This is a genomic window from Piscibacillus salipiscarius (assembly GCF_042685285.1).
Taxonomy (GTDB): Bacteria; Bacillota; Bacilli; order Bacillales; family Alkalibacillaceae; genus Piscibacillus; species Piscibacillus salipiscarius.
The window spans coordinates 1-114,647 of the sequence record NZ_JBHUMZ010000053.1; the positions used below are offsets into that span (position 1 = coordinate 1).

Sequence of the window (114,647 nt, forward strand, 5' to 3'; positions counted from 1 at the left end):
ATTAAACGGTTGACGGTCATTAAAAAAGCCTCTTTAGGGGCATGTTGGTAATGTGCCCTTATAGGGCGAAACTAAAACCGCCCGTTCTACGGGCGGATATTTACTAGTATATAAATCATTTTAACAATTTCTTCAAGATTTTTCTTCCCATTTTTGAGTTAGGATAACGAAAAGCTAAGTCGAATGCCGTTGTCTGTTTTAATACACTCTTTTCATGAGTAAACGTTTCAAAACTGTATTTACCGTGATACTTTCCAATTCCGCTTGTGCCAATTCCACCGAATGGCAATTGATTATTTCCTAAATGCATCATGGTGTCATTAATACATCCACCACCAAATGATATATTTCTGACGATCCATTCTTGGTTTTTCTCATTTTCTGAAAAATAATATAAGGCTAGAGGATTTCTAGACTGTTCCACATGGTCATAAACTTCTTCGAGTTCATTAAACGTCATAACAGGGAGAAGTGGTCCAAAGATCTCATCCTGCATGATCTTAGAATCCCAGTCCAATTGCTCAATTAAGGTCGGATTAATCAAACGATTTGTTCGATCTGTTTCTCCGCCAACACTTATATGACCTTCATTTAAATATTGAGATAAACGATCAAAGTGTGTATCATTAACAATTTTTGTATACTCACCGCTTTGTAGTGGGTTAGATCCGTACATTTTCTCAATCTCAGTTTTAATTTGATTTAAAAGCTTCTCTTTTATAGACTCATGCACGAGCAGATAATCAGGAGCAACACAAGTTTGTCCAGCGTTTACGAATTTACCCCACACAATCCGTCTAGCTGCATATTCAACCTTAGCATCCCGGTCAACAATACAAGGGCTTTTGCCTCCAAGTTCAAGAGTGATTGGAATCAATTGTTTGCTGGCTTTTTCCATGACAATTTTTCCAACAGGCACACTACCTGTAAAGAAAATATAATCCAATGATTGATCTAATAATTCCTGACTAATTTCGGGGCCACCTTGTACGACAGTGATATATTTTTCCTCAAAAGTTTCTTTGATCATTTCTTCAATTAAATCACTCGTATAAGGTGTTAATTCTGAAGGTTTGATAATTGCTGTATTACCAGCGGCAATCGCTCCAATGAGTGGTGCTATAGCTAAATGTAAAGGATAATTCCACGGACTAATAATTAATGTAACCCCATAAGGTTGTTTGTATATTAGACTTTTAGCACCTTTATGAGACGCTGGTGTTTTAACTTTCTTTGGCTGCATCCATTCTCTTAAATATTTGATTGTATAGTTAATTTCTTGTTGCAAAAATCCAAATTCAGTTGTTAAGACCTCGTACGTTGACTTATTTAAATCTTTGTGCAAGGACTCATATATTCTAGGTTCATATCGGTTTAACATTTCTTGTAGTTTTTGAAGCTGATGAATGCGATAGGTGTAAGTCATTGTTTTCCCTGCGCGGAACATTTCCTTCTGACTTTGCACTAGATTTTCAAATTGACTCATGATTCATCCCTCCTTTTAATAACGTAAGTTGAGAAGTCTTCAGCGTAATGAGTGTTTGGAAAAACCTCTTTAATGTCTTTAAGCTCCTTTTGTAAGTCTTCCCATACATATCTTGATGAAACATGGTTTAAAATGAGTTCTTTTACATTGGCAGCTTTTGCTAAATTAGCAGCTTGTTCACTTGTTGAATGAAAATATTGGTGAGCTAATTCATGATCTTCTTTAATAAAAGTTGCTTCATGTATAAGCACATCAGAATCATAGATATAATCAACTATATCATCTAAAGCGTGAGTATCGCCTAGTATAGAAACCTTACGGCCAGGAATGGGGTCACCTGTAACCTCATCTCGTTTTATATTCGTTCCATCTGGCAAACTAACTTCGCGGTTGTTTTTTATCTCTTGATAAATAGGACCTGGTTTAATTCCTCTTTCTTTTAGTTTTTCTGGAATTAGTGGGCCAACTGAATCCTTTTCTTGGATAAGAAAACCAAAAGAAGGGACCCCGTGCTTTAAACGAATCGATGATACTTGTATATGCTGATCTTCAAATAGGATATTTTCGTTAATAGATCGAAATATAAGGTCATATTTTAATCTTGTTTCACTTACTTTCAAACTGAGTTCAATAAACTCTTTTAATCTAGGAGGTCCATATATTTCTACAGGACTTGTACCCTCCTGGAAAGATCGGCTACTTAATAGCCCTGGTAATCCGTATATATGATCCCCGTGCATATGAGTTATGAATATTTTTGATATTTTTCTTGGTTTTATTGTAGAATTCAATATCTGGTGCTGGGTTGCCTCACCACAATCAAATAACCAAATTTCATCTCGTTCTTGTAGCATGGATAGAGCTAAAGACGATACGTTGCGTCTTTTAGATGGCACCCCTGAACCAGTTCCTAAAAATGTTAACTGCATATTATTGATCCTCCAGTCTAACGCCAACCTCTATTGTATTGAACAGGACCACTGAGTTCTATTCCTAACTCATCTGCCACTTGTTTCGGCCAGTATGGGTTTCTCAAGAATACCCGAGCTACAAAAATTAAGTCTGCGCGGTCATTTTGGAGAATTTCTTCAGCCTGAATTCCACTTGTAATTTTACCTACTGCGCCAGTTGGAATTTTTGCTTGCTGTTTAATCTTTTCAGCAAACCTTACTTGATAACCTGGGTAAGTCCGAATACGAGCAGGTACAACACCGCCAGAACTACAATCGATTAAATCTACATGCTGCTTTTTCATTTGTGAAGAAATATGTAAAAATTCATCCATTTGGTTTCCGTCTTCATGATACTCAGAAGCTGATATTCTGACAAAGATTGGTCCGTCAAACTCTGATTGTACCGCATCAATCACCTGCTGAAGTAAACGGTATCGGTTCTCAATTGAACCGCCAAATTCATCTGTTCGTTTATTAGTTAAAGGTGATAAAAATTGATTGATCAAATAACCATGAGCAGCATGAATTTCAACTAAATCAAATTGAGCTTGTTTAGCTCTTCTAGCGGCATCTTTAAAGGCTTTAATAGTGTTTTCGATTTGATCTAATGTCATTTCATTTGGCGTTTTAAAATCTTCATTAAAAGGGATTGCACTAGGTGCAAAAATCTCTCCTTCTAAGTCAGCTTTGCGGCCTGCATGAGCGAGTTGGATTCCACTTTTGGCTCCGTGGGCGTGAATGCGTTGATTAACTTGTTTTAAACCTTCGATATGTTCATCGGACCAAATTCCTAAATCTTCTGCAGAAATACGTCCTTCAGGCTGAACTGCCGAAGCTTCTAATATAATTAAGCCGGCTTGACCTGCAGCGCGGCTTTCATAATGGGTAATATGAAAAGGGGTCACTAAACCGTCTTGATTGTAACAGGAATACATGCACATTGGAGACATCACAATTCTGTTCTTTAAGGTGACGTTTCTAAAAGTGATCGGTTCAAATAGTTTAGTATTCATATAAATCCCTACCTTATAAATTGTGTTTAATTATGTCTGGTATATCTGTAAATACTCCGTCTGCTCCCATTGTGACACATTTACGTGATAAGCTCACGCGATTTACTGTATATACTCGAAACGGTATTTGCTGCTCTAGTAAATGTTTAACCATTTTAGATGATAATAGTCTTGATTTAATGTGAATGGCATTAGCTCCAAGGTCATTTAAAAAATCTCCGATATCTTTTACTTGGCTTTTGGTTAACCATGCTAACTCTATGACGTCACTAATATCTCGTAAACGCTGAATCGTATACGGATTAAAACTAGAAATAACCGTACGATGAACCATGTCGTGCTCTTCAAGTAATTCTACAACTCGCCGTTCGATGGTAGGGTACTCAATCACATTAGTTTTTAATTCAATATTAAGAAGCATATCCTTATCCTCAACCCATTGTAAAAATTCTTTCAAAGACAAAATGGGGGTATGTATATAACGCTTAGAGAACCAATAACCTGCGTCAAACTCTTGCAGCTCTTCTAATGTATAATTTTGAACAAATCCTGTACCATTTGTCGTTCTTCTTATATTCTCATCATGTATGATGACTGGAACTAAATCCTTTGTTAATTGAATATCTAGCTCAATTCCATCCGCTCCTAATTCGTGCGCAAGTTGAAAGGCAGGTAATGTGTTTTCTGGTGCATATCGGCTTGCACCACGGTGTGCAAAAATTTTCATAATGTTTAGCCACCTCAATTTATGACTCTGTTATTTATTATTAATACGATTAATATTCAATAATTCCTGTTTATTTCTGTTATGATTGTGGTGTATAAAGATTGAAAAGTCAAACTTATTTTATAAGGGGGATTGTTAAGGTGAAATGGCAAACTCGAGAAGAGTTGAGATCTCTATTAATTAACTTAGTTGGGTTCGATAGTATTACTGGACATAAAGGTGAAGTTCATTTAATCGAGTATGTTGAACAGGAATTAAAAGCACTAAATTACTTTAAAGAAAATCCTGAATTGGTTCAAACGGACTTATTAGATGATGGACGTAAGTTACTTACGGCTTTGGTAAAAGCTCAAAAGCCCACAAAGAAAACCATTATATTATTAAGTCATATTGATGTAGTTGGAATTGACGATTATGGTTCATTTAAGGATCTAGCTTTTAATCCAGATGAATTAACCCAGCATTTTCGTACTTACCATGAGGAATTGCCTAATGATGCTAAAATTGATCTTCAAAGCTCAGAGGAGTGGTTGTTTGGCCGAGGAATTATGGATATGAAAGCTGGTTCAACTTTACATTTATCTATGCTTGAGCGTGCCATTAACGAACAATGGGACGGCAACATTTTATTATTATTGGTCCCAGATGAAGAAGTAAACTCAGCCGGAATGCTTAAAGCAAGAGAAACGTTAAATTGGTTAAAGCAAACAGAAGACTTAGAATACATATTGTGTATCAATAGTGAACCGATGTTCCGCCAGTTTCTTCAAGATCAGCAGAAATATTTATATACAGGATCATTAGGAAAAGCTTTACCAGGCTTTTTTTGTTATGGTAAGGAATCGCATGTTGGTGAACCTTTTAATGGGTTAAATGCTAATTTGATGCTCAGTTATCTTAATATAAATTTAGAATTAAATCATAGCTTATCTGAGAGGGTAGGGGAAGAGGTAACACCTCCGCCTATTAGCTTAATGAATCGTGACTTAAAAGAACACTACTCAGTTCAAACCCCTTTGACAGCTGTTTCTATGTACAATGTATTGTTAATGAGACAAGCTATACCAACATTAACAAAACAATTAATGGACGTCATGAAACGAACAAAAGTTCAAGTAGAGACCCATGTTAAACAACAAGCTGAAGCCAATGGATATCAAGTGAATTTCGATATAAAATTATTAGATTACCATACTCTTTATGAGGAAGCCGTCAAAAGGCATGGAAAAGAATTAGTAAACAAAAGAAGGGAAGAGCTGCTTAAATCTAGGGTTCATGGAGATCGCGATTTTAATACTCTCTTAGTTCAAGACTTAGCTTTCTTGTGTAAAGATTTAGCTCCAATGATGATTTTGTTCTATAGTCCGCCTTATTATCCGGCAGTTTCAAGTGAACACAATTTACTTGTATCTAAAGTAGCAAATCGAGTTTCTCAGGTTTTAAAAGACCAATATAGCTATGAAGTGAAAACGCTTAATTACTTTAATGGAATTTCAGATTTGAGCTACATCGGCTATGATTCTAATAAAGAGAGTAATTTAAAAGAATTATATAGACAGATGCCTTTAAATGAAAAAGAGGGGTTGCTTAAATATTTAGAAGAAGATATTGACGTCCCATCTATTAATATTGGTCCCGTGGGAAAAGATCCTCATCAATGGACTGAACGTTTAAATATCGATTATTCTCTTGAACAACTGCCTAATGTTTTAGCAGATGCGATTAAATTTTCGTTTAAAAAAGCTTAATCGTCCATGTTAAAAAACTATTTTTGTAGTATAATAAAACTGAATACCTATTCAGTTTTATTGGGGGCAGTTTAAATGACACAAAATATATATCAACTAACACTTCCGACACCCTATGCGGTAGGAGACGTTCATGTATATATTGTAAAGAATGATATTATAACTTTAATTGATGCAGGTGTGCATACTGAAGAAGCATGGCAAGCGTTTAACGAACAGCTTAAGAACATTGGACTTACACCTAAAGACATCGATCAGGTTGTTCTGACTCATCATCATCCTGACCACATTGGCTTAGTTGGACGTCTTAATCATGTCCAAAACATTTATGGGCATTCATTGGTTCATAAATGGTTGACACGTGATGAAATGTATCTTGATCATTATATTCAGTTCTTTAATGATCTTTATACGAAGTGGGGTGTACCAGATCAATTTCAGGATATTGAAAGAGCTCTAGACTACACACTTGCTTTTTCAACACCGAGTGCTTTGACACGATATTTAAATGAAGGCGATCAGATTCCAGGTTTAGAAGGTTTCCTAACACTTGAAACTCCTGGACATGCAGAAAGTCACCTTTCTTTTTATAATCAAGATACGAATGTCTTATTAGCAGGTGATTTTTTATTAAAACATATTTCATCAAATCCGCTGCTTGAGCCTCCTGTTAACATTGGAGAAGAGCGCCCAAAACCATTACTACGCTATCGTGAGTCTATGAAAAGAGTATTGGACTATTCCTTTTCAACGATTTATCCTGGGCACGGTAAAGTTTTCTCTAATCATCAACCATTGATTGTCGACCGAATCGCTAAACAGGAAAAGCGTGCTTTTAAAGTTTTAGATTACATTAGCGAGTCGCCTTCAACACCTTATGAAATATGTCAGTACTTATTTCCGAAGCATTATCAATCACAGTTCGGCTTAACAATGTCAGAAACGGTTGGACAGTTAGACTATTTATGTTCTATTGGTGAACTTGAACAACTTTCGGATGGAGAAGTTGTTCGATATACAGCTGCGCACCCAATAACAAGTAAATAATTATTAGTTTAAAAGTTGAGCTAGAGCACTGGATTATATCATTCTGGTGCTCTTTTTGCTTTTAGAGATGATCTAAACTAATGATTTCATCTAATGGATACCATTTAACCTTTCCTTTGGATGTAAAGAACTTAAGCTGTTTTGTGTATGGGTCAATTTTTTGTATGATCCCTGTAGCGGTCACCGTCTCGTAAGGGTGAAACAATGTTATCTGAACAAGTGACTGAGAGCTAATGGCCATTAGAATACTGCCTTCTAGTTGTTCAATCTCCTGTTCATCTAAAAGAGGTTTTGTTTTTTTAATTAATTGTTGCTGATGCTGTTGCAGCAGTTCTTTATGTTCTGGTAGCATCATTCTGCTCGATTCCCAAAGTAAATTATGCCCATGAGTTAATTTATTTGGATTCATTACATTCTCTCCTTACTTATAATGTCCTCCAATTTTTTGAGCTCGGTCAAATACTTGACCAGCGTCTTTTAAAGAAGACGCTCGAACAATTGCTGTTTGGCCAAATTTCATTCGAATGTCGTCCATTGCTTTACTGAGCTGGTCTTTTTCGACGGATGGATTAAAAAGGTTTAACTGATACACGTCAGCGGACTGCAGTTGTGATAACGTTACGCCAACACTTCGAACAGGTAAACCATCCCAATGTTTATGCAATAACTTTAAAGCAGCATGAAATAAATCCATCCCATAATTAGTAGGGGAGGTGAGTTTGATTTGCCTATGAAATCCAGTCGGAACATCGAAATTTGCCCCGCGTATACCTAACGACAATGTATGGCCTCGGTAGTTTTTAGCTCTTGCACGTTTGGCGACTTCCTCGCATAGTTCAAGAAGAACAATTTTGACATCTTCTAGCGCTTCATAGTCTCTTGGCAAGGTCATGTGGTGTCCAACTGCTTTTTGACTGTTATGAGTTTTGGTTGTAACTGGAGAATAGTCAATCCCATTAGCGATATTAGATAGTACCTCGCCATTAATTCCCCAGCGTTTTTTTAAGTGGTGTAGGGGATAATTGGCGAGGTCACCAATGGTTTGTATACCCATTCGCTGAAAGTGATGGTTCATGCGACTTCCAACTCCAAACATTTTTCCAACGGGCAGTTTCCACATCGTTTCTTTCATATTGTCATGCGTAAGATGAAATATACCGTCTTTATTCTTCTTAGCGAATGCATCACAAGCAATTTTAGCTAGAACTTTATTAGGCCCCATACCAACACGCGCATATACGCCAAGTTCTTCTTGTATTTCATGTTGAATTTGTTTGGCGACTGAATATCGGTCACCGAATAATCGTTCTGTGCCAGTTAAATCCATAAACTGTTCATCAACTGAGAAAACTTCAACCTGATCCGTAAACCTTTCTAAAATTTGAGTGATTTGGTAAGACAAATCTATATATAATTTCATTCGTGGTCTAACCACAACTAAGTCAGGACATTTTTCCTGAGACTGCCAAAGGGCTTCAGCTGTCTCCACTCCATATTGTTTAGCAATTGGGCAAGCAGCTAAAATGATACCGCTACGCCTCTCAGGATCGCCGGCTACCACAACTGGTTGGTGTTGCAACTTAGGATCAGCTGACTTTTCGATTGATGCATAAAATGACTGCATATCCACTAAAAAAATGATTTTTTCCATAGTATCCCTCTTTTTAAATAAACAGAACTTTTGTTCGTGTTTATATTATATGCGAACGCATGTTCTTTTATCAATAGAAATTCATGACAAAAGACTCATAAAACGACATAAAAAAGCCCTAAAGTCTATTGCCTGAGGACTTTAGAGCTAAACGTTTCTAACTAACATTATTGACGATGCTGCTTATAAACATTGGCTTTAGTGATTTGTTTTAACTTTTTAATCAGATCTTCTGAAAGCTGTGCTGCCTCATAAGCACGAACATTATCTAATACTTGCTCAGGCCTACTTGCACCGAGTGCTAAGCTGCTAACAGCTGGGTGATTAAGAACATAACCAATGGCTAAAGATTGAGGTGATAGATGCGCCTCATTGGCAAGATCTTGTAATGATGTCACAACAGATTTTAACTGATCTGCATCATAATCAAGGAATCCATCTTGACCTTTTTTCTGCCACTGACTCTGTCCTTTATTGGTGAGCATTCCTTTACCAAGTGCACCGCGAACTACAACACCAATATTATGGTCATTGAGATGGTCTAGTAATTCTTCTTCGGGGCGGCGGTCTAATAAGCTATATTGCATCATCACACTTACCATATCAGACCGTTCAACAAATCGGTTAATAACATTTGGACGGATGGAGGAGATACCATAATAACGAATTAACCCTTCTTGCTTGAGTTCTTCAAATGCTTCAATCACTTCATCAGTTGGATCTTCAATTGTTCCTCCGTGAAGCTGATAAAGGTCAAGATCATCTAAACCAAGACGAAGTAGGCTGTTTTTAATAGCTTCTTTTAAATAAGCTTTCGAAGGGTCCCAGTACCAACCATCCTTACCTGGTTCAAAATGATTACCACCTTTAGTCGCGATAATCAATTGGTCACGTTTACCTTTGATCGCTTGTCCAACAATTTTTTCGTTTTGTCCGAAGTCATATAAATCAGCCGTATCTAAATAATTAATTCCTTGATCGAGAGCTGTGTGGATGACGTGGGAAGCTTGGGTAACATTCGTACCTAAATTCATACATCCTAAAGCAATCTCAGAGACATATAAATCTGTGTTTCCTAACTGACGCTTTTTAACCATTTTGAATCACTCCTTCTTTTTCTATTTTAAAAACAAGATCCTATTAAAAACAACTTATAAAATGGTTTATGCTAAAATAAATGGCAGAAAGGGGATTGTTATGGTAAAGAAATTTGAAGAAAAGACATTATCGAGTGAATCCATTTATAAGGGGAAAATTATTGATGTAAAAATAGATGAAGTTAAGCTGCCTGATGGTAAAACGTCGAAGAGGGAATTAATTGATCATCCAGGAGCAGTTGCAATTATTGCCTTAACTGATGAAGGTAAACTGGTGATGGTTGAACAATATCGAAAAGCGTTAGAGAAAAGTATTATTGAAATTCCTGCAGGAAAACTAGAAGCTGGTGAAAAGCCTGACATGACTGCTAAAAGAGAGCTTGAGGAAGAAACGGGTTACCGAGCAGAACAATTAGATTTTATTGTTTCTTATTATACGTCACCAGGTTTTGCGAATGAGATTATTTATGTTTACAAAGCAAGTGGACTTAAAGTGGTTGAAGATCAATTGCAGGGCGATGATGATGAGTTTGTTGAATTAATTGAAGTAACTTTAGATGAAGCGGTAAAACTAATTGAAGAACAACGAATTCATGATGCAAAAACAATTCATGCCGTTCACTATCTTATGCTACAAAATAAAGGATGAAATAAATGAGTTTAAATAGTTATTACGCCGACCTGCATGTACATGTTGGAAGAACGATTCATAATAATCCTGTTAAAATATCTGCATCTAATAATTTAACCATTTCAAATATATTTGAGTATGTTCGGGAGAAGAAAGGGTTAGATCTTGTTGGTGTTATTGATGCTCATGTACCTGAAGTAATTGAAGAAGTTGAAGATTTACTAAAAAATGATTGTTATGAGCTGGACGGTGGTGGTATTTCAAACGGAGCTGTCACAATGTTATTAGGGTCAGAAATTGAACTGTATGACGAGAATTGTGCAGGCCCTATTCATGTATTATGTTTTTTACCAACGCTCGAAAAAATGAAGCGCTTCTCAAACTGGTATCAACAATTTGTTAAAAACCCTACATTAAGTTCACAGCGTATGTATATACAAGCTCAAGAACTTCAAAAACAAGTGAAAGCATTTGAGGGACTATTTATTCCAGCACATGTTTTTACTCCATTTAAAAGTTTATACGGCAAAGGGGTTAAGACGAGTCTTTTGGAAGTATTTAATCCTGATTTAATTGATGGAGTGGAACTTGGGTTAAGCTCTGATACGTCGATGGCAGATACAATCCATGAATTACAACCCTATACATTTCTAACTAACTCAGATGCTCATTCATTAGAAAAAATCGGTCGTGAATATCAAAAATTGCGTTTAGAAGCACCAACCTTTCATGAATTAAAACTCGCATTAAATGAATTTAAAGGAAGAGAGGTTATCGCAAACTATGGTATGAACCCGCTCCTAGGTAAGTACTATACAACGATTTGCCGAGGGTGTCATCAACGAATTGAGTATACTAAGATCTGTCCGAATTGCGGATCGAAAAAGGTCATTAAGGGGGTAAGTGAACGAATCAAAGAAATCAGTGCAACTCAAGGTGCTAGTAACCGAAAAAGACCTCCTTATGTTCACCAAGTTCCTTTAGAATATATTCCAGGACTTGGACCTAAAACACTAGAGAAATTAAGGGATGTTTTACACCATGATATGTATATCATTCACAAAGCAACATATGAAGAAATCAAGTCGCATAGCCAAAAGCAATTAGCAGAACGAATCCTGCAGTTAAGACGAGGAGAGCTTCATATTAATCCAGGTGGTGGCGGGACTTATGGCAGCGTTATCGTGCAGAAGAACAAAAAATAAATTCAAATAATCTACTTGGTTCTATATTTGTTTCTACTTTCATAGGATTTTACTAGAGCTAGAAACGAATGGAGGAACCATAATGAAACGTTGGTTAAAGGGGTCGTCCTATACATTAGAACCTTATATGAGTTTATACATCTTTCTATTTGTCCTATTTGTAATCGGAGTGATCTTTGGAGCTAGCATGGTCGGTAGTTTAAGCTTTTTGCAAAAACAAGATTTATTGTTTTTTGTTGAGCAATATTTTCAGTCCATTACAGAGTCATCTAGATTATTAACGATTGGAGAACTATTTAGTGCATTTTGGACGCACGGAAAGTATGTGACGTTTTTATTCTTGTTCGGGTTATCATTTATTGGGTTACCTATTGTTTGGTTTTTATTATTCTTAAAAGGGATTGTTATTGGGTTTACAGTAGGATTCCTAGTCAATCAATTATCTTGGAAAGGGTTTCTATTATCTATAACATCAGTTGCGCCTCAAAATTTATTAATTGTTCCAGCATATCTATTAATTGTAGCTAGTAGTATGATTTTTTGTATTCATGTGATGAAGATGCTGTTTTCAAAAGGAAAAAGTCATTATACAATCGGCCAGGCTACGATGCTTTATTTTAAAAGTTATTTAATTGCATTATTAATTATTCTTGGCGGTTCCATTTTAGAGGCATTTGTCTCCACACAATTTATGCACATCATTTTAAAATAATTATAAACAAATAACTGTTATCAAATTATAAATTAAAATTATTATAATTTGACACTATCCTTCCTCTTCCATATAATTAATTATGTAAAGTAAGAGGGGGGATTCTTCATGGAAAACCGCATTGAAAAAATAAAGAAACAATTACATTCTCAAAGTTATAAATTAACCCCACAAAGAGAAGCAACTGTTAGGGTATTACTAGAACATGAGGAAGATCATTTAAGTGCGGAAGATGTCTACCTCCTCGTGAAAGAAAAGTCACCTGAAATTGGTTTAGCAACTGTTTATAGAACACTAGAATTATTGTCTGAACTAAAAGTAGTCGATAAAATTAACTTCGGTGACGGAGTGTCGAGGTACGACTTAAGAAAAGAAGGTGCTGAACACTTTCATCATCATTTGGTTTGCGTAGAATGCGGTTCTGTTAAAGAAATTGAAGAAGATTTATTAGGTGATGTTGAAAAATTAATAGAATCACAGTGGGAATTTAAGGTTAAAGATCACCGGTTAACCTTTCATGGTATTTGTAAAGACTGTCAATCAAAACAACAAGATGATAAATAGGTTACATAGACTACCTTTTTTCAAATAGAGAAAAAAGGTTTTTTTGTTTAAACAGAGAAGCCAGATTATTAAATTGTTAGTATATTTGTAAATTAAAGAATATTAATCTTGAGAGCCGCTTGTTTTGAAATGGCTTTATGTAAGTCTTAAAATAGAGGAGGCATCGGGATGGAAGATGCAATAAAAGATTACATTCACTTTCTGCAAATTGAAAAAGGACTTGCTGATAATTCTATTGCTTCATATAGAAGGGACCTTAACCAGTACATTAAATTTCTAGAAAAGGTTGAAGGGCTAAAAGAAGTTGGTCAAATTGAAAGGCATCATATAAGAGAGTTTTTAAAGCACTTAAATGAAGCTGGTAAGTCAAGCTCAAGCATAGCAAGAATGATTTCAACGATTCGTTCTTTTCATAAATTTATTATACAGGAGTTTGGCGTTAAACATGATGCATCACTACATATACAAACGCCAAAAAAGGAACGTACCTTACCAAAAGTATTATCTAATCAAGAAGTGGAAGCGTTATTAGACTTTGATGGTACGGATTCTCTTGATTTAAGAAATAAAGCCATGCTTGAGACGCTTTACGCTACAGGATTACGTATAACAGAATTGTTATCATTAAAAGTGAATGATTTGCATTTATTAATGGGCTTTGTACGTATTATTGGTAAGGGTGGTAAGGAGCGAATTGTTCCTTTAGGTCAGCATGCAAAAAATTCAATCGAAGAATACGTTGAACATGCAAGACCTGAGCTCATTAAGCAGAACAACACCGATGCACTCTTTCTTAACCACCGAGGAAAACCGATGACGAGACAAGGATTTTGGAAGATCCTTAAAATCATTGCTAGAGAAAGAGGAATTAAGGCAGAACTAACACCGCATACCTTACGTCATTCATTTGCGTCCCACTTACTTGAGAATGGGGCGGATTTAAGAGCTGTACAAGAAATGTTGGGACATGCTGATATTTCAACAACACAAATCTATACCCACGTTTCTAAAACTAGGATGAAGGATATTTACCAAAATTACCATCCTAGAGCATGACCTATGTTATAGTTTTTTAGTTGTGGGTAAAATGTTAGAGACATCAAAATTGGAGGTAATCAACCATGGAACAACCGTTTAATCGTGTATTTTTAATTGTAATGGATTCTGTTGGAATAGGAGAGGCGCCAGATGCTAAAGAATTTAACGATGAAGGTGCCGACACTCTAGGACATATTGCTGAACATATGAATGGGCTTACAATGCCAAACATTGGTAAGCTTGGCTTAAGTAATATAAGAGAAATCAAAGGAATTGATCCTGCCAGTAAACCGATGGCGCATTACACTAAAATGGAAGAAGCATCAGTTGGTAAAGATACGATGACTGGCCATTGGGAGATTATGGGGCTTAGAATGGATCAGCCATTCCGTACGTTCCCTGAGGGATTCCCGGATGATCTAGTACAGAAAATTGAGGAGAAAACAGGACGTAAAGTAATTGGTAATAAACCAGCTTCAGGAACTAAAATTATAGAAGAACTTGGTAAAGAACATATGGATACTGGAGCACTCATTGTTTATACTTCAGCAGACCCTGTATTACAAATCGCTGCTCATGAAGAAATTGTACCATTAGAAGAATTATATGAGATTTGTGAAACAGTTCGTGAAATGACTAAAGAGGATCCATACATGATTGGAAGGATCATCGCGCGTCCATTTGTCGGAGAGCCTGGTAACTTTGAGCGTACATCCAATCGTCATGACTATGCCCTCAAACCATTCGGACGTACAGTCATGAATGAACTGCAAGATGCTAATTATGATGTCATTGCTTTAGGTAAAATCAGTGATATTTATGATGGCGAAGGTGTAACTGAAGCATTACGCACCGATGATAATAATGATGGAATGGATAAATTGTTACAAAGCATAGAACAATCCTTTAATGGTTTAAGCTTCTTGAACTTGGTAGATTTTGATGCTAAGTTTGGGCATCGCCGTGACCCTCAAGGATACGGTGAAGCGCTAGAAGAGTTTGATCGCCGTTTACCAGAAGTTTTAGAGAAATTAAATGAAGATGATCTCCTAATTATTACAGCTGACCATGGTAACGACCCTATTCATCATGGTACAGACCACACTCGTGAATATGTACCTTTATTGGCATACCACAAAGAAATTAAAGAAGCTAAACAATTACCGCTTCGCGAAACGTTTGCTGATGTCGGTGCAACTATTGCTGATAATTTCAACGTTAAAGCACCTGAATATGGCAAAAGTTTTCTAAATGATCTTAAGTAAAGGAGTCGCAATAATGATTGAACAAATTAATGAGTCTAAAGCATTTATTGATCAACATCTAGAAGGGAAACAACCTCATATTGGATTAATTCTTGGTTCTGGGTTAGGAATACTAGCGGATGAAATTGAGAATCCAATCATTATACCTTATAAAGAAATTCCAAACTTCCCGACTTCAACTGTAGCAGGGCATAAAGGGCAATTAGTCATAGGTGAGTTACAAGGTAAAAATGTCATTGCCATGCAAGGTCGATTCCACTATTACGAAGGATATTCGATGCAGCAGGTGACTTTCCCGGTACGTGTCATGAAAGCATTAGGTGTTGAGAAACTAGTGGTAACAAATGCTGCTGGAGGGATTAATGAATCATTCGATCCAGGGAATTTAATGTTAATTAAAGATCATATTAATATGATGGGCGATAATCCATTAATTGGTCCGAATGAAGATGAATTAGGCGCAAGATTTCCTGATATGTCCCAAGCGTACGACCGCGAATTAATGGAAGTAGCTAAAAATTGCGCTTCAGATTTAAACTTGACTCTTCAAGAAGGCGTATATGTTGGAAATACTGGACCAGTATATGAAACAGGTGCGGAAGTTAAGATGTTACGTACATTAGGTGGAGATGCTGTTGGAATGTCGACTGTTCCAGAAGTTATTGTTGCGAGTCATGCAGGTATCGATGTGCTTGGCATCTCGTGCATCTCAAATATGGCAGCAGGGATATTAGATCAGCCTCTATCACATGATGAAGTCATTGAAACAACTGAAAAAGTACGTGAAGATTTTATTCAACTAGTGAAAAAAGTCATCGGAAAGATGTAATTTATAGCAGGAGTGTATAAAAATGAGAATGTACGATGTAATCGCTAAAAAGCGAGACGGTAAACATTTAACAGAGGAAGAAATTCAGTTTTTTATAGAAGGTTATACTGATGGTTCAGTACCTGATTATCAAGCCAGTGCTTTAGCTATGGCAATTTATTTTCAGGATATGAATGATGACGAACGTGCGGCATTGACTATGGCAATGGTTCATTCAGGAGATACGATTGATTTATCGGACATTGATGGAATTAAAGTTGATAAGCATTCAACAGGAGGAGTTGGCGATACAACGACACTTTGCTTAGCGCCATTAGTAGCGTCAGTTGATGTCCCAGTAGCCAAAATGAGCGGACGCGGATTAGGTCACACGGGTGGCACGATTGACAAACTTGAATCAGTACCAGGATTTCATGTTGAGATTAGTAGTGATGAGTTTGTTAATTTAGTTAATAAAAACAAGTTAGCCGTTATTGGTCAAACAGGAAACCTAACTCCAGCTGATAAAAAGCTATACGGTCTAAGAGACGTAACAGCAACCGTTAATTCGATTCCTTTAATTGCAAGCTCAATAATGAGTAAAAAAATAGCTTCAGGCGCAGATGCCATCGTATTAGATGTGAAAACAGGTGCTGGAGCATTCATGAAATCAAAAGAAGAAGCTGAAGAATTAGCTAAAGCTATGGTTTCAATTGGAAATAATGTCGGACGTCAAACAATGGCGGTCATTAGTGATATGAGCCAACCTTTAGGGCGCGCGATTGGTAATGCGTTAGAAGTTAGGGAAGCTATTGATACCTTAAATGGTCGTGGCCCTGAGGACTTAACAGAGTTAACCTTAACTCTTGGCAGTCAAATGGTCGTTTTAGGTGGTAAAGCTGAAACGCTTGATGAAGCTAGAAACATGTTAGAAGAAAATATACAAAATGGTAACGCCATTAAAAAGTTAAAAGAATTTTTATCTGCACAAGGCGGTGATGCATCAGTAGTTGATCAACCTGATGCTCTACCACAAGCGGCACATAAGTTCGAACTTGAAGCAAAAGAATCAGGTTATGTAGAGAACATGGTAGCGGATGAAATTGGCCATGCCGCTATGATGCTTGGAGCAGGCAGACAAACAAAAGAGTCAGAAATTGACTTAGCAGTAGGAATTGTACTAAATAAAAAAGTAGGCGATTACGTGGAAAAAGGTGAATCTATTTTAACCATCCATGCTAATCAAACGGATGTAGATGAAATAAAAGAAAAGTTATACAATAATATTTCCATTAATTCGTCAGAAGTACAAGCGCCGCAGCTCGTTCACCAGTTAATCAGTCAATAATTTTATTGTAGTTGCTAAGACAAATCGAAAAAGATGATCTCGAAACTGATTCGGGATCATCTTTTTTTGTTTTTATAGAAACAAATTGAAGGTAATTTTTTCTCGAATTATAACTCCCTCTTTTACAGCACACGAACCCTCAATATTTTTGAAAAACTTGTAATAAAAAATAAGACCATGGAAAAAATATGAAACATGAAATGGAGGGAGTATCATGCGAAAAATAATAACATGTCTTATTGTATTATCGTTATTTGTACCAAGCTCAAGTATGTTTGCTCAGGAAGCAGCTGAAGTAAACAATTTAATTGAATCATCGAAGTCTGCAATCTTAATGGAAGCGGACACAGGTGAGATTATGTTCAAGGAAAATGAATCAAAGAAGCTACCACCAGCAAGTATGACGAAGGTTATGACGATGCTTCTCATCATGGAAGCTCTCAATAACGGCACGATTTCTTTAGATGAAAAAGTCAGAATTAGTGAACACGCTGCTTCTATGGGAGGAACGCAAATTTATTTAGAGCCTTTTGAAGAAATGACAGTAAAAGATCTGTTAAAGGGAATTGCCGTTGCTTCTGCCAATGATGCATCGGTAGCCATGGCAGAGAAAATTGCTGTTACTGAAGAGGCTTTTGTTGAAAAAATGAACCAAAAAGCAAAGGACCTCGGATTAAAAGATACGAATTTTAAAAACTCTACTGGCTTACCAGAAAAAGATCATTATTCTACAGCTCATGATATGGCTGTCATGGCCAAAGCTTTATTGGAATATGAAAAAATTACAGATTATACAAGTATTTATGAAGATTACCTTCGTAAAGGAACTGAAGATGAATTTTGGCTAGTGAATACGAACAAACTCGTTAAGTTTTATCAAGGTGTTGACGGACTTAAAACAGGATACACTTCTGAAGCTAAGTTTTGTCTAACGGCTACGGCTAAAAGGAATGATATGCGAGTCATTGCAGTAGTGATGGGAGCGGATACGGCAAAAGATCGCAATAGAGATATATCGAACTTATTAGATTATGCATTTGGTCACTATGACCTTAAGCGTCTTTACTCAAAAGGTGATTCAGTCTATGAATGGGAGCCATTACGTTCCAATCAAAAGATTAGTGCTACTCCAAAATCGAATATTTCATTGCTACTTAAAAAGGGCGAATCTATACAAGATTATAAAACTGAAATTATTAAAGGTTCTATTAACAAATGGCCCGTTAAAAAAGGTGATGAAGTAGGAAAAATTCGAGTTTTAAAAGGTGAACAAAAAGTAGGGGAATATCCTTTAGTTGTTGCTCAAGAAGTTAAAGATGCGAATATTTGGACTTTATGGAAGCGAGCACTAAGATCAATTCACCAAGGTAAATAACGTCGAATTAACACTTCTTTTGTCATGTGGCAGGAATTAGACGAATTTAAAAAGAAAGACTCAATAGCTTATTTTTAAGAAGGAGGAAAAAGCGTTGAGTCTTATTTCACATTTTGAAAAACGAGAAGATGTTTTACTGGTAAGACTAGTTGGTGAACTCGACCATCATGAAGCTGAACAACTAAAGGAGAAGTGGAAAGAACAATTAGCTGATACAAGTATTAAGCATGTAGTAGTGAACTTAGAAAAATTAGCATTTATGGACTCTTCTGGATTAGGTGTGTTTCTAGGGCGTTATAAAGAAGTAAAGCAATTAAATGGTGAAATGGTCATTTGTTCATATAATCAATCTGTTAAGCGTCTGTTTGAACTATCAGGATTATTTAAATTAGTCCGCACGGCTGATAATGAAGAGGCTGCCCTAGAACGTTTGGGGGTGGCATCATGAATAATTACATGAAAGTCGATTTTGCAGCAAAAAGCGAAAATGAATCTTTCGCTAGAGTAACAGTTGCTTCTTTTATTGCACAACTTGATCCAACCGTTGATGAACTAACTGAGATTAAAACGGTAGTTTCTGAAGCTGTTACTAATGCGATTATTCATGGTTATGAAGAAAATGAAGAAGGTATTGTGACACTTGAATGCTTTATCCGAGAAGGTGAAGTTGAATTAAGTATCATAGATCATGGCCGTGGTATCGAGAATGTAGATGAAGCCACTCAACCAATGTTTACGTCAAAACCTGAACTAGAGCGATCAGGTATGGGTTTTACCATTATGGAGAATTTTATGGATAATATTACGGTAGATTCACAAATGGGTTTTGGTACAACGGTCACAATGAAAAAGAAGTTCAATCAAAATGAAGCCGCCTCACATAGGTGATGGTATGAATGGTAACGGTAAAACTAAAGAAGAGAAGCAATTAACCGCAGATGAAGTAAGAAAATTGATTGAACGCAGTCAGGCGGGTGACGAATCAGCGAGAGATGAACTTGTTCAGAAAAATACTCGTCTAGTGTGGTCTGTTGTCCAACGCTTTTTAAACCGAGGCTATGAGGCTGATGATTTGTTTCAAATTGGCTGTATTGGCCTAATAAAATCCATTGACAAATTTGATCTATCGTACGATGTGAAGTTTTCGACGTATGCAGTTCCAATGATTATTGGTGAAATCCAACGCTTTATTAGAGATGATGGGTCAATTAAAGTAAGTAGGTCGCTAAAAGAACTTAATCATAAGATCAAAGCAAAGATGGATGAGATGTCAAAGTCAAATGGGCGATCTCCATCAATTGTTGAATTAAGTGTAGCCTTAGATATACCTAAAGAGGATATTATCTTAGCTCTAGAGGCCAATCAAAATCCACATTCTATTCATGAGACAGTATTTGAGAATGAGGGAGACCCAATTACATTAATGGATCAAATAGCTGAGAAAGACTCGAGCTGGTTTGATCATATTGCACTTAAGGAGGCAATAAGACAACTAGACTCACGGGAAAGGTTAATTATTTATTTGAGATATTTTAAAGATCAGACGCAATCTGAAGTGGCTAAACGATTAAACATATCTCAAGTGCAAGTTTCTCGTTTAGAGAAGAACATATTAGAACAAATGGGTTACTTATTAAATAAGCAATGAATGAAGCTCTTACCAATTTGGTAAGGGCTTTTCTAATTTTGTACATGTAAAAAACACTAATGTACATAATAAATTTATAGAACCATACTGAGTCGAAATTTTGGAAACTGGAGCTGATTGTTAATGGCGCAGGTCATTTACTTGAGGTTAAAGCCTAAACAAGTCGTAAATATTGACCAGCAAATTTACTTAAAAGATTTGGCATGGATCAGTACCAATGATGACGAAGTTAAGAAAAAACTGTCAACATTATACTTGCATACCGTTTCGAAGAATGATCAAACCTATAAAGTGTTTGACTTATTTACCATTATTGAAAAAGTTCACACCCTTTATCCAGAATATGAAATTGAGTCAGTTGGAGCAACACAAGCCATTTTAGTCATTTATCAGCCAAAACCTAAAATATTTCCATTGTATGTTCTTTTTATATGGCTACTACTATTTGTAGGTGCTGCCATGGCTATTATGAATTTTCACTTTGATGTCAGTATGGAAGAGGTTCAATCGACATTACATGAAATGATTTCATCCGATCAAGAGAACAGAAGTGTCCTTTGGCTTCAAATCCCTTACTCAATTGGTTTAGGTCTTGGTATGATCCTATTTTTTAACCACTTTTTTAAGAAACGTCTTAATGAAGAACCTAGTCCACTTGAAGTCGAAATGTTTAATTATGACCAAGATCTTCACCATTATGTTTCTTTTAATGAGAATGAGTTGAATAAAAGCGATGATGATTAGTTATCTCATTGAGGTTTTTATAGGTCTTGCTGGTGGTTTAGCAGTTGGTTCAGGGTTTGTAGCGTTTATATCTGTTTTGGGTATTATCCCAAGGCTAGTTCAACTAAGTAAATCAAAAACCTATTTAGAGTTCTACGAGTGGGCAGTCGTATTAGGAGCACTGTTTGGTATATTTATTTCTTTTACACATATTGATATTCCTGTTCCTATTATTATTGAGATGTTTTGGGGCTTACTACATGGTGTCTTTATCGGAATGTTAGCTGCTGCTTTAACAGAAGTGTTAAATGTTTTCCCTATTTTAGCTAAGCGGATTAGACTAGATCAAAAAATTGAGTTACTTATGTTAGCGATAGTATTTGGCAAGATTGTTGGATCATTATTTCAGTGGATTATTTATGTAAGGTGAAAGGTGATTAACTATGATAACTAAAGACAATTATGCGAATGACATTAAACCTTATCAACCTAAGCCAAAACTTCTCAAAAACTGTTTGAAAGCATTTGTAGTTGGCGGAATTATTTGTGCTATTGGTCAAGGGCTGACTATTTTTTATATTGAAGTTTTTGGTTTTACTGAAAAAACAGCAGGGAACCCTGTTGTGACCACTTTAATTTTTATTGCAGCATTACTTACTGGCTTTGGTGTTTATGATAAAATTGGTCAATTTGCAGGGGCAGGTTCGGCTGTACCTGTTACAGGATTTGCAAACTCGATTACGAGTGCTGCATTGGAACATAAAAGTGAGGGAATCGTACTGGGTGTTGCAACTAATATGTTTAAGTTAGCAGGAAGTGTAATCGTGTTTGGTACTGTATCTGCTTATATAGTTGGTGTTATACGTTATTTAGTTGAGCAGTTTTTGTAAAGGTGGTTAAGTTATGAAGTTAGGTAAACAGTCATGGCAATTTAGTCAAGGTGTTTATATACAGTCCTCTGGGGCAGTGACAGGACCTAAGGAAAATCAAGGACCGTTAAGTGATTACTTTGATTATTCATTTGATAATCTTCATTGTGATGAAAAAAATTGGGAAAGTGCAGAACGAGCATTACTTAAAAAGTCTATAGATATATGTTTAGGAAAAACAAGCATTAGAGAAGATGCGATTGACCTGTTTATTAGTGGTGATTTGCTAAATCAAAATGTGTCGTCGAACTACATGGCGAGAGAAATGTCATCCTCGTTCTTATGTGTATTTGGGGCGTGTTCGACTTCAATGGAGACGGTCGCGATCGGTTCTTCTTTAATCGATAGTGGTAATTGCAAAAATGTTTTAGCGAGTACATCAAGCCATTATTCAACAGCAGAAAGACAATTTCGTTACCCAACTGAATACGGTGGACAGAAACCGGACACTGCAACTATAACTGTAACTGGAGCGGGTACGATTTTACTAAATAATGAGCCTTCTGATGTAAAAGTTGAAGGTGCTACCATTGGAAAGGTTATAGATTATGGTGTTAGTGATCCACTTGATTTAGGTTCTGCTATGGCACCAGCAGCTGCTGACACCATCGTTCAACACATGAAAGATTTCGGCAGAAAACCAGAAGATTATGATTTAATACTTACGGGAGATTTATCAAGTGTTGGAACTCCTATTGTTAAAAAAATGACTGAGCAATCAGGTTATGATATTGAAGGGGTTCATAGAGACTGCGGTCTAATGATCTATAACCCTAATCAACAGATTTTCGCAGGTGGAAGTGGTTGTGCATGTTCTGCAGTTGTGACTTACGGGTATATATTGCAACAACTTAAGGAAAATAAGCTGAAGAGAGTTCTTATAGTAGCTACTGGAGCATTATTAAGTCCAACTTTAGTTCAGCAAAAAGAAACAATTCCATGTATTGCTCATGGTGTTGTCTTGCAAAGGGCGGATGTATAAGATGTTTATGGATTTCTTCTGGGCATTTGTAGTAGGTGGCGCAATATGTGTTGTTGGACAGCTATTACTTGATATCTTCAAATTAACTCCCGCACACGTCATGTCGTCCTTCGTTGTTGCGGGTGCCGTATTAGATGGGTTTAATCTTTATGATAATTTAATAAAATTTGCAGGAGCTGGTGCTACTGTTCCTATTACAAGCTTTGGTCATTCACTATTACATGGTGCCATGACTCAAGCAGAAGAACATGGATTTATTGGAGTAGCTGTTGGGATTTTTCAGTTAACTTCGGCCGGAATTGCTTCTGCCATATTGTTTGGATTTATTGTAGCGTTAATTTTTAAACCTAAAGGGTGATGTTCATGAAACCGGATCAAGAACGGAAGATTACAAAGTCAATTGTTCAAAATAGAAAATTTCTAAAAGACTTAATCGGTATTGGTGTATCGTTTGATGCTGATGTTAGAACCATAAACGTACTTGGAACAGAAGTTGATATTTATTTCGTAACAGGACTCAACGACAAAGATCATATCAACATCGTGATGAAGGAATTATTAGAGTTAAATGATGTTGAGCCCCGTCCAAAACATCTTCATGAATTAATAGAAAATCGATTAGTCAATAGTCAAGTTGAGAAGATTGATGTTACCTATGACGCTGTAACTGAAATTTTGTCTGGTTTAATCGTTATTTTTGTTGATGGCTATGACCAAGCATTTGCGGTTGATACTCGGAGTTATCCAGGGCGCTCTCCTTCAGAGCCTGACACAGAAAAAGTAGTTAGAGGATCACGCGATGGTTTTACGGAGAATATTATCGTTAATACGGGGTTAACCCGTAGAAGAGTTCGTGACGATAACCTGCGTTTTGAAATTTTAAGAATTGGAGCTCGATCTAGAACAGATGTTGTCATTGCGTATTTAAGAGATGTTGCAGACCCGGGTTTAGTACAGCGGATTAGATCGAGTTTGGAAAAAGTAGATATTGATGGGCTCGCGATGGCAGAGAAAAGCCTTGAAGAATTTATTGTTGATCAGAAAGTAAATCCATTTCCATTAGTGCGATTCACGGAAAGACCAGACGTCGCTTCAGCTCATTTGTTTGAAGGCCATGTTCTAATTATGGTGGATACATCACCAAGCGTCATTATCACACCGACGACTTTCTTTCATCATGTGCAACATGCTGAAGAGTATAGGCAATCTCCTGTTGTGGGTACATTCGTTAGATGGGTTCGTTTTTTTGCTATCTTTTTCTCTATTTTCTTATTGCCCTTGTGGCTGTTGTTTGTTATGGAACCACAACTATTACCGGAGTGGTTATCCTACATTGGTCCTAAGGAGGAAGGTAATATACCGATATTAGTTCAAATTTTAATGGCTGATATTGGTGTAGAATTCTTGAGGATCGCTGCTATACACACGCCTACCGCAGTATCTACTGCAATGGGCTTGATTGCAGCTATTTTGATAGGTGAAATAGCTATTGAAGTAGGGTTATTTACACCGGAAATTATATTATATGTAGCAATCAGTGCAATGGGTGCTTATGCAACACCGAGTTATGAATTAAGTGTTGCAAACAAGTTGGCAAGGTTATCTTTAGTATTATTAACAGCGGCTTTAGGCGTTAAAGGATTAGTCATTGGTTTTACGTTATATATTCTCATGTTAACTAAAACAATGTCTTTAAATACACCTTATTTCTGGCCAGTGATTCCATTTAATGCTAGGGCCTTATACCACGTGCTATTCCGTGTGCCTATTCCGCTAGATAAAGTGCGACCAAGCATTGTTCACCCTCAGAATGAAAATAGACGTGAAGGTAATATATAATTGATTACACCTTCGTTCATATGGTAAAGTTTAAGAGATAATTTTAAAATCAATCGATACTTACTACTAACTGGTAAGTATCGATTTAAATTTTGATACATATTGTGAGAAGGTGGTCAATTTGCAAAAGAATCATCTACAAATCGGTGGCGTAGATGCTGTTTATCTTGCCGAACAATACGGTACACCTTTGTTTGTATATGATGTAAATCAAATAAGAGAACGATCTCGGTCGTTTACGAGGACTTTTGAATCTTTAGGTGTAGATTATCAAGTGGCATATGCGAGTAAAGCTTTTTCATCGATTGCTATGCTGCAAGTGGCAAAACAAGAAAATTTAAGTCTTGATGTAGTATCTCAAGGTGAATTGTATACAGCTATAAAGGCAGGTTATCCTGCTGATAAAATTCATATGCATGGAAATAACAAAAGTAAAGAAGAGTTAGAAATGGCAGTGGAATATAATATTGGCTGCATTGTAGTGGATAACTTTTACGAAATAGAGTTGTTAAATGAAATATTGAATCAGCGTCAAACAAACATGAGAGTATTACTACGTGTAACACCAGGAATTGAAGCACATACACATGATTATATTTTAACAGGTCAAGAAGACTCAAAATTTGGTTTTGATTTAATAAGTCAGCAGGCAGACCTAGCAATGGAAATTCTGCTTAAATATGACCGGATAGATGTTCTTGGTGTCCATTGTCACATTGGGTCGCAAATTTTTGAAACGCAAGGATTTATCATGGCTATAAAAAAAATATATGAAACTCTTGCAAGATGGAAGGAAAAGTATCACTATCAATCTCAAGTGATCAATCTTGGCGGTGGATTTGGGATAAGGTATACTAATGAAGATGAACCTTTACCATTAAATGAATATGTCGTGAAGTTAGTTGAAACGGTAAAGTATGAGACGGAGCAACGTGATTTAGATTTACCAGAAATATGGATTGAACCTGGTCGTTCAATAGTAGGTGAAGCTGGAACAACACTATATACAGTTGGATCGATTAAAAAGCTTCCAGGAGTTCGTAAATATGTTTCGGTTGACGGGGGTATGACAGATAATATCAGGCCTGCACTCTATCAGGCTAAATATCATGCAGTCGTTGCAAATAAAATAAATGAAACTGTTGAAGAGACAGTTTCAATTGCTGGTAAATGTTGTGAGTCTGGAGATATGTTAATATGGGATTTAGATGTTCCGAATATTGAAAGTGGAGACATATTAGCAGTTGCATCAACTGGTGCATATGGTTATTCGATGGCAAATCATTATAATCGTTTCGCTAAGCCAGCAGTCGTTTTTGTTGAAAATGGTCAAGATCGACTTGTTGTTAAACGTGAAACCTATCAAGATGTTGTTGCCAATGATTTATCATATGAATGAAATTAATTTAAAGGAGAAGAAAAGATATGAAACATGCAACGATTAAATTTGAAAATGGTGAACAAATCAAAATCGATTTATATGAAGAAGAAGCTCCAAATACTGTGAACAACTTTGTAAAATTAGCAGAAGAAGGTTTTTATGATGGATTAACATTCCACCGCGTTATCCCTAACTTTGTCATTCAAGGTGGTTGCCCTAGGGGTGATGGCACTGGAGGTCCAGGATACACCATTAAATGTGAAACAGAAGACAATCCTCATAAACATGAGAGAGGAAGTTTATCAATGGCGCATGCTGGTAAAGATACTGGAGGTAGCCAATTCTTTATTTGCCATTCAGCTCAACCACATCTTGATGGTGTTCATACGGTCTTTGGCAAAGTGACTGAAGGAGTCGATGTAGTAGACCGAGTACGTCCTGGTGATGTTATGGACAAAGTAATAGTCGATTAATCCATAGAAGCATATATGTTATAGTAGTTAGTACTTAAATTTGACAAATGTTATAAAATAATTAAAGTATATAATGTATAATATTTAAAAATTTATCTATAACTATATTAAACTATGAAAGACTTTAAGAGGGGTTTTTATGCTAATTAAATATAAAAAGAGCTTTGAAAAGATTGCAATGGGCTTACTTTCATTTATGCCGGATGAAAAAGAAGTTAAGAAATTGCAGTCAACCATTAAGGAGTATGAAGCAAATGATCATTGGCGTTTGTTTCTTTGGAAAGAAGAAGATATCCTTGGTTTAATAGGAGTTCGTATAGATGATGATCAAAAAATGATCGTTCAGCATATAAGTGTTACACCATCTCACCGAAACCAAGGTATTGGTAAAAAGATGGTTAAAGCACTTAATGATCAATTTTCTAATGAATACTTGATTTGTGCAAATGAAAAAACCGAAAACTTTGTCAGTACATGTAAAGAAGAATAACTTTATTAATCCCGCTAGTATTAGCGGGATTTCTTATGCATTAATTTATATATAAAATTAATTAACTGTTTATTAGGTCTTATATTTCTTTTTAATTCATTATTTGATAAGATTTGAATGGGTATGCTCAACGCTTCTTTGAAAAGAGTGAAATTATGGAACAACAATCAATTTATCAAGTAAAGTTAGATACATTTGAAGGACCTTTAGATTTATTACTACATTTAATTAACCAATATGAAATTGATATTTATGACGTGCCTATGAGAGAAATAGCTGACCAGTATTTAAATTATATACACACACTACAGGAACTACACTTAGATGTAGCAAGTGAATACTTGGTCATGGCTGCAACTTTATTAGCTATCAAAAGTGACATGTTATTACCTAAACAGGAATTAGAGATTGAAGATGAGTATGAAGAAGACCCTAGAGAAGAACTAATTCAGAGGCTAATTGAATATAAGAAATATAAAGAGGCTTCGCATGTGTTAAAAGAAAGAGAGCATGATGCTAATCAAACATACACAAGACCGCCTATAGACCTTTCGAAATATGAGAATACAGTTAAAGTTACTAAAAGTGATGAAGTAACGATTGTTGATTTAGCGCAGGCTTTTCAAAAAGTACTTAGAAGAAAGCAGTTACTAGAGCCGATGGAGACAACGGTCCAAAGGCAGGAAGTATCAATTGAGAAAAGGATGGACGAGGTTGTAGAACGTCTACAAATTAACAGTGGCAAGCAATCATTTGAAAACCTATTTCCTTATCATGAAAAGTTTGAAATTGTCGCTACTTTTCTAGCTATCCTAGAACTTATGAAAGCTGTAAGAATTTCCTGTTACCAGACTAAAAACTTTGATGATATTATGGTAGAGCTAGCGGAGGTTTAATAATGGAATTAAAGCAATTGAAAGGCATATTAGAAGGGCTCTTGTTTGTATCTGGTGATGAAGGGTTATCAATCAAACAAATTAAAGAAGTATTATCTGTAGACATCGACACCGTTCCTGTGTTGATTGAAGAATTGAAGTATGATTATGAACATAATCAAAGAGGATTATCTATATTAGAACAAAAGGAGGTATATTATCTAACGACTAAACCAGAACATGCACTGTATTATGAAAAGATGAAGGAATCAACCATTTCCTCTAGATTATCTCAAGCTGCATTAGAAACACTGGCCATCATTGCTTATAGGCAACCTATTACAAAAGTGGAAATTGAAGAAATTAGAGGTGTTAAGAGTGACGGACCAGTTCAAACATTAGTATCTAGATTTTTAATAGAAGAGTGCGGGAGGAAAGAAACAAGCGGTAGACCTATTCTTTATCAAACAACAAAAGAGTTTTTAACATTTTTTGGTTTAACTTCGTTAGAAGAGTTACCACCTTTACCAGATGAAGATTTTAATGAAGCGATGCAAGAAGCAGATTTATTTTTTAGTGAACAATAATAAATGTTGTAGAGTTTTTTAACATTAAGGAGGAACTGACAACCGTAATGGATACGCACCTTCTTTCTCAAGCGGAGTCAATTAATGAACATTTAACGTTTATCGAATACGAGTTGCACGAATTTTTGGATTTTACAAGTATTGATAAACTTCTTGATTCTGAAAAGAGTTTAAATATTGAGTACCTTCAATCAATTTTTAAAGAATTTAGATATTTGGCTATCTTCTGTGGTGAAGGACGTCAGGCAATTACAAAACTTTTAAAAACAAATAGTATTGAACAAGAGTATTTTGATCGAGTTTATAAAGGGATCTATTATAAGTGTATTATTGAATATTTTTCTCCAAGGGATGAAATATGGTTTGAAGATAGCCGAGCATCTTATCGAAATAAATGCTCAATTGATTTTCAGGAACATCCAGGTCGTTTAATTGTTGAAACCATTAAAAAGATCGAACCATCATTTTTACAGCTTAGAGAACATTTAGATTATCTTGAGCTTTAAAGAGGCAGGTTATAACCTGCCTCTTTTTTTATTCATACATATTGGACAAGAACATATATTGATTATGAGTAGTTTAAGTCCATCAAGTGAGGAGTTCGTCAATGAAAAAGCTCTATTTATTAACCGTTGTTGCCTTATTAGTTTCTGTATTTAGTACAAGCATTGGTTTTAAAGCTGAAGCATCACCAAATGTGTCCGCAAGAAATGCTATTGTGCTAGATATAGATTCAAATGAAATCCTTTATGAAAAGCAGCCCCAAGAAAAACGTAATATCGCAAGTATCACTAAAATCATGACTGCTATAGTTGCGGTTGAAAATGGAGATCTTGATGATCAAGTTACCATTAGTTCTAATGCAGTGAACAAAGAGGGGTCATCAATTTATACAAAGCCAGGGGATCGTTATTCACTTAGAGATTTGGTATATGGTTTAATGCTTAGATCCGGGAATGATGCTGCAACTGCTATTGCAGAACATGTTGGTGGCAGTGAGAAAGGGTTTGCCTTCTTAATGAATGAAAAGCGCAGGTGGATTGGAATGAAAAATAGTTCATTCAAAAATCCTCATGGTTTAGATGAAGAGGATCATTATTCAACTGCATATGATATGGCATTGCTAACTAGTTACGCAATGAAGAATGATGAATTTAGAAAGATCTTTGGCACAAAGAAATATCTTTCTGAGAATATAGATTACTATTGGTTTAATAAAAATAAGTTGCTGATGACAAATGATTACTGCACAGGTGGAAAAACAGGGTTTACCAAAAGTGCAGGACGAACATTAGTCACCACAGCAGAACGAGATGGAAAAGAGATCGTAGTGGTCACCTTAAATGCTTCTAATGACTGGAGTGACCATAGAGTATTATATGATTATGCTTTTGAAAAACTTGAAAAGCGATCAGATGGAATTGATGAGGAAATGTTAGATTTCCCAACATTCATTAAATCATATTTTGATGTTCTAGATCGAATGCATGGGGTAAAAGAATGGTCAACATAATTTGGGTAGCTCTAGCAGTTGTGGGGATTATTTATGCTATTTTTAACGGGACTATTGAAGAAGTTAATAAAGTCATATTTGAAAGTGCAAACGAGTCGGTCTATCTCATTATAAGTTTAGTTAGTATATTAGTTTTTTGGTTAGGTCTGATGAAAATAGCTGAGGAAGCGGGTTTGTTGGTAAAATTGGCTAATTTATTTAAGCCTTTATTTACAAGGTTGTTTCCTGATATTCCTCATGATCATCCTGCCATGGGGTATATCTTATCAAACTTCTCTGCAAATGTTTTTGGGCTAGGTAATGCAGCAACACCGCTTGGGATTAAAGCCATGAAAGAAATGAAAAAATTAAATGATGATCAAGAGGACGCATCACGTTCAATGATCACCTTCTTAGCTCTTAACACTTCTAGTGTGACGATTATTCCTACCACTATTATCGCTATTAGAATGCAATATGATTCAAGCGCACCTACAGAAATTGTAACCTCTACGATCCTAGCAACATTAATATCTACTACAGGAGCTATATTAGTCGATCGTTATTTTTATTATCGTAGACAAGGGAGACTTGGGTATGATCATTCAAATAAGTAATTACATTATTCCCTTCATCATTTTATTTGTTTTACTATATGGTACTTATAAACGAGTCCCAACTTATGAAAAATTTGTTGAAGGAGGTAAGGAAGGAGTATCACTCGCTATTTCCTTGCTTCCTTTTTTATTAGGTATGATTGTTTCCATTAGTATATTTAGAGCATCAGGTGCCATGGATGCATTTGTTTCATTAATTGCTCCGGTTCTATCATTTTTAAACGTACCGCCTGATATCGTACCATTAGCTTTAACGAGACCTATTTCGGGGACTGCATCCTTAGGGGTTGCAACTGATATAATTAAAACAGAAGGACCCGATTCGTTTATTGGGAAATTAGCCTCTACCATGCAAGGGAGTACGGATACGACATTATATATTTTGACGGTCTATTTTGGCGCGGTTGGAATTAAGAAAATGGGAGATGCGCTTAAGGTTGGACTGATTGCTGATTTTATTGGTATAATAGCATCGTTAGTTATTTGCTACATGTTATTCGGATAATATATAGAAAAAAGGGGGAGCGTTAACTTCTGGTTAACGCTCTTATCTTTGTATATAGAAAGGTGATTTTATGGATCGTCAAGAGCGTTTACAAAAAGCAATTGCTAAAAGCGGATTTACATCAAGACGAAAAGCAGAAAAACTCATTACAGATGGGCGGGTAAAAGTTAATAACGAAAAAGTAACCGAACTTGGAACCAAAGTGGGGCCAAATGATCAAATTGAAGTAGATGGAATTCCATTAGAGAAAGAAGAGCCAGTTTATTTTCTTTTATATAAACCACGGGGTGTGATCTCAAGCGTTAGCGACGACCGTGGCCGAAAGGTTGTTGGTGATTTAATTAGTGATGAGATTGATCAGAGACTATTCCCTGTAGGTCGCTTAGACTATGATACTTCTGGTTTAATATTATTAACAAATGATGGTGAATTCTCTCAAAAACTCATTCACCCGAGCTATAAAATTAATAAAGTATATGTGGCTAAAATTAAAGGAATCCCTTCAAAGGAAGAAATCAATCTGCTGAAAAAAGGCGTAGAGCACGATGGGGAATATTTGAAATGCGTTAGTAGTCGTATTTTAAAAACGGACTTTAAAAAGCAAAAAAGCATTATTGAACTGACGCTTCAGGAAGGTAAAAATAGACAAGTTCGCCGAATGTTAGAATCGTTAGGCTATCAAGTGGAGAAACTTAAACGTGAACGATTCGGACCGTTAAATTTAGGAAACTTAAATCCTGGTGAGTATCGTGAATTGACGCCACATGAAGTAAAGCAATTTTCAGATTTAGCAAAAAAAAATGTTAAATAATGTTCAAACATGATTTTCTTGCGTTTTAACCACAGTGTTATAATGGCGATAAGGAGGTCGGATGATGTTCAAAAACAAGAAAACAAGACTGGTCTTTCGTAGTGTTGTATTGTCAATTTTAGTTATTACAACGATATTAGTTTTATATATAAACAGCCTTCAAGATAATCCGATATTAGCTGAAGGTGACCCTGCAGAAGACTTTGTATTAGAACGCTTGGATAACGGAGAAGAGATTCAGCTTTCTGAATTAGAAGGCAAGGGTGTTATGATTAACTTTTGGGCAACCTATTGCGGACCATGTAAAAAAGAGATGCCGTACATGGAAGAACTGTATCAAAAATATCAAGATCAAGGTATCGAGATTATCGCCGTAAGTGTTGATAAAAATAGAATGGTCATTGAAAACTTTTATAACAGATACAATTTATCATTCCCATTAGTACACGACAAAAATGGTACAATTATGGAACTTTACAATGTACAACCTCTACCAACATCTTATTTTATAAACCCGGATGGAACTATAGAGCGTGTTGTAAAAGGACCATTGACTTTAGATCGTTTAGAGACTTATTTCAAAGAGATTTTACCTAAAGAATAGCAAACATAATTGTTTGACCGTGAGGGATAGATATGAATAAGATCAAATGTGAATGCGGACACATTAATCATGAAGGTACAGTACTTTGTGAAGCATGTGGTAAACCAATAAAAGAAAACCAACATATAGATGGTAACGACCAGCAAAAGGTACTTGAGATGCGTTATGAAGGAAGTGCACGCAGATCCAAAACGTACAAACGAACGTTTATTGATAAAACTTGGGCATTTTTCTCATCAGTTAAAGTGGGAGTTTGGTTAATAGTCGCAGCATTGATCGCAGCTGCTATAGGTACATTGTACCCACAAGAAGAATTTAAAAATTCAGTACTTCCTTCTAGTCAATTCTATGAAGAACAATATGGGTTAACAGGTAAAATATTTTACCAATTAGGGTTTCACAACTTGTATAGCTCATGGTGGTTTATAACGCTAATTGCACTTATTGGTATCTCATTAGTCATCTGTTCTATTGACAGGTTTGTCCCATTACATAGAGCGCTTAAGAATCAAAAAGCAAAAAGGCATGAAGTTTTCGTAAGAAGGCAACGCTTTTTTAGTGAATCAGAGAATGTAACAGAAGATGAGAAAAACAAATTAATTGAACGTTTAAAAAAGAAGCGGTACAAAATCACTGAAGACGATGGACATATTTTAGCTGAAAAAAACCGTTTCTCACGTTGGGGGCCCTATGTCAATCACATTGGACTCATTATAATTTTAATCGCAGGTATCCTTAGAATGTTTGATTTCATGCATACAGAAGGTTATATATGGGTGCGAGAAGGGGAAACAAAGGTCCTTCCAACGACAGAACAACAATATTACATCAAAAATGATAAATTCATTTATGAAACATATGACCGTAACGATGAACGATTTCAGGAAGCACTAAAGAATGAAGAATTTGACGTTCCGAGTAATTTCCAAACAAATGCAACTGTCTATAAAGTTAAAGGCGATATTATTCCAGGTCAAGAGCCTGAACTTGAGAAAGTCACAAGTGGTTCAATTAGACTTAATGAGCCAGTTACATTTGATGGGTATGGCATTTATCAGTCAGGTACTCAGTTGAAAAGTGAATATAAGACTATTTCTTTTAATGCTGAAACGAACAATGGTAACGGATTAGGTGGATTTAAGTTTGATACGAATAAAGACAAACGAATATTTAAACTTGACCAAGGTTACCAAGTTGAAATTAAAGATTATTACCCACAATTTGAAATTACAGAAGAAGGACCTTCATCTTTTTCAAAATATCCACGGAACCCTGGTATTATTTTTGAAGTTACTGGACCTGATATTGAAAAAGAGAGATTCTTTTACATTGACGAATCTGTTATTGCCTTGAATGACAATCACACCATAAACTTATCAGTAGAAGATACAGAATTAATCACTGCTTCTGGGTTAATCGTTAAGAAGGATTACTCACTTCCTTTCTTTTTAATTGGAGCTGTTATATTTATGATTGGTGTTGCACAAGGTTTATACTGGCATCACAGAAGGGTTTGGATTCATCCGAAAGGTGAACAGTTCTTAATAGCTGGCCACACTAATAAAAACTGGTTTGGTCTTAAAAATGAAATCGAAGCATCTATAGAGGGCACATCAATCAATATGGTCAATGACCAACAGGAGAAGATCTAAAAGGAGGGTCTATTATGGATTTATATGCGCTAAGTAGTAATTTCTTATATGCCGCATTTATTTTGTATTTAATTGCAACCTTGTTTTTTGGTGCAACCATCGGTAATAAACGTGAAGCAAACACAAAATCAAAAGCTTCTAAAATTGCTATTACGGTTACGATTTTAGGTTTTATTACCCAACTGACTTATTTCTTTATAAGATGGTCTGCAGCAGGTCATGCCCCAGTCAGTAATATGTTTGAGTTTATCGCGTTTTTCGGTATGATGCTTGTATTTGCGTTTATTATCATTTACTTCATCTATCGAGAAACAATCCTAGGGTTATTTGCTCTACCAACCGCTATCTTAATTATCGGATACGGTTCGATGTTTCCAACTGAAATATCTCCATTAGTTCCGTCGCTACAGTCTCATTGGCTATATATTCACGTAACGACTGCAGCAACCGGTGAAGCTATACTAGCTATTAGTTTTGTTGCAGGATTAGTCTATTTAATTGCAAAAATTGACCAGACTAAAAGATCATCTCAAACCACTTGGCTAGAATTTGTGTTATTTTTTGTATTTGCAACAGCGGCGTTTATTATTATTACGTCTAGTTTTGAAGCAGCGGGTTACCAAGCGGAATTCAACCAAACAATTGATGGTGCTGAACAATCTGTAGAATATCATTTACCACCTTTAATTGAACCTAATAATTCAGAGCTAACCTCAAATGGATTTACATCAGGTATTGAAGCGCCGGCCTGGATGCATGGTTCAAACGCAGGATCAAAATTCAATACATTGGTTTGGTCAATCTTAGGTGGTTTAATTCTTTATGGGTTAGCAAGATTAATACTAAGGAATAGAGTTGCAGCAGCCATACAGCCTAAGCTATCTAGAGTAAATATAGACAAGGTAGATGAAATCATTTACCGATCCGTCGCAATTGGTTTTCCAGTCTTCACATTAGGAGCTTTAATATTTGCGGCTATATGGGCTCAGGATGCCTGGGGTCGCTTTTGGGGATGGGATCCTAAAGAAGTATGGGCACTCGTTACTTGGCTATTCTATGCAGCGTTTTTACATTTACGTTTAGGTGCTGGGTGGCATGGTGAGAAATCCGCCTGGTTAGCAGTTGTCGGTTTTACTATTATAATGATGAATTTAATATTTGTTAACTTAGTTATTGCAGGTTTACACTCATATGCTTAAAAAATAATTAAAGGAGTTGTCTTACATGTCTGAACAAGCGAAAATCTTGGTAGTTGATGATGAAGAGCGAATCCGACGTTTACTAAAACTTTATTTAGAACGTGAGGAATATGTCATAGAAGAGGCTGAAAACGGTGAAGAAGCTTTAAGAAAAGCTTTAGAAATTGATTTTGATTTAATATTACTAGATTTAATGCTTCCAGAAATGGATGGCGTAGAAGTATGTACTAAACTCCGTGAACGTAAGGCAACACCTGTGATTATGTTAACAGCTAAAGGAGAAGAGTCGAACCGCGTTCAAGGCTTTGAAGTCGGAGCAGACGATTATATAGTTAAACCATTTAGCCCTCGTGAAGTCGTTTTGAGAGTTAAGGCTTTATTACGTCGTTCATCATCAACAAAATATTTAAAAACGGATACTGATTCCCATGATGTGATTGTTTATCCTCATTTAACCATCGATAAAGATGCACATCGGGTAATTGCTGATGGGGTTCAAGTTAATTTAACACCAAAAGAATATGAATTACTCTATTATTTAGCAAAGACACCTGATAAAGTGTTTGACCGCGAAGAGTTACTGAAAGAAGTGTGGGAGTATGAATTTTTTGGTGATTTAAGGACAGTTGATACTCACGTAAAACGACTAAGAGAAAAATTAAGCAAAGTTTCAGAAGATGCTGCAAAAATGATTGTGACGGTGTGGGGAATCGGGTACAAGTTTGAGGTAATCGATTCATAATGCTTTGGAGAAGTGTTGTTTTTAAACTATGGTTTACGATTATTTTATTAGTTGCTTTCGTCTTAATGATCTTAACTGTATTTTTACTTGAGTTTTTTGAGGATTTCTATGTTCAAGATGCTGAAGAAAATCTGATGAACCAGGCTGAAAATGTTGCAGTAGTCATAGACCAACATAAAGAAACATCTCTAACTTTAGATACAATTGATCAATTATTAGCACCTCAAACCAGTGTTACGGTCTTTTTTACCGAACATGATTTTTGGCAAAATAAAATGGACGCGAATAAACCTTCTATTGAACCTAGTTGGTTTGTAAGTAATGATGAAATAAGTGGGGTATTTAATTCGAACGAATCGGTTCGAAAAATTACGACACTACCAAATAGTAACGCGGAAATTATAATAGTTGGAATGCCAACAGTAGACAACAACGGAGCAATCTATGTTTATCAGTCACTTGAAGTAGTTGAAGAAACTACTACTAAAGCTACAAAAATCATTTTATTAGCGGCAACTATTGCCATCGTACTTACAACTATTTTTGCATTCTTCTTATCGAGTCGTATAACAGCACCTCTGATCAAAATGAGAAGAGTAGCGGGAGAATTATCCCGTGGTGAATTTAATACGAAAGTTCCAGTATTAACTCATGATGAAATTGGTGAATTAGCTATTTCATTTAACCGAATGAGAAGACAGTTAAATTACCATATAACAGCTTTAAACCAAGAAAAATCGCAATTATCGAGTATCTTAAAATCGATGGCAGACGGTGTTATTACAGTAAATAAACAACTGGGTGTTATGCTGATTAATCCACCTGCTGAACAGTTTTTATCGCAGGTTAATTTTCAAGGAGACAATGAGGATTATACATTGCCACAAGAATTAAGGAAGACATTGCAGAATGTGATTGAGGAAGAGCAGGAATATGCAAAAGAAATTGTAGCTCAAGGACGTAATTTTGTATTAGTCATGACCCCATTATATATTGAAGGTGAGGCCAGGGGAGCTGTAGCAATTATTCGTGATATGACAGAGGAACGACAGTTAGATAAATTGCGTAAAGATTTCCTTGCTAACGTCTCACATGAATTAAGAACGCCAATCTCGATGATGCAAGGTTATTCAGAAGCGATTGTTGATGATATTGCAGAAACTAAAGAGGAAAAGCAAGAATTAGCTCAAATTATTTACGATGAATCATTAAGGATGAACCGTTTAGTTAATGAACTTCTTGACTTAGCGCGTATGGAAGCAGGACATATACAAATTAGTAAAGAAAATGTAGAGGTAAAACCTTTTGTTAAGCGGATTGTTAAGAAATTCCACTCAATCGCTGATGAACAACAAATAGAGTTAGTAGAACATGTTCCAGTTGACTTAACATATTCTTTTGACCCGGACCGAGTTGAACAAGTGTTGACTAACTTAATCGATAATGCCATGAGACACACACCTAATAGCGGTAAAATTGAAGTTAAAGTTGATGAAAGCAATAATGAACTTACGTTTTATATTAATGATAATGGCTCTGGCATACCGGAAGAAGACTTACCATTCATTTTTGAACGTTTCTATAAAAGTGATAAAGCAAGAACTAGAAATGGGCAAAAGAAAGGAACTGGCTTAGGACTGTCGATTGCTAAACATATTGTTGAGGCACATGGTGGTTCAATTTACGCTAAAAGTCAATTGGGTGAGGGGACTACATTTATATTTTCAATACCTCAATAATCGTATACGACAATGAAAAGTAAGCCCAGACTAATGATTTAAATATAATCTTAGTTTGGGTTTTATTCATGCATTCATAGAACAACAATTGCAATATTAATTTGAGATGTTGTTTTATATGATAAAATATTGGGTGTTGTAACTTTTATACATATATTTCGACTATATATTTGAGAACGGAGGCTCTACGAATGAAAGCTGTCTTTCAAGAGCTGTATGAAAAATATCACCAAGATTTATTTTCTTTTATTTATTATATGGTAAAGGATCAAACAACAACAGAGGATTTAGTTCAAGAGGTTTACATAAGAGTTCTAAAATCTTATGACACATTCAAAGGCGAAAGTAGTGAAAAAACGTGGCTATTCTCAGTAGCTAGACACGTTACGATTGATCACTTCAGAAAATACGGTAAACAGAAAAAACACACTGCAAATCAATTTGATGTTAACGAACATTCAAATTTATTAAAAGATCAATCCCCGACACCACAAGAAATAGCAGAAAAAAGCGAAGAAATTCAAGATATGTATAAGTGTTTAGATGAATGCACGGAAGACCAACGCATGGTCATTATCTTAAGGTATATTCAACAACTATCCATTAAAGAAACCGCAGACGTACTTAATTGGACAACAAGCAAAGTTAAAACGACACAACATAGAGCGATTAGCGTTTTAAAAGAACTTATGTTACAGCGCGAAGGAGGGCATACAGAATGAGTAAACAACATAATGATGATTCAATTGAAAAACTATTGTCTGAGATGCCCAATATTAATGACAAAAAGACGTTTGATGATTATTACGAAAAGGTATTAGAAGAGATTAATATTGAAGATGAGCCTAAAAAGAAAAAAATTACTTGGTTATTGCCAGCAATATCAACTGCCGCTGCACTTTGTTTAGCGATCATAGTCGGCTATCAGTTCGTTGGTTCTAACGAAACTGCTGATCAAATAGGTGTACAGAACAATGAATCAAGTTCGTATGATACAGATAGTAATCAACAAGAAAGTGTTGAAAAAGCAGAAGAGGCTGAAGGGGAAGAATCCAAACCATTTTCAGAACAACCTCAGGCTGAATCAAATATAATCGAGTCATCTGGACCCAGACTGTTAAGTGAAGAACAAGTAGTTTCCGATAGCATACACAAGGCAACTTTAATCATTCCAGGTCCTGCCGCTCAATATTTTGTGCCTTTGACTTATTTTATCCCTGAAAATAATGATCCTTATACTTTCTTTAATCAACAGGATGAGGTCGTACAACAAGAAGAATTAAAAACCAATTTAAATCATTACGCCCAATTCGTGGGAACTAATAATAAGTCTGTCCCTATTGTTCAGGTTGATGAAACTCAATTGCAAGGTTCAGCTAGTGAATTGGCACTTTCTGAGTCGCTAAGTTATTTTCAATCATTAGGGCATGAGCAAATACAATTACAAGATTCAGAGGGTAAATCTTTAGACCTTCCTCATTCTGGAACGATCGATCAATACACTTTTGACGAACAAAAATATGCTTATAAATTATTTGAAACTAAAAATAGGTATTTTTGGGTAAGAAAGAGATTAAATCAAAGCATGTCTATGGAAGAGGCAATTGATGAACTAAAGATAAATGAAAAGAATTTAAATGTTATTGCACCTATTCCTAAGGATTTAGAAGTAAATTTTTCTGAGGATAGCGCGGTTTTAGAAATTAATATTCATTCAAAATTATCACCAAGTAATCAGGAGTCCGTGCAAAGATTGATAGAAGCTATGTTATTAACAGCTGGTTCATTCGGTTATAATCAAATTCAATTTACTAATTTAAATATGAATCAAGTAGGACCATATGACTTAACTGAGCCTATTCATGTTCCTGAATATATCAATGTTCAATAGACCTTTTAAGCTTAATTAAAGTATATTAAAAAATCCGAACTGAGTAGAGTCATGAACTCTAATTTAGTTCGGATTCTTCTTAATTATTTTTTATTAATTTTGATCTTGATAACGTTTAACACATTCATCAATTAACTTGCTTGCAGCTTCTGGACCTTCCCAATCACCAATTTCAGTCTTTTTGCCTTGCAAATCTTTGTATGTTTGGAAGAAATGAGAAATCTCATCTAATTTGTGTTGAGGTACATCCTCTAATGAATAAACATCTTTGAAACGAGGGTCTTCAACTGGTACTGTAAGTAATTTTTGGTCTTCTTCACCACTATCAATCATGTTTAGGAAACCAATAACACGTGCATCAATGACGCATCCAGGGAAAGTAGGGTTAGTGACTAGTACAAGTGCATCTAATGGGTCATCATCTAATGCAAGTGTTTCATCTAGATATCCGTATTCTGCTGGATAGAATTGTGGTGAGAATAGAACACGATCAAGTTTAAAAACACCTTTTTCTTTATCAAATTCATACTTATTCTGGCTACCTGTAGGAATTTCTACAAATACTTCTACAATTTTATTTTCTGCCATAGTTAGTCCTCCTTATGCTTATTTCGATTACTTATTATACCAATCTTTATATAGTAAGAAAAGCAAGATTCATGGTAAAATGATATAAAATGACAAAATGTATGTGAGGGAATGCGATGAATGAACAAGAATTAGTGAAAGTCCTTTCATCTAAGATTAAACTAGTCAGAAGCGAATTTAAATATAATCAAGATGAAATGGCATCTATTCTTGGCATTTCAAAGAAGACAATTGTGCAAATTGAAAAAGACAGGCAACTAGCAAGCTGGCCTGTCATCGTAACCTTTGCAAGTATCTTTAGAGATAGTTCTATTATACAGCAGGAATTCGGAGAAGAGGATATTGTTCATCTATTACAAACCATTGCACGAAAAAATATTCACTTACATCAATCTCAAAAATGGATGAACCATACATTTTGGAAAGTCATAGACGAACAAAACGGTCTAATACTGCAAAGACATGTAATGACACATTATTATAGAATAGTTGATCAATTAGGTGAAAGGTTGTTTAGTAGTTTTTATAAAAAAAGTGCTGTCAAACACTTCAAAGAAATGACTGCCTATTATCATAAATAAGTTTATAAGTAACTTTTGGATTTAATGGGAAAATCCAAAAGCTGAATAGATTCTGTTGGACAACCTTCATAAGCATCCTCAAGATCTTCTAATAATTCATCTGGAACTTTTATTGTGCCAGTATTCTGATCAATTAAATTAAAGGCTACACCGGTTTCATCGTAATCAAACAGATCGGGAGCTGTTGCGCCACAAGCGCCACAAGCTATACAAGTGTCTTGATTCACGTAAGTATATTTAGACATATTTAATCCTCCAACATTTCTGAGGTGTGACATGATTAATTTCAAAGAAACATTACTATATATTTTATCACGATTAAACGGTCAACGTACAGCATACGCAGCTTACCATATCCTACAAGGTAAAAAATCAGCTCAAACCATTCAGGACATACACCTTTTTCAATTAAGAAATGCCTATGGTATACTTCCTCATTTAAGAAAAGAAGTTTATTCTAACTGGCTGGATGAATGTATTAAAGATGGATATATCAAGATAGATCCTGTTTCGTTTTCTTTAACTGAAAAAGGCAAGACGTTCATTGATTTTGACGTATTAGATCCATTAATATATTTTAATGGTTTCAAATACCATCGCATAGATCAAAAATGGTTTAGCACATTACAATTGTTGATGCAGTCATTGTCAAATTTATCATATAAGAATAAACGCTTTATTCCTATAACGGATGATTTTGATGTTCAGAATCAGGTTAAACGGTTACTAACTATACATGACCATAGCTTATTAGCAGGATTATTAAAGCATGAATTAGAGCTACTATTAAATCAATGTGAAGAAGTAAATGCCAATATATTTACAATTCAATTATCTGGGTATAAACGGATAGGATTAAACCAGAAGCAAGTGTCAGATTTATTTCAGTTAAATGTAGAAGATGTTCAATTAATTACGAAAGCTGTCATTCACGATCTATTAGGAAAAATCACTCGAGAACGAGAGCAATATCCAATTTTGAGTGATTTAATTATAGATGACCGTCATACCTCATTAACAAGTTCTGCACAGCAAACCTATAATCTATTAAAAGAGGGAAGGAATATAAAAGAGGTTGAACAAATTCGTCATTTAAAAGAAAGCACCATTCAAGATCATATTATAGAAATAGCCACACAAGTTGATGATTTCGATATTGCTCCATATATTGATTTAGAAACAATTAAACGGATTATTCAAGTCGTGAACCAAACCAACACAAAAAGATTAAAGAGTTTAATGGAGAAATTGGATCACTCAGTGACATATTTTGAACTTAGACTAGTTCTGGCTAAATATCATACATATAAAGAGAGTGTCGTTTATGATTAAACAAGGTGATCGAAGTTTAGAACAGGCATTATATCATTATTTTGGGTTCTCCTCGTTTAGAGAAGGGCAAAAAGAAATTATAGAATCGGTACAATTAAATCAACATACACTTGCAACTTTGCCAACTGGGAGTGGAAAGTCTATTTGTTATCAATTGCCTGCGAAACTTTCAAAAGGGACAACGCTTGTCGTATCACCATTAATTTCATTAATGATTGACCAAGTAAAATTGTTGAAATCTCAAGGGTTTAAACAAGTAACATCTATAAATAGTATGTTGGATCAACGGCAAAAACGAAACGTGCTTAATCATTTACATCAATACCAGCTAGTTTATTGCTCACCTGAAATGCTTCAGCACCCGTTGGTTATGAATCGATTGAAACAAGTGGGTGTTTCGCTGTTTGTAATTGATGAAGCACATTGCATTTCACAGTGGGGTCATGAATTTAGACCAGATTATTTGAGGTTAAAAGATGTAATAAAAGAATTAAATGAACCAACTGTACTTGCTTTAAGCGCGACAGCAACACCTAAAATTCAAAATGATATTATTCATTATCTTGATTTGGAAATGAAGAAGATTATTTATCCTATGGATCGAACAAATATATCTTACAATGTACTAAAATCTAATCATGTTACCGAAAAGCAAGAGCAACTCTTAGATGTGATTGAACGAGTCAATGCTCCAACTATGATTTATTTTTCTAGCAGACAAGTAACAGAACAAATTTGCTCTCAGTTACAGAGAAACTTTCCAGAACGATCCATTGCTTTTTACCACGGTGGAATGGAGCAACATGATCGTTTATTAATACAGCAACAATTTATGCTAGGTCAGCTAGATATAATATGTTGTACAAGTGCATTCGGAATGGGAATAAATAAAGATGACGTCAGGTTAATTATTCATTACCATTTGCCAAGTAATATTGAATCTTTTATCCAAGAAACAGGTAGAGCAGGTCGTGACGGTGAACATAGTGTAAGTGTGTTATTATACACAGATGGTGATGAGGCATTGCCTTTTCAGCTCATTGACTCAGAGTTGCCTGAAGATCAAGAAATAGCTTTATATGTAAACCATGATATAAAAGATTCGTTAACAGAAGTAAAAGAGAGATTTCTTAAACTTCAAATAGATCAACTTAATGAAAGTTCTAATGAATACATTATTAAAGAGATAATTAACATCCGTAATAAACGAAAAGAAATTAAGCTTAAAAGTGTTTTAGAGCTATTAAAATGGGTTAATGTTGAACAATGTAGACGACAAGCGCTATTTGAATCTTATCAATCCGTTGTTAGGAGTTCAGATTATGAGTGTTGTGATCATTGCGGATTTGTTTTAACTTCGTGGAAGGTCACGCAAACAGACCGAAGATCTAATTTAAATGAGTGGAGAAGAATACTTAATGAATTGTTACCTAATGAGAAGGTGACTCAATGAAGAAGCAAACTGAAATCATAATGCAACTAACTAAACGAGAATTAATTTTAAACTTATATTTTTCACAAATTATTTTTATAGTAATTGCATTCTTATTATCTTATATTTTATTAAATGATATAACATCACTTATTCATATGTTTAATTGGGAAATTAGAGAGCTTTTTATATATGGCTTCCTTCCCGGTTTGCTTATAGTTATAATAGATCTTCTGTTAATTAAACTTTTATCTGAAAAACATTATGATGATGGTGGAATTAACAAAAGAATATTTACATCATTATCGATTCCTCAAATATTTTTATTAGCATTAGTTGTTAGTTTTTCTGAAGAACTGTTATTTAGAGGAGTTTTACAAACGAGTTTTGGGTTTATAATAGCTAGTATTTTATTTGCATTAGTTCATTTCCGTTATTTAAATAAACCAGTATTATTGGTTTCTGTTTTAATTCTATCTTTTTTAATAGGTTATTTGTTTTTATTAACTAACAACTTGTTAGTTACCATAACAACTCATTTTACGATTGATTTTCTTTTAGGAATGTATTACCGAGTATACTATTCAGAGGTGAAGCCAGCATGGGAGAGCAGGTAAATAAGGTAGAAAAAGATTTAAATGAATACAATTTACCATCTAGAAAGGAAAGGCATAGAAGAAAAAGTCGTTCAAAGAAGAATATAAATTTTGACGTCAATCAAATGAAACTAAGTCAATACATTTTAAAAACATTATTATTTTTATTCGTGATCTTAATTATTACTATTCCCTTTGCCTATATTTATTGGTTACAATGATAATAGTTTTATTATAATCGTCGAGATTTTTTAATAAAACTATACTACTCTTGCTTATATCTAGTGGCAGGAATAAATATATTTTCAGTAGAATTAAATCCATTAAACAATTCGAATTAATTTGAATAATACAGGCAATTTTATGTTAGCCCTAAACATAAGATAATAGTGAGACGGTGGAGGTGGTTACGTGAGATTAGAGCGTTTAAGCGTTAACCAGTTTAAGATTTTCTTAACATATGATGATCTTCAAGAAAGAGGGTATTCCAAAGAAGATTTATGGGATAATTTGCCTAGAGCTAATCAATTATTCCAAGATATGTTATATGAAGCTTGTGAAGAGCTAAATATGGACTTAGATGGTATGTTAGTCGTTAAAGTTCATATGTTACAAGCGCAAGGTATGATTATTATCGTGACTCAGAATGAATATGATGAGAGTGAAAATGACGAGTATATCGAATTAAAAGTGACAATGGATGAGAGTAAAGAGATGATATTTATATTTAATGATTTGGAAGATGTTATACAGGCAGCGAAAAGGGTACAGTACAAATATGATTTGACGAGTAGTCTCTATTCATATGATGATTCGTATTATCTTCACATTAATGAGACATCTTTGACCGAAAAAATAAGGCAAGACTTAATCTCAGTTATTTCAGAGTATGCTTCCCCAAGTACGTTAACATCTCACATTCTTAGCGAACATGGGATTCCAATTGCAAAAGAAAACGCACTACAAATCTTTGTGAAGTATTTTTAAACTATGAGGTGAACATTAAATGAACATAGCGGTCTTATACGGTGGAACATCTAAAGAAAGAGAAGTATCTTTATCAACTGGAAAAGGAATTATTCAGGCACTTAAGCAACTTGGTCATGATGTAATAGGAATAGATTTTAATCCTAAACATTTAGATTCTATAATGGGCAAGGTCAAGGATTGTGATTTAGTTTTTATTGGTTTACATGGTAAACAAGGTGAAGATGGTACCGTTCAAGGTTTGCTTGATTTAATGGATATTCCATATGTAGGCTCAGGTGTATTAGCTTCTTCACTTGCGATGGATAAATCAAAAGCGAAACAAATTTTTGCTAGTCATAACATCCCAGTTGCAAAAGGGATAACATTTGGTAATCATCAAAATGTTAATTCTGTTGAAGAAAAGATCCAAGAGCAATTTAAATTACCTATTGTCGTTAAGCCTAATCAAGAAGGATCAACATTGGGTTTGACAATTGTTAATCAAGAAAGCCAAATCAAAGAGGCCATAGATTTGGCTTTCACTCATGACTTTGAAATATTAGTTGAAGAATTCATCGAAGGCAGGGAACTAACTTGTGCTGTTCTGGGCAGTAAAGGTGAAGAGGAGGCCTTGCCAATAATTGAAATTATTCCTAATAGTGAATATTATGATTATGAATCAAAGTATTCTGAGGGAGGTAGTGAACACATTTGCCCTGCAGAAGTTGATGAAAAATTAACTGAACAAATTAAACAATATGCGGTTCTTGCTCATCGATCATTAGGATGTGAAACTTATTCAAGAGTAGACTTTATCTTAAATAATCAGAATGAACCAATCATATTAGAGGTCAATACTCTTCCAGGAATGACTCCGACTAGTTTATATCCTGATGCTGCTAAAGCGATAAATATGAGTTATGAAGACATGTTAAAGGAGTTTATTTCTTTAACTAAAGTGGAATAATATATACGAAATTTAACGAAGTAATTGATTTAATATTTTTACGCTTCTAATAAAGCAATAAACAAGGGAAAATTATGGCTTATTTTTGTTGCATATTCGGTATGACAATGTATACTAGTCATTGAAAGCACTTATCATTATTTTTCTCGTTTTTATTATAGGAGGTAAACACATGGTAGCCGATAAGCAAGCAGATTCTCATGAATCCAATGATATTCTAGTTTCAACTCAAGAAGTTATTAAAAATGCTCTTAACAAATTAGGTTATCCAGATGAAGCCTATGAATTGATGAAAGAACCAGTCCGCATGATGATCGTTAGAATTCCGGTCAGAATGGATGATGGTAAAATTAAAATATTCACAGGTTATCGTGCTCAACATAATGATGCAGTAGGACCGACAAAAGGCGGGGTTCGTTTCCACCCTAACGTTACTGAAAATGAAGTACGTGCCTTATCCATTTGGATGAGCCTTAAAGCTGGTATCGTTGACTTACCGTACGGTGGTGGTAAAGGCGGTATCATTTGCGACCCTAGAAAAATGTCATTTAGGGAATTGGAAGCTTTAAGCCGTGGTTATGTTAGAGCTATTTCTCAAATTGTAGGTCCAACAAAAGATATTCCTGCGCCAGATGTCTTTACTAACTCTCAAATTATGGCGTGGATGATGGATGAATACAGTCGTATTGACGAATTTAATAATCCAGGATTCATTACAGGTAAACCTATTGTGTTAGGGGGATCTCACGGAAGAGAATCTGCAACAGCTAAAGGTGTAACGATTTGTATTGAAGAAGCATGTAAAAAGCGTGGAATTGATATTAAAGGAGCTCGTGTAATTGTACAAGGCTTCGGTAATGCCGGAAGCTTTTTAGCAAAATTCATGTATGACATGGGTGCTAAAGTTATAGCAATCTCAGATGCAGAAGGCGCCTTACACGACCCTGATGGTTTAGATATTGACTATTTACTGGATCGTCGTGATAGTTTCGGTACAGTAACTAATTTATTTGAAGACACTATTACTAATGAAGAAATGTTAGAGCTAGATACAGATATTTTAGTACCAGCTGCAATTGAAAACCAAATTACAAAAAATAATGCTCATAACATTAAAGCAAGTATTGTGGTTGAAGCAGCAAATGGCCCAACGACGTTAGAAGCTACTAAGATTCTAACTGAGCGTGATGTACTTATTGTACCGGATGTATTAGCTTCATCTGGTGGTGTGACTGTTTCATATTTTGAATGGGTCCAAAATAACCAAGGCTATTATTGGAAAGAAGAAGAAGTACAAGAAAAATTACGCGAAGTATTAGTTAAAGCGTTTAATAATGTCTATACAACAAGTCAAAATAGACAAATTGACATGCGTTTAGCTGCTTATATGGTTGGTGTACGTAAAATGACTGAAGCCGCTCGCTTCCGTGGATGGATTTAGTCAGAAGTTACAATTTGATTATTTAAGGTCAATCTCCTATCATAGTTTTGGTAGGAGATTTGTATGTTTAGGAGTGGAGTTAGATGCAAAAAGAAGAAGTCATCATAATTGGTGCAGGACCCTGTGGTCTTTCAGCTGCCCTTGAGTTAAAACGAAAAGGTATTGAACCATTGTTAATTGAAAAAGGAAATGTAGCAAATGCTATATATCATTATCCAACACACCAAACATTTTTCAGTTCGAGTGAAAAATTAGAAATTGGTAATATGCCTTTTATCTCTGAACGTCAAAAACCAGTCCGAAATGAAGCGTTAACCTATTATCGAATGGTTGCTCAAAGAAGTGATTTGAGAATAAATAATTTTGAACGTGTCGATCAAATCAGACAGTCACATAATATGTTTCAATTAAAAACGACAACGGACAAAGGTGATGAAATTTATTACCAAGCAGACTATATTGTCGTTGCAACAGGTTATTATGATCATCCTAATAAATTAAATATTCCTGGTGAAGATTTACCCCATGTTTCACATTATTTCAAAGAAGCACATCCATTTTTCGATAAAAATGTGGTCGTAATTGGTGGAAAGAACTCTGCAGTAGACGCAACATTGGAATTAGAGAAAGCTGGTGCTAACGTCACGGTACTATATAGAGGAGCTGATTACTCCCCAAGCGTTAAACCCTGGATTTTGCCATTGTTTGAATCACTAGTTAAACATAGAAAAATTAACATGCACTTTAATTCCAATATTAAAGAAATACAGACAAAACATGTAAAGGCAGTTATAGATGGTAAAGAGCAATTGATCGATGCTGATTTTGTATTCGCTATGACAGGTTATCATCCAGATCATTCGTTTTTAAAACATATAGGTATTGAAATAAACGATGAAACCGGCCGTCCATTATTTGATCGTCATACAATGGAGACTAATGTTCAAAATATTTATATAGCAGGAGTTATAGCTGCAGGTTATAATAATAATGAAATCTTTATTGAAAATGGTAGACACCACGGTAAACTGATAGCTGATCATATTCAAAATAAAAAAGAATCACGGTGATTAAATGAAAAAAGTAGTCTTAATTACAACAGGTGGAACGATCGCTAGTAAACCTAATGAAAATAGTGGCAAATTAACTTCTGGCGCAATGACGGGTGAAGAACTAGCCTCTTTGTGTGAGTTGCCAGATGAAATACAAGTGGAAGTAGATTCCGCTTTTCAAAAACCAAGCGTACACCTAACGGCAAATGATTGGGTGTTATTAAAAAATAAAATCGAATTTTATTTTGAGAATCCTGAAGTTGATGGTGTTGTCATTACCCATGGTACAGATACGTTAGAAGAAACAGCATACTTTTTAGATTTAACGATTAATGATCCTAGACCAATTGTCGTTACTGGTTCACAACGTTCGATTTCTGATTTAGGTAGCGATGTTTATATTAATTTAAGGCATGCCATTTATTCTGCTTGTAGCGAAGATTTGCATAATGCTGGTACCGTCGTAGTTTTTAATGAACGTATTTTTTCAGCGAAATATGTGAAGAAGGAACATGCCAGTAACATTCAAGGATTTAATGCTTTTGGCTTTGGTTATCTAGGAATCATTGATAATGATGAAGTTCAAGTTTTCCAAAAACCCATAAAACGTGAGTATTATTCAATTAAGGGGAGCTTACCTAGAGTTGATATCGTTAAATGTTACACTGATGCAGATGGATCTATATTAGATGCCTTAAGAATAGCAAACGCTAAAGGAATTGTCATAGAAGGTGTAGGAAGAGGTCAGGTTCCTCCCAAAATGATGCCAGCTATAAAGAAATGTTTAGAAAATGGAATTTTTATCGTTATTACTACTGCTTCAGAAGAAGGAGCCGTTTACCCTACGTACGATTACGAAGGTAGCGCCTATGATTTAATCAATAAAGGTGTCCTATTAGGAAGTGACTCAGATAGTAAGAAAGCAAGGGTGAAACTTGCGGTCATGATCGCTTCAGGTAAAAAAGAATATTCATTCTAAGATTATAAAGTCTGCAGATATCTGCAGGCTTTTTTATTTTGTAAGAATATTAACCAAAAAATCACAAAAGATAATAAAGCACAGATTGTTTGTATGAGGAGGAATGAATACATTGTCCAAACTAAAAATTTTGATTCTGATCAGTTTAGCAATTGCATTGACTATAGGTACATCAAGTGAAGTACCAGAAACTAAAGCGTTTACTCAACAAGTTATTCAAAAAGGAGCAGTCGGAGATGATGTCATAGAATTACAGTCAAGACTTCAATATATCGGTTTTTATAATGGTAAAATTGATGGAGTTTTTGGATGGGGAACTTACTGGGCTGTACGTAATTTTCAGAATGAATTTGGAATGAAAGTAGATGGTCTTGTTGGTCAAAAAACTAAGGATATGCTAGTTAAAGCATCTGAATACGATGAACAATGGGTGAAGGAACAAATAAGACAAGGTAAAGAGTTCACTCACTACGGTGGTCAGAAACGTCCATGGTCTGAAGCTCAAAAGTCTAATCAAAATCAACAAGGAAACCAAGGTAAACAGGGTGGCCAAGGGCAGCAAGGTCAAGCTAATCAAAACAATCAGCAAGAACAACCAGAGCAACCTACTGCTACAAATGTACCAAAAGGTTTTTCACAAAATGACATACAATTACTAGCTCAGGCAGTCTACTCTGAAGCTAGAGGTGAGCCTTACGTAGGGCAAGTAGCTGTAGCAGCAGTTATATTGAATAGGTTAGAAGACTCAACATTTCCTGATTCCATTTCGGGAATCATTTTTGAACCACTTGCGTTTACCGCAGTAGCAGATGGACAGTTTTACATGGAACCTGATGAACAATCTAGAGAAGCTGTTATGGATGCCATAAATGGTTGGGATCCTTCTGGAGGTGCTATTTATTACTTCAACCCTGATACAGCAACTTCTGATTGGATATGGCAAAGACCTCAAATTAAACGAATTGGAAAACACATTTTCTGTAAATAGAAAGGAGGACTTCTGATATGTTTCGTTGGATATTATATATTGTTCTATTGATCGGTTTCATAGGTGCTATCGTATATGGTTATCAGGAGCACCAAGAAAAGAATGCTATTTTAATACAAGCAGAAAACAATTATCAGCGTGCTTTCCATGATTTAACCTATCGCATGGATTTACTTAATGACAAAATTGGAACTGTATTAGCTATGAATACACCAGAAAATTTGTCTCCTCAACTAGCTGAAATCTGGAAAATATCATCAGATGCTCAAGCGGATGTTGGTCAATTACCGTTAACTTTATTACCGTTTAACAAAACAGAGGAGTTCCTTAATAATATTGGAGAGTTCTCATATCGGGTCGCCGTAAGAGGCTTAAGTGAAAATCCTTTAACGGATGAAGAGCTTAAAACATTAAATCAATTACACGAAAATTCTAATAAAATTAAAAAAGAATTAAGAACGGTTCAACATGAAGTACTTGATCAAGGTTTACGATGGATGGACGTAGAAGTAGCATTAGCTACGAATGAACCTTCTGATAATACAATCTTAGATGGTTTAAAAACGATTGAAGATAGTTCTGATCAATTTAACAGTTCAGACAATGAAGGTGTCTTTAATTTAAATACCAAGTCTGAAGGGGAACAAATTAATTTCGAAGGCAAATCCTATAAAGAAGAAGAAGTCAGAAAATTTATCTCAAAACAATTTGAACTGAATGAAAATGTCGATATGAAGGTTTCTAAAACTGGTAAAGGTTCAAATATTCCGATGTATAACGTTTCGTTTGATACAGGAGATTTACATGGTTATGCTGAAGTAACCCAGCAAGGGGCAAATATGATATCATACATGCTGACAAGAGACATTGGTGAAGCTAAAATAAGTCTTAACAAGGCCATGAATCAAGCTAAAGAACTTTTAAATGGAATCGGTTATGAAAATATAGAAATGGTCGAAAGTTCACAATATGAAAAGGTTGGAGTGTTCAGGTTTGTAAGAGTTGAGGATGGTGTTTATTACTACCCTGACAGCCTTCAAGTAAAAGTTGCCCTTGATAATGGTGACATTGTTGGACTAAGTGCAAGAGATTACATCGTTAACACAACTAGAAGAGGTGAAGTTGATTTTAATAAAAAATTAACTGAAGAAGAAGCTAGAGATGTCGTTAATCCAAATATTGATATTAAGGAAACACGTCAAGCAGTCATAGAAAATGATATTGGTGATCTCGTGCTTTGTTATGAGATGGTAGGTGTCATTGATCAACAAACATATAGAGTGTATATAAACGCTAATGATGGCTTTGAAGAAAAAGTTGAGATTTTACAGCAGTCAGAACAATTATACGGTATTAATTAATCTGGAAAAGGAAAGACAATTAAGTCTTTTCCTTTTTCATTTTTTTTGCCATAATAAGAGTATCTGAAAACGGGAAGGGGAATAACCATGTTTAAAGTAGGAATGAAATTAACCATTGAAACATTTAAAGATGGTGAATTAGAAAATCGTTTTCAGTGCAGAATTGTTGAGACTACTGAACATTATCTCTGTATTGATTATCCTATAAATGAAAAGACAGGTCGTACTACATTATTATTAGACGGCTCAGAATTTAACGTATCTTTTATAGGTAGTGACGGCAATGTACATCAATTCACTTCAGAAGTAAAGGGAAGAAAAAAACTTAAGATTCCAGTATTACTGATTCTAAAACCTTCACATCAAGAAATGAAGAAGATTCAAAGAAGGGAGTACGTAAGAGTAGACGTTTCCCTAGATATAGCGATCAAGCCCCTAAATGATAATAGCCCATCGTTAATTACTAGAACATTAGATATAAGTGGTGGTGGGTTAGCAGTTGTAGATGATGGCACTTCTAAGTGGTACAAGCGGGGAGACGTAATGGAAGCAACTATTGTACTTCCATACGATGCCATTCATTATAGTTATTTTATTGCAGAAGTTGAATTAATTAGAGCCATAGAGGGACGATCTGACTCCCCATCTAAAATTACTTTTCAATTTAATAATTTAAATGAAAAACAGAGAGATCAAATCATCAAGTATTGTTTTGAAAAACAACTTGAAGTACGCAAAAAAATAAATGGTTAACATCGAGGTAACGGAGGAATAGAAAAATGAGAATTGCAATTGATGGACCTGCAGCAGCTGGAAAAAGTACAGTAGCAAAAATTATCGCCAAAAAATTAGAGTATGTTTATATCGATACTGGAGCAATGTATCGAGCTTTAACTTGGATGGCTTTAAACACTAACACCGATGTTCATGATGAAAATCGTTTAAGTGACTTAGCTGATCGATGTAACATTATGTTTAAAAATCGTTCAAGCGGGCAAGAAGTCTATATAAATGACCAAAATATTACGAACGAAATTCGTGACCATGATGTAACTAATCATGTTTCTTACGTAGCTCAACACGGTAAGGTTCGTGAAAAATTGGTTGAAATGCAACAACAACTTGCTGAAGAAGGAAATGTTGTTATGGATGGAAGGGATATTGGAACATTCGTGCTTCCAAATGCCGAAATTAAAATCTTTTTAATCGCTTCAGTTGAGGAACGTGCAGAACGTAGGCACAAAGAAAACATAGAAAAAGGTTTTGACTCTGACTTAGAGCAATTAAAAGAAGAAATCAGACGACGTGATGAAATCGATTCTCAAAGAGAGGTCGCACCACTGGTCAAAGCAGATGACGCCATTGAAATTGATACAACTAATAAGTCTATTGATGAAGTAGCAGATCAAATATTATCGCTTGTTCATTCAAAAGAATAAAGGGGTTTAAACCATGTTCTATAAATTTGCTAAAACCGTCGTTAAGATTATTTTTAGTTTAATATTTAAAATAAAGGTTATTGGAAAAGAGAACATACCTAAAAATGGTCCAGTTATTATTTGTTCAAACCATATTTCCAATTTTGATCCGCCAGTTGTCGGGATTACTAGTCCTAGAGATATTCATTTCATGGCAAAGGAAGAGCTTTTTGAGAAAAGTTGGTTAAATAAGATCTTAACTAATGTAGGCGCTTTTCCTGTAAAAAGAGGGATGAGAGATCGAAATGCGTTAAGAAATGGTCTGAAATTACTAGAAGAAGGCCATACTCTAGGTCTTTTTCCTGAAGGAACCCGAAGTAAAGATGGAGAAGTAAAGAGAGGATTGGCTGGTGCAGGATTTTTTGCCATGCGTTCTAATGCAACAGTCATACCTTGTGCTATAATTGGTACATACAAAAAATTCAGTCCAATAAAAGTAGTTTATGGACAACCTATAGAATTTAAATCCATGCAAACAGAAAAGCCAAATGCTCAAGAAGTGACGGATGAAATTATGGACCATATTAAGCGATTATTAGATGAAAATAGATCATCCATGTTAAGATGAAATTATTAACTATAGAAATGTGGTAGTTTGAAAGCTTAAGGAGGAAGAGAAATGAGCGAAAATCAAGAAAATCAAATGGAACAAACTTTAGAGGTAGGAACCGAAGTAATAGGGAAAGTAATCAAACTTGAGGATAAGCAGGTTATTGTTGATATTGGAGCTAAATTTGATGGCATTATTCCGATATCTGAACTATCACACATTCATGTAGAACATCCGAATGAAGTACTATCTGAGAGCGAAGAAGTTCAGCTACTCGTTACGAAATTAGAAGACGAAGCGATTGTTTTATCTCGTAAACAATTAACTCAAAAACAAGCATGGGAAAACTTACAGGAAAAGCTTGATTCCGATAAAGTTTTTGAAGCAACAGTTATGGATGTTGTTAATGGAGGTTTAGTGATGGATGCTGGTTTGAGAGCATTTATGCCTGCATCACACGTTGAAGCCTATTACGTCGAAGACTTTGAGCCCTATAAAGGACAAACACTAGAAGTTAAAGTTATTGAAATGGATGCTACAAAACAGCGAGTTATTCTTTCTCATCGTGCTGTAGTTGAAGAAGCAGAAAAGGCTAAAAAGCAAGAGGTATTAAATAATATTGATGCTGATTCAATTGTTGAGGGTACAGTTCAACGCATAACTAACTTCGGAGCTTTTGTAGACTTAGGTGGAGTAGACGGATTAATTCATATTTCCCAACTATCCCATGATCATGTTGACAAGGCTGAGGATGTTGTAACTGAGGGAGAAACAGTAAAAGTAAAGGTTTTATCTGTCGATCGCGATAATGAACGAATCGCTTTATCACTAAAAGATACAAAACCAGGCCCATGGGATGGGATTGAAAATGAATTCAAACCAGGTGATGTCGTCGAAGGTGAGGTAAAGCGTCTCGTTAATTTTGGTGCATTTGTAGAAATAAAATCAGGTGTTGAAGGCTTAGTCCATATCTCACAAATCGCAAAAGAGCATATCGGTAATCCGCAAGAAGTGTTACAAGAAGGTCAAAAAGTTAAAGTGAAAGTACTTGATATTAGTAAAACGAATAAAAGAGTTTCTCTAAGCATAAAGGAAGCTCAAGAAGAACAAGATAATGTTGAGTTGAAGAAATATCAAAAAGACGATGACGATCAAGGTTTTCAATTAGGCGATTTAATCGGCGACCGATTAAAAGACTTAAAAAAGTAAACTTTAATATTTAGCAGGACTGAGAGCGCCAATTTAACTAGTCAAATATGTTACGGAACAGCCATAGATTATTTTTAAATTGAGCCGCTCTGTTCCGCCTTAAAAAAAGTGGCGCAAATGCCACTTTTTTATTTGTCATTTTAAAGAAGTTTACATTAAAGGATGAATATATATGAGAAAATCTGTTGTTGCAATTGTGGGAAGACCTAATGTAGGTAAATCAACTATATTTAATCGCCTTGTAGGTGAGAGAATATCGATTGTAGAAGATACACCTGGTGTAACCAGAGACCGAATTTATTCAGAGGCTGAATGGCTTCATTCAACTTTTAATGTCATCGATACAGGTGGCATTGATATTAGTGACGAGCCTTTAATCGTGCAAGTTCGTGAACAAGCTCAAATTGCGATAGAAGAAGCTGACGTCATTATATTCTTGGTCAATGGTAGAGAAGGAATTACAGCAGCTGATGAAGAGGTAGCTAAAATTCTATATAAATCGAATAAGCCTGTTGTACTTGGAGTTAATAAAATTGATAATTACGAAATGCAGGAACTCCTATATGAGTTTTACGCATTAGGGTTTGGGCAACCATATCCCATTTCAGGTACTCATGGTTTAGGACTTGGCGATTTATTAGATGAAGTTATTAAGCACTTTCCAGAGGACCTTGATGATGATGAAGATGAAGATCGTATTAACTTCTCATTAATCGGTAGGCCTAACGTTGGTAAGTCTTCATTAGTAAATGCGATTTTAGGCGAAGAGCGTGTCATTGTTAGCAATATAGCAGGCACCACAAAAGATGCTGTAGATACTGAATTCTCTAAAGATAACAGAAAATTTAAAATAATTGATACAGCTGGCATGAGAAAACGAGGTAAAGTATACGAATCAACAGAAAAGTATAGTGTTTTACGTGCTCTAAAAGCGATAGAACGCAGTGATGTCGTATTAGTTGTCATTGATGCTGATACAGGAATCATTGAACAAGATAAAAGAATTGCTGGATATGCTCATGAGGCAGGTAAAGCAATTGTTATTGTGGTTAACAAATGGGATGCAGTTGATAAAGAGCAGGATACGATGAAAAAATTTGAAGACGACATACGGAAACAATTTCAATTTCTTTCTTATGCCCCGGTCGTATTTTTATCAGCATTAACTACTAAGAGAATTCACACACTTCTACCAATGGTTATTGAAGTTAGTGAGAATCATTCAAAGCGAGTGAGGACCAATTTATTAAATGAAGTCATCGAAGATGCACTCGCTATGAATCCAGCACCATCAATCAAAGGACAGAAACTTAAGATTCTATATACAACTCAAGTGTCAACAAAGCCTCCAACTTTTGTTGTGTTTGTAAATGACCCTGAGCTTATGCACTTTACGTATGAACGCTTTTTAGAAAACCGTATACGTGACGCTTTTGGTTTTGTTGGTACACCTATTAAAATTTACGCTAGACAAAGAAAATAAGAGGTGAGAATTAAATGGAACAAGTTGCAGTTATCGGTGCAGGTAGCTGGGGAACAGCGCTAGCTATGGTACTTGCGCACAATGGCCATGATGTTAGAGTTTGGTCTCATCGTGAGTCACAAGTTGAAGAAATAAACTCAAAACATATTAACTCAAAATATTTACCAAATGTAGAACTACCTTCAAACTTAGTTGCTTATTCTGATATGCAAAAAGCTATCGAAGGTGCTAAAGCTATATTATTAGTTGTACCTACTAAAGCAATTCGAGAAGTGTGCAGACAATTAAGACCTTTTATAACCAATGGCCAAACTGTCATTCACGCTTCTAAAGGTATTGAGCCCGAAACACATAAAAGAATATCAGAAATGATCGCGGACGAATTAGGCGATGAGGTTAACAACCGACTAGTTGTATTATCGGGACCTAGTCACGCAGAAGAAGTTGCACTTAAACAGCCGACAACTGTTACTGTTTCATCATACAACATGGACGCCGCTGAGGTTGCTCAAGACTTGTTTATGAATGAACATTTTAGAGTATACACGAACGATGATGTTGTTGGTGTTGAAATTGGTGGAGCTTTAAAGAATATTATTGCTCTTGGTGCAGGTATTTCCGATGGATTAGGTTATGGTGATAATGCAAAAGCTGCCCTTATTACAAGAGGGCTTGCTGAGATTGCTCGTTTAGGAACAAAATTAGATGCCAATCCACTTACCTTCGCCGGTTTAACTGGTGTTGGAGACTTAATTGTTACTTGTACAAGTCAACACAGTCGAAATTGGCGAGCAGGTAATATGTTAGGTAAAGGTTATGTTCTTCAGGATGTATTAGATCAAATGGGTATGGTTGTAGAAGGCGTTAGAACGACGAAGGCTGCTTATCAATTAGCACAGAAATTAGATATTCCTATGCCTATTACAGAAGGGCTTTATGAACTGTTGTTTGATGAAAAAGACCCTAAACAAGTAGTAGATGAATTAATGAATCGTGGGAAAACTAAAGAATTAGAAGATTTAAATTCATTTTTATAAAATTAGACGCTAAACACACACAACAGCCCTCCCTTTCTTGCATATAGTATTACGAATGCAAACTAGGGAGGAGCCAAATATGTCTCAAGATTTCCAACAAAATATTTTTGAGCATTTGAAAAAGAAAGCAAATATTAACCCTAATGAAGTGATGAATGTTGCAAAGTCTGTTCAAAATGCAAACTTTAAAGATGAAAGAACAGTCCGGAATTTAGTAAGACAACTGGCTATGATGGCAAATAAACCATTAAGTCAACAAAAAGAAGATCGGATCGTTAAAATGATTACTGAAAAAGGGCATCAATTGGATCATCAAACTTTGCAACAATTATTTAAAAAATAGGGTAAGAATGGGCAAGCGAAGTTTCAGGATGTACGATGAGTCATACTATAATATGCAACAGTCAATATGAGCTACTTTTGTGAGGAATTTAGTCTAAAACTAGAGGTGCAGAGCCCCATGCACCTCTTTTTAATTTGCATATAGATATGAATTAACATGATTTACAAATTTCATCCCTTAAAATAGTTTATAGTTATGCTATAATATCCCCTAGAGAAAAGAGAAAGGGCTTGATTAGAATGACAGATGCAATGTTTAGAATGTACATATCGTTTGGAGGTATGGGTGCATTAATTTTATCTGCACTACTAATATTATTTGCTAGACATAAATTAAAAGGTTTTTTTGGAATTGTGGTAAGTATTCTAGCTTATTTACTATTGATTATTGGAAGTATCATTATCTTTTATATTGTTTTCAGCGGACCAACAGCAGAATAGGTGGGTTAATAAATGAAGCTTAAGTTAGGAATTATACTTGTTATCACATCAGTAATATTATCAGCTTGTCTATATCCTGATAGTCAGCGTGTAGAAAACACTCCTACAAATGATGAACAATTGGAACAAGTCCAAAATGCAGTGCATCAATATCAAGAACAACATAATGGTTTATTACCGATTAAAAATAGAGATCAAAATACACCATTATTTATAAAATATCCTATAGATTTTAATAAATTAAAAGAGTCAAATATTATGGGACAGCCTCCTGCTAATTCGTATGAACGGGGCGGTGCCTATTCATACGTGATTATAGACCCAGAAAATAAGGCGATAGTTAAAGTGTCAGATGTGCGAGTAAATCAAAAATTACGTACTGTAAATTATGAGATTAATTTATATCGAAATGAGAATTTATATCCGCCTTATGGTGAAATGCTTTTTAAAAATTACTTTAAATTAGATTATGAATCATTAGGTATTGATCAGCCGTTTACTGTTAAAAGTCCATATACTAGAAATAAATTAGATGTGATCATTAATGCAAAAGGACAAGCATTAGTTGACTATCGCCCGGATGTCTATAAATTATTAGAAGAAAATAATATAGAGTCTTATGATGGTGACTTAAGAAACCTATTAGTTCAAGAATATCCATTAGTCCCGACTTATTCTCCACCTATGTATTTGGAAGATGGAGAAATTATTTTTAAACATGAAAATAAAACAAAAGAATAAAATGGTATTAGAGATTCTATTTAAATTTTATTAGAATCTCTATTTTTTTTGAAATTGAGTCATATTTGAATAGGACAACATCATAAATTAATATTGCATCGAATAATAGGTGTACGATATTGTACAGGGTCGGAGGGATATAATGGAAAATTTCAACGTGTTTCATGACATATCGAAACGGACGAACGGTGATATCTACCTTGGAGTTGTAGGTGCAGTCCGAACAGGTAAGTCGACATTTATTAAGAAGTTTATGGATTTAGTGGTTATTCCGAACATCGAAAGTGAAGACGAACGAGAAAGGGCAAAAGATGAATTGCCTCAAAGTGCTGCTGGGCGTACGATCATGACAACAGAGCCAAAGTTTATCCCTAATCAAGCTGTTGAAATCGCAGTAGATGAAGGGTTAGACGTCAAAGTAAGAATGGTTGATTGCGTAGGTTACACGGTTGATAGCGCGAAAGGATTTGAAGATGAAAATGGACCACGAATGATTCATACACCATGGTATGAAGAAGCTATTCCATTTCACGATGCAGCAGAAATTGGAACAAGAAAAGTTATTCAGGAACATTCTACAGTAGGTATTGTTGTTACAACTGATGGATCATTTGGTGAAATTCCTCGTGAGGACTATGTAGAAGCTGAACGTAAAGTTGTTGAAGAGCTAAAAGAAGTCGGTAAACCATTTATCATGGTACTTAATTCTAGCAAGCCTCATGAGCTTGAAACAATGGAACTGAGAAATGAGCTGGCTGAAGAGTATGACATTCCAGTTTTACCTGTATCTGTAGAGAATTTACGAGAAGAGGATATTTACAATGTTTTAAGAGAAACGTTATATGAATTCCCAGTACTTGAAGTGAATGTAAACTTACCTAGCTGGGTAATGGCTCTTAAAGAAGATCATTGGCTTCGCAAACAATTTCAAGGTGCCATTCAAGAAACAGTTCAAAATATCAAAAGATTACGTGATGTAGATAACGTGGTCGGAAATTTCTACGACTATGATTTTATAACAGATGCCCACCTTTCAGGAATGGAAATGGGTGAGGGAGTTGCAGAAATTGACCTACATGCATCAGATGAACTTTATGATCAAGTGTTAAAAGAAATTGTAGGTGTAGAGATCAGAGGTAAAGATCACTTGTTAGAGTTATTACAGGATTATGCTGATGCAAAACGAGAATACGATCAAGTTTCTGATGCTCTTCAAATGGTGAAGCAGACAGGATATGGAATCGCAACGCCAGCTTTAGAAGATATGAGGCTTGAGGAACCAGAAATTATTCGTCAAGGTTCAAGATTTGGTGTTAGACTTAAAGCAGTGGCTCCGTCAATTCATATGATTCAAGTTGATGTTGAATCTGAATTTGCTCCAATAATCGGTACAGAGAAGCAAAGCGAAGAACTAGTAAGGTATTTAATGCAAGATTTCGAAGAGGATCCATTATCCATTTGGAAGTCAGATATCTTCGGTCGTTCGCTAAGTTCTATTGTAAGAGAAGGTATCCACGCTAAATTAACGTTAATGCCAGAGCATGCAAGATATAAGCTTAAAGATACCCTAGAAAGAATTATAAATGAAGGAAACGGTGGTCTAATAGCCATCATTTTATAAAAGCGACGAATAAGTCGCTTTTTTATTTTGTTCTTATATAATCTATCTATTAAATAATCTTAAACTATAAAGCAAAGCCCTTGGTATACAAGTAGCCACGTCATTTACTCTAATTTTTGGTTGAGAGATGGTAGAATGGTATGATTTATACAAAAAAATAGAGAAAAAACATCTAAAAATCCTTATTTGACGCTATTTTTCCTTGCTATCTTAACTATTAATGTGGTAATATGCAGTTAAACCGGCTAGAAAATAATGCTAAATAGCATAAAAAGTCGGTTAAACGCAGGCAATATGCAGGAAGTTGTTGCATTTACTGTGTATTTTTGTTTAAATGTGGTTAGAATGGTATTGTCTGATAATTGAAAATTTGAGAGGAGGTGAAAGATATGAACAAGACAGACTTAGTAAACTCTGTAGCTGATCAAGCGGACTTATCTAAAAAAGATGCAGCAAAAGCTGTTGATGCTGTTTTAGAATCTATTACAGGCTCTTTAAAGAAATCTGAAAAGGTACAGCTTATCGGGTTCGGTAACTTCGAAGTACGTGAGCGTTCTGCTCGTAAAGGTCGTAACCCACAAACTGGAAAAGAGATCAACATTCCAGCTAGTAAAGTACCTGCATTTAAACCAGGTAAAGCCCTTAAAGATGCTGTTAAATAATGCAATACATAGGGCAAAAGAGGAGGGACAACCCTCCTCTTTTTTATTGTAATTAATAATTTTTTCAACTCTACCCTACAAAATAAAGCCAATCCAAAAAAATAACTTTATTTAGGCACAGTTATTAGATTATAAGCATATTACATGCTACAATATTACTGTACTTCATAGAAATAGATGTCTATTTAAATAATAGGTGATATATAGTGATTAATATAAATAATATAACTATTCGAGAAGATTTTTTAACAGCGTATAAACACCCATACTTAGGTGATGCTTTTTATAATCAAGTGTTATTAAAGCAACAAATATCTTTTTTTAAAGAATTATTAATAGAGAGCGGACAAAATCATGATCCAGAGTTTTTCTATGCACTTTTACATATGCAATTATCTTTAGATATTCATGATTTAGTGGATTTGGAGTTTAATTTAAACTCAGCTCATAATCGCAATCAAACAAATCAGCTTCAAGTGCTTGTTGGGGATTATCATAGTTCTTACTTCTACAGAATTCTTTCAGAACATAATTTGTTAGATGAACTATACCATCTTATCCAGTCTATTAAATCTATAAATGAAGTGAAGATGTCATTATTACATAATACAACGGACGATTTAAATGAGCAGTTACAACAAATTGAAGCTGTGCATTGTGGTTTATATAATTCATTAATGGATTATTATAAGTTAGACGATTATAAAGAGAAAAACTATTCTAAATTGGTAAATCAGTTGGTGTATGAACGTGAAAGCATCTGGTTAGATCTTTTGGCGAAACGTGATTCTGCAGCGAAAAATGTAATTGATAAGCGAAAAAATGAGCTATACAGGAGAGCATAATATGGATCAGCAAACAAAATCAGAAAAAGTACATTCCGTATTTGAAAAAATATATAAACGATATGATCGAATGAACTCAATTATTTCGTTTCAAAGACATAAAGCGTGGCGTAAAGACGTCATGAAACATATGAAGGTTGAAAAAGGTTCAACTTGTCTAGATGTATGTTGTGGTACAGGTGATTGGACCATTGCACTATCAGAAGCAGTTGGACAAAATGGATACGTTTATGGATTAGATTTTAGTGAAAATATGTTATCAGTCGGTCAAGATAAAGTAGACGAACAAGGGATCCGTAATATTACATTACAACATGGAGATGCCATGAATTTGCCTTATGACGATAACCATTTTGATTACGTTACGATTGGATTCGGTCTTCGAAATACTCCAGATTATAATCAAGTTTTAAGTGAGATGTTCAGGGTAACAAAACCAGGGGGTATTGTTGTTTGTTTAGATACTTCACAGCCGACATTACCAATATATAAACAGCTTTATTTTTTCTATTTTGAACATATCATGCCTTTATTCGGTAAGGTTTTTGCCAAAAGCTATGACGAGTATTCATGGCTTTATGAATCAACTAAAAACTTCCCTGGAAAACAAAAGCTTGCCCATATGTTTAAACAAGTAGGTTTTCAATCTGTTAACGTTAAAAGTTATGCATTAGGTGCAGCTGCTATGCACTTAGGTGTTAAGCCAAAATAATCTCACATAAAGGTGAAAAACATGAAAATCGCTACTGCAATAAAATATGTTAATAAAGATATTCAACGAGTTGAGAAGAAAATAAAAAGTGTTACTAAAGCTGAAAGTTCGATGATACAATCTGCTTCCAATCATTTATTGTCAGCTGGAGGTAAACGAATTCGTCCAATATTTGTTTTGCTTTCATCAAGATTTGGAACAAAACATCAAGATCAGATTATCGATGTGGCTGTAGCATTGGAACTCATTCATATGGCCTCATTGGTTCATGATGATGTCATTGATCACGCAACAGTTAGGCGGGGCAAGCCTACAGTCAATAAACAATGGGATAATGGAACTGCTGTATATACTGGAGATTATATTTTTGCTAAAACTTTAGAATTGTTAAAACCATTTAAGAATAATCGTTTACATGCCGTTTTGTCTAAAACGATTCACGAACTATGTATTGGTGAGATTGAGCAGATTAGAGATAAATTCCAACTTAGCCAAAACCATTTTACATATTTTAAAAGAATTAAACGAAAAACCGCATTATTAATTGAATCGAGTACTCAAATGGGAGCTATTGGCGCGGGAGTTGATTTAAAAACAGAAACTCTCTTAAAAGAGTATGGTTATTACATAGGGATGTCTTATCAAATTATGGATGACATTTTAGATTTTACTTCTACAGAGAAAGAATTAGGAAAACCTGTCGGTAGTGACTTGTTAAATGGACATATCACATTACCAACTTTATATGCAATGCAAGAAGATCATGATATATATAACGGAGTACAAGCTTACTTCAATGAAACGAACAAGCAAAGTGATATCGAAAACGTGATTGCGCGCATAAAAGAATCTAATGCGATTGAACAGTCTTATGAAATTAGTCAGCGATATTTAACAAAGGCAAAAGAGGCACTAGAGCAACTTCCAGATATTGAAGCAAAACAATATCTTTCAGAAGTGGCACAATATTTAGGTAAAAGGCGGTTTTAGCTTAAAAACAATTGTTTTTTATGCCAAACTTTGATAAAATCTTTGACGGCTTACAAAATATTTATAGAGGTGAAAATCATGGAACAAACATTTATTATGGTCAAACCAGACGGTGTACAACGTAACTTAGTTGGAGATATCCTACAACGTTTTGAGAAAAAAGGATTCAAATTAGTAGCGGCAAAATTAATGCAAATCTCACCTGAACTAGCAGAAGAACATTATGGTGAACACAAAGACAAGCCTTTCTTTGGAGAATTAACTGGTTTCATTACTTCCGGACCTGTCTTTGCAATGGTTTGGGAAGGTGAAAATGTAATCGCAACGGCACGTAAAATGATGGGTGCTACTAACCCTGCAGAATCTGATATCGGTACAGTACGTGGCGATTTCGGCCTAACCGTTGGCAAAAATGTTATTCACGGTTCTGATTCTCCTGAATCTGCAGAACGCGAAATTGGTTTATTCTTTAATAAAGAAGATTTAGTTACTTATAACAAAGATCATGATCAGTGGATTTACTAATAAGATTGAGAAGGCCTTGAATTAACAAGGCCTTTTTTATTTTAGATAAAACTTTTTCTAGCTTTTAAATGATAAAATAATAGCACGATGTTTCGACATTTTTTATAATAGAGTTAGATTTAATTAATGGGAGAGCTTAAGTATGGATGATTATTATTCGTTTATTAAAAAGGTTTACAAGGATATAGGAGTCGATTTAAGCCTTTATAAAGAAAAACAAATGAAAAGAAGGCTGACTTCACTTAGAGAACGAAGAGGCTTTAAATCTTTTACTGATTATTATGAAGGATTTAAATTAGACCAAGACTTAAAAAAAGAATTTCTTAATCGAATTACGATCAATGTGTCTCATTTCTATCGCAATTACAAAAGGTGGGAAGTTTTAAAAAAGGAAATACTACCAGATTTAATTAAACAAAAGTCAAAAATCAAAATTTGGAGCGCGGCTTGTTCAACTGGAGAAGAACCTTACACAGCAGCTATGTTATTAAGTGATTTTTTCGAATTAAATCAAATATCAATCCTTGCAACAGATATAGATGAAGAAGCGCTGGAACAGGCAAAAGTAGGAGCTTATTCAAAAAGGTCGTTAGATGAAACTCCCAAAGATAAAATAGAAAAGTTTTTCTCTGAGCATAATTCTACATATTTAATTTCAGATGAGTTAAAAAAAATCGTAACGTTTAAAAAACATAATTTATTGGAAGACCCATATGACGGGCATTTTGATTTAATTATTTGCCGTAACGTTTTAATTTATTTTACTGAAGAAGCTAAGTTAAAAGTTTATCAAAACTTTAATCAATCTTTATCTAAAGACGGTATTCTGTTTGTTGGAAGTACTGAGCAATTATTTAAACCACAAGAGCACCATTTTGAACCAGTCAATACATTTTTTTATAAGAAATTTTAATGCTAGGGGTGTCATAATGAGGTATTTAACTGCTGGTGAGTCTCACGGTAAACAATTAACCACAATTATAGAAGGTGTTCCTGCACAAATGACGTTATTAAAGGAACAAATTAATGAGTCTCTCATTAGAAGACAAGGCGGGTATGGACGTGGCCGCAGGATGAAAATTGAAAAGGATTTAGTTGAAATTACAAGCGGGGTAAGACATGGTTATACTCTAGGTTCACCTATTAGTCTTGTTATATCCAATGATGATTTTAAACATTGGACACACATCATGGGAGAAGAGCCTGTTCAAGATAACGCTGATATAAAACGCCAAATAACTAAACCTAGACCTGGCCATGCAGATCTAAATGGTGCATTAAAATATGGACATAGAGATATGAGAAATATTCTTGAACGATCATCAGCCAGAGAGACTGCTGCTCGTGTAGCTGCAGGGTCAGTCGCTAAAGTTATCTTAAATGAAGTAGGAATTGATGTAGTCAGCTATGTTAAGCAAATTTATAATGTTAGAGCACTTGATCATCCGAATATGACTTTGGAAGAGAAAAAAAGGAAATCTAATGAATCCCCTGTTAGAACTTTAGATCAAGAAAGTGAACAAGCAATGATGAGCGAGATTGACCAAGCTAAAAAAGATGGTGATTCAATAGGTGGAGTCGTTGAAGTTCATGTCGAAGGAGTTCCAGCTGGCTTAGGTTCTCACGTTCATTATGATCGTAAGTTAGATGGGCGAATTGCTGGAAGTGTCATGAGTATTAATGCTTTTAAAGGGGTAGAGTTTGGGGTAGGTTTTGATGCTGCTAATAGAAGAGGAAGCGAAACTCACGACGAAATAGATTATGACCCCGAAAAAGGGTATTTGCGTAAAACGAATCGATTAGGTGGTTTTGAAGGTGGCATGACTACTGGAATGCCAATCATTGTAAAAGGAGTCATGAAGCCTATTCCAACTTTATATAAACCATTAAACAGTATTGATATTGATACAAAAGAGCCGTTTCAGGCAAGTATTGAAAGGTCTGATGCTTGTGCTGTCCCTGCTGCATCTGTTGTTGTGGAGCATATTGTAGCGTGGGAAGTAGCAAATGCTTTACTAGAACAATTTACATCAGATACCATTGACCAATTAAAAGATGAATTCCAAAAGTATAGGGAAAGGATTAGGCAGTTTTAATGGAACAGTTGTCAGTAAGGTCCTATAACCATACGTATCCGATTTTAATTGGGAAAGGAATTAGATATAAACTTTCTAAATTTCTAAAGGGTAAAGATTACAGCCAATTAGTTATTATCACAGATGAAAATGTTTACAAACATTATCTTAATGATATAACTGACGATTTAAACCGTGATTTTATAATAAAAGTATTTACAGTGTCGCCCGGTGAACAAGCGAAATCATTGAAGGTTTATGAAGAAATTCAAAAGTATTTGTTAGCTGAAAATATAGATCGTTCTTCAGCAGTTATAGCATTAGGCGGAGGAGTCATAGGTGATTTGGCAGGATTCGTAGCTTCTACCTACATGAGAGGAATCTCGTTTATTCAAGTTCCTACTACTTTACTTGCTCATGACAGCAGTATTGGTGGAAAAGTGGCGATTAATTTAAATTCGACTAAAAATGTTTTGGGTAATTTTTATTCTCCAGATTTAGTCCTTTATGATACGGAAACATTCTTAACTTTATCAGAAAAAGAATTAAGATCTGGTTTTGCAGAAATGGTCAAACATGGTTATTTAACAAAAAATGGTCTTTTAAATCGATTAAAACTTGAAATGAATGAATCGATTAATCCAATGGCAAAAGAGTTCGATCGATTATTATTAGAATCGATAAAAGTAAAACAGAAAATAGTTGAATTAGATGAATTTGAGTCAAATGAACGTAAATTCTTAAATCTAGGCCACACATTAGGTCATGCGATTGAAGCGATTAAAAGTTATTCTCACGGGGAATGTGTGATGTATGGTCTGCTTTTCTGCCTATATGTTTCCGGGGTAAAAAAGGGGCAACCACAGAAGTTTTTAGATGAAGACTTATTAAACTGGGTTTTCAGTTTGAAATATCCGCTCAATTTGATTACAAAAGAAGATTTAGACTTACTAGTTAATAAAATGGCAAATGATAAAAAAACAATTAATCAAACAATTAATTTTGTTTTATTAGAAAATATAGGAAATCCATATATGTCATCATTAAAGCCTGAAGAAATTAAGCAATATTTGTTAGATTTTATGGAAATGATGAATTAAGGGAATGAATTAAATGAAACCTTTAAGCAATTCACATAAACAACTAAAAGGAACTTTAGAAGTACCTGGTGATAAATCGATCTCACACCGCGCGATTATGTTAGGCGCACTAGCACAAGGAGAAACAAAAGTTTATAACTTCTTACACTCAGAAGATAGTATGTCTACAATACTTGCGTTTCAGAGATTGGGTGTTGACATTGATAAAAATAACAACACAGTAACTATTTACGGTAAAGGCGTACAAGGACTTTCTCAACCAAAGGATTCAGTCAACATGGGTAATTCAGGGACGACTGTAAGACTTATAAGTGGAATCTTAGCAGCATTACCTTTTAATACGAAGCTGGTCGGTGATCAATCTTTAAGTCATAGGCCTATGGACCGAATTATAGAACCACTAACAGAAATGGGAGCATCTATTGAATCTAGTGGTGGTACATTACCTATGCTAATAAGAGGTAGACCATTAACTCCAATTCGTTATCGGTTACCGGTTGACAGTGCTCAAGTTAAATCAGCAATTATGCTTGCAGGGCTATTAACAGAAGGGATAACAACTGTACTCGAGCAAAATACAACTCGTGACCACACTGAGAGAATGCTGCCGATATTTGGTGTTGAAGTAAATCGAAATGACCAAGGAATACAACTAGAAGGACGACAAAACTTAGCTAGCAGTACCATTCATGTTCCTGGAGATGTTTCTTCGGCTTCTTTTTGGGTTGCTGGTGCTACAATTACGCCTGGAAGTCATGTAACAATCAAAAACGTCGGCTTAAACCCAACTAGACTCGGTTTTATTAACGTGCTAAAGCGGATGGGCGCTCAAATAAATACCGAAGTAAAACGGTATGAAGGAGATGAGCCGATTGGTAACATAAGCGCGAGCTATACAGAAAGACTTACACCTACTCCTTTACAAAAACACGAAATCGCAACATTAGTTGATGAAGTACCATTATTAGCCCTAGTTGCTACTCAAGCTAACGGTCAAATGAAAATGAAACACCTCGAAGAGCTTCGTTATAAGGAATCAGATCGAATCAAAACGACTGTAAATACATTAAAACAATTCGGAGCTACGATTATAGAAACTGAGGATGGTATGATTATAGAAGGTAAGCAAGAATTACATGGTGCTCAAGTTGATTCATATGGAGATCACAGAATTGCCATGATGGCATCAATCGCTTCTTTTATTACGACTTCTAAAGTTACAATAAAAGATACTGAATGCATCAGAATTTCCTACCCTAGATTTTTTGAGGATTTAGCTTCAATAACTATTTAACGGAATGAACAGGAGGGGATCAAATGGACCCGATTAAGGACGCATTAGACTTATATGATGCTGGAAACGTCAATGAAGCAGTCAATCATTTAATGGAAAATGCCAGAGAAATAAGCGAACAAGATCAATTTTCAGTAGCAGAATTATTACAACAGTGGGGATTTTTGGATGAGGCTAGAAGGTTATTTGAGGAACTATACCGAACTTATCCAAATGACCACCAAATCAAATTCCAGTTAGCTGATATTTATATAGACCTCGAGATGGATTCAGAGGCATTAGAACTTATTGAAAGTATTGAGCCAGATGATCCGGAGTATATAAACGCTTTGATGATATTAGCTGATATTTATCAATCACAAGGTCTAAATGAAGTAGCTGTACAGAAATTGCTTCAGGCAAAAGAATTACAACCAGATAATTATTTAATTGATTTTGGTATAGCTGAATTAGCTTTTCATCATGGAGAGTTTCAAAAAGCCTTAGATCATTATGAGAAGTTAGAAGCACACGAAGGAGAGTTCCCTTTTGTCACTATCCATGAGCGGTTAGCTGAATGCTACGCTTCCCTAGGGAAATGGGAAAATGCGTTAACATACTATCAAGAGTTAGAGTTAAAAGAGCCTGATCAATTATTTAAGTATGGTTACACGGCATTTCAATTGGAGCGTTACGACATAGCCATTAAAGCTTGGAATGACCTTCTGGACCTCGACCCTGATTATACAAGTGTTTATCCATACTTAGCAAAAGCATATGAGGAAGAAGGCGTGATGGAATCTGCACTTGATATTCTGAAACAAGGTCTGAAAAAAGACGAATATAATATTGAACTATTTATTAATATAGCAAGGATTGAACTAAAACAAGATCAATTAGAAGCCGCCAAAAGTCATTTGAAAGAGGCTATAGCTCTAGACCCAGGTCATGAGAAAGCTATTATTGAATTATTTTCGATCTACGAGTCACGTGACGATTGGGATGATGCTAAAAAATTAGTAGAAGAACTTATGAAATTTGATGCTTATCCAGAGATTTTAGATTGGTTAGCGGGACAAGTATACAATGAACTAGAAGAATTTGAGAAGGCTAAAAATTCATTTGAAAAAGCTTATTTAACTTATCATAATGATGCTGATTTCTTGAAAGAATATGGATACTTCTTAATTGAAGAGGGACAAATGAATAAAGCTATCCAGTTACTAAAAGACTATTTAATACAAAACCCTGAAGATCAAGACACTAAAGAATTCCTACATCGCCTGCAGGGTGGAATTTAAAAAGAGGGTGAAAATATGGGTGTGACGACTAATCAAAAGCGAGTCTTCATAAATTGGTACTTGGATCATCACAGAACTGAACGTAGAGAAATGGTATGGTTATTAGAATACATTTTGAAACGTGAAAATATCCTCAAACATTTACATTTTGTATTCGAAGCACATTTGTGTCCAAGAAGCATAATAATCTCAACAGATAATGATGAGAAGAGACCTTTTAGATATTATAAAGACCATGTTGTGACAACAGATGTAGATAAAGCTTTTCACGATATAAGACTAAATCCTGAAGATACGATTTATGTTGAAATGAAGTTTGAAGGAAATAGACAATCTACTGAATATGCTGAAGTTTTAGAAGACAACCCATATTTACCTGAAGACTATTATTTAGAAAATGAAGATTATATCTTATTAGAACGTATTCTTGAAGCATCGTCTTATCAGTCTAAAATTCATTTATTAAAAAGTAAAATAGATGCTGCACTTGACCAAGGAAATGTAAACGCATTTAATAAGTGGAGTGACGAGCTAAATAAACTAATGGAAAGTAATAAATATAAATCTTAATAGGAGTTTTTAAATGAAATACCTAAATGCTGATATTAAACAATACACTCAAGCTAAAAAATATGTTGACACTGCCATTTTACCTTTAATTCCTTATTCATTTAATTCTGACCAAGATTTGTTACAGCTATCTTCTCAAAAGGAATTAATACAACTTTATATCTCGCAAATTGAAAGTGAGCTGAAAGGCCGTGTTTTTTCTTTACCTGAATATTACTACTTAAAACAAGACAAAATACTTGATGAGGAAAAAGAAAGATTGAAAGGTTTCATCTCGCATATCAACCAACAACCTTTTGAGTATATTTTTCTAATTACTTCAGATAGTAAATGGAGAAAAGCCTCAAGAGATTTAGATGCTGAGTTAGTTTGGCTCCCAGGTTTCAGCAGTACAGAAATGAATCAAGAAGAAACTCAAAAATTCATTCAATCTCAAGTTCAAGAGATTAAAATGCTGATTCAAGATAGCTGGTCCGATTAATTATGACATTTTTTCATCTAAAATGTGGTTTTTATTGACCACTTTTCAGGATTGCGCTATCATTGTATTGTCCTAATAAATATGTGTATCATCAATACCCTGTTCGTTGTAATTGATGAATAGAGGGGGGAAAGACATGACTAATAAGAAAAGCCAAGTATCGCGTAGACAATTTTTAAACTACACTTTAACAGGTGTAGGCGGATTTATGGGAGCAGCTATGGTTGCACCAATGGTTGGTTTTGCGATTGATCCATTACTTAAAGGCGAAAAGAAGACTGAATTCGTCTATGTTATGGATGTGGATGAAATCACAAATGAACCACAACGTAAAACCTTCCCTGTCGATCAAGTAGATGGTTGGTACGAATCTAAAGTTGATCGTTCTGCATGGATTTTTAGAACTGAAGAAGATAAAATTCTTGCATTATCACCAGTTTGTACACACCTAGGATGTGTTGTTGACTGGAATTCTAAAGCAGAATTTGAAAATGAGTTCTATTGTCCTTGTCATGGTGGTCGTTATACTAAAAAAGGTGTTAATATTCAAGGAACACCACCAACAGAACCACTTCATGTTTATGAACAAAAAATTGAAGATGGAAAATTATTGTTAGGTAAAGCGGTAGCTAGAAAGGAGGCGTAATAGATGCTTAATAAAGTTTATGACTGGATTGATGAGCGATTAGATATTACGCCTATTTGGCGAGATATTGCAGATCACGAAGTGCCAGAACACGTAAACCCAGCGCATCATTTCTCTGCGTTTGTATACTGTTTTGGTGGATTAACATTCTTCGTAACAGTAATTCAGGTTTTGTCTGGAATGTTTTTAACAATGTATTATGTTCCAGATATCATTAATGCTTGGGAATCAGTTAAGTATTTACAAACTCAAGTCGCTCATGGACAAATTGTTAGAGGTATGCACCACTGGGGAGCAAGTGTTGTTATCGTAATGATCTTTCTACATACATTACGCGTGTTCTTCCAAGGTGCTTATAAGAAGCCACGCGAACTTAACTGGGTTGTGGGGGTCTTATTATTCTTTGTAATGCTAGGTTTAGGTTTTACAGGTTATTTACTACCATGGGATAATAAAGCGTTCTTCGCAACACAAGTAGGGTTAGAAATTGCTGAAAGTGTTCCATACATTGGTGGAGATTTAAAAACATTACTAGCTGGTGATCCAGAAATAGTTGGTGCTAAAACATTAGCAAGATTCTTTGCTATTCACGTATTCTTCTTACCAGCAGCATTGTTTGCATTAATGGGAGCACACTTCATCATGATTAGACGTCAAGGTATTTCTGGACCACTATAAGTTATAATTCCATGTCATGAAAAGGAGGGAACACAGTGCAAAGAGGTAAAGGAATGAAATTTGTCGGGGACTCTCGTGTACCTGATAAAGAAAGTCGTAATAAAATTCCGAAAGATTACTCAGAATATCCCGGTAGAACAGAGGCTTTTTGGCCTAACTTCTTATTAAAAGAATGGTTAGTCGGTGCTGTTTTCTTAATTGGATTCTTATGCCTAGTGGCAGCAGCTCCTTCACCACTTGAACAACAAGCGGATCCAAATAATTCATCATATATACCATTACCGGACTGGTATTTCTTATTTCTTTATGAATTACTTAAGTACGAATTTGCTGCAGCTGAATATGTTGTAATTGGTACTGTTATTATACCTGGACTAGGTTTTGGTGCCTTATTATTAGCACCTTTCTTAGACACTGGAACAGAACGTAGACCATCAAAACGCCCAATTACAACAGGTTTAATGCTTTTAGGCATTATCGCAACTGTTTGGTTGACTTACAAATCAGCAGCACACGTTGATTGGGAAGAGAGAGCCAAGTATTCAGTTGAAGCAGTACCAGATGTTGAAATTGATGAAGAGCATCCAGGCTATGAAGTTTATGCTAACAACTGTTTATCTTGTCACGGTGATTCCTTACAGGGTAATCCAGGGATGGCACCTACATTAGTAGGAATTCCATATAATGCTGAGCAAATTAAAGATATCGCTAAAAATGGTATTGGTGAAATGCCAGCCAACCAGTTTTCAGGAACTGAAGAGGAACTTAATCAGTTAGCTGAGTTTATTGTATCTACTAATAAACAAGCTTCTGGTGAAGGTGAAGGCGAAGGTGAAAGTGAAGGTTCTGAAGAAGGATCTCATTAATCATAAAAGCTGACTTGTCATTAAAACAAGTCAGCTTTTTAATATAGTTAGGTGATATAATGCTGTTGAAATTAAAGTTCATATTAATGGATCGGACTTTTTTAAAATTACTTTTAATCGTCAATATTCTAGGTACAATTTATGGATACATTTGGTATGAATATCAACTTGTACTAACACCATTGCATTTTATACCTTTCGTTCCTGATAGTCCGACAGCTTCTTTATTTTTTGTTATCGTATTGATTGGATTTTTAGTGGGAAAAAATTATAAATTGTTTGAAGCCTTAGCCATGTTAACACTATTTAAATACGGTCTTTGGGCTGTAGTTATGAATGTATTAACTTTTATTGAATTAGGTGAAGCTTCCCCAGCTGGTTTAATGCTAATTGTCTCGCATGGTGCAATGGCGATTCAGGGCTTATTGTATGCTCCTTTTTATAAGATAAATTGGATTCACCTTGTCATAGCTGCGATTTGGACATTACATAATGATGTTATTGACTATGTCTATGGTATGATGCCTATCTACGGCTCACTTGATCAATATATGTCACACATTGGTTATTTTACGTTCTGGCTAAGCATTCTATCTATTTGGTTAGTTTATAAATACGGTCTGGTCCATCGTACCAAAACAACCCCATAAGCCATATAATATAAAAAAGCTTATGGAGTGTTTAATATGTATAACTTCCTAATTGCATGGGTTGTCATGAATCATTTATCAGTTTCAAATCAGATTATGACAATAATAATTGTTTTTGGAAGTGTAATCCTCACATTAGTTTATGTGGCTTGGAAACGATATTATTATAACCACCACAGAAGCAATTTTATTGATAAAAATTACACAGATGAATAAAATTAATATATAGACATAATAATGGAGGAATGCCAAGATGGGGATAGGAGCTTTTCTAATTTACTTTGCGGTTCTATTAATTCTTCCTTTATGGGCACAAAGTAAAGTTAAGAACACTTATAAAAAATATATGAAAGTCCCGAATTCATCTGGAATGACAGGGGCTGATGTTGCCAGAAAAATTCTTCAAGAAAACGGCATCAATGATGTAAGAGTGGAAGAGACAAGAGGATTTTTAAGTGATCATTATGATCCTCGTAAAAAAGTGGTTAGATTATCTTCAAATAATTATCATGAACAGTCTAAAGCTGCTGCAGCTATTGCTGCACACGAAGTAGGACATGCGATACAAGATGCACAGGATTATGCATTCTTACGTTTCAGACATGCTCTAGTACCAGTAGCAAATTTAGGGTCAAATATGTCCTTTTTCTTAATTATTGCTGGTTTCTTATTAGGCATGACTGGTTTAGTGGGGATTGGAATCGTTTTTATGGCATTTGCTGTTTTATTCCAATTGGTTACTTTACCAGTAGAATTTGATGCATCAAATAGGGCAATGGACCATTTAGTTTCTTCAGGAGTCATCACAAGTTCAGAGCACCCAGAAACAAAGAAGGTACTAAATGCTGCTGCTTTAACGTATGTTGCAGCTGCTGTTGTTGCATTAATGGAACTTGTTCGATTCGTATTAATGTTTCTGCACATGGATGAATAGTTATACAAAATCCCTTAGAGTTTCGAACTCTAAGGGATTTTTTTAAGTAATCGGTTTTTTGTTTTCATCTAATGTAAACCCTTCACCTAGTACGTCATGAACCGATGTTACAGCAACAAAAGCATGAGGATCTATTTCGTCTATAATTCCTTTAAGTTTAACTATTTCATTCCGACCAACTACACAATATAAAACATTTCGTTCCTCACCAGTAAAACTTCCACTTCCATGTAAAACGGTAACGCCTCTGTCCATTTGCTCGTGAATAACTTCTGAAATACGACCACTTTTTCCAGAAATAATCATGGCACCACGAGCAGAATAAGCGCCTTCTTGAATAAAGTCAATGACACGGGCTCCTATGAACACGGCAACTAATGTATACATCCCTTGGATCGGTTTAAGGTATAAAATAATGGATGAGAAGATGACTAAAGCATCAAACAAAAACATCGTACGTCCCATACTCCAGCCTACATATTTATGCACTAATCTAGCGATGATATCAACTCCACCAGTTGTGCCTCCATACCTAAATATTATTCCTAGACCGACTCCAATAAAAGTACCTGCAAATAAAGCTGCTAATGTCATGTCATTTCTTAATGAAAATTCTAATGTGTATATTTGAAAAATCCATAAGAAAACAGATACTGCAACTGTACCAATTACGGTATAAATAAATGTATTAATCCCTAGGAGCCTCCAGCCAATTATAAACACTGGAATATTAAGAACTAAGTTCATAATTCCAGGGTCTAAATTAAACATGAAATACAATAATAGGGTGATTCCAGTAAATCCACCTTCAGCTAAATTGTTTTCCATATTAAAATTAACTATTCCAAATGAAAAAATTGCTGAACCCAATAAAATAAATAGGGTATTTTTTACTTTTATATGATATTTCATATAATCCCTCCTTTTACAAAGCACTTTAAATATTATAGACAATGGATATTAATGGTTCAATATAAAATAAAAGATTTGTCAAAATAGTTGGATTTAGCTACCATTAGGATAGGCAATAAGAAAGGTGATTATCATGACAAATTCACATAATGATTTAAAATTGATGCAAGAACGAGTAGATAATTTTATCAGCCAATTTGAAGAAGGGTACTTTTCTCCACTTGCCATGACGGCAAGAATGACAGAGGAGCTTGGTGAATTAGCTAGAGAAGTTAATCATTATTATGGGGAGAAGGCTAAGAAAAGTAGTGAAAAAGAGAAACTCATAGAAGAAGAATTAGGTGATTTATTTTTTGTATTAATTACATTTGCTAACTCTTTAAATATTGATCTGTCTGAATCATTTGATATGAGTATGTCAAAAATTGAACAACGAGATCAAAACCGCTTTACAAAAAAGGAGAATCAATAATGGCAGAGACTATTAATGTAATGCTAGCAGGACCTAGAGGAAAAATGGGTACCGAAGCTTTAAAAATGATTGAAACAACTGACCACTTTAATTTAGTTGGTTGCATTGATCGTAAATATAATGGCAAAACAATTAAAGACCTTGAGGGCCTTCCTTCGCTAGATGCACTGATTTACACCGATCCAGAAGAAGCTTTTGAACGACTTAATGCAGATGTGTTTATAGATTTAACCAATCCTGAAACAGGTTTTAAACATACAAAAATAGCTTTACATAATCATATTAGACCTGTGATAGGGACGTCTGGATTTTCGGAAGAGCAATTAGATGAGTTAAAACAATTAAGTCAAACTCAACAAACTGGAATCGTTATTGCTCCTAACTTTGCAATTGGTGCTGTATTAATGATGCGATTCTCTCAAATGGCAGCAAAACACTTTCCAAATGTCGAAATTATAGAAAAGCATCATGATGAAAAATTAGACGCACCATCTGGTACAGCAGTTAAAACAGCACAATTAATAAAAGAAGTAAGGGAATCTAAAAAGCAAGGTCACCCAGATGAGCATGAAACATTAGATGGAGCTCGTGGTGCGACAGTAGATGGAATGCATATTCATAGTGTAAGGCTTCCAGGTTTTATAGCTCAGCAAGAAGTTATATTTGGCCAAAGTGGACAAACCTTAACCATTCAGCACAATTCAACTGATCGCCAATCATTTATGAGTGGTGTTAAATTCGCAGTAGAAGAAGTCATGAAGACGGATCAATTTGTATATGGTTTAGAAAATTTAATGGAGTAGGTGTTAAGGTGAATATCGCGTTAATTGCTCATGATAAAAAGAAACAAGATTTAATAGACTTTGTTATGGCATATAGTGAGATTTTTTCAGAACATCAATTATTTGCAACTGGTACAACAGGAAAATTAATTGCTAAAGAAACTGGATTAACGATTGAACGATTTCAAAGCGGCCCATTAGGCGGTGATCAGCAGATTGGAGCAAGAATTGCGAACGATGAAATGGATATGATTATATTCTTTAGGGACCCTTTAACCGCGCAGCCTCATGAACCTGATGTCTCTGCATTACTACGTTTATGTGATGTATATAAAATCCCATTAGCTACTAATGAAGCTTCTGCTGAAATTTTGATTAGGGGTCTAGAGAGTGGCTGGTTGGACTGGCGCTCAATTAAAGAAAAGAGAGTTCGATACGATGGGTAAAAGAATAGGGATTGTTTGCTACCCTACAGTAGGCGGTTCTGGAGTGGTAGCAACAGAACTTGGAATTCATCTTGCTGAAAAGCAATATGAGGTTCACTTTATCTCAACTACTATGCCATTCCGTCTAAAGCGACTATATCCAAATATTTATTTTCATGAAGTTGAAGTCTCTAATTATCCAGTATTCAAAAATCCTCCTTATGATTTAGCACTAGCTAGTAAGATTGCTGAAGTGATCGACAGGGAGGAATTAGATGTTATTCATGCTCATTATGCGCTTCCGCACGCTATTTGTTCGATCTTTGCAAAACAAATGGCAGAGAGAAACGTTAAAATCGTTACGACATTACATGGAACAGACATCACGATATTAGGTGTAGATGATAACTTAAAACACATGATTAGGTATGCGATCGAACACTCTGATCACGTTACTGCTGTCTCTAATAGCTTAAAAAAACAGACTGAAGATGCACTTCAAGTACAAAAGCAGATTGAAGTCGTTTATAATTTTATTGAACCTGTTAATGATACTTCTCTTACAGAAAAAGACTTAAAAGAAAATCTCGGTATTAGTCAGCATGAAAAAGTTTTGATACACATATCAAATTTTAGACCAGTTAAACGAGTTGAAGATGTTGTAAGGGTTTTTTCAAATGTACATAACCAAATACCATCTAAATTACTGTTGGTAGGAGATGGCCCTGAACATTTAAAAATAAGAAACTTAGTGAGAGATTTAGGGTTAGAAGATGATGTATTGTTTTTAGGCAGACAAGATAATGTTCATGATTTATTAAACATTAGTGATTTAAAATTATTGTTATCAGAAAAAGAAAGCTTTGGATTAGTTTTATTAGAAGCCATGATTAGCGGTGTACCATGTATTGGAACGAATATCGGTGGTATACCAGAAGTGATTGTGGATGGTGAAAACGGCTATTTATGTGAAGTTGGCAATATTGAAGAGATATCTAATAAAGCTATTCAGTTGCTAACGGACGATGAATTATGGGATGAATTTTCAGAACATGCTAAACGATATGCTTATGATCATTTCAACTCAAATTTAATTGTCCAAAAATATGAAGATTTATATAACTAATTAAATCTTATTGAATAAGGTGAGCCCATGTTATCAGAACCTTTTCTGCAAGCTGAACCAATTATGATCACGTTAGAAGAACGTGGTTATGAAAGCTTCTTAGTTGGCGGGGCAGTTCGCGACTTTTTCGCTAATCGTCCAATAGGAGATATTGATATTGCTACTAATGCTACTCCAGAGGAGGTCCAGCGAATTTTCCCTAGAACTGTGCCTGTTGGTATTGATCACGGTACTATTTTAGTTCTTCATAATGGATTTTCTTTTGAAATCACAACATATCGCACAGAAGGTGAGTATGACGATTATCGTCACCCAAGTGATGTGTCTTTCGTTAAGGATATAAAGCTTGATTTAAGCCGCAGAGATTTTACAATTAACGCCATCGCCATGGATCGACACGGGAATGTACTGGATCCTTTTGACGGTAAAATTGATTTAGAAAATCAAATTATAAAAACTGTTGGGTCACCAAATGAGCGCTTTTCAGAAGACCCTTTACGTATGTTGCGGGGGGTACGATTTGTTAGTCAGTTAGGGTTTCAAATGGATTCAGATACCGAGCAGGCGATTAAACAACTGCATCGTTTGCTTCAAAGGATTTCTGTAGAACGAATTACAGATGAAATATCAAAGCTTTTCACCCATCATTATATTAATTCAGCGTTAAATATAGTAAGTGTTACTAATATGGACCGTTCACTTCCGATTTTTGATGAGCAAGAACACTTATTTGAAAAGCTAAAGACTATTAAGTTTCATGAATCTCTTAATCATGCAGGTATTATGTTTGCCATCTTTCATTTATTAGACCCTAATATTTCAGTTCAAAAATGGATCAAAACATATAAAGTTTCAAATCGTATTAGACGAAAAGCTTTGCATTTAATCAATAACTATAATGACTATCAAGAAAAAGGCTTAACCAAACCTGTTATTTATAGTATTGGAAAAGATCATTTATATGATTTTTACCAGTTAATCGGTTTATTAGACTTAGTTAATTTAAAATTTAACGTCCTATTAGATAGTTATGAGCATCTCCCAATAAAGTCGCGTGACGATCTTGTCATAAATGGTCAAGATTTTATTAATTGGTTTCCTAATGAAAAGAAAGGTAAATGGATAGGGGATTATCTCGATCAAATTGAAAAATTAATTATTACTGAAGAGTTAAGGAATAATCGAGACGAGATTGAAAGTAGGGTGAGGGAATGGAAGGCACGAGAAAGAGGTTAATTGATTTATTATCAAATCATCAACAGCCATACATATCAGGACAGCAATTATCAGATGAGTTAAACATATCTCGTTCAGCTGTATGGAAACACATGAATGCACTGAAAAAAGAAGGCTATCAAATTGAAGGTGTAACCAATAAAGGTTACCGAATTGTCTCATCACCGAATGACTTATCTGAAACTGCTTTAAGTTGGGATTTGAAAACGGACTGGTTAGGTCAGAGATTAATATATAAAGAACAAGTGACATCAACACAAATTGTAGCTCATGACCTAGCGCGGGATGGAGCTGAACACGGTACAGTCATTGTGGCCCGGGAACAAACCAAAGGCAGAGGTAGAATGAGACGTTACTGGGAATCCAAGGATGGTTTAGGCCTATGGTTCAGTTCGATTTTAAGGCCAACAGGTATTGAGCCAAAACGTGCTTCTCAATTAACGTTAGTGGCTGCAGTTGCAATCGCTGATTATTTATCTAAATATAATTTAGATGTAAAGATTAAGTGGCCGAATGATTTATTTATAAATGGCAAAAAGCTTGCTGGTATTTTAACCGAAATGCAAGCTGAACAAGACGCTGTAGAATACATCGTTTTAGGTATTGGCATAAACATGAATCATGATCAGCAAGATCTTTTTGAATCAGAGCGCAATAAAGCGACTTCTTTATTGCTTGAAGCAAAACAACCTTTTAACTTAAACACCGTACTGACAGAGTTACTATTTGAATTAGAAGTTAAATTCGATTTGTTTATGTCTGAAGGTTTTTCAACCATAAAAGGACAATGGGAAAGCTATGCTTATAAACTTGGCGAATGGGTTTCAGTAAAGACTCAGACAGAGTGGGATGCAAAAATCTGTGGAATAGATGAAGATGGCGCATTAATGGTTATGAATCAAAACCACCAAGTTCATCACTTATATTCTGCGGAAATTTTATGGTGAGAGGTGTTTTAGATGAACACACATCGTTCTTTTTTAAAAATGAAAGAGGAATCTAACAAAATTGCCATGGTGACAGCTTACGATTATCCTTCAGCTAAGTTGAGCGAAAAAGCTGGAGTGGATATGATATTAGTAGGTGATAGCCTAGGTATGGTTGTATTAGGTTATGATTCGACGATTCCTGTCACTTTAGAAGATATGATTCATCATGGAAAGGCCGTCCGTAGGGGAGCGCCTAACACCTTTACAGTTATTGATATGCCTTTTATGACATTTAATATTTCGATTGAGTCAACATTGTTAAATGCTAAACGATTATTTCAAGAAACCGGTGCAGAAGCTTTGAAAATCGAAGGTGGTATAGAAGTAACGGAACAAGTTAAAGCATTAACAAATGCAGGAATTCCTGTCGTTGCACACATTGGTTTAACACCTCAATCAGTCAATGTTATGGGTGGTTATCGTGTGCAAGGTAAAACGAGTGAGGATGCTAAACGTCTAATTAGAGAAGCAAAAGCATTAGAAGAGGCAGGATCAATAGCTTTGGTATTAGAATGTGTTCCAGAAAAACTTGCGAGTCTTATTACTTCTGAAATCAACATTCCAACAATTGGAATTGGTGCAGGGAAATACTGTGATGGCCAAGTATTAGTGTATCATGATTTACTTCAATACGGCGTTGATCGTTTGGCGAAGTTCGTCAAAGCATATGGTAATATGAATGATCATACTCATGATGCACTAAGTACATATGTTGCTGAAGTTAAAGAAGGTAAATTTCCTCAAAAAGAAAACACTTATACAGTAGATGAAGAAGCTCTTAAGGGGTTATACGGAGGTTCATAATGCTAACGTTGAACACAATTAAAGATATGATTCAATATATAAATAAAGAGAAACGTAGCCAGCGTACGATTGGCTTCGTTCCAACCATGGGATATTTACACTCGGGGCACCGTGCATTAATTGATCAATCTAAGAAGGATAACGACATTACTATTGTTAGCATCTTTGTGAATCCTTTACAGTTTAATCAATCCTCCGATTTAGAACAATATCCTAGAGATTTTGAGAGAGATGCAGCGATTTTAAAAAAAGATGGTGTTGATGTCGTTTTTCATCCTACTGCTGATGAGATGTATCCTAATCAACCTTCAATAGAGATGAATGTGACAAAGCGCACTGATGTATTGTGTGGCACATCAAGACCAGGCCATTTTGAAGGAGTCGTGATGGTTCTAACTAAGCTGTTTAATATTGTTAACCCTGACAAAGTTTATTTTGGCTCAAAAGATGCTCAGCAAGTAGCGGTTGTCGATGCACTGATTAAAGACTTAAATTTTAATATAAAACTAATCCCAGTCTCAACTATTAGAGAAGCTGATGGTCTAGCATTAAGTTCGAGAAACGTCCATTTAAATCCATATGAAAGGGATGAGGCTGCACATATTTATCAATCTTTATTAAAAGGACAAAGGTACATAATGGACAACGCTGATTGGAAACGTAATGAAGTCATTAATATTACTAAAAGTTATCTAAGTGAACACACTACAGGTAAGATTGATTACGTTGATTGCTTGTCATTCCCTAATTTAAATAAAGACATAGAGTCAAAACATGATATAATAATTGCGGTTGCCGTTTATTATGAAAAAGCACGTTTAATTGATAACCTAATTTTAGACTCAAGTGGTGCAATTAAATACGGGAGTGAATAACATGTTTCGTACATTAATGAATGCTAAAATACATCGAGCTACTGTTACGGAAGCAAATTTAAATTATGTAGGCAGTATAACAATTGATCAAGATCTCCTTGATCAAGTTGGTATTCTTCCTCACGAAAAGGTGCAGATTGTAAATAATAATAATGGTGAAAGAATAGAAACGTATGTCATAGCTGGTGAAAGAAATAGTGGAGTCATTTGTTTAAATGGTGCAGCAGCAAGGAAATTTCAAAAAGGTGATCTTGTCATTATCATGTCTTATGCGATGATGACGAAAGAAGATGCTATGTCGCATCGTCCTAAAATTGCTATATTAACAGAAACAAATGAAATTGAACAATTGCTGACTGAAGAGGCCCCAATGACTATTTTATAGCTCCCAGCTTGGGAGTTTTATTTTTGTCGGAAGAAAAGAGGTGGAAGATTGAACCGATATGTTGTAGTTGATCTAGAAACCACTGGACATTCAGTGAAAAAAGGAGACGAAATAATAGAAATTGGATTGGTTGTTATAGAAAATAATCAAATTATCGATGAATTCTCTTCAAAAATCAAACCAGAACAACCGATTCCACCATTTATTACTAGATTAACTGGGATGACTGATCAAGATGTGGCGAATGCACCAACATTTACAGAGGTCATTCCAGAAGTATTAACGTACCTGAAAGACGCATACTTTGTTGCACATCAAGTACAGTTTGATTATCATTTTCTAAACGCGTCTTTAATGAAACATGGCTACAAACCTTTACAAATGCCTGTTATTGATACAGTCGAGATGTCAAGAGTGCTATTCCCTAGGGCTAATAGCTTTAAGCTTGAGGATATAACTGATTATCTGGATATTAAACACTACTCGCCTCATCGCGCTTTATCCGATGCCTACGTAACAGGATTATTATTAATAAAACTTTTAGATAAGTTAAATAACCTACCCTACGAAACATTAAATCAAATTTCACCATTAACGACGTTCTTCTATGGGGATCTCGAACAAATCATTGTTGAGATTGTTCATAATAAAAAATATAAAAGATCACCGAATGATATTAATTTTGAAAATGGTTTCGCAATAAAAGGTACTAAATTTGATAAAAATAAAAGTCTGCCAGAAATGTCTCATGTCAGAAGTTTTGGAGATATGCTCTCAGAATTGAATCATCATGGAAATTTGACTTTAAGAACTAGTCAAACCGAAGGTGCACAGTATATTTTTGACGCAATTGAACAAAACCGTCATGCCGTAGTAGAAGCAGAAACTGGGATTGGTAAAACATTAAGCTATTTATTAGTTGCTATTTTTTATGCCATGAAGAAAAGTCATAAAACATTAATTAGTACGAGTACCATCCAATTACAACATCAAATACAAGACCGAGATTGGATGATGATCTCTGAATCTTTTGATTGTCATAATGAATTAGCCATTTTAAAAAGCCCAAGCCATTATTTAAATTTATCGAAATTACGTTATTATTTAGATGAACTTAAAGATATTAATTATGATACGGCGTTAAGTTTAGCCATTATTTTGGTTTGGTTAACTGAAACAAATACTGGCGACAAAGATGAAATTCAACTTCCATCTAAAGGAGAAGAAATTTGGCCTTTTATTTCAGGTGAGAATAAAGTTAGTGATGAACATAGCGGTTCTTATTTCAAAACTGCATTAACTAAAGCTAATCAAGCATCAATTATTGTTGTGAATCATGCTTTCTTGGTTGCTGATCAATTACATCAGACGCAGCGATTATTAAATTATAATCATTTAATAATTGATGAAGCTCATAGGTTACATGAAGTCGTACAAAAACAACTGGGGGATACGTTAGACTACGTATTTATAGCCCACATTTTAAATAGTGTTGAGAAATTAACGACCCATCCATCTGTAGAGCGATTAAAACATTCTGCAGATCAATTCTTTAGATCTGTGCATCAAGCAGTATTATTTCTACATTCTGAGAAAGATGCATTATCTGATACAGGTAAAATACAGTTATCTTTAGATCAATATCAACTTGATGTCATTTTATCTGGAAGCTTACGTCAGCAACTAAATGATATGCTTTTAGATTTAAAACAACTACAGTCTATTTTGAAACAAAATCAATACAATAATAGATGGAAAAGATTGACTAAGCAGAAAGTGATAGAGGAACTTAGTCAAGTTCATGATTCATTAATAAGATTTTTTAATGATGATGAAGACCATGCAAAGTGGATTGATATTGATCAAGATGGGGCGAAAAATTCTGTTCAGTTAAATATTGAACCTGTTAACGTGCAATCGTTTATACAATCTTCAATTGTAAAGCAGGATGTTCCAACTATTTTTATGAGCGCTACGATTAGAACAAATCATTCATTTACATCATTCTTAGAAGAATTGGGTTTGCATGAGGAAACGAGTTGTTTGTACTTACCTTCACCATATGATTATCAAAATCAAGTCCGTGCATATGTACCATCAGATTTTCCGGAAATTAAACAAGTAAGAGTTGAAGAGTATGACGAATCTGTCGCAACATTTATTGTGTCACTAATTGAAGAATTAAATGAAAAAGTTGTTGTTCTATTTACATCATATGAAATGTTAAAATCCGTTTATAAAATGATAAAAATTATAGACCATCAACAAGAAATACCAATTTTAGCTCAAGGTGTACAATCAGGAAGTCGTGAAAAATTGAAAAAAATGTATGAAAAATCAAATCGTGCGGTTTTACTAGGAACAAGTTCCTTTTGGGAAGGTGTAGATTTAGACCACAAGTCCTTAAAAATCGTTGTCATGGTTCGCTTGCCTTTTGATACACCCAATCATCCAATGTTTCAAGCAAAATCACGTCACTTAGAAGAGCATAATAAAAATGCGTTTTATCATTGGATGTTACCACAGGCTATTTTAAAGTTTCGTCAAGCCTTTGGTCGTTTAATTCGTTCAGAATCAGACCGGGGGATATTTATTGTTCTAGACCAAAGGTTGATGACTAAACCTTATGGTAAACAGTTTATAAACTCAATACCTGAAGTACCATTATTACATGACAAGAAACACCAACTTTTTAAAGATGCAAAAAACTGGTTGTTATATAACGACTACAAAGGCAAATGATAATACTTAGTCATGTATGAAGTGGGTGAGGGTATGTTTAAGCGCATTATTTTTATTTTAATATTAACGTTAGTAGGTACTGAATCAATTATATTTGCTCAAGAAGAACTTGTCTTTGAACCTTTATCATCTGGCAATTTTGCCGTGATGCATTTAAGTAAAGAAGAAAAAGTTATCATTAATACAGGAAGTTCAAATAGTCGTAAGGAAATAATAAATTATTTAAATGAATTAGAAGATCAGCGTATTAAAGGAATTCTTATTACCAGTGTTAATGCAAGAAACTGCGGTAACTTATCGTATATATTAAATCAATACGACGTGGATCAATTATATTTACCTAAACATAATACTGAATTATGTAAAGTTCCCAAAGATTTTCAAAATCAAACCTATTACTTAAGTAAAAACGAACGTATCGCAATTAGCTCTAGGTACTATATAGATCATGTATATAACAAAAATGATGGAAGTAGTCATGTGGCTATTTCAAACGGGAATTTCGTTTGTTATTGGTATGAGGGGAATCTAAAGACGAGTCAATGGGATAAGCAAACTCAGGTAATGTTCCTTCCAGATAATCCTTCTGCGAATTTGACTGAAGAAGACTTAGAAATGCTTAATCCTGAAGTAGCGATTATTAACCGTAGAGGGGAAATACAACCTCTAATTGAAATGTTTCAAAAACAATGGGTGGATATCTATGCACTTCGCAAAGGGGTATCAGCTCACATTAATATCATGCAAGAGGAATATGAACTCTACTTAAAAAGAGAAGAATCGTAAATTTGTTGATTAATCCTCAACAAATTTACGTGTTGTCTTGTTATAATAGTAACAGTGATTAAATACAAAGGATGAAGGCATTGAACTTACGTAAAGTACTAATCAGTGTTGGTTCGGTTATTGGTTTAATTATCGTCACAGTCGTGATGATGTTTTTCGTCGCATATAACCAGGCTCAAGACAGTAAAAACACATTAATTGATCAAGCTAAAAGCAAGGCAATTAAAGATACACCACTTACGAAAGTGGAATCTGCCTCTTTATTTAATGGTCGTAATTCTTTTGTGTCAATAAAAGGCAAGGATGAGGAGAGTAAACCTTTATTTGCTTTTATTCCTCAGCTGAATCAAAAACAAAATGAAAGTGATCAGAAACAACCAGAAACACATTACGTTTATGCGGATCAAGGCTTCACAAAAGATGAAATAATAAAACAATGGGGTTCTAACTGTCAAAATTGTGATCTTGATGAAGTAACTATTGGAATGCTTAATAATCGCGTCGTTTGGGAAATCATTTATGAAAGAGACAACCGGTTAATTTTTCAAACCTATCGATTCGATACAGGAGAATTATATGATTCAATCTCGTTTAATCAATAAAAAATGTTAACCTATTAAAGGAGCTTAGGACATAGGAGGAGATGTATACATATGAAATTAGCAAACAGAGTACAAGCACTTACACCATCAACAACATTAGCAATTACTTCAAAAGCTAAAGCTTTAAAAGCTGAGGGACACGATGTCATTGGCCTCGGTGCTGGTGAACCGGACTTTAATACACCCAAATACATTTTAGATGCTGCGATACAAGCTATGGATGAAGGGAAGACGAAATATACGCCGGCTGGTGGGTTAGTAGAATTAAAAGAGGCCATTGTTAACAAATTCAAACGTGATAATGGTTTAGATTATAATCAAAATCAAATTATTGTAACGACAGGTGCGAAACATGCTTTATATACACTTTTTCAAGTTTTATTAAATAAGGGAGACGAAGTCATTGTCCCAATCCCTTATTGGGTTAGTTATCCTGAACAAGTGAAATTATCTGAAGGTGAACCTATTTTTGTAAAAGCAAAAGAGGAATACAACTTTAAGTTAACTCCTGAACAACTTGAAGAAGCGATTACTCCTAATACAAAAGCAGTCATACTAAACTCACCGAGTAATCCTACTGGTGTTTTGTATAATAAAAATGAATTACAAGCTTTAGGTGAGGTAGCGGTTAAACACAATCTATGGATTGTTTCAGATGAAATTTATGAAAAGTTAATTTATGGTGACGAACAGCACGTATCTGTTGCTTCCGTATCATCTGAAATAAAAGATCGAACAATCATTATTAACGGAGTAAGTAAATCACATTCTATGACAGGATGGCGAATTGGCTATGCTGCCGGTAATGAAGAAGTTATTAAAGCGATGTCAAACTTAGTTTCACATGCGACATCTAATCCTACATCAATTTCTCAGTATGCAGCGATTGCAGCATATAATCATTCTGAAGAAGAAATTCATCATATGAAAAAAGCTTTTGAAGAACGACTTAATAAGTTATACAATTGGATAGTAGAAATTCCAAACATCACTTGTGTAAAACCTGACGGTGCGTTTTATCTTTTTCCAAATGTTAAAGAAGTGGTTAAAGCATCTCCATTTAATACGACAGATGAGTGGGTTGCTCAGTTATTAGAAGAAGAAAAGGTGGCAATCGTACCAGGTTCAGGTTTTGGCTCTGATGACAATGTTCGATTATCGTATGCAACATCATTAGAACAATTAGAAGAAGCCGCAAAACGAATTAAACGTTTTGTTGAAAAGTATTCTTAGTAGAAGAAGGAGGAAGTAACGTTGAAAACGACAATAGCTACAGTTAAAGACCATGTTGAAGAAACAGTAACAATTGGTGTATGGTTACATAATAAACGTTCAAGTGGAAAAATTGCATTTTTACAATTAAGAGATGGTACAGGGTTTATACAAGGTGTCGTAGTTAAATCGGCAGTATCAGAAGAAACCTTTGAACTAGCTAAGTCAATCACACAAGAATCATCTCTTTATGTAACTGGCAAAGTAGTTGAAGATACGAGAAGCCCATTAGGTTTTGAATTGCAAGTTACGGATTTAGAAGTCATTCAAGAAGCTGAAGATTATCCAATTACACCAAAGGAGCATGGTACGGAGTTTTTAATGGACCATCGTCATTTATGGTTAAGATCTAAAAAACAGCATGCCATTATGAAGGTTAGAAACGAAATTATTCGTTCTACTTATGAGTTTTTCAACCAAGAAGGTTTTGTAAAGGTAGATCCACCGATTTTAACAGGTGCTTCTGCTGAAGGTACAACCGAATTATTTCACACAAAATATTTTGATGAAGATGCTTATTTATCCCAAAGTGGTCAGTTATATATGGAAGCAGCAGCTATGGCCCTCGGTAGAGTATTTTCATTTGGCCCTACATTTAGAGCTGAAAAATCCAAGACTAGACGCCATTTAATTGAGTTCTGGATGATTGAACCTGAAATGGCCTTTATGGATCATGACGATAGTTTAGAATTACAAGAACAATATGTGTCACATGTCGTTCAATCTGTACTAGAAAATTGCAAAATTGAACTTGATACCTTAGAACGTGACACAACGAAGCTTGAAAATATCAAGGCTCCGTTCCCGCGTATTACTTATGATGATGCTATTCAATTCTTAAAGGATCAAGGTTTTGATGATATTGATTGGGGAGATGACTTCGGTGCGCCTCACGAAACGGCAATCGCTGAAGCATATGACAAACCTGTTTTTATTACCCATTTCCCTGTAGAAATAAAAGCATTTTATATGAAACCAGACCCTAACAATCCAAAAGTCGCTTTATGCGCTGACTTAATTGCACCGGAAGGTTATGGAGAAATAGTCGGTGGTTCTGAGCGTATTGATGATTTTGAGCTTATGAGTCAGAGGTATGAAGAACATCAATTAGATGGACCTGCTTATGAATGGTATTTACAATTAAGGAAATACGGTAGTGTACCTCATTCAGGGTTTGGACTTGGTTTAGAACGTACTGTTGCTTGGATTTCAGGAACAGAACATATTCGTGAAACAATTCCATTCCCTAGATTACTAAATCGTTTATATCCATAAGACTTAAAGGGATGACTCTTGTCTAGAGTCATCCTTTCTATTAGATTATTTTAAAGGTGGGTATGTCACTTGAACTTACCATTTTCATATCAGAAAATTCTCGTTGACCAAATTAATATTCCAACATTATTAGTAAAAGATTATGGTGCGTTAGGTTTATCTGAGACGGATTTGATGGTTATATTACACATTTTAAGACTTCAGAAAGAACACGAATTACTTCCATCATTCGATCAGATTTCAAATCATATGTCTATTAATTCTAATGATGTTTCTAATGTTTTAAAGAATTTAAAGAACAAAGGTCTATTAGCAATAGATCAATTTGAAGATGAAAACCAAATTGTTCATGAGTGGTATTCCATCACCCCACTTATAGAGAAATTGTATGAAGTACAACAAGAAGTTAACCAATCAAAAAATGAAGAAGGAAAATTATTTAGTTTATTTGAACAAGAGTTTGGACGAGCCCTATCTCCAATAGAAATTGAAACCATTAGTTACTGGTTAGATGATGACCGGTTTAAACCAGCCCTAATAAAAGCAGCCCTGAGGGAAGCAGTACTAATGGGTAAATTAAATTTTCGGTATATCGACCGGATCCTAAATGAGTGGAAGAAAAAAGGGATCAAAAGTGTAGGTGCTGCAAAACAAAATAACCAAAATAATTTTAATCAGACAAATAAAAGTACGCCTGAACCAAAAAGGGATACATCCGTTTATTATAACTGGCTAGAAGAGTAAGAGGGGGGAGTAGATGTTAACTAAAAAAGGGATTAGGCAAGTACTAGATACTTTAGAGGAAATGTTCCCTAATGCCGAATGTGAGTTAACTCATTCTAATGAGTTTGAATTATTAGTTGCTGTTGTCCTTTCAGCTCAAGCAACAGATGCTTTAGTAAACAAAGTAACACCGGGTTTATTTGCGAAATACAAAGCCCCTGAAGATTATCTCGCAGTATCTTTAGAAGAGCTACAGCACGATATTAAAAGAATTGGTTTATATCGAAACAAAGCAAAAAATATACGCAAACTAAGCGCTGATTTAATTGAAAAGCATGATGGTCACGTTCCTTCAAATTATACCGATTTAGTAAACTTAGCGGGAGTTGGGAGGAAGACGGCGAACGTTGTGATGTCAGTTGCATTTGGGGAACCTGCCATAGCAGTTGATACTCATGTCGAAAGAGTATCCAAACGGTTAGGAATTTGCCGCTGGAAAGACTCTGTTTTAGAAGTCGAAAAAACGCTTATGAGAAAGGTTCCAAAAGAAGAATGGAGTGACACTCATCACAGAATGATCTTCTTTGGACGCTATCATTGTAAAGCGAAGAACCCTAATTGTCCCGAATGTCCATTACTTGAAATTTGTAGGGAAGGTCAAAAGCGCATGAAAAAACGAGGCTGAATTTCAGCCTCGTTTTTGTTTGTAATTTAAGTTGTACTATCTGTCGATTGAGTAGAGTCAGTTGAACTAGTTGAAGTGTTAGTATCACCATTTTCTGTAGTGCTATTAGTAACTGAATCTTCGCCTTGATCATTAGACCCATCATCAGTACCCGATTCTCCGTCACCAGATCCATCATCCGTGGAACCGTCATCTGTTGATCCAGGGTCAGTACCGTCTTCAGATGAGTCATCACCGCCATTAGATCCACCATCTCCATCTGAAGGCGGCTCTTCCTGATCTCCATTTCCATTACCTTCGCCGTTTCCGTTACCTTCACCGTTTCCGTTACCTTCACCATTTTCTTCTTCATCATCGCCAATTATTTCATCAATTAAATCTTTCTCTTCTTCTTCAGGCGGCGTTTCAGCAGAAGTTTGAGCTGGTTCAGATTGATTACCACCATCGTCTATGGCTGTAACTTCAAACGTATAATTAGTTTCAGGAGAAATTTCATCGAATACAATCATTTGATCACTTATGGTAGCAACATCTTGCATGTCACTTCCATCTACGGATACTTTAATGTTGTATTCCATGTCATCATTAGAGTGATCCCATGACACTTCTATAACCCCACGTTTTTCATCAAACTCAGCTTTTAGTCCTTCAACAGGATCTGGCTGATCGTATTGTTCCGATACTTCGTTTGGTGTAGTACCCTTAACGAACAATTCCGTAATGATCTGACTTTCTGGTGTATAATCACTTGGTAATTTAGCAGGTCTAGAGCCTTCCTCAATTCCAACCTCAACAACTGAATCAGGTTTAGTGAAATCAGCTGTTTCGACTCCATCTGACATATGTCTCATTAGGTTTCCAAAGATTGCTTTAGGAATAGCTTTATCTTGACCAGATAGTGACTTGTTTCCTTCACTGTAACCAGTCCACACTGAAATAGTGAAGTTTGTAGAATAACCTGCCATCCAAGAGTCAACATCTTCATTTGTTGTACCTGTTTTAGCTGCTACAGGCAGATTATTAACATCAACACTAGAACCAGTTCCATGATTAATGACGTCTTTTAGCATATCAGTAATCATATAAGCAGTGTAATCTTCCATGGCAATATTAGATTCTGGTTTAGTCTCAACTACTTTCTTTTCATCAGGGTACACAATCTTCGTTACTGCGTGTGGTTCATTATAAATACCACCATTACCGAAAGCTGCATAAGCACCAGCAATTTCTAATGGACTTAATTCTTGATTACCTCCAATAGAATCGGAATTGAGTAATGTATCACCATAAGGTAATCCTAATCCACGTACGAAGTTTAAGATTTTTTCATCGCCTTGACTGTTTCTTACTTCGTTAAATGCCTTAAATGCAGGAATATTAATGGACTCATATAATGCTTCACGCATCGTCATCCAACCTCGATAGCGATCATCAAAGTTACTCAAATCTACATCATCACTATAATTATCAACTTCTTCATCTTTTAATTGATGGTAAGTAGACCATTTCTCAAACTCAATAGCAGGACCGTAATCTATAATAGGCTTAATTGTTGAGCCTGGCTGACGATCAGTACTAAAGGCATAGTTTTCACTCGCCCAAATGCCTTCCTTATTACGTCCACCACCAATTGCTAGTATTTCACCAGTCTTAGTATCAATCACTGAAATTCCTGTTTGAACTTTATCGTCACTAAATTGTATTGGACTCTTTTCATCATTCATTAGAAACTCAACTTGTTTTTGAGCATCTTGATCTAATGTTGTATGAATTGTTAACCCAGCTGAATACACATCAACTTCGTCATCAAGTTTTTGACTAGCTTCATTTAATACTTTTTCAATAAATCCTTCATAAGGAATATCCGATTCGTAGCTGTCTTGAATCATATCCTTCACTTTGATAGCTTTGGCTTCTTTAGCCTCTGCTTCAGAGATCTTTCCATGTTGAACCATTAAATCTAGAACGATATTACGACGTTCTTTAGCAAGTTTTGGATCAATATACGGGTTGTAAGCATTAGGTCTTTGCGGAATACCAGCTAATAGTGCCGCCTCTGAAAGTGTTAATTTACTTAAATCACTTTTTCCGAAGAAAGCTTCAGATGCTTTTTGAACACCGTATATATCTTTACCATAAGCAATGATATTAAGGTACATAGCTAAAATTTCCTTTTTGCTGTAATCTTGTTCTAGTTTAAATGCTAAATATTGTTCTTGGACTTTTCGTTCAATACTTTTCTCTGAAGTCAAAAATGCATTTTTAACAACTTGTTGAGTAATCGTACTAGCACCTTGTGCTCCGAATCCTTCTTTGATATTAGCTATAACAGCAGCTCCGATACGCCTTAGATCAATACCACTATGTTCAAAGAACCTAACGTCTTCGGTAGCAAGTACCGCATCTTCTAGAATTTGTGGAATTTCCTTATATTCAATTTCTTCACGTTTTTGAGCACCTAGTTCAGCGACTACGTTTCCATCTCTGTCCAGAATCGTCGTTGACAATGGTACTTGTAATTCTTCCGCGTTCAGTTCAGGTGCGTCTTTAATATAAGAAAATACCACACCTGCAACCACGAACATACCTAATAAACCTATAATCAATAACGATATCAGTACTTTTTTCCAATTTATTTTTTTGTTTTTCTTTGTTTGCTTTTTAGCTTTTCGACTTTTAATGTCTTCGCTCATTATGATCTCCTCCATTAAAATAAACACGATCGACAACGGTTAAATAGTCTACTTTTTTCTGTAATGTGAATGGGATTAAATAACCGTTTTCTTTGATGTAGTGATAAGGTAACGATTTTCTATTACCCTCAAACTGTTGATCCCAAACCTTTATAAATGGACGAATTGGAAGTAAAAAAGTTTCATTCAATAATTTAAAACGAATAATAAAAAAACAAATCCCTCCATGATCGTCAATCTTTCTCATGTGATCTACTTGGTGCTGATGAATATTTGAAAATGGTAACGAGGTTTTGTTTTTAGTTTGTTTAGCTTCGAAATCAATATATCTACCATTGTAAATTCCATTATAGTCCGTAGTAGAAGGTTGTTGATAATAAGCTTCTTTAATAACAGCAGCACTTCGTTTTGGATAATCAACTTGCACTACTTGGATTGGAGTCGGTTTTTTATGAATAACCGCTTGATCAGTTTCTAAATAAAACTTATTCGTTTCATTTAGTTCTTTTTCGAGGGTCATCCCTCTATTTCCGAATTGTGTTCCGCCTAGTTGACTATAGTTTGTATAATTGGTTTGTGAATTATGTTTGTTTTGCCGACTTCCCTTCGGATACTTCAATTTTATTCCTCCTCAACAACCTATTATATCAAATTTTAAACCATGAGGATTTGGATATACTATTACAAAATGGTTAAGAAAGGCTGACAGCATGATTCCGTTAATTGTAAATTACATTAAAGAACAGACTAAAATACATAACCAAAATAACGTTACTCGTACAAAAGCTTATTTAAAGTTTTACGATAAGTTTCCCGAAATTAAATGGTCATTCTTAGCAAGCATTGTATCGCGTAATGCTGGTTGGAATATGACGGATTTACAAAGTGATCCATATGTGCAGTTATTAAGTGAAGGTGAACGTAAATCGCTATATTTAACCTATGAAAGTATCAACTGGTATATATTTCAGGATGCATATCCTCAGCTGTTAATATATCAATTGTCAGAAGAAAAAGATACACCACTATTCTTCTTGTTAAAACATTTTCAAGTTTCTAGATATATAGAGGAGGAATGGTACCGATTCTACCGCCGCAGAGACAAGGAACGTTTGCTCTATGCTCAAATCATTAATGAACAAAATTTAATTGAACAACCAATTATGCAGCACCAGCCATATAAACGTAAAGTATTTAATACCATTCCATTTAGAGGTCAAAACATGGCCCATTATAATGCTGTCTTATTGCCAACAGAACAGGGTAAACTGTACGGCGATTTTGTTTCCCACTTCTTAAGTGTAAGTAAGAGAATTTCAATTGGTAAAAAGATTAGTAATATTTTATTTTATCCCTGTCTATATCCGTTATTTTATTCTTTTGCTAATAATGTTGAAATCACAGGTGATCGCAAGGAATATGAACAATTTATTAATGAACATACGACATCTGACAGTCACAATTTAACCAGTTTTTATCGTGATACGAAACATCAAATCAGTGAATATAGAGTAGATTGGTCATCTTACACAAAGATTAAAAGACGATGGTATAAAGAAGAGAAGATGAAACATCCGACACCAATTAATGAAACATACTATAAGAAGCGTCAATTAATTAAAAACATAGGATCAATTAAAGGGGTAATTAAACACGAGTCTGTCGAAAAAAGCTAAAGTATAAGAACCTTTGTTGGTTTCCTTCTTTGTTTGTCGTACGGGTAGGATTCTAAAAATATTTGCCTAAATAAGAAGCAAAGGAGGAGATGTCAATGAAGTACCCTAATAATAAGGAGTATTTATTAGAATCTCTACAACGTTTAGAAATGGAATTAGAGCATTTAAAGAAAAGAATGCAAATCGTAAACCCAGACTTTCGTAAGAAATAATAGCGTGGCGCAAAGATTCATGATAAAGTATGACTTGAAGGCAAGGTGATTCAAGTGATAGAATTTTTGCGACTAACTAGAGAGTTAAAGGATCAAGATGTAGAAGAAATCCATGATCGCTATTTTTATGATCGCAAGTTTGACCGTAAAAACTATGATGATTTTAATTTAATGAAAGAAGAAGCAACACCAATCTTTGAAAAAATTGAGAAGTGGGAAGACGATGCCAATGACCTGGTACATAAGCTGCCGATTTTCCCAAATCAAATTAAAAATACTAAAGATAATTTAGAAATTATGATTTTGCATAGTTATTTTAATGATGTGAGGAAGAAACGTTTCGTTGAACTTTATCAATCTGTAAAATATAATTTGAATTTAATTTTGGATGAACAACAGGAAGAATAGGGGAGAATATAACATGAAACAAAGTCTGTTAGTTAATGAAGCAAAGAGTATGCTAGATCAAGCTTATGTACCGTATTCAACTTTTCCGGTAGGGGCAGCTTTACTTACTAAAGATGGTAAAGTTTATAAAGGCTGTAATATTGAAAATGCAGCTTATCCAGTCACTTGCTGCGCTGAAAGAGTTGCGATTTTTAAAGCAGTTTCTGAAGGTGAGCGTGATTTTGAGTCATTGGCTGTCATTGCTAACACGTCTAGACCTGTACCGCCATGCGGGGCGTGTAGACAGGTGATGAGTGAGTTTTTCGACCCAGAAATGAACGTTTATATTAGTAATAAGGACCTTGAAGTTAAAGAGGTAAAAGTAAAAGAATTATTACCATTTTCTTTTAATCAAGATGATTTATCATCTGGCCAGGAAAAATAATGAAATATCCACATTAGAGCTAGTACAAACTAGCTCTTTTTTTGATATAATGAAAGTATGAATGTAAAATCAATAACTATAACAGGTTATAAACCACATGAATTAAATATTTTTAGTGACCAAGACGAAAAAGTTGGTATTATCAAAAAAGCTTTAAAAAGAAAGCTAGTTGAGTATTTGGATAATGGATTAGAATGGGTTATCTTATCTGGTCAACAAGGCGTTGAAACTTGGGCATTTGATGTATTACAAGAATTAAAAGAAATCTATCAAGTTAAAGTTGCACTCATACCGCCATTCAAAGACCAAGATCATATTTGGAAAGAAGATAAACAGAAAAAATATCAAACTTTGATACAACTGGCAGACTATTATCAACCTTTAAGTCAAAAATCTTATGAAAGCCCCAAACAGTATTTTGTTAAGAATAAATGGTTTATTGAAAAAACCGATGGGTGCATTCTTCTTTATGAAGAGGAATTTGGGGGCTCTCCGAAATATTTTTATGATTTAATATTAAAATATGAAGAGCAACATGAATATAATGTAACAATTATCAATTCATTTGATTTAGATGATCTTGCTAGAGAAATGCAAGAATTAAATCAAGATAACTTGAATGATGTGTAGGAGGAATTCGATGAAAACAAATTTAACGGGTCAGGAAATTTTGGACAAAGAGTTTAAAACGACAATCAGAGGTTATAATCAAGATGAGGTGGATGAGTTTTTAGATTTAGTCATCCAAGATTATGAAACACTTAATAAAGAAATAGAAACCTTAAAAGAAGAAAATCGAAAACTTAAGACAACTAGCAAACCAAATACAACAACTGCGACTTCTTCTCAGACTAAACAAAGAGGTCAGATCAACTATGATGTATTACAAAGATTATCAAACCTAGAGAAAGCCGTTTTTGGTAAACGATATAGTGAATAATCTGTTAAACATTACTAATGCAGGGACACCTGTTTTATGTTAAACTTTATAATTCAGGCATAAATAAGATGTTGTAGGTATAGACGTAATCGCTCTGTTTTACAGAGAGGAAAGTCCATGCTCACACAGGCTGAGAGGTTTGTAGTGATCGTGCTTGACGAAACCATAAGTCAAGGTAGTTAACTTAAGGTTAGCTAACGGCGGGGAAACAATCTAAGTCCTATATGGGATACGATTGGATTACCTTTAAAGTGCCACAGTGACGATTTTGATTGGAAACAATCAAAGTGGAACGCGGTAAACCCCACGAGTGAGTAACCCAAAATATGGTAGGGGCACTTTCAGCAGGGAATTCAACCTAGCTGAGAGGCAAGTATGACTTGTAGATAGATGGTTACGACTGGAGTACGAGGTTGACCGCCGCTAGTAGTACGAAGGTACAGAACATGGCTTACAAAATACCTACTGGTCACATCTTATTTATGCCTTACATATTATTGGGAGCTTATAAGTTCTTTGAAAGGAATGTAATCATTGTCACAGCCAATTAAGTTAATCGCAACAGCAGCAATGGGATTAGAATCAATAGTTAAAAACGAAATAAAACAGCTAGGTTATGAAAATATCCAAACAGAAAATGGGCGTGTGATGTTTGATGCAGATTTAGCAGGTATTGCAAGAAGTAATTTATGGCTTCGAACGGCAGATCGCGTCAAATTATTAATGGATGAATTCAATGCGTATTCTTTTGAAGAGCTATTTGAACAAACAAAGGCATTACCATGGGAAGAGTGGATTTCTAAAGAAGGATTTATACATGTAGTAGGTAAATCACATAAATCAAAACTATATTCCGTACCTGATTGCCAATCAATTGTCAAAAAGGCAATTGTATCAAGACTTCAAGAAGCGTATAGTTTAACATCAAGACTCGAAGAAACAGGTGCAAGATACAAAGTTGAAGTAGCAATTTTAAAAGATAAAGTTACTTTATCTTTAGATACATCAGGTTCAGGTTTACATAAACGTGGCTATCGCATTGGCCAGGGAGAAGCACCTTTAAAAGAGACACTAGCAGCTGCTCTCATTCAATTGACAAATTGGACACCTGATGATCCATTTGTAGATCCGTTTACAGGCTCCGGTACTATCCCAATTGAAGCTGCATTAATTGGACAGAACATAGCGCCAGGTTTTAACCGTGAATTTCAAGCTGAAGAATGGGATTCTATTCCTTCTACAGTTTGGGAACAGGCTCTTGAAGAGGCGGAAGACTTAGCGAATTATGATCAGCCATTAGATATTACTGGATCAGATATTAGTCATCAGTCTATCGAGATTGCCAAGCATAACGCAATGGAAGCTGGTTTGGCTGATTTAATTAATTGGAAACAAATGCAAGCAAAGGACTTTATGCCTAAATCTGAAAAAGGTTACTTAATAGGAAATCCTCCATATGGTGAACGATTGGGAGAGAAAGAGACGGTAGAACAAATCTACCAAGATTTAGGGCATATTATGTCATCTTATCCTAAATGGAGCGTATATATCATGACTTCTTATCAGGATTTTGAAAAGCAGTATGGACAAAAGGCAACTAAGAAACGTAAATTATTTAACGGATTTATTCAGACAAACTATTATCAATATTTTGGTAAAAAATAAATAATGGGGAGAGAATTAAATGAGTGGATCAACATATTCTTCAGTAGAACAAGAATTTTTGCAATATTATAAACAGATTGAATCTTATGCTGAAGCAATTAAATTGATGGCATGGGATTTAAGAACTAAAGCGCCTAAGAAAGGAGTTCACAGACGTTCAGAAACGCTTTCTTTTTTATCACAAAAAGTCCATGAATTAAAAACGTCAGATCAAGTGAAGACTTACATTGATGAGCTTAGAAATTCTGAAAACCAAGTCATTAAACGTTCAATCGAACTAGTTGAAAAAGATTATAATAAAACAAAAAAGATCCCTGTTGAAGAGTATAAAGAGTTTGTGGAATTAACCTCACAAGCCGAATCTGTTTGGACAGAGGCAAGAGAGAAATCTGACTTTGAAATGTTTAGACCTTATTTAGAAAAGATTGTTGCTTTTAATATTAAGTTTGCAGAGTACTGGGGATATAAAGAAAACCGATATGATGCACTTTTAGATGGTTTCGAACCAGGAGTGACGGTTAAGACATTAGATCAGGTTTTTCCTAAACTACGAGATGATTTAGGCAAACTCATTAAAAATGTTAATGAATCTAATAATAAACCTGACCCGAGTCAAATTTTGGCTAACTTTCCTAAAGAGAAACAAGAGCAGTTTTCGTTAAAAGTTCTTCATAAAATGGGGTATGATTTTGATGCAGGTAGACTAGATGAAACTGTGCACCCATTTGCCATTAATATTAACCATGATGATGTTCGAGTAACAACACGATACGATGAACAAGATTTTCGTATGGCTGTTTTTGGTACGATTCACGAAGGTGGACATGCATTATACGAGCAAGGGTTAAATAAAGACTTATATGACACGCCTGTGTGTGATGCAATCTCTATGGGCATCCATGAGTCACAATCATTATTCTGGGAAAACTTTGTTGGAAGAAATGAATCGTTCTGGGATCAATACTATGACTTATTTTTAGAATATGCACCAGATTCATTTAAGAATATACCTAAACATGAATTCTATCGTTCTATAAACGAAGTGAAACCAACATTCATTCGAATCGAAGCCGATGAGATGACTTACCCGCTTCATATTATGATTCGTTATGAGCTTGAAAAAGGTTTAATTAATGAAGAAATAGAAGTGAAAGATTTACCTAAATTGTGGAACGATAAAATGGAAGAGTACTTAGGTATTAGACCTGAAAATGATGCTGATGGAGTCCTTCAAGATGTTCACTGGTCAGGTGGAGACTTTGGATATTTCCCATCGTATGCTTTGGGTTATATGTATGGAGCTCAAATCAAGTCGGCTCTTGAGCAGGACGTTGATATTGACCAATCCATTCAAAATGATGATTTATCACCAATTAAAAATTGGTTAAACGAACATATTCATCGAAAAGGAAGTATGAAGGAACCATTAGATTTATTAAAAGAAGTGACAGGTGAAGGGCTTAACCCGAATTACTTAGTTCAATATTTAACAGAGAAGTACCAAAAAATTTATAATTGGTAAGCTTAAACCGAAGGCTATTCTTAATATAGAAGAATAGTCTTCTTTAGCATAAATTTATCGCTTAGGAGGGTAATACTTGGAAACATATTTACCGAATTTTAAGTTAGAAGGGAAACTAGCAGTTATTACTGGAGCAACGAAGGGAATTGGGCGAGCTATTGCCTTTTCATATGCTGAATCGGGGGCGAACCTTATTTTGATTGCTCGTAATGAGGAAGATTTACATAAGACGAGCCGCGTTATTCAAGACCAATATAATGTATCTGTTGATTATGTTGCTACATCAGTTACAGAATTAGATTTTCTTAAATCAAAATTACTAGAATTAACCGCAGGTCGTGGCATCGACATTTTGGTGAATAATGCAGGGATGAATATTCGTAGTGAAGCCCTTAAAGTAACCGAAAGTGAGTATCAGCAGATTATTGATACAAATATGAAAAGTGTACTGTTCCTGTCACAATTCGTTGCACAGAACATGATTGACCACAATATTAAAGGAAAAATTATTTCCGTTTCATCCGTTGCTGGTCAAACAGCCTTAAGAACAGGTGTTGTCTATGCCATGACAAAAGCCGCCTTAATTCAAATGACCAAAACTCTATCTTTAGAATGGGGCAAATACGGAATTAATGTCAATGCTATCGGTCCTTGGTATTTCCCAACAACATTAACTGAAAAGTTACTACAAAATGATCAATATGTGCAGGATATAGTAAATCGTACGCCTTTGAATAGAATTGGACGATTAGAAGAAATAGCCGGCCCAGCTGTGTTTTTGGCATCTGAAGCTAGTAATTATATGACGGGCCAAACTCTAATGGTAGATGGTGGAATGACCATTTATGGGTTTTAAAATTTAGTATGATTTTCCAACATAAGGGGGACATTAATAAATAGGGGAATAATTCTCTTATGAAAGAGGTTCGTTTATGTCCGTTATATATAGCATCGGGACTGCCGTTCCTAAATATGAATTAAAACAAGACCGCGCGAAAGAAGTTATTTCGACATTACTTACTGAAAAAAGACTATCTAAATATTTAGCAGTGTTTGATACTGCAGGGATTAATCAGAGATATTTTGTAACGGAACCTGAATGGTTTCAGAGTAAACACGGACTTTCAGAACGAAATCATTTGTATATGAAATACGGAATTGATTTAGCTGAACAGGCCGTATTCGATTGTTTTAAAAATCATGAACTACATATGAAAGATCTAGATGCTATTATATCAGTTACGAGCACAGGAATATTAACGCCACCTTTAGATGTCCATTTGATCAATCGTTTACCATTAAAGGATACTATTAGACGCTATCCCTTATTTGGTTTGGGTTGTGCAGGTGGGGGAGTAGCATTATCAAGAGCTCATGATTACCTTAAAGCAAATCCAACACACTCTATTATGATTGTAAACTGTGAGTTAGCCACAGTTGCATTTCACCATGATCATGTAGACCAACAAAATATTGTTGGTGCGGCTTTATTTAGTGATGGTGCAAGCTGTACGGTCCTACTTGGTCATGAACATCCTCTAGCGAAACAAAGAAAAGAGCCTAGCCTTTATATAAAATCGTCAAGTTCTAAACTATTGAAAGAAAGCATGGATGTTATGGGATGGGATATTAAAAATGATGGATTCTATGTTATTTTTTCAACCATTATTCCTAAACTTGTGCGTTCTTTTTGGAAAGATCACTTAGAGGAGTTTTTAATTAAAGAGCAGATTGATTTTAAAGAAATCGAATATATATTAGCGCATCCTGGTGGAAGGAAAGTATTAGAAGAAGTGGAGAAGATTATGTTTGACCATCAAATGCTCGATTATTCTAAAGAGGTCTTAAAACAATATGGTAATATGTCGTCACCGACTGTTTTATTTGTGATTAAACAAGCGTTAGAGAGTCGTCCTTTTAAACGTCAACACCATTTAGTAACTGCATTAGGACCAGGCTTTACTTCAGAAATATTGCTGATGGAGTGGAAATGATATGGTGTATCTGTTTATACTGATATATTTAATCATACTTCGTGTATTTGAATTACTGATTGCTAAGTCAAATGAAAATTACCAGAAAGCTAAGGGCGCCATTGAAATTGAAGACCCGTATTATAAACACATAATCATTACGCATGTTCTTTTTTTTGTTTTCTTAATAATAGAAAGCTTTCTAAATCATAGTTGGAATAGAGATGCATCCATCATTGTTTTCTCTTTATTTATCTTATTACAGACCTTTAGATTTTGGAGCTTATGGTCATTAGGACGTTATTGGAACACGAAAGTGATTGTGTTACCAGATGCAAAAGTTGTTGACAGAGGCCCTTATAAATGGATTAAACATCCAAATTATTGGATCGTCGGATTAGAGTTATTAGTTATATCTTTATTATTCTACGCTTATATTACTGCTATAATATTTGTTAGTGCACATTTATGGTTAATGACGAAGCGAATACCTTTGGAAAACAGAGCGCTTAAACAGTATTTTATAAATAAATAAGGGGAGAGGGTTTAGTTGATTATTTCGGTACAAGAAGCTCACGAATTAACGTTGAAAGAAAATGTTGTCTTCGCAGACTGTCGATATGATTTGAAGGATGAAAACTGGGGAAAAGAAATGTTTCATCAAGGTCATATACCAAATGGAGTGTATTTCGATCTTAATAAAGATTTAAGTGGCCAGGTCAAGAATCACGGTGGCCGACATCCGCTTCCTAACATAGAAACTTTTAAAACCAAGTTAGCCACTAAAGGAATCCACCGGGAGACGACGGTTATTGTTTATTGTCAAAATAGAGCATTTTCATCTAGAATGTACTGGTTATTAAAATTCATTGGACATCCTACAGTTTATTTAATGAATGGTGGCTTTGAGGAATGGAAGCAATCAGGATACCCTGTTAGCCAGAGTGAGTTAAATAAAACTGCTAATCAATATGGAAATAGTGAAATAAAAGAAGACCTAATTGCAGACATGTATTATGTGAAAGAAAATAAGGATAGGGATTCTGTCACATTAATCGATTCTAGAAGTTACGATCGCTATATTGGAAAACATGAGCCTATAGACCGAAAAGCTGGACATATTCCAGGTGCCATTAATTCAGAATGGACCAACATATTAAATGATCAACACCAATTTAAATCCCAAGATGAGTTAATCAACTATTTCTCAACTTATCAGGACGCTGAAGAAATGATCGTGTATTGCGGTTCAGGTGTCACAGCAACGCCGAATGTAGTTGCTTTATGGCTAGCAGGTTTCGACAATGTGAGGCTATATGTAGGAAGCTTTAGCGATTGGATTAGTTATGATGAGAATGAGATAGCTAAAGAATAGAAATAGAAGATGACACTGAAGAAAAATGGCTTATTTAAAAACGAATAATGGGTGTTATTTGACGTAGCTAAAAATGAAGACGAATGTTAGGAGGAACTTAATCCTAATATTCGTCTTCTTGTAGGTTAAGACATATTTTATGCCAACCTTTTTTATTAATTATGGAACTTTTTTGCCAAATACATGAATGGGGTATCAAGAGCTGCAACGATAAACTTAATCAAGTAAGTACTAAAGAATATCTCTACCCAAACATTAGGATCAGTCAATAATATTCCCCAGAATGCAATAACAGTAAAGATTGCGGTATCAAGCAACTGACTTAACATTGAACTAACGTTATTTCGAACCCATAAAAATCGATCGGAAGAAAACTTACGCTTGAGTTTCGAGAAAATATAAACGTCAGCATTTTGACTAACGATATAGGCTAATAAACTTCCAATTGCAACTTGGGGAACTAAATCAAATAACGTCATGAGGGCATCATTTACTTGATCTGATTCGGAAGGTTCGAATCTTAACGCTATTTGCATGACAAGCGTCATTGTTATTAACGTATAAAAACCCAACCAGACTGCTTTTTTTGCTTCCTCTTTTCCGTATTTTTCATTTAGAATATCGGTTGCTAAAAAGATTGAGCCATATACAATATTCCCTAATGTAGCGGTCACACCAAAGAGTTCAACCATTTTCAACACTTGTAAATTGGCAACTACCGTAGACATTCCAATCCACACTAGTAAGCCATTCTTACCAAAAATCCGATAAATAAAAATCAAAAGAAGAAAATTAATAAGTGCAAAAACAATCCATAATACTTCATTTGTCATCGTCATCATCTCCTTAGTTTTGATATCGCAGGATTTTTCGAACTGCGCTTTGCACAATAGATTATATAATATTACAGAATGAAAATATTTTCAAGTTGCCTACACGAAAAAAGCCGGCAGCATAAGCCGCCGACTTCAAATATATTTAATATTTATTTTTTTACAACGTTAGATGCTTGTGGGCCACGGTCGCCTTCGACAATTTCGAATTCAACTTCTTGACCTTCTTCTAAAGTTTTGAAACCTTCTTGTTGGATTGCTGAATAGTGTACGAATACATCGTCGCCACCTTCAACTTGGATGAAACCATAACCTTTTTCTGCGTTAAACCATTTTACTACACCGTTTTGCATGATACAAAATCCTCCTAAAACTTTCACCTAAATGGTGCTTAATTTCACAATAAGTATGCAGATATAAAAATAAGACAACTCCTATAGAAATGAAGGATCATAAATCAATTCTTCACTTCTATAGAAGTTGCCCAATTCATGATACCTCACATCTTTATTGCACTTATAAGTATAACTGATTCACATAGACAACGTCAAGCAAACTTAGATATACTACTAATAAGAAATTAACGGTAGGAGAGATAAATTGATACATATAGGCTTAACTGGTTGGGGAGACCATCCAGCAATACATGAACAAAACGATATGTATAAAAATAAATTAGCCGCCTATGCCTCTCACTTTCCTGTTGTTGAATTAGACGCTGCCTTTTACAGTATTATGAGTCAAGAACAGTATGATAGGTGGGAGAAGCAAACACCTCGTAATTTTTCATTCGTTGTGAAGGCTTTTCAAGGATTTACTGGACACGATAGACAACATTACACACGCAAAGATGTAAAATCGATGATTGATGAGTATAAGAATGGATTAACTCCTTTAATAAATAAAAATAATTAAATTGTATTTTATTTCAATTTCCACCTTGGTTTAAATTGTCAAAAGAAAATATAAACCGTTTAAGATTTATAAGAGAGCAATTTGACCAATATGATCTTGCATTAGAATTCAGAAATCGAACCTGGTTTGAAGAGTCTATACGAGGATCCACTTTAAAATTTATGCAGGAAGAAGGCTGGATTCATTCTATTTGTGACGAACCACAAGCTGGGGAGGGATCTGTTCCAACTGTACCAGTTGTTACGAATAAAAGTAATACATTAATACGTTTTCACGGAAGAAATGTAATAGGTTGGAATCAAAACGGAAATGAAAATTGGAGAAAAGTAAGGTTTTTATATCGTTATAATGAAGAAGAGCTAACAGAGTGGAAAAATAGGATTCAAAAATTAAAAGAGAACAGCGATCAAATTACTGTCCTCTTTAATAATAATTCTGGCGGAGGTGCTTATTACAATGCTAAACAGCTTCAACATTTACTTCATATACAATATGAAGATTTGAACCCAAGTCAAATGAATTTGTTTTAAATTATTTAGCGATACGTTTAGCTCCTAAATATCTAGCACTCCAATAAGAATTACTTAAATTGCTAATCGTAACACCGTTACTTAAGCCAGCATGAATAAAATTGCCATCGCCCAGATATATGCCAGCATGGGATGGGCCAGGTTTATACGTTTCAAAGAAGACTAAATCACCAACGCTAGGCTTTTCAACAGTTTGACCAGAGTAATAAATTGCGTCAACTGTTCTTGGAATTGAAATTCCGTGTTGTTTAAAAACATATTGCAAATATCCACTACAATCAAAACCTGATGGAGAGGTCCCTCCCCAAACATACGGTGAGCCTATATATGTTCTTGCAGTCTGAATTAATGTTCCAGAGGAAGCTTTGGGTTCTGCTTTTTTTTGTGGTTTAGTTTTAACCTTTTTAACTGCTTGTTGAACGTTTGATTGGCTTTGCTCCGATTGCTGAGTTTGTGATTCTGACCGAGTTTGTGTGACTTGAACGATTGGTGTATAATCCGATAAATCTAAATCCAATTGATAGGCTTTACTCATTCTCTCCAACGCTTTTTTAGTGGCAGGGCCAGCAATTGAATCAATTTTATCTTTGTAAAAACCATAATGATCTAATGCTTTTTGAACTTGCCTAACACGATTTGATTGTTCACCATATTGTATTTGTTCTCCTAGTGTCTCGATTATTTCCTTATAATGTGTATCTAGTTCTTCTTCTAATTTTAAATAAGTTGTTTCATCCGCTTCACCTGTGGCATTTATATCATTTTGCTTCTGAAATTGCTTAAGTGCATGTTCGGTTAAGGCATCATATTTAGGAGTGTAGTCTCCTTGATAAAAGTTCAGCGTTTTAAGTTTCTTTTGTAAATGAACGACAGCTTCGTGATGCTCACCATATGATAATTTTTGAATCTCTTCAAATTGTTCTTTAGTTATAGCATCTACAGGTAAAGTGAAGGCGAGAGGGGAGCTAATTGCAATACTTCCTGCCATAGTGCTCATCACAAGTGATTTTTTCTTTTTCTTTATAACCATCTAACCAACACCTTTTCTAATTTTTGATGTTGGTATTATATGAGCCTAGTTTGCAACTATGACAGGACAGTCTTATTTGTTACAATATAGTAAAATAAAGTGGGAGGCTAACTATGTTACATACGAATGAAAATCAATATTTAGAATTATGTAAACATGTCTTAAATAAAGGCTCTGATCGAGGAGATCGCACAGGAACTGGAACACGGTCAATTTTTGGTCATCAGATGAGGTTTAATTTAGAAGAAGGCTTCCCACTTCTGACAACGAAGCGAGTACCTTTTAAATTAATTGTTAGCGAGTTGCTTTGGTTTATTAAAGGTGATACCAATATTCGTTATTTACTCGAGTATAACAATAACATTTGGAATGAATGGGCGTTTAAGAATTGGATTGAAAGTAGTGAATATGATGGGCCAGATATGACCGATTTTGGACTTAAAGCTCAAGAAGACCCTAATTTTAATGAACAATACCTTAAGCAGATGGAACGATTTAAACAAATGATTTTAGAAAATGAAGAGTTCGCTCAAAAATTTGGTCATTTAGGCGATGTATACGGTAAGCAATGGCGTCATTGGAAAACATCGCAGAATGATACCATTGATCAATTAGCAGACGTTATTAATAAAATTAAAACATCACCAGAATCTAGAAGACTTATTGTATCAGCATGGAATCCAGAGGATGTTCCATCAATGGCACTGCCGCCATGCCACACTTTGTTTCAGTTCTATGTACAAGATGGAAAATTATCATGTCAACTTTATCAAAGAAGCGGTGATATCTTCCTAGGTATTCCATTTAATATTGCAAGTTATTCTTTACTTACACATTTAATTGCACATGAATGTGGATTGAAAGTCGGTGAATTCATACATACAATTGGTGATGCTCATATTTATCATAACCACTTTGACCAAGTAAAAGAGCAGTTATCAAGAGACCCAAGGCATTTGCCGTCGCTGTCAATTAATAGTGAAGTAACATCCGTGTTTGATTTTGAAGTTGAAGATATTAAAATTGAAAATTATAACCCTCACCCTGCTATTAAAGCGCCAATTGCGGTTTAGGAGTTGAATAACATGTTATCATTTATAGTCGCGATGGATGAAAATAATGTCATCGGAAAAGATAATGACTTACCTTGGTATTTACCCAATGACTTAAAATACTTTAAAAAAATGACATCGGGTCATACCATAATCATGGGTCGAAAAACATTTGAATCAATTGGAAGACCTTTACCCAATCGAAAAAATATTGTTCTGACCAGAGATCAACAATACAAAGCTGAAGGATGTACAGTCATTCATTCAGTTGATGAGTTAGAGTCTTATCTACATGAGGATGAAGTGTTTTTGATTGGTGGAGCTGAATTATTTAAAACTACATTACCTAAGGCTGATCGCTTATATATCACCCGTATTCATGCCACATTCGATGGAGATACATTTTTTCCGAGAATTGATTTATCAGAATGGGAAGTTATAGATGTAACTAAGGGCGAGAGCGATGAAAGAAATCAGCATGAGCATACTTACTATGTTTATGAGCGTAAACACAATAAAAAGTGAACGTTTTATAACAGTGTGCTAAAAGATTTGCAAATCATACTTAAATCAGCGACAATAGAGTTGTTAAATAATTAACGGAAGGTGTTATCATGTCAATAGGTTTACCAGGATTAATACTGATTATATTAATTCTTTTAATCATATTTGGACCGAAAAAATTACCAGAACTTGGTGAGGCTTTAGGTAAAACTTTAAAAGAATTTAAGCATTCTACTAAAGGGTTAACAGATGACGATGATTCAACAAAGAATAAGACTATTGACCATCAGTAACCTTTTCAAGAACGGGGTGATTGAATGAATCCTGCAAACATAGGAATACCAGGGTTAATTTTAATAGTAATTGTGTTATTAATCGTTTTTGGCCCATCAAAATTACCTGAGATTGGACGTGCTTTTGGATCTTCTTTAAAGGAATTTAAAAAGGCGACAAGCGATTTAATGTCAGATGATCAAAATAAAAATGATCAGAAAAATGATCACATCTCTGATTCAAATGATTCTAAGAAATAATAAGGTGTAAGGGGGAATCCTTACATCTTATTTTATGAAAGATAAAGGATGAAACTCATGGAAGAACAACAACATTCTCATGAAGAACAAGAGGTTATGGACTGGACGGAACACCTAGGTGAACTAAGGAAACGTTTAATATGGACATTAATTATTTTTGTCATTTCCTTTGGTGCTGGCTTTATATATGTAGAGGAAATCTATCGCTTTATGGAGCGAGATGTTGATTTTACATTAAATGTGCTAAGTCCATTTGAAATCATATGGATTTATATCATAATTGCTACAATTACTGGCATTATTGTAACGTTACCATTTTTTGCTTTTCAGCTATGGCTGTTTATTAAACCTGGGTTGACCTCACACGAACGAAAAGTTAGTTTAATGTATATCCCGGCTTTATTTATATTATTTTTAGTCGGTCTATTATTTGGTTACTTTGTGATAAAAGATTTAATTTTACAATTCTTATTAAATCTTGGTGATGGTTTAGTTAATGAAATGTTTACGGCAGCCAACTATTTTAAGTTTATATTGCAAATTACGTTACCATTTGCTGTGTTCTTTGAAGTGCCTTTAATTGCCATGTTTTTAACTAGCTTAGGAATTATTGAACCATCATTCATGAGAAAAACAAGAAAGTATGCATACTTAGTATTAGTCATTCTAGGTACTATGTTGTCACCACCAGATTTCATCTTACAATTACTTGTTGCTGCTCCATTAATCATTCTTTATGAGATTGCAATATTAATGTCGTCGGTCGTGTACAAACGCCGAGTAAAGCAGTTAGAGAAATTAAATGACGAATAGGATGGTGTAAGTGAAGTCGTTTTATCATTATATGATGAGATATAGAGGAATGCGAGATCCGTCAAATCCATATAAATTATTAGCAGATTGGATGTTTGAAGATCATGATTTTCCTAAACATTCAACTAATCATGATGAAATTAGCCAATACTTAGAATATAACCCACCATTTACTGAAGCATTATCAACCTTTGACGAATTGTGGGAGGAATATATTCAAAACAAATAACCAGGTGACGGTCACCTGGTTATTATTTCATTAAATGAGAGATTGTTTCGTTTGGTTTAGCAGTATGCGCTACCAACGATGATTAATAGAATGAATAACACTACAATTAAAGTAAATCCACCGCCGTAATTTTGGCCCATGTTTCATTCCCCCTTTTCGTTTCACTTGTAACGTATGCGTATATAACAGAACTTGTATGGGCAATTAATACTACAACTAGACATTAGTGGATAGAAGCCTTTGCATTCCACCTACTACCATTTCACATGGTATAATATTATTAAAATAGTTAAATATGAGGTGATGGTAATGGCAACACCTTTTACAATGGAATGGAGATTAATCACAAATGGGGAAGAGAAACGTGTTCAAGAAGATGACGATATTTTTGAGATCACATTTGAAGGTTACAAGTTATTTCCTGTTGATGAGACGGTCAATGTTATGCGTAAACCTGGTTCTAATCAACAGGGAGCGGCAAAAGTTTTAAAACTCGTCTTTGAAAATCGACAAACTATTTGTCGTTATCAGTTATTATCGTTACATTCTGTCAATTAATGGCGAGTTTATTGTCGAAACAAGCCTTATTCTGCGCTTTCCCAGGAAATGAACAGGGGGAATAGGATTGGAAATCGCATCAGATTGGCATGACTTATTAGAAAGAGAAGTTAAACAACCCTATTTTAAATATTTACTTAATAATGTTGAAAGGGAATATCAAAACGCTTCTGTTTTTCCGCCAAAAAACCAAATGTTTCGAGCATTTAATTTAACAACTTTTCAAAACACAAAAGTTGTAATCTTAGGGCAGGATCCATATCACGGGAGGGGACAAGCTAATGGCCTTAGCTTTTCAGTTAACAAAGGAGTGACTATTCCTCCTTCTTTAAAGAATATTTATAAAGAATTAGTGAGTGATATAGGTTGCTATTTTCCTGAACATGGTGATTTAACTAAATGGGCAGCTCAAGGTGTATTATTATTAAATACCGTATTAACTGTTAGGGAAAGTAAGGCTCATTCACACAGATCCCTTGGATGGGAAACATTCACAGATCGAATTATCTCGCTTTTAAATGATGAAAAGGAACATCTTGTTTTTATACTTTGGGGGAAACATGCACAGAAGAAGGGGAATATGATTGATCAAAGTCGACATTTAGTCCTTACATCCCCACATCCTAGCCCTTTGTCGGCTCATAGAGGATTTTTTGGAAGCAGACCATTCTCTAATACAAATGCTTATTTAAGCCAGTACCATCAATCAACAATTAATTGGTGTTTATAAAAATAATGTTATTTGCCTAAACGGGTTACTCGTCTATTTCGTAGTATATATAAGAATAAGAAGGAGGAATAGGCGATGGATCCGTTTGACTTTCAATCACAACAACATTGGCATCAGAATCCGTACGGACTTGAATCATTTTATCAGCCAATGCCACAAAGAAGAGGGTTGAATCAAGTTTTTCATAAATTGTTAGGTAAAGGTCATAACCCTTATGGCAGAATACCACAAGCGCCATTTTTATCTGGGCCTGGAATGACAACTAAATATACTCAGCTATATGAAACGCTTAACCACATCCAAAAAGGTTTGGGATTAATTCAACAAGTATCACCATATATTAAACAATATGGGCCTTTTGTGAAAAACTTACCGATGTTTGTTGATATGGTGAAAATTATGATGGAAAATGATGATGAGGCTGAAGATCAGCAATATTTTGATCACCATGAGGAAGATGATATACACGATCATCACGATCAAAATAAGTCTCATCAAAAAATTAATAATGACTATGGAGAAAATGAACATCAACACACCAAGAAAAAGACAAATGCTAAAAAAGGTGAATTACCAGGACCTAAACTATATATCTAGAGGTGATTAAGATGTCCCAATTAGAAAAGGCTACATTTGCTGGAGGTTGTTTCTGGTGCATGGTAGAACCATTTGATCGTAGGCCAGGTATTGAAGAAGTCATATCTGGCTACACTGGTGGTCATACTGAAAATCCGACTTATGAAGAAGTTTGTTCTGAAACAACCGGTCATGTGGAAGCAGTTCAAATTATATTTAATCCAGAAATTTACCCATACCAGCAGTTATTAGAGGTTTACTGGCAACAAATTGACCCTACAGATAATCAAGGTCAATTTAACGACCGTGGAGAATCTTATAAGCCAGTCATCTTCTATCATAATGACCATCAGAAACAACTCGCAGAGGAATCAAAGAAAAAAATAGAGGAGAGCGGAAAATTTAATAAACCAATTGTGGTTGAAATTCGTCCCTCTGAAACATTCTATCCTGCCGAGGAATATCATCAAGATTATTATAAAAAGAATGCTTTTCACTATAAAATGTATAAAAAGGGGTCAGGAAGAAAAGGGTTTATCGAGGAAAATTGGTCAAAAAAAGATCAAGATACGTTAAAAGAACAATTATCAGACATTCAATATAAAGTAACACAAGAAGATGCTACTGAAATTCCTTATCAAAACGAATACTGGGACCATGAGGAAGATGGCATTTATGTTGATGTAGTTAGCGGCGAACCGCTATTTTCCTCAAAAGATAAATATGATGCCGGTTGTGGTTGGCCAAGCTTTACGAGACCAATTGCCCAATTAGAAGAAAGTTTAGACACCTCTCATGGTATGAGACGAATAGAAGTGAGAAGTAATTATGCGGATTCTCATCTTGGGCATGTTTTTGATGACGGGCCTGCTAGTGAAGGCGGAATGAGATACTGTATTAATTCTGCAGCACTTAAGTTTATCCCGGTTGACCGTCTAGAAGAAGAGGGTTATGGTAAATATAAAGTGTTATTTGTGGAAAATCAATAAGAGGTGAAAGTATGATTCATAAAACTTGGTATGATCATGAAACGATTAAACAAATCAAATGTACAAACACGAAAGCTAAAAAATTCACTGTAGAAAATGTGTTAACACCAGAAAAAGTATATGATGTTAAAAACGAAACGGACGAGTTTTATTTTATTGTAGATGATTCAGGTAAAATGGGCGGGTTTTTAAAAGATTATTTTAAGGAAGTCTAATGACAAGCAGTTTTCAGCTAAGGTTGAAAACTGCTTTCTTTGACTTAACTTGACATACTAAATTATAATTTAGCTTGAAATCAAGATTTTTTTTAGGAGGCCAACCTAATGAAATATATTTTTCGAGAGGGCAATAGTGAACAGACTTTACTCTTATTACACGGAACAGGAGGAAACGAGGAAGACTTATTACCATTGTCTGATTTGATTGATCCTGAAGCCAATGTTTTAAGTGTTCGAGGTAATGTAAATGAAAACGGAATGAATCGCTTTTTCAGAAGATTAGCTGAAGGAGTATTTGATGAAGAGGACTTAATTCAAAGAACTAATGAATTAAATCATTTTCTAGATGAGAAAAGCAAGGAATATGGATTTGATCGAAATCAAATTTATGCTGTTGGATATTCAAATGGAGCAAACATTGCGGGAAGCTTATTATATCATTTTCAGAACAGCTTAAAAGGCGCCATGTTGTTTCACCCTATGGTGCCTAGGAGAGGAATTGATTTACCTAAACATGATGAAGTCAAAGTGTTTATTGGTGCGGGAGAAAATGATCCGATTTGCCCAGCCTCAGAAGCTGAAGATTTAAAAAGCATGTTAGAATCGTCCGGGATAGAGGTTGAACTGTTCTGGACAAACCTAGGTCATCAATTAACACGTGATGAAGTAGATGCTGCAAAAGAGTGGTATCAACAGTTGAACTAATAATAAGAGACAGGGACAAAACATTTGTTAACCTAGAAAAAGACGAATATTAGAGAGCGAGTGACTCCTAATATTCGTCTTCATTTTTTTGCTACGTCAAAATGCTTCGC

At 35.0% G+C, this 114,647-nt stretch carries 131 protein-coding genes, 1 other RNA gene and 1 pseudogene; 117 read left to right on the top strand and 16 right to left on the bottom strand.

Translation table 11 applies throughout. From position 1 onward, the window contains the following. Positions 1–115 precede the first annotated feature (115 nt). From ACFSW4_RS15495 to ACFSW4_RS15510, 4 genes are read right to left on the bottom strand one after another with little or no spacing between them, the layout of a single operon-like run. On the bottom strand, positions 116–1,486 hold the full coding sequence (locus ACFSW4_RS15495) for an aldehyde dehydrogenase (protein WP_377330423.1): 1,371 nt from the start codon (positions 1,484–1,486) through the stop codon (positions 116–118). After that, complete coding sequence (gene rnz, locus ACFSW4_RS15500) at positions 1,483–2,415, bottom strand: ribonuclease Z (protein WP_377330425.1); 933 nt, start codon at positions 2,413–2,415, stop codon at positions 1,483–1,485. Before rnz ends, ACFSW4_RS15495 begins: the two co-directional genes overlap by 4 nt. A 17-nt stretch (positions 2,416–2,432) precedes the next feature. After that, on the bottom strand, positions 2,433–3,452 hold the full coding sequence (namA, locus tag ACFSW4_RS15505; RefSeq protein ID WP_377330427.1) for an NADPH dehydrogenase NamA: 1,020 nt from the start codon (positions 3,450–3,452) through the stop codon (positions 2,433–2,435). 13 nt (positions 3,453–3,465) lie between these two features. After that, a complete protein-coding gene (locus ACFSW4_RS15510; RefSeq protein ID WP_377330429.1) occupies positions 3,466–4,179 on the bottom strand; it encodes a glycerophosphodiester phosphodiesterase in 714 nt (237 codons plus the stop codon). Positions 4,180–4,319: 140 nt separating this feature from the next. Between ACFSW4_RS15510 and ACFSW4_RS15515 the strand changes: the two genes are divergently transcribed. Beyond that, positions 4,320–5,927 (top strand): M20/M25/M40 family metallo-hydrolase, encoded by a 1,608-nt coding sequence (locus ACFSW4_RS15515; protein ID WP_377330431.1) that lies wholly within the window; start codon positions 4,320–4,322, stop codon positions 5,925–5,927. A gap of 75 nt (positions 5,928–6,002) precedes the next feature. Further along, positions 6,003–6,974 carry an MBL fold metallo-hydrolase gene (locus tag ACFSW4_RS15520; protein ID WP_054755021.1) on the top strand — a complete coding sequence of 324 codons (972 nt, stop codon included), beginning with the start codon at positions 6,003–6,005 and terminating at the stop codon, positions 6,972–6,974. A 61-nt stretch (positions 6,975–7,035) separates the two neighbouring features. Here the strand turns inward: ACFSW4_RS15520 and ACFSW4_RS15525 are convergent, their stop codons facing one another. The 3 genes from ACFSW4_RS15525 to ACFSW4_RS15535 form a co-directional block, all read right to left on the bottom strand. Then, complete coding sequence (locus tag ACFSW4_RS15525; protein ID WP_377330433.1) at positions 7,036–7,383, bottom strand: YolD-like family protein; 348 nt, start codon at positions 7,381–7,383, stop codon at positions 7,036–7,038. 12 nt (positions 7,384–7,395) lie between these two features. Further along, positions 7,396–8,625 (bottom strand): DNA polymerase IV, encoded by a 1,230-nt coding sequence (locus ACFSW4_RS15530; protein WP_377330435.1) that lies wholly within the window; start codon positions 8,623–8,625, stop codon positions 7,396–7,398. Positions 8,626–8,792: 167 nt separating this feature from the next. Further along, positions 8,793–9,722 (bottom strand): aldo/keto reductase, encoded by a 930-nt coding sequence (locus ACFSW4_RS15535; protein ID WP_377330437.1) that lies wholly within the window; start codon positions 9,720–9,722, stop codon positions 8,793–8,795. A gap of 100 nt (positions 9,723–9,822) precedes the next feature. Between ACFSW4_RS15535 and ACFSW4_RS15540 the strand changes: the two genes are divergently transcribed. From ACFSW4_RS15540 to ACFSW4_RS15710, 35 genes are all read left to right on the top strand, one after another. Further along, complete coding sequence (locus tag ACFSW4_RS15540; RefSeq protein ID WP_377330439.1) at positions 9,823–10,371, top strand: NUDIX domain-containing protein; 549 nt, start codon at positions 9,823–9,825, stop codon at positions 10,369–10,371. Between the two features lie 5 nt (positions 10,372–10,376). After that, positions 10,377–11,558 (top strand): endonuclease Q family protein, encoded by a 1,182-nt coding sequence (locus ACFSW4_RS15545; protein WP_377330440.1) that lies wholly within the window; start codon positions 10,377–10,379, stop codon positions 11,556–11,558. A gap of 82 nt (positions 11,559–11,640) precedes the next feature. Continuing rightward, positions 11,641–12,270, top strand: a complete 630-nt coding sequence (gene spoIIM, locus ACFSW4_RS15550) for a stage II sporulation protein M (protein ID WP_377330442.1) — start codon at positions 11,641–11,643, stop codon at positions 12,268–12,270. 108 nt (positions 12,271–12,378) lie between these two features. Continuing rightward, a complete protein-coding gene (gene fur, locus ACFSW4_RS15555) occupies positions 12,379–12,834 on the top strand; it encodes a ferric iron uptake transcriptional regulator (RefSeq protein ID WP_054753228.1) in 456 nt (151 codons plus the stop codon). Between the two features lie 168 nt (positions 12,835–13,002). Then, positions 13,003–13,890, top strand: coding sequence for a site-specific tyrosine recombinase XerD (gene xerD / locus ACFSW4_RS15560; RefSeq protein WP_377330444.1), 888 nt, complete (start codon positions 13,003–13,005; stop codon positions 13,888–13,890). Between the two features lie 65 nt (positions 13,891–13,955). Next, entirely contained in the window at positions 13,956–15,137 is a 1,182-nt protein-coding gene (gene deoB, locus ACFSW4_RS15565) for a phosphopentomutase (protein WP_054753226.1), read from the top strand. A 13-nt stretch (positions 15,138–15,150) separates the two neighbouring features. Beyond that, the gene (locus tag ACFSW4_RS15570) at positions 15,151–15,966 is read left to right on the top strand and encodes a purine-nucleoside phosphorylase (protein ID WP_377330446.1); all 816 of its coding nucleotides are present in this window, start codon (positions 15,151–15,153) and stop codon (positions 15,964–15,966) included. Positions 15,967–15,988: 22 nt separating this feature from the next. Beyond that, entirely contained in the window at positions 15,989–17,293 is a 1,305-nt protein-coding gene (locus ACFSW4_RS15575) for a pyrimidine-nucleoside phosphorylase (RefSeq protein ID WP_377330448.1), read from the top strand. A 214-nt stretch (positions 17,294–17,507) separates the two neighbouring features. After that, positions 17,508–18,668 carry a D-alanyl-D-alanine carboxypeptidase family protein gene (locus ACFSW4_RS15580; protein ID WP_054753225.1) on the top strand — a complete coding sequence of 387 codons (1,161 nt, stop codon included), beginning with the start codon at positions 17,508–17,510 and terminating at the stop codon, positions 18,666–18,668. A gap of 94 nt (positions 18,669–18,762) precedes the next feature. Further along, on the top strand, positions 18,763–19,116 hold the full coding sequence (gene spoIIAA, locus ACFSW4_RS15585) for an anti-sigma F factor antagonist (protein WP_377330450.1): 354 nt from the start codon (positions 18,763–18,765) through the stop codon (positions 19,114–19,116). Beyond that, positions 19,113–19,556, top strand: coding sequence for an anti-sigma F factor (spoIIAB, locus tag ACFSW4_RS15590; RefSeq protein WP_377330452.1), 444 nt, complete (start codon positions 19,113–19,115; stop codon positions 19,554–19,556). The genes spoIIAA and spoIIAB overlap by 4 nt, the downstream gene beginning before the upstream one ends. A 4-nt stretch (positions 19,557–19,560) precedes the next feature. Further along, positions 19,561–20,316, top strand: a complete 756-nt coding sequence (gene sigF, locus ACFSW4_RS15595) for an RNA polymerase sporulation sigma factor SigF (RefSeq protein WP_377330542.1) — start codon at positions 19,561–19,563, stop codon at positions 20,314–20,316. Between the two features lie 123 nt (positions 20,317–20,439). Continuing rightward, positions 20,440–21,060 (top strand): stage V sporulation protein AA, encoded by a 621-nt coding sequence (locus ACFSW4_RS15600; RefSeq protein ID WP_377330454.1) that lies wholly within the window; start codon positions 20,440–20,442, stop codon positions 21,058–21,060. After that, on the top strand, positions 21,053–21,469 hold the full coding sequence (locus tag ACFSW4_RS15605) for a stage V sporulation protein AB (protein ID WP_377330543.1): 417 nt from the start codon (positions 21,053–21,055) through the stop codon (positions 21,467–21,469). The genes ACFSW4_RS15600 and ACFSW4_RS15605 overlap by 8 nt, the downstream gene beginning before the upstream one ends. Positions 21,470–21,482: 13 nt before the next feature. After that, positions 21,483–21,929: a stage V sporulation protein AC gene (spoVAC, locus tag ACFSW4_RS15610; protein ID WP_377330456.1), complete on the top strand. Its 447-nt coding sequence runs from the start codon at positions 21,483–21,485 to the stop codon at positions 21,927–21,929. A gap of 13 nt (positions 21,930–21,942) precedes the next feature. Continuing rightward, positions 21,943–22,950: a stage V sporulation protein AD gene (spoVAD, locus tag ACFSW4_RS15615; protein ID WP_377330458.1), complete on the top strand. Its 1,008-nt coding sequence runs from the start codon at positions 21,943–21,945 to the stop codon at positions 22,948–22,950. Between the two features lie 7 nt (positions 22,951–22,957). Next, positions 22,958–23,308 carry a stage V sporulation protein AE gene (gene spoVAE, locus ACFSW4_RS15620; RefSeq protein WP_054753236.1) on the top strand — a complete coding sequence of 117 codons (351 nt, stop codon included), beginning with the start codon at positions 22,958–22,960 and terminating at the stop codon, positions 23,306–23,308. A gap of 5 nt (positions 23,309–23,313) precedes the next feature. After that, complete coding sequence (locus ACFSW4_RS15625; RefSeq protein WP_377330460.1) at positions 23,314–24,789, top strand: spore germination protein; 1,476 nt, start codon at positions 23,314–23,316, stop codon at positions 24,787–24,789. A 121-nt stretch (positions 24,790–24,910) separates the two neighbouring features. After that, positions 24,911–26,188 (top strand): diaminopimelate decarboxylase, encoded by a 1,278-nt coding sequence (lysA, locus tag ACFSW4_RS15630; protein ID WP_377330462.1) that lies wholly within the window; start codon positions 24,911–24,913, stop codon positions 26,186–26,188. A gap of 26 nt (positions 26,189–26,214) precedes the next feature. Beyond that, positions 26,215–26,643 (top strand): peptidylprolyl isomerase, encoded by a 429-nt coding sequence (locus ACFSW4_RS15635; protein ID WP_054753223.1) that lies wholly within the window; start codon positions 26,215–26,217, stop codon positions 26,641–26,643. Between the two features lie 139 nt (positions 26,644–26,782). Beyond that, on the top strand, positions 26,783–27,133 hold the full coding sequence (locus ACFSW4_RS15640; protein ID WP_377330464.1) for a GNAT family N-acetyltransferase: 351 nt from the start codon (positions 26,783–26,785) through the stop codon (positions 27,131–27,133). Positions 27,134–27,288: 155 nt separating this feature from the next. Beyond that, complete coding sequence (locus ACFSW4_RS15645; protein ID WP_054753219.1) at positions 27,289–28,029, top strand: segregation/condensation protein A; 741 nt, start codon at positions 27,289–27,291, stop codon at positions 28,027–28,029. Between the two features lie 2 nt (positions 28,030–28,031). Next, positions 28,032–28,595 (top strand): SMC-Scp complex subunit ScpB, encoded by a 564-nt coding sequence (gene scpB / locus ACFSW4_RS15650; protein WP_377330466.1) that lies wholly within the window; start codon positions 28,032–28,034, stop codon positions 28,593–28,595. A 47-nt stretch (positions 28,596–28,642) separates the two neighbouring features. Beyond that, the gene (locus ACFSW4_RS15655; RefSeq protein WP_054753215.1) at positions 28,643–29,101 is read left to right on the top strand and encodes a DUF3907 family protein; all 459 of its coding nucleotides are present in this window, start codon (positions 28,643–28,645) and stop codon (positions 29,099–29,101) included. 101 nt (positions 29,102–29,202) lie between these two features. Next, on the top strand, positions 29,203–30,108 hold the full coding sequence (locus ACFSW4_RS15660) for a D-alanyl-D-alanine carboxypeptidase family protein (protein ID WP_054753213.1): 906 nt from the start codon (positions 29,203–29,205) through the stop codon (positions 30,106–30,108). After that, positions 30,096–30,704 (top strand): nucleoside recognition domain-containing protein, encoded by a 609-nt coding sequence (locus ACFSW4_RS15665; RefSeq protein WP_377330468.1) that lies wholly within the window; start codon positions 30,096–30,098, stop codon positions 30,702–30,704. The genes ACFSW4_RS15660 and ACFSW4_RS15665 overlap by 13 nt, the downstream gene beginning before the upstream one ends. After that, a complete protein-coding gene (locus tag ACFSW4_RS15670; protein WP_377330470.1) occupies positions 30,679–31,209 on the top strand; it encodes a spore maturation protein in 531 nt (176 codons plus the stop codon). The genes ACFSW4_RS15665 and ACFSW4_RS15670 overlap by 26 nt, the downstream gene beginning before the upstream one ends. Positions 31,210–31,279: 70 nt before the next feature. Then, on the top strand, positions 31,280–32,020 hold the full coding sequence (locus ACFSW4_RS15675) for a pseudouridine synthase (RefSeq protein WP_377330472.1): 741 nt from the start codon (positions 31,280–31,282) through the stop codon (positions 32,018–32,020). Positions 32,021–32,084: 64 nt separating this feature from the next. Beyond that, positions 32,085–32,624, top strand: coding sequence for a thiol-disulfide oxidoreductase ResA (resA, locus tag ACFSW4_RS15680; RefSeq protein ID WP_279401532.1), 540 nt, complete (start codon positions 32,085–32,087; stop codon positions 32,622–32,624). A gap of 32 nt (positions 32,625–32,656) precedes the next feature. Continuing rightward, entirely contained in the window at positions 32,657–34,276 is a 1,620-nt protein-coding gene (gene resB / locus ACFSW4_RS15685; protein WP_377330474.1) for a cytochrome c biogenesis protein ResB, read from the top strand. 14 nt (positions 34,277–34,290) lie between these two features. Beyond that, positions 34,291–35,475 carry a c-type cytochrome biogenesis protein CcsB gene (gene ccsB / locus ACFSW4_RS15690; RefSeq protein ID WP_377330476.1) on the top strand — a complete coding sequence of 395 codons (1,185 nt, stop codon included), beginning with the start codon at positions 34,291–34,293 and terminating at the stop codon, positions 35,473–35,475. 25 nt (positions 35,476–35,500) lie between these two features. Further along, on the top strand, positions 35,501–36,217 hold the full coding sequence (locus tag ACFSW4_RS15695; protein ID WP_377330478.1) for a response regulator transcription factor: 717 nt from the start codon (positions 35,501–35,503) through the stop codon (positions 36,215–36,217). Beyond that, positions 36,217–37,956: an ATP-binding protein gene (locus ACFSW4_RS15700; RefSeq protein WP_377330480.1), complete on the top strand. Its 1,740-nt coding sequence runs from the start codon at positions 36,217–36,219 to the stop codon at positions 37,954–37,956. The genes ACFSW4_RS15695 and ACFSW4_RS15700 overlap by 1 nt, the downstream gene beginning before the upstream one ends. Positions 37,957–38,147: 191 nt before the next feature. After that, positions 38,148–38,678 carry an RNA polymerase sigma factor SigX gene (locus ACFSW4_RS15705; protein ID WP_054753207.1) on the top strand — a complete coding sequence of 177 codons (531 nt, stop codon included), beginning with the start codon at positions 38,148–38,150 and terminating at the stop codon, positions 38,676–38,678. Beyond that, complete coding sequence (locus ACFSW4_RS15710; protein ID WP_377330482.1) at positions 38,675–39,847, top strand: hypothetical protein; 1,173 nt, start codon at positions 38,675–38,677, stop codon at positions 39,845–39,847. Before ACFSW4_RS15705 ends, ACFSW4_RS15710 begins: the two co-directional genes overlap by 4 nt. 93 nt (positions 39,848–39,940) lie before the next feature. Here ACFSW4_RS15710 and ACFSW4_RS15715 read toward each other — a convergent pair whose 3' ends face one another. Then, positions 39,941–40,435: an inorganic diphosphatase gene (locus ACFSW4_RS15715; protein WP_054753200.1), complete on the bottom strand. Its 495-nt coding sequence runs from the start codon at positions 40,433–40,435 to the stop codon at positions 39,941–39,943. Positions 40,436–40,551: 116 nt separating this feature from the next. On the opposite strand from ACFSW4_RS15715, the gene ACFSW4_RS15720 reads away from it, so the two are divergent. Continuing rightward, positions 40,552–41,016, top strand: a complete 465-nt coding sequence (locus tag ACFSW4_RS15720) for a helix-turn-helix transcriptional regulator (RefSeq protein WP_377330484.1) — start codon at positions 40,552–40,554, stop codon at positions 41,014–41,016. 2 nt (positions 41,017–41,018) lie between these two features. On the opposite strand, the gene ACFSW4_RS15725 is transcribed toward ACFSW4_RS15720, so the two are convergent. Continuing rightward, positions 41,019–41,261 carry a ferredoxin gene (locus ACFSW4_RS15725; protein ID WP_054753197.1) on the bottom strand — a complete coding sequence of 81 codons (243 nt, stop codon included), beginning with the start codon at positions 41,259–41,261 and terminating at the stop codon, positions 41,019–41,021. A 31-nt stretch (positions 41,262–41,292) separates the two neighbouring features. Here ACFSW4_RS15725 and ACFSW4_RS15730 point away from each other — a divergent pair, with 31 nt between their 5' ends. The 38 genes from ACFSW4_RS15730 (at position 41,293) to ACFSW4_RS15915 (ending at position 75,343) form a co-directional block, all read left to right on the top strand. Next, positions 41,293–42,348, top strand: a complete 1,056-nt coding sequence (locus ACFSW4_RS15730; protein ID WP_054753195.1) for a helix-turn-helix domain-containing protein — start codon at positions 41,293–41,295, stop codon at positions 42,346–42,348. Continuing rightward, on the top strand, positions 42,341–43,801 hold the full coding sequence (locus ACFSW4_RS15735; protein ID WP_054753193.1) for a RecQ family ATP-dependent DNA helicase: 1,461 nt from the start codon (positions 42,341–42,343) through the stop codon (positions 43,799–43,801). The genes ACFSW4_RS15730 and ACFSW4_RS15735 overlap by 8 nt, the downstream gene beginning before the upstream one ends. Further along, complete coding sequence (locus ACFSW4_RS15740; RefSeq protein WP_054753191.1) at positions 43,798–44,397, top strand: CPBP family intramembrane glutamic endopeptidase; 600 nt, start codon at positions 43,798–43,800, stop codon at positions 44,395–44,397. The genes ACFSW4_RS15735 and ACFSW4_RS15740 overlap by 4 nt, the downstream gene beginning before the upstream one ends. Further along, a complete protein-coding gene (locus ACFSW4_RS15745) occupies positions 44,382–44,597 on the top strand; it encodes a hypothetical protein (protein ID WP_054753188.1) in 216 nt (71 codons plus the stop codon). The genes ACFSW4_RS15740 and ACFSW4_RS15745 overlap by 16 nt, the downstream gene beginning before the upstream one ends. Before the next feature lie 190 nt (positions 44,598–44,787). Continuing rightward, positions 44,788–45,363, top strand: coding sequence for an adaptor protein MecA (locus ACFSW4_RS15750; protein WP_054753186.1), 576 nt, complete (start codon positions 44,788–44,790; stop codon positions 45,361–45,363). A gap of 19 nt (positions 45,364–45,382) precedes the next feature. Further along, positions 45,383–46,312 (top strand): D-alanine--D-alanine ligase family protein, encoded by a 930-nt coding sequence (locus tag ACFSW4_RS15755; protein ID WP_377330488.1) that lies wholly within the window; start codon positions 45,383–45,385, stop codon positions 46,310–46,312. A gap of 172 nt (positions 46,313–46,484) precedes the next feature. Beyond that, positions 46,485–47,753, top strand: coding sequence for a Glu/Leu/Phe/Val family dehydrogenase (locus ACFSW4_RS15760; RefSeq protein WP_054753184.1), 1,269 nt, complete (start codon positions 46,485–46,487; stop codon positions 47,751–47,753). Positions 47,754–47,836: 83 nt separating this feature from the next. Further along, entirely contained in the window at positions 47,837–48,823 is a 987-nt protein-coding gene (locus tag ACFSW4_RS15765) for a YpdA family putative bacillithiol disulfide reductase (protein WP_377330490.1), read from the top strand. Between the two features lie 4 nt (positions 48,824–48,827). Then, the gene (locus ACFSW4_RS15770; RefSeq protein ID WP_377330492.1) at positions 48,828–49,784 is read left to right on the top strand and encodes an asparaginase; all 957 of its coding nucleotides are present in this window, start codon (positions 48,828–48,830) and stop codon (positions 49,782–49,784) included. Between the two features lie 103 nt (positions 49,785–49,887). Further along, a complete protein-coding gene (gene sleB, locus ACFSW4_RS15775) occupies positions 49,888–50,772 on the top strand; it encodes a spore cortex-lytic enzyme (protein WP_377330494.1) in 885 nt (294 codons plus the stop codon). A 17-nt stretch (positions 50,773–50,789) separates the two neighbouring features. Further along, a complete protein-coding gene (gene ypeB, locus ACFSW4_RS15780) occupies positions 50,790–52,133 on the top strand; it encodes a germination protein YpeB (protein ID WP_054753180.1) in 1,344 nt (447 codons plus the stop codon). 87 nt (positions 52,134–52,220) lie between these two features. Then, complete coding sequence (locus ACFSW4_RS15785) at positions 52,221–52,886, top strand: flagellar brake protein (RefSeq protein WP_377330496.1); 666 nt, start codon at positions 52,221–52,223, stop codon at positions 52,884–52,886. A 26-nt stretch (positions 52,887–52,912) separates the two neighbouring features. Further along, positions 52,913–53,572, top strand: a complete 660-nt coding sequence (cmk, locus tag ACFSW4_RS15790) for a (d)CMP kinase (protein ID WP_054753176.1) — start codon at positions 52,913–52,915, stop codon at positions 53,570–53,572. A gap of 13 nt (positions 53,573–53,585) precedes the next feature. Beyond that, positions 53,586–54,179: a lysophospholipid acyltransferase family protein gene (locus ACFSW4_RS15795; protein ID WP_377330498.1), complete on the top strand. Its 594-nt coding sequence runs from the start codon at positions 53,586–53,588 to the stop codon at positions 54,177–54,179. 51 nt (positions 54,180–54,230) lie between these two features. Next, a complete protein-coding gene (rpsA, locus tag ACFSW4_RS15800; protein ID WP_377330500.1) occupies positions 54,231–55,370 on the top strand; it encodes a 30S ribosomal protein S1 in 1,140 nt (379 codons plus the stop codon). Positions 55,371–55,542: 172 nt separating this feature from the next. Further along, complete coding sequence (gene der / locus ACFSW4_RS15805) at positions 55,543–56,853, top strand: ribosome biogenesis GTPase Der (protein ID WP_054753174.1); 1,311 nt, start codon at positions 55,543–55,545, stop codon at positions 56,851–56,853. 14 nt (positions 56,854–56,867) lie between these two features. Beyond that, on the top strand, positions 56,868–57,890 hold the full coding sequence (locus ACFSW4_RS15810) for an NAD(P)H-dependent glycerol-3-phosphate dehydrogenase (RefSeq protein WP_054753172.1): 1,023 nt from the start codon (positions 56,868–56,870) through the stop codon (positions 57,888–57,890). Positions 57,891–57,969: 79 nt separating this feature from the next. After that, positions 57,970–58,233, top strand: coding sequence for a stage VI sporulation protein F (locus ACFSW4_RS15815; protein WP_377330503.1), 264 nt, complete (start codon positions 57,970–57,972; stop codon positions 58,231–58,233). 239 nt (positions 58,234–58,472) lie between these two features. After that, entirely contained in the window at positions 58,473–58,673 is a 201-nt protein-coding gene (locus ACFSW4_RS15820) for a DUF2768 family protein (RefSeq protein WP_377330505.1), read from the top strand. A gap of 12 nt (positions 58,674–58,685) precedes the next feature. Next, positions 58,686–59,414, top strand: a complete 729-nt coding sequence (locus ACFSW4_RS15825) for a hypothetical protein (protein ID WP_054753170.1) — start codon at positions 58,686–58,688, stop codon at positions 59,412–59,414. Positions 59,415–59,556: 142 nt separating this feature from the next. Then, the gene (spoIVA, locus tag ACFSW4_RS15830) at positions 59,557–61,035 is read left to right on the top strand and encodes a stage IV sporulation protein A (RefSeq protein ID WP_377330506.1); all 1,479 of its coding nucleotides are present in this window, start codon (positions 59,557–59,559) and stop codon (positions 61,033–61,035) included. Positions 61,036–61,424: 389 nt separating this feature from the next. After that, the gene (locus tag ACFSW4_RS15835) at positions 61,425–61,697 is read left to right on the top strand and encodes an HU family DNA-binding protein (protein WP_054753168.1); all 273 of its coding nucleotides are present in this window, start codon (positions 61,425–61,427) and stop codon (positions 61,695–61,697) included. Positions 61,698–61,903: 206 nt separating this feature from the next. Continuing rightward, the gene (locus ACFSW4_RS15840) at positions 61,904–62,542 is read left to right on the top strand and encodes a heptaprenyl diphosphate synthase component 1 (protein ID WP_377330507.1); all 639 of its coding nucleotides are present in this window, start codon (positions 61,904–61,906) and stop codon (positions 62,540–62,542) included. Position 62,543: 1 nt separating this feature from the next. Beyond that, entirely contained in the window at positions 62,544–63,254 is a 711-nt protein-coding gene (locus ACFSW4_RS15845; protein WP_054753162.1) for a demethylmenaquinone methyltransferase, read from the top strand. Between the two features lie 21 nt (positions 63,255–63,275). After that, positions 63,276–64,244: a polyprenyl synthetase family protein gene (locus ACFSW4_RS15850; RefSeq protein ID WP_054753159.1), complete on the top strand. Its 969-nt coding sequence runs from the start codon at positions 63,276–63,278 to the stop codon at positions 64,242–64,244. A 78-nt stretch (positions 64,245–64,322) separates the two neighbouring features. Beyond that, positions 64,323–64,769 carry a nucleoside-diphosphate kinase gene (gene ndk / locus ACFSW4_RS15855; protein WP_054753157.1) on the top strand — a complete coding sequence of 149 codons (447 nt, stop codon included), beginning with the start codon at positions 64,323–64,325 and terminating at the stop codon, positions 64,767–64,769. Positions 64,770–64,911: 142 nt separating this feature from the next. Beyond that, positions 64,912–65,682 (top strand): CheR family methyltransferase, encoded by a 771-nt coding sequence (locus ACFSW4_RS15860; protein WP_377330508.1) that lies wholly within the window; start codon positions 64,912–64,914, stop codon positions 65,680–65,682. 16 nt (positions 65,683–65,698) lie between these two features. Continuing rightward, positions 65,699–66,865 (top strand): chorismate synthase, encoded by a 1,167-nt coding sequence (aroC, locus tag ACFSW4_RS15865; protein WP_377330509.1) that lies wholly within the window; start codon positions 65,699–65,701, stop codon positions 66,863–66,865. Further along, positions 66,865–67,944, top strand: coding sequence for a 3-dehydroquinate synthase (gene aroB / locus ACFSW4_RS15870; RefSeq protein ID WP_377330511.1), 1,080 nt, complete (start codon positions 66,865–66,867; stop codon positions 67,942–67,944). The genes aroC and aroB overlap by 1 nt, the downstream gene beginning before the upstream one ends. Before the next feature lie 13 nt (positions 67,945–67,957). Further along, positions 67,958–69,238: a 3-phosphoshikimate 1-carboxyvinyltransferase gene (gene aroA, locus ACFSW4_RS15875; protein ID WP_377330512.1), complete on the top strand. Its 1,281-nt coding sequence runs from the start codon at positions 67,958–67,960 to the stop codon at positions 69,236–69,238. A gap of 23 nt (positions 69,239–69,261) precedes the next feature. Continuing rightward, entirely contained in the window at positions 69,262–70,518 is a 1,257-nt protein-coding gene (locus ACFSW4_RS15880) for a tetratricopeptide repeat protein (protein ID WP_054753151.1), read from the top strand. Positions 70,519–70,533: 15 nt separating this feature from the next. Further along, the gene (locus ACFSW4_RS15885) at positions 70,534–71,088 is read left to right on the top strand and encodes a ReoY family proteolytic degradation factor (RefSeq protein ID WP_054753149.1); all 555 of its coding nucleotides are present in this window, start codon (positions 70,534–70,536) and stop codon (positions 71,086–71,088) included. A gap of 13 nt (positions 71,089–71,101) precedes the next feature. Then, positions 71,102–71,569, top strand: coding sequence for a DUF2487 family protein (locus tag ACFSW4_RS15890; RefSeq protein ID WP_377330513.1), 468 nt, complete (start codon positions 71,102–71,104; stop codon positions 71,567–71,569). Positions 71,570–71,705: 136 nt separating this feature from the next. Beyond that, positions 71,706–72,215, top strand: a complete 510-nt coding sequence (locus tag ACFSW4_RS15895; protein WP_377330514.1) for a QcrA and Rieske domain-containing protein — start codon at positions 71,706–71,708, stop codon at positions 72,213–72,215. Between the two features lie 3 nt (positions 72,216–72,218). Further along, positions 72,219–72,893 carry a menaquinol-cytochrome c reductase cytochrome b subunit gene (gene qcrB / locus ACFSW4_RS15900; RefSeq protein ID WP_377330515.1) on the top strand — a complete coding sequence of 225 codons (675 nt, stop codon included), beginning with the start codon at positions 72,219–72,221 and terminating at the stop codon, positions 72,891–72,893. Positions 72,894–72,928: 35 nt separating this feature from the next. Further along, a complete protein-coding gene (locus ACFSW4_RS15905; RefSeq protein ID WP_377330516.1) occupies positions 72,929–73,759 on the top strand; it encodes a menaquinol-cytochrome c reductase cytochrome b/c subunit in 831 nt (276 codons plus the stop codon). Positions 73,760–73,818: 59 nt separating this feature from the next. Then, on the top strand, positions 73,819–74,409 hold the full coding sequence (locus tag ACFSW4_RS15910) for a DUF1405 domain-containing protein (RefSeq protein WP_377330517.1): 591 nt from the start codon (positions 73,819–73,821) through the stop codon (positions 74,407–74,409). 253 nt (positions 74,410–74,662) lie between these two features. Continuing rightward, the gene (locus tag ACFSW4_RS15915) at positions 74,663–75,343 is read left to right on the top strand and encodes a zinc metallopeptidase (protein WP_377330518.1); all 681 of its coding nucleotides are present in this window, start codon (positions 74,663–74,665) and stop codon (positions 75,341–75,343) included. A 42-nt stretch (positions 75,344–75,385) separates the two neighbouring features. Here ACFSW4_RS15915 and ACFSW4_RS15920 read toward each other — a convergent pair whose 3' ends face one another. Next, positions 75,386–76,255: a YitT family protein gene (locus tag ACFSW4_RS15920; RefSeq protein ID WP_377330519.1), complete on the bottom strand. Its 870-nt coding sequence runs from the start codon at positions 76,253–76,255 to the stop codon at positions 75,386–75,388. A 133-nt stretch (positions 76,256–76,388) separates the two neighbouring features. Between ACFSW4_RS15920 and ACFSW4_RS15925 the strand changes: the two genes are divergently transcribed. From ACFSW4_RS15925 to nth, 16 genes are all read left to right on the top strand, one after another. Continuing rightward, complete coding sequence (locus ACFSW4_RS15925) at positions 76,389–76,727, top strand: nucleotide pyrophosphohydrolase (RefSeq protein ID WP_377330520.1); 339 nt, start codon at positions 76,389–76,391, stop codon at positions 76,725–76,727. Further along, complete coding sequence (gene dapB / locus ACFSW4_RS15930) at positions 76,727–77,530, top strand: 4-hydroxy-tetrahydrodipicolinate reductase (protein ID WP_054753141.1); 804 nt, start codon at positions 76,727–76,729, stop codon at positions 77,528–77,530. The genes ACFSW4_RS15925 and dapB overlap by 1 nt, the downstream gene beginning before the upstream one ends. Before the next feature lie 8 nt (positions 77,531–77,538). Then, positions 77,539–77,955: a methylglyoxal synthase gene (mgsA, locus tag ACFSW4_RS15935; protein WP_054753138.1), complete on the top strand. Its 417-nt coding sequence runs from the start codon at positions 77,539–77,541 to the stop codon at positions 77,953–77,955. Continuing rightward, positions 77,948–79,060, top strand: coding sequence for an N-acetyl-alpha-D-glucosaminyl L-malate synthase BshA (bshA, locus tag ACFSW4_RS15940; RefSeq protein ID WP_377330544.1), 1,113 nt, complete (start codon positions 77,948–77,950; stop codon positions 79,058–79,060). The genes mgsA and bshA overlap by 8 nt, the downstream gene beginning before the upstream one ends. Positions 79,061–79,087: 27 nt before the next feature. Continuing rightward, positions 79,088–80,296: a CCA tRNA nucleotidyltransferase gene (locus ACFSW4_RS15945; RefSeq protein ID WP_377330521.1), complete on the top strand. Its 1,209-nt coding sequence runs from the start codon at positions 79,088–79,090 to the stop codon at positions 80,294–80,296. Then, complete coding sequence (locus tag ACFSW4_RS15950) at positions 80,272–81,243, top strand: biotin--[acetyl-CoA-carboxylase] ligase (protein WP_054753134.1); 972 nt, start codon at positions 80,272–80,274, stop codon at positions 81,241–81,243. The genes ACFSW4_RS15945 and ACFSW4_RS15950 overlap by 25 nt, the downstream gene beginning before the upstream one ends. Positions 81,244–81,255: 12 nt before the next feature. Then, on the top strand, positions 81,256–82,089 hold the full coding sequence (gene panB / locus ACFSW4_RS15955; protein WP_054753132.1) for a 3-methyl-2-oxobutanoate hydroxymethyltransferase: 834 nt from the start codon (positions 81,256–81,258) through the stop codon (positions 82,087–82,089). After that, the gene (gene panC, locus ACFSW4_RS15960) at positions 82,089–82,964 is read left to right on the top strand and encodes a pantoate--beta-alanine ligase (RefSeq protein ID WP_377330522.1); all 876 of its coding nucleotides are present in this window, start codon (positions 82,089–82,091) and stop codon (positions 82,962–82,964) included. The genes panB and panC overlap by 1 nt, the downstream gene beginning before the upstream one ends. 1 nt (position 82,965) lies before the next feature. Continuing rightward, positions 82,966–83,349 (top strand): aspartate 1-decarboxylase, encoded by a 384-nt coding sequence (gene panD / locus ACFSW4_RS15965; RefSeq protein ID WP_054753130.1) that lies wholly within the window; start codon positions 82,966–82,968, stop codon positions 83,347–83,349. A gap of 48 nt (positions 83,350–83,397) precedes the next feature. Then, on the top strand, positions 83,398–86,091 hold the full coding sequence (locus tag ACFSW4_RS15970) for a helicase C-terminal domain-containing protein (protein WP_377330523.1): 2,694 nt from the start codon (positions 83,398–83,400) through the stop codon (positions 86,089–86,091). Between the two features lie 33 nt (positions 86,092–86,124). Then, the gene (locus ACFSW4_RS15975; protein ID WP_377330524.1) at positions 86,125–86,877 is read left to right on the top strand and encodes a hypothetical protein; all 753 of its coding nucleotides are present in this window, start codon (positions 86,125–86,127) and stop codon (positions 86,875–86,877) included. A gap of 80 nt (positions 86,878–86,957) precedes the next feature. Continuing rightward, the gene (locus ACFSW4_RS15980) at positions 86,958–87,479 is read left to right on the top strand and encodes a cell wall elongation regulator TseB-like domain-containing protein (protein WP_377330525.1); all 522 of its coding nucleotides are present in this window, start codon (positions 86,958–86,960) and stop codon (positions 87,477–87,479) included. 51 nt (positions 87,480–87,530) lie between these two features. Then, positions 87,531–88,712 carry a pyridoxal phosphate-dependent aminotransferase gene (locus tag ACFSW4_RS15985; RefSeq protein ID WP_377330526.1) on the top strand — a complete coding sequence of 394 codons (1,182 nt, stop codon included), beginning with the start codon at positions 87,531–87,533 and terminating at the stop codon, positions 88,710–88,712. 21 nt (positions 88,713–88,733) lie between these two features. Further along, positions 88,734–90,026 carry an asparagine--tRNA ligase gene (gene asnS / locus ACFSW4_RS15990; RefSeq protein WP_377330527.1) on the top strand — a complete coding sequence of 431 codons (1,293 nt, stop codon included), beginning with the start codon at positions 88,734–88,736 and terminating at the stop codon, positions 90,024–90,026. A 69-nt stretch (positions 90,027–90,095) separates the two neighbouring features. Continuing rightward, positions 90,096–90,770 carry a DnaD domain protein gene (locus ACFSW4_RS15995; protein ID WP_377330528.1) on the top strand — a complete coding sequence of 225 codons (675 nt, stop codon included), beginning with the start codon at positions 90,096–90,098 and terminating at the stop codon, positions 90,768–90,770. A gap of 13 nt (positions 90,771–90,783) precedes the next feature. After that, entirely contained in the window at positions 90,784–91,434 is a 651-nt protein-coding gene (gene nth, locus ACFSW4_RS16000; RefSeq protein ID WP_377330529.1) for an endonuclease III, read from the top strand. A 26-nt stretch (positions 91,435–91,460) separates the two neighbouring features. Here nth and ACFSW4_RS16005 read toward each other — a convergent pair whose 3' ends face one another. Together ACFSW4_RS16005 and recU are read right to left on the bottom strand one after the other, a co-directional pair. After that, on the bottom strand, positions 91,461–94,127 hold the full coding sequence (locus ACFSW4_RS16005) for a transglycosylase domain-containing protein (RefSeq protein ID WP_377330530.1): 2,667 nt from the start codon (positions 94,125–94,127) through the stop codon (positions 91,461–91,463). Continuing rightward, a complete protein-coding gene (gene recU / locus ACFSW4_RS16010; RefSeq protein WP_377330531.1) occupies positions 94,111–94,746 on the bottom strand; it encodes a Holliday junction resolvase RecU in 636 nt (211 codons plus the stop codon). Before recU ends, ACFSW4_RS16005 begins: the two co-directional genes overlap by 17 nt. Positions 94,747–94,837: 91 nt before the next feature. Between recU and ACFSW4_RS16015 the strand changes: the two genes are divergently transcribed. From ACFSW4_RS16015 to ACFSW4_RS16070, 12 genes are all read left to right on the top strand, one after another. Beyond that, positions 94,838–95,803, top strand: a complete 966-nt coding sequence (locus tag ACFSW4_RS16015; RefSeq protein WP_054753106.1) for a DUF2515 family protein — start codon at positions 94,838–94,840, stop codon at positions 95,801–95,803. 266 nt (positions 95,804–96,069) lie between these two features. Next, positions 96,070–96,423, top strand: a complete 354-nt coding sequence (locus tag ACFSW4_RS16020; RefSeq protein WP_377330532.1) for a DUF1798 family protein — start codon at positions 96,070–96,072, stop codon at positions 96,421–96,423. Between the two features lie 13 nt (positions 96,424–96,436). Next, positions 96,437–96,847, top strand: coding sequence for a cytidine deaminase (locus ACFSW4_RS16025; protein WP_377330533.1), 411 nt, complete (start codon positions 96,437–96,439; stop codon positions 96,845–96,847). 57 nt (positions 96,848–96,904) lie between these two features. Next, positions 96,905–97,477, top strand: a complete 573-nt coding sequence (locus ACFSW4_RS16030) for an SLOG family protein (RefSeq protein WP_377330534.1) — start codon at positions 96,905–96,907, stop codon at positions 97,475–97,477. A gap of 10 nt (positions 97,478–97,487) precedes the next feature. After that, positions 97,488–97,787 (top strand): cell division regulator GpsB, encoded by a 300-nt coding sequence (gpsB, locus tag ACFSW4_RS16035; RefSeq protein ID WP_054753099.1) that lies wholly within the window; start codon positions 97,488–97,490, stop codon positions 97,785–97,787. A 77-nt stretch (positions 97,788–97,864) separates the two neighbouring features. Beyond that, positions 97,865–98,246: RNase P RNA component class B (rnpB, locus tag ACFSW4_RS16040), an RNA gene on the top strand. A 75-nt stretch (positions 98,247–98,321) separates the two neighbouring features. Continuing rightward, the gene (locus ACFSW4_RS16045; RefSeq protein ID WP_377330535.1) at positions 98,322–99,452 is read left to right on the top strand and encodes a THUMP domain-containing class I SAM-dependent RNA methyltransferase; all 1,131 of its coding nucleotides are present in this window, start codon (positions 98,322–98,324) and stop codon (positions 99,450–99,452) included. Between the two features lie 19 nt (positions 99,453–99,471). After that, complete coding sequence (locus tag ACFSW4_RS16050) at positions 99,472–100,974, top strand: carboxypeptidase M32 (protein WP_054753098.1); 1,503 nt, start codon at positions 99,472–99,474, stop codon at positions 100,972–100,974. Between the two features lie 76 nt (positions 100,975–101,050). Further along, complete coding sequence (locus ACFSW4_RS16055; RefSeq protein ID WP_054753097.1) at positions 101,051–101,830, top strand: SDR family NAD(P)-dependent oxidoreductase; 780 nt, start codon at positions 101,051–101,053, stop codon at positions 101,828–101,830. 76 nt (positions 101,831–101,906) lie between these two features. Next, positions 101,907–102,968 (top strand): type III polyketide synthase, encoded by a 1,062-nt coding sequence (locus ACFSW4_RS16060; RefSeq protein WP_054753096.1) that lies wholly within the window; start codon positions 101,907–101,909, stop codon positions 102,966–102,968. Between the two features lies 1 nt (position 102,969). Next, complete coding sequence (locus tag ACFSW4_RS16065) at positions 102,970–103,482, top strand: isoprenylcysteine carboxyl methyltransferase family protein (protein WP_377330536.1); 513 nt, start codon at positions 102,970–102,972, stop codon at positions 103,480–103,482. 15 nt (positions 103,483–103,497) lie between these two features. Then, entirely contained in the window at positions 103,498–104,322 is an 825-nt protein-coding gene (locus ACFSW4_RS16070) for a sulfurtransferase (protein ID WP_054753093.1), read from the top strand. A gap of 155 nt (positions 104,323–104,477) precedes the next feature. On the opposite strand, the gene ACFSW4_RS16075 is transcribed toward ACFSW4_RS16070, so the two are convergent. Continuing rightward, positions 104,478–105,155, bottom strand: a complete 678-nt coding sequence (locus ACFSW4_RS16075) for a queuosine precursor transporter (protein WP_377330545.1) — start codon at positions 105,153–105,155, stop codon at positions 104,478–104,480. 152 nt (positions 105,156–105,307) lie between these two features. Further along, positions 105,308–105,508 (bottom strand): cold-shock protein CspD, encoded by a 201-nt coding sequence (gene cspD / locus ACFSW4_RS16080; protein ID WP_017187157.1) that lies wholly within the window; start codon positions 105,506–105,508, stop codon positions 105,308–105,310. Between the two features lie 247 nt (positions 105,509–105,755). Here cspD and ACFSW4_RS16085 point away from each other — a divergent pair. Next, positions 105,756–106,600 (top strand): annotated as a pseudogene (locus tag ACFSW4_RS16085) (DUF72 domain-containing protein). A gap of 1 nt (position 106,601) precedes the next feature. On the opposite strand, the gene ACFSW4_RS16090 reads toward ACFSW4_RS16085, so the two are convergent. Next, a complete protein-coding gene (locus ACFSW4_RS16090) occupies positions 106,602–107,630 on the bottom strand; it encodes a C40 family peptidase (protein WP_377330537.1) in 1,029 nt (342 codons plus the stop codon). Between the two features lie 113 nt (positions 107,631–107,743). On the opposite strand from ACFSW4_RS16090, the gene ACFSW4_RS16095 reads away from it, so the two are divergent. The 6 genes from ACFSW4_RS16095 (at position 107,744) to ACFSW4_RS16120 (ending at position 110,761) form a co-directional block, all read left to right on the top strand. Beyond that, positions 107,744–108,703, top strand: coding sequence for a thymidylate synthase (locus ACFSW4_RS16095; RefSeq protein ID WP_054753084.1), 960 nt, complete (start codon positions 107,744–107,746; stop codon positions 108,701–108,703). Between the two features lie 12 nt (positions 108,704–108,715). After that, positions 108,716–109,207: a dihydrofolate reductase gene (locus ACFSW4_RS16100; RefSeq protein ID WP_377330538.1), complete on the top strand. Its 492-nt coding sequence runs from the start codon at positions 108,716–108,718 to the stop codon at positions 109,205–109,207. A gap of 89 nt (positions 109,208–109,296) precedes the next feature. Further along, positions 109,297–109,479, top strand: a complete 183-nt coding sequence (tatA, locus tag ACFSW4_RS16105; RefSeq protein WP_054753082.1) for a twin-arginine translocase TatA/TatE family subunit — start codon at positions 109,297–109,299, stop codon at positions 109,477–109,479. 24 nt (positions 109,480–109,503) lie between these two features. Then, the gene (gene tatA / locus ACFSW4_RS16110) at positions 109,504–109,719 is read left to right on the top strand and encodes a twin-arginine translocase TatA/TatE family subunit (RefSeq protein WP_054753080.1); all 216 of its coding nucleotides are present in this window, start codon (positions 109,504–109,506) and stop codon (positions 109,717–109,719) included. 57 nt (positions 109,720–109,776) lie between these two features. After that, positions 109,777–110,532 carry a twin-arginine translocase subunit TatC gene (gene tatC, locus ACFSW4_RS16115; RefSeq protein WP_054753234.1) on the top strand — a complete coding sequence of 252 codons (756 nt, stop codon included), beginning with the start codon at positions 109,777–109,779 and terminating at the stop codon, positions 110,530–110,532. A gap of 10 nt (positions 110,533–110,542) precedes the next feature. Next, the gene (locus ACFSW4_RS16120; RefSeq protein WP_054753078.1) at positions 110,543–110,761 is read left to right on the top strand and encodes a YozE family protein; all 219 of its coding nucleotides are present in this window, start codon (positions 110,543–110,545) and stop codon (positions 110,759–110,761) included. Positions 110,762–110,817: 56 nt separating this feature from the next. On the opposite strand, the gene ACFSW4_RS16125 is transcribed toward ACFSW4_RS16120, so the two are convergent. Next, positions 110,818–110,901: a YjcZ family sporulation protein gene (locus tag ACFSW4_RS16125; RefSeq protein WP_054753077.1), complete on the bottom strand. Its 84-nt coding sequence runs from the start codon at positions 110,899–110,901 to the stop codon at positions 110,818–110,820. Positions 110,902–111,070: 169 nt separating this feature from the next. Between ACFSW4_RS16125 and ACFSW4_RS16130 the strand changes: the two genes are divergently transcribed. From ACFSW4_RS16130 to ACFSW4_RS16155, 6 genes are all read left to right on the top strand, one after another. Next, positions 111,071–111,319: a DUF2584 family protein gene (locus tag ACFSW4_RS16130; protein ID WP_054753070.1), complete on the top strand. Its 249-nt coding sequence runs from the start codon at positions 111,071–111,073 to the stop codon at positions 111,317–111,319. Positions 111,320–111,386: 67 nt separating this feature from the next. Continuing rightward, positions 111,387–112,049, top strand: coding sequence for a uracil-DNA glycosylase (gene ung, locus ACFSW4_RS16135; RefSeq protein ID WP_377330539.1), 663 nt, complete (start codon positions 111,387–111,389; stop codon positions 112,047–112,049). Between the two features lie 75 nt (positions 112,050–112,124). After that, complete coding sequence (gene vrrA / locus ACFSW4_RS16140) at positions 112,125–112,646, top strand: VrrA/YqfQ family protein (protein ID WP_054753069.1); 522 nt, start codon at positions 112,125–112,127, stop codon at positions 112,644–112,646. 11 nt (positions 112,647–112,657) lie between these two features. Then, positions 112,658–113,614: a peptide-methionine (S)-S-oxide reductase MsrA gene (gene msrA / locus ACFSW4_RS16145; protein ID WP_377330540.1), complete on the top strand. Its 957-nt coding sequence runs from the start codon at positions 112,658–112,660 to the stop codon at positions 113,612–113,614. Between the two features lie 11 nt (positions 113,615–113,625). Further along, positions 113,626–113,829, top strand: coding sequence for a DUF6501 family protein (locus tag ACFSW4_RS16150; protein ID WP_054753067.1), 204 nt, complete (start codon positions 113,626–113,628; stop codon positions 113,827–113,829). 108 nt (positions 113,830–113,937) lie between these two features. After that, positions 113,938–114,537, top strand: a complete 600-nt coding sequence (locus tag ACFSW4_RS16155) for an alpha/beta hydrolase (protein WP_377330541.1) — start codon at positions 113,938–113,940, stop codon at positions 114,535–114,537. Positions 114,538–114,647: the final 110 nt, after the last annotated feature.

Coding starts and splice junctions, on each gene's coding strand:
- ACFSW4_RS15495 (WP_377330423.1), bottom strand. CDS start 1,486: ATGAGTCAATTTGAAAATCTAGTGCAAAGTCAGAAGGAAATGTTCCGC.
- rnz (WP_377330425.1), bottom strand. CDS start 2,415: ATGCAGTTAACATTTTTAGGAACTGGTTCAGGGGTGCCATCTAAAAGA.
- namA (WP_377330427.1), bottom strand. CDS start 3,452: ATGAATACTAAACTATTTGAACCGATCACTTTTAGAAACGTCACCTTA.
- ACFSW4_RS15510 (WP_377330429.1), bottom strand. CDS start 4,179: ATGAAAATTTTTGCACACCGTGGTGCAAGCCGATATGCACCAGAAAAC.
- ACFSW4_RS15520 (WP_054755021.1), top strand. CDS start 6,003: ATGACACAAAATATATATCAACTAACACTTCCGACACCCTATGCGGTA.
- ACFSW4_RS15525 (WP_377330433.1), bottom strand. CDS start 7,383: ATGAATCCAAATAAATTAACTCATGGGCATAATTTACTTTGGGAATCG.
- ACFSW4_RS15530 (WP_377330435.1), bottom strand. CDS start 8,625: ATGGAAAAAATCATTTTTTTAGTGGATATGCAGTCATTTTATGCATCA.
- ACFSW4_RS15535 (WP_377330437.1), bottom strand. CDS start 9,722: ATGGTTAAAAAGCGTCAGTTAGGAAACACAGATTTATATGTCTCTGAG.
- ACFSW4_RS15540 (WP_377330439.1), top strand. CDS start 9,823: ATGGTAAAGAAATTTGAAGAAAAGACATTATCGAGTGAATCCATTTAT.
- ACFSW4_RS15545 (WP_377330440.1), top strand. CDS start 10,377: ATGAGTTTAAATAGTTATTACGCCGACCTGCATGTACATGTTGGAAGA.
- spoIIM (WP_377330442.1), top strand. CDS start 11,641: ATGAAACGTTGGTTAAAGGGGTCGTCCTATACATTAGAACCTTATATG.
- fur (WP_054753228.1), top strand. CDS start 12,379: ATGGAAAACCGCATTGAAAAAATAAAGAAACAATTACATTCTCAAAGT.
- xerD (WP_377330444.1), top strand. CDS start 13,003: ATGGAAGATGCAATAAAAGATTACATTCACTTTCTGCAAATTGAAAAA.
- deoB (WP_054753226.1), top strand. CDS start 13,956: ATGGAACAACCGTTTAATCGTGTATTTTTAATTGTAATGGATTCTGTT.
- ACFSW4_RS15570 (WP_377330446.1), top strand. CDS start 15,151: ATGATTGAACAAATTAATGAGTCTAAAGCATTTATTGATCAACATCTA.
- ACFSW4_RS15575 (WP_377330448.1), top strand. CDS start 15,989: ATGAGAATGTACGATGTAATCGCTAAAAAGCGAGACGGTAAACATTTA.
- ACFSW4_RS15580 (WP_054753225.1), top strand. CDS start 17,508: ATGCGAAAAATAATAACATGTCTTATTGTATTATCGTTATTTGTACCA.
- spoIIAB (WP_377330452.1), top strand. CDS start 19,113: ATGAATAATTACATGAAAGTCGATTTTGCAGCAAAAAGCGAAAATGAA.
- sigF (WP_377330542.1), top strand. CDS start 19,561: ATGAATGGTAACGGTAAAACTAAAGAAGAGAAGCAATTAACCGCAGAT.
- ACFSW4_RS15600 (WP_377330454.1), top strand. CDS start 20,440: ATGGCGCAGGTCATTTACTTGAGGTTAAAGCCTAAACAAGTCGTAAAT.
- ACFSW4_RS15605 (WP_377330543.1), top strand. CDS start 21,053: ATGATTAGTTATCTCATTGAGGTTTTTATAGGTCTTGCTGGTGGTTTA.
- spoVAC (WP_377330456.1), top strand. CDS start 21,483: ATGATAACTAAAGACAATTATGCGAATGACATTAAACCTTATCAACCT.
- spoVAD (WP_377330458.1), top strand. CDS start 21,943: ATGAAGTTAGGTAAACAGTCATGGCAATTTAGTCAAGGTGTTTATATA.
- spoVAE (WP_054753236.1), top strand. CDS start 22,958: ATGGATTTCTTCTGGGCATTTGTAGTAGGTGGCGCAATATGTGTTGTT.
- ACFSW4_RS15625 (WP_377330460.1), top strand. CDS start 23,314: ATGAAACCGGATCAAGAACGGAAGATTACAAAGTCAATTGTTCAAAAT.
- ACFSW4_RS15635 (WP_054753223.1), top strand. CDS start 26,215: ATGAAACATGCAACGATTAAATTTGAAAATGGTGAACAAATCAAAATC.
- ACFSW4_RS15640 (WP_377330464.1), top strand. CDS start 26,783: ATGCTAATTAAATATAAAAAGAGCTTTGAAAAGATTGCAATGGGCTTA.
- ACFSW4_RS15645 (WP_054753219.1), top strand. CDS start 27,289: ATGGAACAACAATCAATTTATCAAGTAAAGTTAGATACATTTGAAGGA.
- scpB (WP_377330466.1), top strand. CDS start 28,032: ATGGAATTAAAGCAATTGAAAGGCATATTAGAAGGGCTCTTGTTTGTA.
- ACFSW4_RS15655 (WP_054753215.1), top strand. CDS start 28,643: ATGGATACGCACCTTCTTTCTCAAGCGGAGTCAATTAATGAACATTTA.
- ACFSW4_RS15660 (WP_054753213.1), top strand. CDS start 29,203: ATGAAAAAGCTCTATTTATTAACCGTTGTTGCCTTATTAGTTTCTGTA.
- ACFSW4_RS15665 (WP_377330468.1), top strand. CDS start 30,096: ATGGTCAACATAATTTGGGTAGCTCTAGCAGTTGTGGGGATTATTTAT.
- ACFSW4_RS15675 (WP_377330472.1), top strand. CDS start 31,280: ATGGATCGTCAAGAGCGTTTACAAAAAGCAATTGCTAAAAGCGGATTT.
- resA (WP_279401532.1), top strand. CDS start 32,085: ATGTTCAAAAACAAGAAAACAAGACTGGTCTTTCGTAGTGTTGTATTG.
- resB (WP_377330474.1), top strand. CDS start 32,657: ATGAATAAGATCAAATGTGAATGCGGACACATTAATCATGAAGGTACA.
- ccsB (WP_377330476.1), top strand. CDS start 34,291: ATGGATTTATATGCGCTAAGTAGTAATTTCTTATATGCCGCATTTATT.
- ACFSW4_RS15695 (WP_377330478.1), top strand. CDS start 35,501: ATGTCTGAACAAGCGAAAATCTTGGTAGTTGATGATGAAGAGCGAATC.
- ACFSW4_RS15700 (WP_377330480.1), top strand. CDS start 36,217: ATGCTTTGGAGAAGTGTTGTTTTTAAACTATGGTTTACGATTATTTTA.
- ACFSW4_RS15705 (WP_054753207.1), top strand. CDS start 38,148: ATGAAAGCTGTCTTTCAAGAGCTGTATGAAAAATATCACCAAGATTTA.
- ACFSW4_RS15710 (WP_377330482.1), top strand. CDS start 38,675: ATGAGTAAACAACATAATGATGATTCAATTGAAAAACTATTGTCTGAG.
- ACFSW4_RS15715 (WP_054753200.1), bottom strand. CDS start 40,435: ATGGCAGAAAATAAAATTGTAGAAGTATTTGTAGAAATTCCTACAGGT.
- ACFSW4_RS15720 (WP_377330484.1), top strand. CDS start 40,552: ATGAATGAACAAGAATTAGTGAAAGTCCTTTCATCTAAGATTAAACTA.
- ACFSW4_RS15725 (WP_054753197.1), bottom strand. CDS start 41,261: ATGTCTAAATATACTTACGTGAATCAAGACACTTGTATAGCTTGTGGC.
- ACFSW4_RS15730 (WP_054753195.1), top strand. CDS start 41,293: ATGATTAATTTCAAAGAAACATTACTATATATTTTATCACGATTAAAC.
- ACFSW4_RS15735 (WP_054753193.1), top strand. CDS start 42,341: ATGATTAAACAAGGTGATCGAAGTTTAGAACAGGCATTATATCATTAT.
- ACFSW4_RS15740 (WP_054753191.1), top strand. CDS start 43,798: ATGAAGAAGCAAACTGAAATCATAATGCAACTAACTAAACGAGAATTA.
- ACFSW4_RS15745 (WP_054753188.1), top strand. CDS start 44,382: ATGGGAGAGCAGGTAAATAAGGTAGAAAAAGATTTAAATGAATACAAT.
- ACFSW4_RS15755 (WP_377330488.1), top strand. CDS start 45,383: ATGAACATAGCGGTCTTATACGGTGGAACATCTAAAGAAAGAGAAGTA.
- ACFSW4_RS15760 (WP_054753184.1), top strand. CDS start 46,485: ATGGTAGCCGATAAGCAAGCAGATTCTCATGAATCCAATGATATTCTA.
- ACFSW4_RS15765 (WP_377330490.1), top strand. CDS start 47,837: ATGCAAAAAGAAGAAGTCATCATAATTGGTGCAGGACCCTGTGGTCTT.
- ACFSW4_RS15770 (WP_377330492.1), top strand. CDS start 48,828: ATGAAAAAAGTAGTCTTAATTACAACAGGTGGAACGATCGCTAGTAAA.
- sleB (WP_377330494.1), top strand. CDS start 49,888: ATGAATACATTGTCCAAACTAAAAATTTTGATTCTGATCAGTTTAGCA.
- ypeB (WP_054753180.1), top strand. CDS start 50,790: ATGTTTCGTTGGATATTATATATTGTTCTATTGATCGGTTTCATAGGT.
- ACFSW4_RS15785 (WP_377330496.1), top strand. CDS start 52,221: ATGTTTAAAGTAGGAATGAAATTAACCATTGAAACATTTAAAGATGGT.
- cmk (WP_054753176.1), top strand. CDS start 52,913: ATGAGAATTGCAATTGATGGACCTGCAGCAGCTGGAAAAAGTACAGTA.
- ACFSW4_RS15795 (WP_377330498.1), top strand. CDS start 53,586: ATGTTCTATAAATTTGCTAAAACCGTCGTTAAGATTATTTTTAGTTTA.
- rpsA (WP_377330500.1), top strand. CDS start 54,231: ATGAGCGAAAATCAAGAAAATCAAATGGAACAAACTTTAGAGGTAGGA.
- der (WP_054753174.1), top strand. CDS start 55,543: ATGAGAAAATCTGTTGTTGCAATTGTGGGAAGACCTAATGTAGGTAAA.
- ACFSW4_RS15810 (WP_054753172.1), top strand. CDS start 56,868: ATGGAACAAGTTGCAGTTATCGGTGCAGGTAGCTGGGGAACAGCGCTA.
- ACFSW4_RS15815 (WP_377330503.1), top strand. CDS start 57,970: ATGTCTCAAGATTTCCAACAAAATATTTTTGAGCATTTGAAAAAGAAA.
- ACFSW4_RS15820 (WP_377330505.1), top strand. CDS start 58,473: ATGACAGATGCAATGTTTAGAATGTACATATCGTTTGGAGGTATGGGT.
- ACFSW4_RS15825 (WP_054753170.1), top strand. CDS start 58,686: ATGAAGCTTAAGTTAGGAATTATACTTGTTATCACATCAGTAATATTA.
- spoIVA (WP_377330506.1), top strand. CDS start 59,557: ATGGAAAATTTCAACGTGTTTCATGACATATCGAAACGGACGAACGGT.
- ACFSW4_RS15835 (WP_054753168.1), top strand. CDS start 61,425: ATGAACAAGACAGACTTAGTAAACTCTGTAGCTGATCAAGCGGACTTA.
- ACFSW4_RS15845 (WP_054753162.1), top strand. CDS start 62,544: ATGGATCAGCAAACAAAATCAGAAAAAGTACATTCCGTATTTGAAAAA.
- ACFSW4_RS15850 (WP_054753159.1), top strand. CDS start 63,276: ATGAAAATCGCTACTGCAATAAAATATGTTAATAAAGATATTCAACGA.
- ndk (WP_054753157.1), top strand. CDS start 64,323: ATGGAACAAACATTTATTATGGTCAAACCAGACGGTGTACAACGTAAC.
- ACFSW4_RS15860 (WP_377330508.1), top strand. CDS start 64,912: ATGGATGATTATTATTCGTTTATTAAAAAGGTTTACAAGGATATAGGA.
- aroC (WP_377330509.1), top strand. CDS start 65,699: ATGAGGTATTTAACTGCTGGTGAGTCTCACGGTAAACAATTAACCACA.
- aroB (WP_377330511.1), top strand. CDS start 66,865: ATGGAACAGTTGTCAGTAAGGTCCTATAACCATACGTATCCGATTTTA.
- aroA (WP_377330512.1), top strand. CDS start 67,958: ATGAAACCTTTAAGCAATTCACATAAACAACTAAAAGGAACTTTAGAA.
- ACFSW4_RS15880 (WP_054753151.1), top strand. CDS start 69,262: ATGGACCCGATTAAGGACGCATTAGACTTATATGATGCTGGAAACGTC.
- ACFSW4_RS15885 (WP_054753149.1), top strand. CDS start 70,534: ATGGGTGTGACGACTAATCAAAAGCGAGTCTTCATAAATTGGTACTTG.
- ACFSW4_RS15890 (WP_377330513.1), top strand. CDS start 71,102: ATGAAATACCTAAATGCTGATATTAAACAATACACTCAAGCTAAAAAA.
- ACFSW4_RS15895 (WP_377330514.1), top strand. CDS start 71,706: ATGACTAATAAGAAAAGCCAAGTATCGCGTAGACAATTTTTAAACTAC.
- qcrB (WP_377330515.1), top strand. CDS start 72,219: ATGCTTAATAAAGTTTATGACTGGATTGATGAGCGATTAGATATTACG.
- ACFSW4_RS15910 (WP_377330517.1), top strand. CDS start 73,819: ATGCTGTTGAAATTAAAGTTCATATTAATGGATCGGACTTTTTTAAAA.
- ACFSW4_RS15915 (WP_377330518.1), top strand. CDS start 74,663: ATGGGGATAGGAGCTTTTCTAATTTACTTTGCGGTTCTATTAATTCTT.
- ACFSW4_RS15920 (WP_377330519.1), bottom strand. CDS start 76,255: ATGAAATATCATATAAAAGTAAAAAATACCCTATTTATTTTATTGGGT.
- ACFSW4_RS15925 (WP_377330520.1), top strand. CDS start 76,389: ATGACAAATTCACATAATGATTTAAAATTGATGCAAGAACGAGTAGAT.
- dapB (WP_054753141.1), top strand. CDS start 76,727: ATGGCAGAGACTATTAATGTAATGCTAGCAGGACCTAGAGGAAAAATG.
- bshA (WP_377330544.1), top strand. CDS start 77,948: ATGGGTAAAAGAATAGGGATTGTTTGCTACCCTACAGTAGGCGGTTCT.
- ACFSW4_RS15945 (WP_377330521.1), top strand. CDS start 79,088: ATGTTATCAGAACCTTTTCTGCAAGCTGAACCAATTATGATCACGTTA.
- ACFSW4_RS15950 (WP_054753134.1), top strand. CDS start 80,272: ATGGAAGGCACGAGAAAGAGGTTAATTGATTTATTATCAAATCATCAA.
- panB (WP_054753132.1), top strand. CDS start 81,256: ATGAACACACATCGTTCTTTTTTAAAAATGAAAGAGGAATCTAACAAA.
- panC (WP_377330522.1), top strand. CDS start 82,089: ATGCTAACGTTGAACACAATTAAAGATATGATTCAATATATAAATAAA.
- panD (WP_054753130.1), top strand. CDS start 82,966: ATGTTTCGTACATTAATGAATGCTAAAATACATCGAGCTACTGTTACG.
- ACFSW4_RS15975 (WP_377330524.1), top strand. CDS start 86,125: ATGTTTAAGCGCATTATTTTTATTTTAATATTAACGTTAGTAGGTACT.
- ACFSW4_RS15985 (WP_377330526.1), top strand. CDS start 87,531: ATGAAATTAGCAAACAGAGTACAAGCACTTACACCATCAACAACATTA.
- nth (WP_377330529.1), top strand. CDS start 90,784: ATGTTAACTAAAAAAGGGATTAGGCAAGTACTAGATACTTTAGAGGAA.
- ACFSW4_RS16005 (WP_377330530.1), bottom strand. CDS start 94,127: ATGAGCGAAGACATTAAAAGTCGAAAAGCTAAAAAGCAAACAAAGAAA.
- ACFSW4_RS16015 (WP_054753106.1), top strand. CDS start 94,838: ATGATTCCGTTAATTGTAAATTACATTAAAGAACAGACTAAAATACAT.
- ACFSW4_RS16025 (WP_377330533.1), top strand. CDS start 96,437: ATGAAACAAAGTCTGTTAGTTAATGAAGCAAAGAGTATGCTAGATCAA.
- ACFSW4_RS16030 (WP_377330534.1), top strand. CDS start 96,905: ATGAATGTAAAATCAATAACTATAACAGGTTATAAACCACATGAATTA.
- gpsB (WP_054753099.1), top strand. CDS start 97,488: ATGAAAACAAATTTAACGGGTCAGGAAATTTTGGACAAAGAGTTTAAA.
- ACFSW4_RS16050 (WP_054753098.1), top strand. CDS start 99,472: ATGAGTGGATCAACATATTCTTCAGTAGAACAAGAATTTTTGCAATAT.
- ACFSW4_RS16060 (WP_054753096.1), top strand. CDS start 101,907: ATGTCCGTTATATATAGCATCGGGACTGCCGTTCCTAAATATGAATTA.
- ACFSW4_RS16065 (WP_377330536.1), top strand. CDS start 102,970: ATGGTGTATCTGTTTATACTGATATATTTAATCATACTTCGTGTATTT.
- ACFSW4_RS16075 (WP_377330545.1), bottom strand. CDS start 105,155: ATGACAAATGAAGTATTATGGATTGTTTTTGCACTTATTAATTTTCTT.
- cspD (WP_017187157.1), bottom strand. CDS start 105,508: ATGCAAAACGGTGTAGTAAAATGGTTTAACGCAGAAAAAGGTTATGGT.
- ACFSW4_RS16090 (WP_377330537.1), bottom strand. CDS start 107,630: ATGGTTATAAAGAAAAAGAAAAAATCACTTGTGATGAGCACTATGGCA.
- ACFSW4_RS16095 (WP_054753084.1), top strand. CDS start 107,744: ATGTTACATACGAATGAAAATCAATATTTAGAATTATGTAAACATGTC.
- ACFSW4_RS16100 (WP_377330538.1), top strand. CDS start 108,716: ATGTTATCATTTATAGTCGCGATGGATGAAAATAATGTCATCGGAAAA.
- tatA (WP_054753082.1), top strand. CDS start 109,297: ATGTCAATAGGTTTACCAGGATTAATACTGATTATATTAATTCTTTTA.
- tatA (WP_054753080.1), top strand. CDS start 109,504: ATGAATCCTGCAAACATAGGAATACCAGGGTTAATTTTAATAGTAATT.
- tatC (WP_054753234.1), top strand. CDS start 109,777: ATGGAAGAACAACAACATTCTCATGAAGAACAAGAGGTTATGGACTGG.
- ACFSW4_RS16125 (WP_054753077.1), bottom strand. CDS start 110,901: ATGGGCCAAAATTACGGCGGTGGATTTACTTTAATTGTAGTGTTATTC.
- ACFSW4_RS16130 (WP_054753070.1), top strand. CDS start 111,071: ATGGCAACACCTTTTACAATGGAATGGAGATTAATCACAAATGGGGAA.
- vrrA (WP_054753069.1), top strand. CDS start 112,125: ATGGATCCGTTTGACTTTCAATCACAACAACATTGGCATCAGAATCCG.
- msrA (WP_377330540.1), top strand. CDS start 112,658: ATGTCCCAATTAGAAAAGGCTACATTTGCTGGAGGTTGTTTCTGGTGC.
- ACFSW4_RS16150 (WP_054753067.1), top strand. CDS start 113,626: ATGATTCATAAAACTTGGTATGATCATGAAACGATTAAACAAATCAAA.
- ACFSW4_RS16155 (WP_377330541.1), top strand. CDS start 113,938: ATGAAATATATTTTTCGAGAGGGCAATAGTGAACAGACTTTACTCTTA.